Here is a 111,185-nt window from a genome sequence, read left to right as displayed (position 1 = left end):
CTTCCCGGAGCTCTACCGCCACCTGGCCGGGGCGGCGGCGGAACTGATCATGATCCCGGCCGCCTTCACCGCCTTCACCGGCAAGGATCACTGGCAGGTGCTGCTGCAGGCACGGGCGATCGAGAACACCGCCTACGTGCTGGCACCCGCCCAGACGGGGCTGCACTATGGGCGCAGGCAAAGCCACGGCCATGCCCTGGTGATCGATCCCTGGGGCACGGTGCTGGCCGATGCCGGCGTGGCGACGGGGCTGGCGGTGGCGCCGGTCGACCCCAGCCACGGCCAACGGGTCCGAACCCAGATGCCCAGCCTCCAGCACCGCCGTCCTTCGCTGTTCTGACCCTGGCGACGCCGCGCCCACCATTGCCGGGGCCGCTGCGCAGCCGGTTGCGAAGCGGCGGCTTGATCGGTTGCGTCGCCTCCCTGGCGCTGCTCCTGGGCGCCCTGCCGGCCCAGGCGGCCAGCGCCCTGGCGGCCTGGCGGATCAGCCGTGATGGGGTTCTGGAACTGCGCACCACCCCTTCGATCACCCTGCAGGCCTTCTACGAAGCGGGGCAGGGCGGCCAGGGCCCCCGGATCTGGATCGATCTGCCCGGCGCCCCCCAGCGCACCCGCAGCCTGCGGGGAAGCGGCGTGCTCCAGGAAATTCGCATCGGCAAGCCCGATGCAGGCACCACCCGCCTCGTGCTCGAGTTCGCCCCCGGAACGGAGCTCGATCCAGGCGCCATGCGCCTGGTTGGCACGGCCCGGGATCGCTGGCGGCTGGAGCTCTCCGGGCTCCGCTCCGGCAGCATCGCTCCGGTGGGAGAAGGGGATGTCGAGGCTGCGGCCGTGGCCTGGCGCCCCCGTCCGGCACCCTGGCAGCCCTCCTCGCCATCGGCCTTTCAAGGGGGCAGTGGCGCGCCCCTCAGGGCCACCGGCCTGCCGGGGTTGGCGAAGGGCCGCTTCACGGTGGTGATCGATCCGGGCCATGGCGGTCCCGACCCCGGCGCTGTGGGGATCGGCGGGCTGCGCGAAACCGACGTGGTGCTGGACGTGAGCCTGCAGGTGGCCAGGCTGCTGCAGGACCGGGGCGTGCGGGTGGTCCTGACCCGCACCTCCGACATTGACGTAGACCTTCCCCCCCGGGTCGCCCTGGCCAACAGCAGCGGCGCCGACGCCTTCCTGAGCATCCACGCCAATGCCCTGAACATGGAGCGGCCCGATGTGAACGGAATCGAAACCTTCTACTTCCAGAGTTCCCTCTCCAGGGCCCTGGCGAGCGCCGTGCAGTCCGAGGTGTTGGCCGTGTCGCCGGGCAGCCCCGATCGGGGCGTCAAGCCCGGCCGCTTCTTCGTGATCCGCCGCACCGTGATGCCCGCCGCCCTTGTGGAAACCGGCTTCGTGACCGGCGACCTCGACTCCCCCAGGCTGGCCACCGCCGCCCATCGGCAACAGCTGGCGGTGGCGATTGCCCGCGGCATTCTCAGTTATCTGGGGGGCGGCTGAATGGCCCGGCGGATCGGCCTGATGGACAGCGGCCTCGGCGGCCTGACCGTGCTGCGACAGGTGCTGGAACGCCATCCCCGCCAACCCTTTCTCTACCTGGGCGACACGGCCCGGGTGCCCTATGGCCAACGGTCGACGACGGAGATCCGCACGATCGCCCGGGAACTGGTGGGCTGGTTTCGGCAGCAACGGGTCGATCTGGTGGTGATGGCCTGCAATACCACCAACGCCCTGGCCTTCGACGTGTTCGAGGCGGAGGCCGGGGTGCCGGTGCTGGGCCTGATCGACAGTGTGGCCGCCCAGCTTCGGGTCGATCGGGTGGGGGTGCTGGCCACCCCGGCCACCGCGGCCAGCGGCGCCTACGGCCATGCCCTCCGCGCCGGCCATCCGGGCACCGTGGTGGTGGAGGTGGGCTGCCCGGCCTTCGTCCCCCTGATCGAGGCGGGCGATCTGAACGACGAACGGCTGCGCCAGGCGGCTCGCCTTTACCTGGAGCCGCTGTTGATCGCCCGGGTGGAAACGATCGTGCTGGGCTGCACCCACTACCCCCTGCTGCAGGATCTGCTGCGGGAGCTGCTGCCGGCGGAGGTCACCCTGGTGGATCCGGCGGTGGCGGCGGTGGAGAGGCTGGGGGCTCTGCTCCAGCAGACGCCTGTGGCTCCAGCCTCCAGCTGCGGCCTCCACCTGCCCCGCACCCTGGCGAATGACGGCCGGTTCTGCGTCACCGGCGACCCCCGCTGCTTCGCCCGCGCCGCCACCCCTTGGCTGGGCTGGCAACCCGCGGTGGAGCAGGTGAGCCTGCACACACCGGTCGGGGCCTCCTAGGATCTTCCCGGCAGTGCGGCGGACATGGCAACGGTTGCTGAATTGCTTCAGCCGGTCGAGAACGACCTGGAAACCCTGCTGAGTGATCTGCGCAACCTGATCGGCGCCGGCCATCCGATCCTGCAGGCGGCGGCCGAACATCTGTTCAGTGCCGGTGGAAAGCGCATCCGCCCTGGCATCGTGCTTCTGCTTTCCCGGGCCCTGTCGCCCCAGGGGGAGCTGGGGCCGCGCCACCGGCGCCTTGCCGAGATCACCGAAATGATCCACACCGCCTCCCTCGTCCACGACGACGTCGTTGATGAGGCCTCCACCCGACGCGGCGTCGACACGGTGCACAGCCGCTTCAACAATCGGCTGGCAGTGCTGGCCGGTGATTTCCTCTTCGCCCAGGCCAGCTGGCACCTGGCCAACCTCGACGATCTGGAGGTGGTGAAGCTCCTGTCCAGGGTGATCATGGATCTGGCTGACGGGGAAGTGCGCCAGGGGCTCTACCGCTACGACACCGGCCAGAGTTTCGAAACCTATCTGGGCAAGAGTTACTGCAAAACGGCCTCTCTGATCGCCAACAGCGCCAGGGCTGCTGGCGTGCTCAGTGGCCTGGCTGCCAACGAACTCGACCAGCTCTACCGCTTCGGACGGCAGCTGGGCCTGGCCTTCCAGGTGGTGGATGACATTCTCGACTTCACCGGCAGCGACCAGCAGCTGGGCAAACCGGCGGCCAGCGACCTGGCGGCGGGATACCTGACCGCCCCGGCCCTGTATGCCCTGGAGGAACGCCCCGCCCTGGCGGGCCTGATTGAGCGGGAGTTCTGCGAACCGAACGACCTCGCCCAGGCCCTGGACCTGGTGCGCGGCTGCGATGCCATTCCCCGCTCCAGGGCCCTGGCGGAGGGCTTCGCCCGCGAGGCCCGCCTGTCGCTGCAATGGCTTCCCCCCTCGGAAGCCGGCTCCGCCCTGCTGGCCCTGCCGGAGTTCGTGCTCAGCCGACTGTACTGAAGGGGATCAAGGAGACGGAACGGTCCAGGGAATGTGTCCAGGGAGTGTGTCCCCTTCGTCGCAATCGGATACCCTCTGGTCGCTGATCAGAAGCTGATGAAGCAGAAGAACGTCGACACGGCTCCAGAGTTGGACTCCCCCTACCACAAGGCCCTGTCTGCCCTCGGAACAGGTTTGCGCCAGGAGCGGGAATCGAGAGCGATCGGTCTGCAGGATCTGGCCAGCCAGCTGTTCTTCCCGCCGGAGCAGCTTGAAGCGCTTGAGGCCGGCGACCACCGCCGTCTGCCCGAGCCGGTCTACGTGATCGCCCAGGCCCGTCGGGTGGGCCAGGCCCTGGGCCTCGGCGACGACGGCCGAATCCCCGGGCTGGAGGAGGGGATCGGCAGCTCCATGCCTACCGCACTCGTCCATCCCCTGGCCCGTCCAGTGGAGGGTGATCCCAAGCGTTCCGCCAGCCGTCCCCGCCGCCATCCAGTCGTCCGGCGCGGCCCCCTCCAGGGCCTGCTCACCGCCGGCGCGATCGCCTGCGGGGCAGCGGCCTTGCTGAGCTTCGGATGGCGGAATCAGCCGCAACCCAGTTCTGAGCAGGCCGGGACACCAGCAGCGGTAGACCCGGTCGCGGCCGCTGGGACGACCGCCGTGCCACCTGCAGCGGGAGAACTGCAGCTGAGCAGTGGCTCCTCCAGTTGGCTGGAGGTGAAGACCGCAGATGGCCGGCCTCTCTTCCGGGGCACCCTGAGCGGATCCAAGCGGTTCCCATTGGGTTCCGGCCTGGCGGTGATCGCCGGTCGGCCCGATCTGGTGCGGGTGCAGGTGGGCCAGGCCCCACCACGGCTGCTCGGCCGAATCGAGCAGGTGAGCTGGCAGCGCTTCGGCCCTGACGGCGGCGTCGATCCATGACTCTTGAGAAGACACGGGTCTGGCTTCGATCGATTGCCCTGGTCAGCGGATTGCTGCTGGCCGTTCCGCTCGCCAGCCGGGCTGAGTCCTCCACGGCCGAATCGATCTGGGACGAAAGCAATGCCAGGCAGCGGGCCCTGCAGCAGGTCCCCCAGGGGGCCACGGTCAGCGGCACGAGTTGCGAATCGTTCTCGGTGGGGATGGGCAACACGCGCTACCGCTGCACCGTGACCTTCACCACATCACCAGGACCCACCCCCAAGTCCCCCTAGGCCCAAGGGTCTGCGAACGGCTCCCACTCCCCCATGGCTCTGCGCTGGACCGCCCTCTGCCTGCTGCTGCTCCCAGCCGCGGCCCTGCCGACACCTGCGGCCCTGATCCAGGTGCGGGGCACCCCCCTGGCTGGCGGCACCCCAACCGGCCAGGCCACCGTGAAGCTGGAGCGGGCCACGGGGGGCGACACGCCGGTTCTGCGGTTCCGCACCGACCGCGGCGCGGTGGTTGGGTTTCTGGTCGATACCGGCGCCTCCTCCAGCCTGATCACGCCGGCTGCTGCCGGGCGGCTGGGCCTGGCTTCGCAGCCGATGCCGCCACAGGCCTTCGCCCTGGCCGGGGCCGGCAACGACTGCGCCGAGCTGCGGCCCCGGCGCGCCCGCTTGCCCATGCTGCGGCTCGACGGCCAGGGGCCCCGTCTGCTGATCAGCGGCAGCGAGGCGCTGGTGCTGCCGGTGCCCGGACTGCCGTCCGGAATCGACGGCGTGCTCGGCGCCCCCCTGCTCCGGCAGCTTCCCCTCTGGATCGATCCATCGGCCAACCAGCTCAGCCTCGGGGCGGCCGCCTTGCAGGCGGCCGAGCGGCAAAGCCGGCTTCGTGGTCCCCTCAGCCTGCCGCTGCGCTGGCAGAAAGGGGTACCGCTGCTGAACCTCGCTGGAGCGTCGGGGCTGGTGGCCGCCCTCGCTGACACCGGTGCGGAAGGTCTGTTCGTGACCCCTGAGCTGGCGGCCCGGCTCCAACCACGCGGCGCGGGGCAACCGGTGCGCCTCAGTGGATTCTGCGGCGAGCAGCCCGCCAGCCAGGTGCGCCTGTCCGGCCTGAGACTGGAGCCGGGCCCAGCCGGCGGCACACCGTTCGCGCCGTTTGAAGCGATCGTCACCCGCAACCCGATCTTCGCGGCCCTGGGGGTCGAGGCGATCCTCGGCCAGGAGCTCCTGCGTGATCGCATCCAGCTCTGGCGGCTGGAGCAAACACCACCCACACTCAGCCTTTGGTGAGCCGCTTTTGCCTGCTGCTCGCCCTGCTGGCCGCCCTGGGCCTCGGCGGCTTCTGGACGCCGGTCCTGCTGGCTGAGGCCACCCCAGGGCTGCCCTCCAGCTACGACCTCGCCCAGCGTGCCCCGTTCAACCGCCCCGCCTTCTATCCGCTCGGCATCAGCCCGGATCCAGCGCTTTACCGGCCGAATGGCACCTGGATCGGCCGTCTGATCCTGCCGGAGGCCTCAATGCCAGGCACCGGCGACTGGGTGTGGATTGAGGTTCAGCACGCCCCGGCCGGGGAGCAGCAACTCGTGGGGCAGCAGCTGCGACTCAGCTGGCAGGACCGGCCGGAGCTCAACGGGCTGGTGCGGGCCGTGAGCACCGACGTGCAGCTCAGTGCCGCCGCCCGCCGGGCCAGCGCCGGCGGCGACGTGGTACCCGAGCGGCTGGACGGTCGCCGCGCCGTGGGGCCCTTGCAGACCCTCGCCGGTGCCAGGTCCCATGACGATCTGCTGGTGCGCCTTGAGGAGGTGTCCGCCTCCCGGGGGCCGGATGGCGCCACCGAGCTGCGGATCGGCACCCCACCGATCCAGATCACCGGCCGCTACGTGGCCCTGGTGCGGCTGCTGGGCCCCGCCGCCGCTCCTGCTGCAGGAAGCCTGGCGGGCAGCGATCGCTTCCAGGTTCAGCACTACGACCGCCGCAGCGGCGGCTTCAACGGGCCGATCGAGACGGTGCGGATCCCCCAGCAACCGCCCGATCGCTATGGCCGGACCCTCTCCAGCCCCAGGGGACTCGCCGCCAGCAGCACCGGGGAACAGGGCTGGTACCTCTACGGCGCCCCCGATGCCGAGGGGCTGTTCACGGCCCAGGCACTGCTGCCGCGCCGCCTCAGCCAGCTCGATGCCGACCGGATCGTGGCTGGAGAGGCCACTGGCCTTCAGTACATCCAAAAGCGCAACTGGGCGGATGTGCCCGGCCGCCGCGGCCGCCTGGAGCGGGTGCGGGTGACCAGGGATCAGGGCAGCAGCGACTGGCGCGTGGGGGAGCACGGCCTGGTGATTCACACCTTCGGCGGCATCGGTGGGAGCAGGGGCGAGCCGAGCTCTGGATTCACCGTCACCGGCCATTTCGCCTTCGGCGAGGTGGCGGTGGTGACGGATCCATTCAGCGGCGAGCCCCGCTTCGACATCCGCTACCACCAGATCTACGCCAACAATCCCAACGGAATCGTCGCCGGCACCCAGGACGCCAGCGCCTACGCCGGTGACCTGCAGCGGGGCTGGCTCTGGCTGCGGCCCTTCTCCGACGTGCTGATCCACCAGGACCTCTTCGCCGACCTGTCTCTGGGCGGCCGCAACCTGTCCCTGTTGCGGGAGCTGGTGGTGCAGGCGGAAGTCATCATGGCCCGCTACCGCAGCGGCGATGGTACCGGCCTCTCCTCGGTGACCCCGGCAACCTCCTGCGTCCAGGATTCCAACCAGGCTCTGTTCATCGCGATCCGGCGCCTGCGTGAGCGGGTCGAGGCCGACCCGGGGTTGGTGCGCTGGCTGCAGCGCCACCGGCGCCACCCGGAAACCATCAAGTTCAAAGAGCTGAGTGGCCTGGCCGACTCCCTCGACCAACTGCTCACCCCCTTCGGCATGGTGCGGCCCGACTGGAAGCGGAACGCGGCGTTGGCGGCTGGAGCGGCGACGGGGTCCGAGGCAAGCGGCGGCGAGGCGCCGGTCGCCTCCCTGTTCCAACGGGGACAGAGCCCCATCGATGTGCTGCTGAGCTGGCGCTCGATGCTGCCCCGCCGCGCCCACGACGACACCGCCCGGGTGTTCCTCCAGAACGGGGCCGGCCTCTGGTTCCTGCGCACGAACCAGATCCCCGGGGATGACCCCAGCCTGGTACCCCTGGCCCCCACCCTGCTGCTTGGCCAGCTTCCTGTGCTGTCCACGGTGCTGCGGCGGTTCAGCGATGCCCTGTTCACCCCCCTGGGTGGCAGCGGAACGGCCCCTGCCCTGGCCGTGCTGCTGGCCTACGCCGGGGTGGCCCTGGAGCTGGGCCGACGCTCCGGCTTTCTGCCGGAGGTGTGGAAGCGGAAAGGCTGGCGTTTCCAGCCCCTCGCTCCTCTGCTGCGCCAGGCCGGATGGCTGTTGCTGATGCCTTCGTTGGCCGAGGAGCTCGTCTTTCGGGTCGCCCTGCTGCCCCACCCCCTGGAAGGCCCAGGTCCCAAAGCCAGCCTGGCCTGGGGCGCCCTCAGCGTCGGCCTGTTCGTGCTGTATCACCCCCTGGCCGGCGCCAGTTGGTATCGGCAGGCCCGCAAGGTGTTCCACGACCCCCGCTTCCTGCTGCAGTGCACCCTGCTGGGGGTGGCCTGCGTGCTGACCTATGACCTCACCGGCTCGCTCTGGGCGCCGGTGCTGATCCACTGGCTGGCGGTCACCCTCTGGCTGGGTCCACTCGGCGGCCGCCGCCGGCTGGCCTGAGCGTTCGGCGCGAGACTTGGGGGGCACCAGCCTGCATGACCCATGGCCCTCGACCGCTTCAAGCAAGCCCTGGCGGCACTGATGGCCCAGGCCCCCAGCGATCCGCTCGAGCGGGACGAGTTCTTCGAGGTGACGCCCCTGCCCGCCGCCGACGGACCGTTCGAGCTTGTGGTGGTGGATGAGGAGAGCGGCATCTTCGCCGCCCTTTATCTCGATCGGTTGTTTCAGGAAAATGAAGAGGGCCAGGAGGCGGTGGAGCCATTGCTGCCCGCCTACCTCCTGGAGGCGTTCGGGCTTGAGCCGGCTGACTGGGAGCCCACGGCGCCGTTCGATCTGGGCTGGCGCTCGCGCGAGTTCCTCTGGTTCCTGGAGTTCAGCCTGCCGGGGCTGACACCCCCCTGCCACAGCGATCCCTGAGTCAGCGATGGCCGGTTCACGGCCACGAAGTCAGCGGCGGCCGTTGACGATGACCGAGGGGGCAGAGGTGCCCGGCGTTCCCGGCAGGGCCGGCACCACCGAGGTCTGGCCGTCCCACTTATCCAGGAAGAGCTTGTAGAGCACCTGGTCGTCGAGGCTGGAGTTGAGGATCTGGTAGCGCTGGGCTTCCTGATCGGCGATCTTCACTTCGGTCTGGGCCCGCAGCAGCCGCTGGTCGGCGATCTGCTTCTGCTCAATCGCGGCGCGGTATTCCTCGGCGATCTGCAGTCCGGTGAGATCGAGCCCCTGCACGACCACATAATTGAACTTGCTGAGTTCCTCGGCCACCTTGTCTTGAACCAGCTCCGAGATGCTGTTCCACTCGGTGGCAATCGTGACCAGCTCATACTGGGAAAACACCGATTTCAGGGCTTTGAGCAGCGACGGCTGGATGATCCGCGCATAGATCTGGGAGTTGTCGGTGGCGATCGTCTCGAAGATCCGCGCCGCCTCACTGGGCTTGATCGCGTACTTCACCGTGGCGGTGGCCTCGATCACCTGCAGGTCCTTGGTGAGGGTGGAGAACTGCTCTGGGCGCACCTGGGTGCGCACGTCGAAGAGGGAGGTGGCCTGAATCAGCGGCGCCTTGATGTTCGGGCCTGGGCTGCGCTGGCCACCGGTCACCTTGCCGAGGGTGGTGACCACCGCCACGTTGCCGGCCGGCACGATGAAGATGGTCTGGGTCAGCAGGAGCAGCAGCGCCACCGCCACCGCGCCGATCACCTGGAAGGAGGCTCCCGGCCCATCCCCATTGGCTGGGCGCATCGAGCTTTGCATGGGTGATCACGGCGGGCAGGTTGGGCTTCGACCCTAGGCACCGGGCCAGAATGGCGGGAAGCCACCTGACCTCCACAATGACCGGCAATCTTCAGGCGATCGGCTTCATCGCCAGCTGGGTGCTGGGCTGGGGGATCGGCGGCTCCCTGATCGATGCCGGCCTGATCAACGCCGGCGTTTATGCGATCGACACCAACCAGCTGGGCACCCTGGCCACCTTCACGGTCTGGACGGTGCTGTGGGGCGGCCTGGGCTATCGGCTCTTCCAGCGCCTGAGCGCCACCGCCGGGAAGGGCTGAGTCTTTGCCCTAATTTGAACAGAGACCAGGGGCGCCGAGGCGGATGGACGAGATGGTCGGCAACCGGGAGCTCGTGGTGCCCTTCGAGGCCGTGGGACTCAACGACCTCGCCACCGTGGGGGGCAAGAACGCCTCGCTCGGCGAACTGATCCGCCAGCTCACGGCCCAGGGAGTGCGCGTGCCGGGGGGCTTCGCCTCCACCGCCGCGGCCTATCGGTTCTTCCTCGCCCACAACGGGCTTGATGAACCGCTGGAAAAGCTGCTGGAGAAGCTCGACTGCACGAACCTGGGCGCCCTGCAGGCCGCCGGCAGGGCGGCGCGCAAACGGATCCTCGCGGCCTCCCTGCCGGAGCCGCTGGAGCAGGCGATCGTGGCGGCCTACGCGAGGCTGTGCGGGGTGGAAGGAGGCGGAGGGGGCGAACCCTGCAGCGTGGCGGTGCGTTCCAGTGCCACCGCCGAAGACCTGCCGGATGCCAGTTTTGCCGGTCAGCAGGAGACGTTTCTCAACATCCAGGGCGAGGCAGCGCTGCTGGAGGCCTGCCGCCGCTGTTATGCGTCGCTGTTCACGGACCGCGCCATTTCCTACCGCCAGATCAACGGCTTCGACCACTGCGACGTGGCGCTCTCGATCGGCGTGCAGCGCATGGTGCGATCGGATCTGGCCGCCTCCGGGGTGATCTTCACGATCGACACCGAAACCGGATTCCGGGACACGGTGCTGCTCACCGCCGCCTACGGCCTCGGCGAGAACGTGGTGCAGGGGGCGGTGAACCCGGATGAGTATCTGATCTTCAAGCCCACCCTGCGCCAGGGCTTTGCCCCGATCCTCAGCCGGCGTCTGGGCAGCAAGGAGATCCGCATGGTCCACGCGGACTCCGCCAATTCCCGGGCCTCCACGCGCAACGTGCCGGTCGCCGAGGAGGACCGCCGGCGTTTCGCCATCAGCGATGAGGACGTGCTGACCCTGGCGCGCTGGGCCTGCCTGATCGAGGCGCACTACAGCGAGCAGCGCGGCACGCCGACGCCGATGGACATCGAGTGGGCCAAGGACGGCCTCAGCGGTGAGCTGTTCATCCTGCAGGCGCGGCCTGAGACGGTGGAGTCACGCCGCTCGGCCACGCTGCTGCGCAGCTGGCATCTGGCGCCCCACAGCGCGGAGCTGATCACCGATGGACGGGCGATCGGAGCCTCTGTGAGCAGCGGCCGGGCCCGGGTGATCGGCGATCCCTCCGAAATCGACCGGTTCGCGGCCGGCGATCTGCTTGTCACCAACCGGACCGATCCCGACTGGGAACCGATCCTGAAGAAAGCCAGCGGGGTGATCACCAACCAGGGCGGCCGCACCTGCCATGCGGCGATCATCGCCCGCGAAATGGGCATCACGGCGGTCGTGGGCTGCGGCGATGCCACCACGGCGATCGCCGACGGCGAGATTATCACGGCCAGCTGCTGCGAGGGGGATCAGGGTTTCGTCTACCGAGGAGAGCTGGCCTTCAGCCTTGACGAGCAGGAACTCGGCGATCTTCCCCCCACCCACACCCGCATCCTGATGAATGTGGGGAACTCGGAGGAGGCCTTCAACCTGGCGGCCATTCCCTGTGACGGCATTGGCCTGGCCCGGCTGGAATTCATCATCGCCAACCACATCAAGGTCCACCCGATGGCGTTGCTCGCGCCGGAGCGCGTGGCCGATCCAGAGCAGCGCGCCGCGATCGCCTCCCTCACCCGCGGCTACCCCCATCCCGCCGACTACTACGTGGACCTGCTCAGCCAGGGCATGGCCCGGCTGGCGGCGGCGTTTCATCCCCGGCCGGTGATCCTGCGGTTCTCCGACTTCAAGAGCAACGAATACGCGAAGTTGCTGGGTGGCGCGGCCTTCGAGCCCCGGGAGGAGAACCCGATGATCGGCTGGCGCGGCGCCTCCCGTTACTACGCCCCGGCCTTCCGCGACGCCTTCGCCCTGGAATGCGCGGCCCTGAAGCGGGTGCGGGATGCGATGGGTCTCACCAATGTGATCCCGATGGTGCCGTTCTGCCGAACACCGGAGGAAGGGGATCGGGTGCTGGCCGAGATGGCCAGCCACGGCCTGAGCCGGGGCGAGAACGGGTTGCAGGTGTACGTGATGTGCGAGCTGCCCAGCAACGTGATCGGCGCTGAAGCGTTTGCTGAGCGGTTCGATGGTTTCTCGATCGGCTCCAACGACCTCACCCAGCTCACCCTGGGGCTGGATCGGGATTCGGCCCTGGTGGCGGAGCTGTTCGACGAACGGCATCCCACCGTGAAGGAGATGATTCGCCTTGCGATCCGCACGGCGAAACGCTGCGGCCGCAAGATCGGCATCTGCGGCCAGGCCCCTAGCGACTATCCCGACTTCGCCCGCTTCCTGGTGGAGGAAGGCATCGATTCGATCAGCCTCAATCCCGACGCCGTCGTGAAGACGCGGCTGGCGATCGCGGCGATGGAGAAGGAGATGGGGATTGGGCCTGAGCGCATCGCCCCTGCTATCTGAGCCAAGCTGATGGAGAACATGCAGCGGTGGAAACACTGAAACCCTGTCCCGGATCAGCAGACCTGATCAGCAGATTCGTGGCAACTGCTCACCCCGGCCCAGTTCCAGGCGGCGGTTCAGTCCCAGGCTGTTCTCGAGCAGCACGGAATCACCCTGCACGGAGCCGATGATGGCGGCCGAGGGCTCAAAGCGTCGCAGCAGCTCCAGGGCCCTCTTCGCCTCGGCAGCAGGCAGGAACAACACGAAGCGTCCCTCGTTCGCCATGGCCAGGGGATCGAGGCCCAGCAGTTCGCAGGCGGCATCCACCTCGGGGGCGATCGGAATGGCGTTCTCTCGCACCAGAACCCCCAAGCCGGCGCCTCGGCCAATCTCATGCAGGGCGCTGGCCAGGCCGCCGCGGGTGAGATCCCGCATGCAGTGCAGCTCCAGGCCGGCCGCCAACAGGGCCTGAACCGGCTCCTGCAAGGGGGCCAGATCGCTGTGGAGCTCCGTGCGGAAACCCAGCTCCTGGCGGGCCGCCAGGATCGCCACCCCATGGCGACCCAGATCGCCGCTCACCAGGATGGAGTCACCGCTCCGCACCGCCTTGGGGCCGATCACCAGCCCATGGTCGACGCGGCCGATCCCGGCGGTGTTGATGTAGATCCCATCCCCCTTGCCCCGCTCCACCACCTTGGTGTCACCGGTCACCACCGGCACGCCGCAGCGTTGGGCGGCGAGGCGGATCGAGGCGACCACCTGGTGCAGGACGGGCATCGGCAACCCCTCCTCCAGAATCAGGCTGAGGCTGAGGGCAATCGCGGTGGCCCCCACCATGGCCAGATCGTTGACGGTGCCGAAGACCGCCAGGCTGCCGATGTCCCCGCCGGGGAACTGCAGGGGACGCACCACGTAGGCGTCGGTGGTGAAGGCGAGCGGCCCCTCTTCGGCGGGCAGCACGGCCGCGTCGTGGAGCACCCCATCGGCGGGGCCGAAGGCCGGCACCAGAAGCTGGTCGATCAACTGCTGGCTGAGGCTGCCACCACCGCCGTGGCCCAGCAGCACCGTGGCGGCCCCGCCAGGGGGCAAGGGACAGGCGAAGGCATCCATGGCTCAGGCGCGGTAGCGGTGATAGGCGGCGCAGGCCCCTTCCGCCGAGACCATCGGCGCCCCGAGCGGCCGCTCCGGGGTGCAGTGGCCGCCGAAGGCCGGGCAATCGGTGGGGCGAGCCAGCCCCTGCAGCACCCGCCCGCTGATGCAGGGGGAGGCTGGATCGGCTGGATCAGTCTCGTTGCCAGCGGCCGGCCGGGGCATGATCGTCCCGAAACGCCGCTCCGCGTCGAGGGCGTCGTAGGGCGGCCGCAGGCCCAGGCCACTGCCGCTCAGCACACCGAGGCCGCGCCAGGTCTGGTCGACCGGAGTGAACACGCGCTCGATCAGCGCCCGCGCCGCGCCATTTCCGGCGGCCTGGCTGGCCCGTGGGTAGGCGTTGAGCACCTGGCTCTCGCCTCGCTCCAACTGACGAACGCACTGGAGCAGGCCTTCGAGCAGATCCACCGGTTCAAAGCCGGTGACCACGATCGGCACGCCGTGGCGCGAGGCGATCGGGCTGTATTCCTCCACCCCCATCACCGTGCAGACGTGGCCCGCCGCCAGAAACCCCTGCACGCGGCACTCCGGGGCGGCGAGGATCGCCTCCATCGCCGGTGGAACCCGCCCATGGCAGACCAGCAGGGCAAGGTTCCGCAGTCCGAGGGCCCAGGCCTGATGGGCCAGCAGGGCGGTGGCCGGCGCCGTGGTTTCAAAGCCCACCGCGAAGAACACCACCGTTCGCTCCGGGTGGGCCTGGGCAATGGCCAGCAGGTCGGAGGGGGAGGTGACGATCCGCACATCACCACCGGCGGCGCGCACGTCGAGCAGGGTGCGGGCACTGGAACCCGGCACCCGCAGCATGTCGCCGTAGGAGCAGAGGATCACCTCCGGCCGCCCGGCCAGCGCCTGGGCCCGATCGATCGCCGCCTCAGCCGTGACGCAAACGGGGCAGCCGGGCCCATGGATCAGTTCGAGCTGATCCGGCAGCAACTGATCGAGGCCATGGCGCAGAATCGCGTGGGTCTGGCCGCCGCAGACCTCCATCACCGTCCAGGGCCGGGTGATCTCCCGTCGCAGGACCGCCGCCAGCCGATGCACTGCCTCCGGCCTGCGGTAGGGACTGGGCAGGCTCATCGGACCTGGGCATCCAGGGGCTGCTCCCAAGCTGGGGTTGGATAACTGGAGATGGCCCGCATGTACTGGGCCCGCTCGAAGGCACCCGGGTCGGGGGCGCGCTGCTGGGAGAGGCAACCCCGCAACTGGTCGAGTGAGCCGTAGTCGTGCTGCTCGAGCCACTGGCGCAGCTCCGACTCCATCGTGCGGAGATGTTCTGGCCCATGGCGCAGCAGGGCCGCCACCACCATCGTGACGCTGGCGCCCACCATCAGCATCCGCACCACATCGGTGCCGTGGCTGAGGCCGCCGCTGGCGGCGAAGTCGAGCGTCACCCGGCCATGGAGCAGGGCAATCCAGCGCAGCGGCAGCCGCAGGTCGGCCGCTGTGCTGAGCAGCAGGTTGGGGCGGTGCTCCAGGCTGTCGATGTCGATGTCGGGCTGGTAGAAGCGGTTGAACAGCACCAGCCCGCGCGCGCCCGCGGCCTGGAGGCGATGGGCCAGGTGGGTGAGATTGGTGTAGTAGGGGCTGAGCTTCACGGCCACGGGCAGCGTCACCGCCGCGCAGACAGCGCGCACAAGCTCCACTTGCTCGTTTTCCAGCTCGGCGCCGCTGATGGTCTGATCGGTGGGCACCGCATAGAGGTTCAACTCGATGGCACTGGCACCGGCCTGCTCCAGGGCCAGGGCGGTGGCGGCCCAGGGCCCGGCGTGGGCGCCGTTGAGGCTGGCGATGATCGGGATGTCCACCCTGCGGCGGGCGGCTTCGATCTCCCGCAGGTAGCCCTCCGTGCCGAGGTTGCCTGGATCGGTGCGGGGCAGGTAGCTGAGCGATTCCGCGAAGCTCTCGCTACCGTGCTCCTGGTGGTGGTCCCATTCCTGCCAATCCCGCTCGATCTGCTCCAGAAACAGGGAATGGAGCACAACGGCCGCGGCCCCCGCCTCCGCCAGCCGGGGGATGTGGTCGGGGTCGGCGCTGAGCGGCGCCGCGGCCCCCACCATCAGGGGCGATGCCAGCGGCAGCCCGAGGTAGCGGGTGCTGAGGTCGATGTCACTCATGGCGACGGAGCCGGGCTCGTGCCAGCGGCGGGCGGTGAGGCCAGGGGGGCTGCCATCTGCTGGTAGCGTGCCCAGCGCTCGTCAACGTCGCCCTGGGCCAGCCGGGTCAGCATTCGGGCCTGGTCGGGCTGGCTGTAGCGGAGCATGCGGAAGCGGTTTTCGGCGGCCATCGCCTCGGCGACAGGCAGGGTGGGGGCGTGGGAATCGACGATCAGGGGGTTCTCCCCACGGGCGGCCCGGCGGGGGTCGTGGCGGTAGAGCAGCCAGCGGCCGGAGTCCACCGCCTGCCGCTGATGGTGCATGCCCTTGGCCATGTCGATGCCGTGGGCGATGCAGTGGGAGTAGGCCAGGATCAGCGACGGGCCGTCATAGGACTCGGCTTCGATGAACGCCCGCAGGGTGTGCTCATCGCGGGCGCCCATCGCCACGCTGGCCACGTAGACGTTGCCGTAGGTCACCGCGATCAATCCGAGGTCCTTCTTGGCGCTGGCCTTGCCATCGCTGGCGAACTTCGCCACCGCTCCCCGGGGCGTGGCCTTCGACATCTGTCCACCGGTGTTGGAGTACACCTCCGTATCCAGCACCAGGAGGTTGACGTTGTGATTGCTCGCAAAGAGGTGATCGATGCCGCCGAAGCCGATGTCGTAGGCCCAGCCATCGCCGCCGATCATCCAGACACTGCGTTTCACCAGGTCATCAGCGAGGCTGAGCAGGGTGCGGGCCGCTACCAGGGTTCCATCGGCATTCCCGGTACCTGGGGCGGAGTCGTGGAGGGTGGCCTGAAGCCTGGCCTTCAACGCCGCGACCCGTTGGCGTTGCTCGAAGATGCCCGGTTCATCGCTTTGATCGGCGCCCAGCAGGGCCTCGGCCAGGGCGCTGGGAATGGGTCCAGCCGGGTCGCCCTGGCTGGAAAGCTGCCGCACCAGAGCCTCGGCCCTGTGGCGCCGCTGGTCGTAGGCGAGGCGAAAGCCGAGGCCGAATTCGGCGTTGTCCTCGAACAGGGAGTTGGACCAGGCGGGACCACGGCCTTCGTCGTTGGCGCTCCAGGGGGAGGTGGGCAAGCTGCCTCCATAGATCGACGAGCAGCCGGTGGCGTTGGCCACCACCATCCGATCACCGAACAGCTGGGTGGCGAGCTTGATGTAGGGCGTTTCACCGCAGCCGGCGCAGGCGCCGGAGAACTCGAACAGGGGCTGCTGCAGTTGCTGCTGGTTGATGTGGTGGGGGTTGAGCGCCAACCGATCGGGGTTCGGCAAGCTCAGAAAGAAGTCCCAGTTGTCACGCTGCTGGTCGCGCAGCGGCCGCTGCGGCGCCATGTTGATCGCCTTGCGGCGGGGTTCGCCCCGGTGGCGCGCCGGGCAGATCTCGACGCAGAGGCTGCAACCGGTGCAGTCTTCGGCGGCCACCTGCAGGGTGAAGCTCTGGCCGGCCCAGTGCTGATCCCGGGCGGGGGCGCTCAGGAAGCCGGGCGGGGCGGCCTGAAGCTCCTGCGGCTCCACCACCTTGGCTCGGATCACGGCGTGGGGGCAGACCATCACGCACTTGCCGCACTGGACGCACACCTCCGGATCCCAGACCGGGATGGCCTCGGCGATGTTGCGCTTTTCCCAGCGGGCCGTGCCGCAGGGGAAGGTGCCATCCACCGGCAGGGCGCTGACCGGCAACCGCTCGCCCTGGCGGGCCAGCTGGGGGGCGATCACCTGGCGGACGAAGGCGGGCGCGGTGGCAAACGGATCCGCCACGGCTGCAGCCATGCCGGCGGAATCTGTGTCGGCGCCATCGACGGGGCCGGCGGTGACCGGCGCCAGCCGGGCCAGGGCGAGGTCCACCGCCTGCAGGTTCAACGCCACCACCTGTTCGCCTTTTCTGGCGTAGCTGTGGCGAATGGCGCTGCGAATGGCGCCGAGGGCCTGCTCAAGAGGCATCACCGCCGCCAGGGAGAAAAAGCAGGTCTGCATGATCGTGTTGATCCGCCCCCCCAGCCCCAGCTCCCGTGCCAGCGCTGAGGCATTGATGGCAAAGACCCGGAGATCCTTCGCCACGATCTGCCGCCGCATCGCCTCAGGCAGGTGCTCCCAGATCGCGGCTGCCTCCCAGGGACTGTTCAGGAGCAGGGTCCCACCGGGCAGGGCCGCCTCGAGAAGATCAAAGCGGCCAAGGAAGTCCCACTGATGGCAGGCCACCAGGTGGGCACGTTGCACCAGGTAGGTGGAGCGGATCGGCCTGGGGCCGAAGCGCAGGTGCGAGACGGTGACCGACCCGGATTTCTTCGAGTCGTAGACGAAATAGCCCTGGGCATGCTGAGCGGTGCCTTCCCCGATGATCCGGATGGCGTTCTTGTTGGCCCCGACGGTGCCATCGGAGCCGAGGCCGTAGACGATCGCTCGGAACTCATCGTCCGGCTCGGTGCTGAAAGCTTCGTCGATCGCCAGGGAGCGGTGGGTGAGGTCATCGTTGATGCCGACCGTGAAATGGTTGCGCGGCCTCTCCTGGCGCAGTTCATCGAGCACGGCCTTCACCATCGCCGGGGTGAACTCCTTCGAGGCCAGCCCGAAACGCCCACCGATCACCCGAGGCGTCGCTGCCGCCGCCGCCGTTCGCCCCGGCCAGGCTTCCTGGACCGCGTTGACCACATCGAGGTAGAGCGGTTCGCCGCCGCTGCCCGGTTCCTTGCAGCGGTCCAGCACCGCGATCGCCCGCACGCTGGCCGGCAGGGCAGCCACCAACCGCTCGGCGCTGAACGGCCGAAACAGCCGCACCTTGAGCACACCCACCCGTTCACCAGCGGCGGTGAGGGCATCGACCGCTTCGTGGGCGGTTTCACAGCCCGAGCCCATCAGCACCACCACCCGCTCGGCGGCGGGATCTCCGTGGTAGTCGAACAGGCGGTAGGCGCGGCCGGTGATGGCGGCGAAGGCGTCCATCGCCTGCTGCACCAGCTCAGGAGCGGCGGCGTAGAAGCCGTTCACCGCTTCCCGCGCCTGGAAGGCCACATCCGGGTTCTGGCTGGTGCCCCGGATCACGGGTTGATCGGGCGTGAGCCCGCGCCGCCGATGGGCTTCGACCAGAGACTCGGGGATCAGGGCACGCAGGTCGTCATCGGCGATCAGGGCCACCGTCTGGATTTCGTGGGAGGTGCGGAAGCCGTCGAAGAAATGCAGAAAGGGCAGGCGCGAGCGCAGGGTGGCCAGGCTGGCGATGGCGGCAAAGTCGCCGGCCTCCTGAACCGAGGCGGAGCAGAGCAGGGCGCAGCCGCTGCCGCGGGTGGCCATCACATCGCTGTGGTCGCCAAAGATCGACAGCGCCCCGGTGGCGAGGGCGCGGGAGGCCACATGGATCACCGTGGCGGTGAGCTCACCGGCGATCTTGTAGAGGTTGGGGATCATCAACAGCAACCCCTGTGACGCCGTGAAGGTGGTGGAAAGCGCCCCCGCCTGCAACGCACCGTGCACAACGCCAGCCACACCCGCTTCGCTCTGCATCTCCACCACGGTGGGCTCCGTGCCCCAGAGGTTGGGCCGTCCGGCCGCAGCCCAACTGTCGGCCCACTCGCCCATCGGCGTGGCGGGGGTGATCGGGTAGATCGCCATCACCTCGTTGAGCCGGTAGGCGACCCGGGCGACTGCCTCGTTGCCATCCAGGCAGGCGCGGCTCATGGGTCGACTCCATCGGGGTCGTCCTGCACCACGCTGAGGGCGAAACCGACATGCACCAGCACCTGATCGCCGAGGCGAGCTTCGGGCACGCAGGCCAGGCTCACCTCGCGCTGCACCCCGGCGAAGTTCACCTGCCCCACCCGCCAGAGCGCCGCATCGTCGGTCGGCGCCCCGGCAGGCAGGCGCTCTTCGATGGCGATCAGTTCACCCGGGATGGCCAGACACATCGGAACCGTCCAGACCCGGTTTCAGAACCCGACCAGGCGCTGTCTCTGTCTTAGTTGCAGCATGGAGCCAACTGGGAGGACTGTTACCGGGCTTCATCCCACCCGGCCGCCTGAGCCGGCCGCCAGCAGCTGGCCGAGGGCCAGACCACCATCGTTGCAGGGGATCCGCTGGGGCCAGACCGCCTCGATCCCGGCCTGGCCCAGGCACTCCACCGCCAGCTCCAGCAGCAGGCGGTTCTGGAAACAGCCACCAGTCAGCAGCAGACGCTTCGCCCCCAGCTGGCCGGCCAGGGCCGGCAGCAGCTGGGCCAGGGCCTGGTGGAAGGCCAGGGCGATCGCTTCCACCGGCCGCCCCGCGCTCAGGTCGTGAAGCAACGCCTCGAGCAGGGGCTGCCAGTCGAGCAGCCACGGCTCGCCGCTGCCCTGGGGGCAGATCGCCAGGGTGTAACCAGCGCCAGCTGCCGGCGCCAGCCGCACCGGCACCCCTGCCAGGGCCGCCATGGCGGCCGCCTCCAGTCGGAGGGCCGCCTGTCCCTCGAAACTGCAGCGCTGCGCCAATCCCAGCAGCGAGGCGATCGCATCGAACAGGCGACCGACCGACGAGCATTGGGGTGCCTGCACCTCCTGCTGCAGCAGGCGGCGGAGCACCCGCCGCTCGTCGGCGGTGAAGGCGGCCAGGGGAGGCAGCAGCCGGGCTCCCCCGTCCAGGGCGCCCGGGCCGAATCCGGCAAACAGCAAGCCGAGAGCGGCGCGGCGCGGCTCCCGCATCGCCCGCTCCGCGCCGGGCAGGGGAAAGGGCCGCAGGCTGGCCAGGCGGGTGAACTCCGCGACGGCAGGCCCCCCGGGCTCCTCCAGCCGCAGGCACTCTCCTCCCCAGAGGGTGCCGCCGCTGCCCTGGCCTGCTCCGTCCCAGGCCACCCCCACGGCGGGCGGGCGCAGGCCGTGCTCGGCCAGGCAGGCCAGCAGGTGGGCCTGGTGGTGCTGCACCGCCAGCAGCGGCACCCCGGCCGCCGCCGCCAGCTCTGCGCCGATGCGGTGAGAGGCGTAGGCGGGGTGGCCGTCGACCACATAGAGGCGGGGGTGGACACCGAGGCGCTCCAGGGCGCCGCTGAGGCTGCGGCGCAGGCGGGCTTCGGCGGCGAGGCTGTCGAGATCGCCCAGGTGGGGGCCCAGCCAGGCGCGGCCGCCGGGGGCACCGATCGCCAGGCTGCCCTTGACATGGCCGCCCATGGCCACCACGCCGACAAGGGCGTCGGGGTGGGGGAGCAGGGGGCTCAGATCAAGGGCGGTGGGGGCCTGTCCGCGGGCGTGGCGCAGCACCATCGGTACGCCGCCCGCCAGCTGCACGATCCCGTCGTCGACAGGGTTGGCGATCGGGCGGTCGTGGCTGAGGAAGCCGTCGGCGAGGGCGCCCAGGTTTTCCTCCACCCGCTCCGCATCGGCGCAGAGGGGTTCGCCCGAGCGGTTGCCGCTGGTGGCCACCAGCGGCACGCCCAGCTCCTGCACCAACAAGGCGTGCAGGGGGCTGGCTGCCAGCATCACCCCAAGCCAGGGGTTGTGCGGGGCGATGCCAACGGCGATACCGCGGGCGACGCCGGTGGCGCCGGCTTCGGTGTCCGGCCCGATCAGCTCCAGCGGCCGCCGGCGCAGCAGCACGATCGGAGCGGTCGGGGCGGTGAGAAGCGATTCCTCCTCAGCGCCCAGCCGGCAGTGGCGCCGCACCCAGGGGAGATCGGGCGCCAGCAGGGCGAAGGGCTTCTCGGGCCGCCCCTTGCGCCGCCGCAACTCGGCCACGGCCGCCTCCGAGCCGGCCAGGCAGAGCAGTTGGAAGCCTCCCACCCCCTGCAGTGCCACGATCCGCCCGGCCCGCAGGGCTGCGGCCGCCGAGGCCAGGCAGGGGCTGAGGGGGCCGTTGGCGCGCGCCGGATCACGGAGGCGGGGGCCTCTGGGGGTGGACCAGCTCAGCCGCGGCCCGCAGGCGGGGCAGCCGGTGGTCTGGGCGTGGAAGCGGCGGTTGGTGGGATCGGCATATTCAGCGGCGCAGGCGGCGCAGAGCGGAAAGGATGCCAGCGAGGTGTGGCGCCGCTCGAAGGGCAGGGCCCGCAGGATGCTGAAGCGGGGCCCGCAATGGGCGCAGCTGGTGAAGGCGTAGCCACAGCGGCGGCTGGCGAGATCGCTTAGCTCCGCCAGGCAGGCCTCGCAGGGGGCCAGATCAGGCAGCACCAGGGCCGTGGGGCTGGCCGGTGGGCTTGAAGAGGCGGGTGGGGCTGCGGATGGGCGGATGCGAAAGCCGCCGGCGCGGCCGTTGGCCTGGGGGGGCAGCCACTGCTGCTCCAGGCGATCGAGACGGCTGTGGGGCGGGCGCTCGCATGGCAGGCGCTCCAGGAAGGCGTCGAGCGCGGCCGGCGTACCCTCCAGCTCCAGGCAGACGCCGGCAGGGGTGTTCTCCACCCAGCCCGCCAGCTCCAACGAGCTGGCCAGCCGGTGTACGAACGGACGAAAGCCCACCCCCTGCACCAGCCCCTCGATCCGCAGCCGCAGGCGCTGGCGCGGGGCGGAGCTCATGCGGGGGTGGGGACGGGCTGGCGGTGATGGCTGAGCCAGTGCAGCAGCGCGTCCACCCCATCACCGGTGCGGGCCGACAGCTCGAAAATCCGCGCCCGGGGCGCCACCGCGGCCAGGCTCGCGAGGGCCGCCGCCCGATCGAAGCCCACGGCTTCGGCGATGTCCACCTTGTTGATCACCACCGCATCGGTCGACTTGAACAACGCGGGGTACTTGAGCGGCTTGTCCTCCCCCTCGGTGACCGAGAGCAGCGCCAGCCTCAGCCGTTCACCCAGATCGAAGGCGGTGGGGCACACCAGGTTGCCCACGTTCTCGATCAGCAGCAGCTCCATGCCGGTCGTGTCGAGCTGATCGAAGGCCCGCCCCACCAGCGCCGCCTCCAGGTGGCAGAGGTCACCGGTCTGGATCTGCACGGCCCGGGCGCCGGCGGCCCGCAGGCGGCGGGCATCGTTGTCGGTGGCCAGATCGCCCACGATCACCCCCACAGGGCCCGGGCTCCACTGGCGAGCGACGCGTTCCAGCAGGGCGGTCTTGCCGGCCCCGGGTGCCGAGAGCACGTTCAGCACCAGCAGCCCAGCGGCGGCGAAGCGCTCGCGGTTGTGGGTGGCCTCGGTGTCGTTCCTGTGAAGGAGCTTGTGCTGCAGCTCAAGGTTGCGCCGAGCGCGGGGGGGTTTGACGGTGGCGGTGGGCTGGCCACAGGAGCAGTGGGAGCACATGGCAGAACCGCAGCTTTGGCTTCAGTCTGAAGGGGCAGAGAGGTTGGGGGTTCGGGATGGGTGGGAACTGTTGGCTTGCTGCTCGCCAACGCGAATGGTTGAGGAGAACGATGAAGGACTCCGTTGGGTGCGCGCTCTTGCCAATCAGGATGCATTGAGTTCAGATCTTTCCTGGCTGATGCAGCTGAATGGCACTGGCTGAAGATGGTTTAAGGGTCGACGAAGGACACGTTCGGTTACAGACTTGGTGCCTTTGTCCTGTGGAACACGCTGACAACCTATCCAGCCTTGCAGGACTGGAGCCTGGAGATCACCGCAGAGGGGGTGACGGCCGTGTCCTTCGGCGGTGGGCTGACGGGAGAGTTCCCCAGGGAGCGGTTTCTGGTGGGGGGGGCGGTGGCCGGAGCCTTGAGGCTGCTGACGGGGGCCTGGCCCACGATCCAGAGAGGCCTGGTTCCTCTTCTATCTCTTGATATGCTTATGGTCTTAGCAACCTGGGCTGCACCTTTGCCAGGGGCCAAGCCAATCACTGGAGGAATCACTCGCCCTACCGCTACTAGGGGCAGAAGGTCGCTGGCCAGGGTGGTTGTGAAGAAGTCCAGTGATGACCCACCAGCGTTGCAGGGGGCAATGAAGCCCGCAGCCGCCGTAGCTAAACTCTAAGACTGGTTGGGCTCAGCGCCAGAAAGGCCTGGGGAACTGGCATATCAGGTACTCAAGCGCCAATTTTACGCACGTCACGATGTGCTGCACCAAACGATCGACAGCGCCCAAGTGGTGAAGCTGCTTCGGTGCAAAAGCGTCCAAACCGCCCACGACCGCGTCAAGACAGGCGCTTTGTTGGCAATAAAGGACAACGGCAAACTGCGCTTCTCGTTCTAGCAATTCGATGCCGCTGGCCTGATGGCGTCGTGGAGGGGCTGGCCGAAGTCCTCAAGGCCCTCGATCTGCCAGCTGTAGAGAAAGCCCATTGGTTCACTGTTCCCACTGGGCCTTTGAGGGGAGCACACCGCTCGAAGCATTACGGAGTGGTGAACTCGTCTTGGTGCTGAGAGAAGCCGAGCGGCTTGGGCATGGTCAAGATTGAGGATCCGCCTCCTCGTAGACAGGCCAAACCCCTTGTTCTTGATTTTTCAGAAGGAAGCAAGCGGCTACGCATCTACTGCCCTGAGACCTATGGCACAGCCCCCTGCAGTTTTCGTAGCCAAGGAGGAGCCCGAGGTCGTTTCGATCACCATCTCCCCGAACCGGACGACACCCGCGCCATTCACTGCTCAGCAGAGTCCCTTGCAGGCTGCAATGTGGAGTGTTTCGACCCCAATACGGGTGTGGTGCTCCAAGGGCGTCGATTGGGATTCCTGCGCACTGTGCACTATCTCAAGCTAATTGCCTTGCGAGGCATCCTCGATGCTCAGCACCCTCAACTCGGCCGGCCGTATTCCATACAGCCCCACCAGCGCCACCGCCAGCCGCAGTTCGTGTTTGCTGGCAGCGGCAAGCGCATTGAGGAGATCCTGAAGCTGAGCGGCACTGATGGGGACTGTCTGAACGGAAGAATCCTCAGCCAGGCCAATCAATCGGTTGAGCGGCTCCCCTTCAAGGGGAAGCCATCGCCTTTAAGCCCCGCAGGCTGCAACAGAAAAGAGAAGGAGGCCTGCCACATCGAGCAGATTGCGTTTGCGTCCGGCACTTCCTGGCTTGCACTGGCCGAGGTGTTGCTTCACGTAGGGCTCCATCAGGTTGGTGCCGTCGCGAGGAGACGGCCTGCTCGTCAGGGTCGTCAAAACGCTGGCCATTCGTGGGGCGATGTCCCGCTCCCATGTGGTGCCCTTCACTTCCCCGCTGCCGACTCGACTCTCCCGATACCTGGGACACCACCAACGGCCATTCCAGGCGATCCGGAGACTCCACGGGGGCCCCGCAGAGCAACTCGTGGGCCTTGGCCATGGGGAGTTTCTGGGCTTCCATTCGTTCTCGGGTGGTGCTAAACCGCTCGACCACCCTGGAGATGCAGCCGGCATTCCAGGCGATCTCAAGGAACACGCTGGAGCGGGTGCCGTCCTCGAAGCGTCTGGTGAGCTGGACCTTGCCGGACTGATCGCGCACCGACCAGCCATGGCCATGCTCAGCCTTGAGGGCGCGGCGAAGCGTGTGGACCCAGGGCTGGAGTGCTGTCGCCATGGCAACCGCCCAGCCCAGGGGCAGGGCGAAGAAGTCATCCAAGTTTGGCGCAGTTAGCGCAGAATCTGGTGCAGAAATGCCTTCAGGTCTGACCAGTCATGGCCAGACCTGAAGGCAAGAAAATGAAAACCTTTTGTTGGACTGGTTTTTTGAATGGAGCCAAGCGGATTCGAACCGCTGACCCCCTGCATGCCATGCAGGTGCTCTACCAGCTGAGCTATGGCCCCTTCGAAAGCCAACATACATGCCGGCGGGCGGCTCAGACCTGGCGCCAGACCGCGACCAGCTTGCCTTGCAGCGACACCTGATCTGCTGCGACCAGGATGGGGTCGTAGGCGGGGTTGGCAGCCTCGAGCCGCACCTGGGCCCCCTGGCGATGGAAGTGCTTGAGGGTGGTGCCGCTGCCCTCCACCAGGGCGGCCACGATCGTGCCGGGCTTCAAACGGCTCGGCTCCGGCACCGGCTCCATCAGCACCACGTCCCCATCGTCGATGTGGGCGTCCACCATGCTGTCGCCATTGACGGTGAGGGCGAACAGGCCGCGCCTGTCGAGGAGGGGCTGGAGATCGAGCCGTTCCTGGATGTCGTCGAAGGGCTCCACCAGGCCGCCGGCCGCCACAGCGCCGAGCACGGGGATGCCCTGGAGCCGCCCGCCCAGCAACTGAAGCGTGCGGGCCTGGCCTTCCTGCCAGGTGATCCAGCCCTTCTGTTGCAGATGGCGGAGCCGGCTCTGGATCGGGGATGGCGAGCGCAGCTCCATCGCTTCCATCATCTGGCGGATCGAGGGGCTGTGGCGGTGGCTCTCGATGTAGCCGGTCAGCCAGTCGTAGAGCTTCTGCTGGGGGGGCGTGAGCGCTGCATGGGGCTCAGGGGCAGGAGCGTTGAGGGAGATCATCGTCAGGGTCCAGACGCCGTCAGTACACTTGTGCCATCAAATGGGGAATTTGTCCAGCCCCTGGCCCTGGGACTCAGGGCTCACGCAGCGGTGCCCCCCCCAGCAGCGCCGCCAGCAGGGCCTGCTGGGCGTGCAGCCGGTTCTCGGCCTGGTCGAAGACCCGGCTGGCGGCCCCTTCGATCACGCCGGCCGTGATCTCCTCGCCGCGGTGGGCCGGCAGGCAGTGCAACACGATGGCGCGGGCGTCGGCTTCGGCCAGCAGGTCTTCGTCGAGGCAGAACCCGCGGAAGGCCTCCTGCCGCCGCCCCTGCTCCTGCTCCTGGCCCATCGACGCCCACACGTCGGTGTAAAGGGCCTGGGCTCCGCGCACGGCGGCCAGGGGATCGCCCGTGAGCTCGATGGCGCAGCGCCCGGCCGCCAGTTGCCGTGCCCGGGCCAGCACGGCCGGATCCGGCTCGAAGCCCGCCGGGCAGGCGATCCGCACGTTCACCCCCAGCACGGCGCCGCAGAGCAGCAGGGAGTGGGCCACGTTGTTGCCATCGCCCACGTAGGCGAGGCTGAGGCCATCGAGGGCTCCGAAGGCTTCCTGGAGGGTGAGGAAATCGGCGAGGGCCTGGCAGGGATGCTCCTGGTCGGTGAGGGCGTTGATCACCGGAATCGAGGCCCAGTGGGCATAGTCGGCCAGATCCTGCTGGGCGAAGGTGCGGATCGCCAGGGCATCGACGTAGCGGCTCAGCACCCGGGCCGTGTCGGCGATCGGTTCGCCGCGGCCCACCTGGGTGAAGGCGGGGTTGAGGTCGAGGGTGGAGCCGCCGAGCCGGGCCATCGCCACCGAAAAGCTCACCCGGGTGCGGGTGGAGGCCTTGGTGAAGATCAGCCCCAGCACCTTGCCCTGGAGGTCGATTCGACGGCGGCCAGTCTTCAGCTCGGCGGCCAGCTGCAGCAGAGCCAGGGTTTCGTCGCCGCTGAGATCGGCGCTCGAGAGCAGGTCTCGGCCGAGCAGGGGCTCCAAGGCAGGGTCGGGACTGGAGATCTGAGGGCTCATGACCCCTTCACCAAAGAACCCTTATCCGGGATCGGGGGCCCCGCCGTCAAGGGGAGGCGGCGCCTGGTTCAGCTCCCCACCACCGCCGGCTCAGCCAGGGCGGCCGATTCCGGCAGAAGGCTGGAGGAGAGCAGGGCCTTGAGTTCATCCCCCTCGATCACTTCCTTCTCGAGGATTTTGCTGGCGATGTCGTCGAGCAGGGTCCGGTTGCTGTGCAGGATCGCCAGGGCTCGGTCGTGGGCCCGATCCACCAGGCCCCGCACCTCCTTGTCGATCGCCTGGGCCGTGGCATCACTCACCGAGCGGCGCGGGTTGGAGCCGTTGCCGAGGAAGCGGTTGCCGCCCTGCTTGTCGTAGGCGAGGGGGCCGAGCGTGTCGCTCATGCCGTAGGTGCCCACCATCTGCTCGGCGATGTCGGTGGCGCGCTGCAGATCGTTGGCCGCGCCGGTGGTGACTTCCCCGAACACGATCTCCTCGGCCGAGCGGCCGCCCAGCAGGGTGGCGATCTGGCCTTCGAGGTCTTCCTTGGAGCTGAGGAAGCGCTCCTCCTGGGGCAGCTGCAGGGTGTAGCCAAGGGCGCTCATCCCCCGGGGCACGATCGAGATCTTGGCCACCTTGCTGCCGCCTGGCATCAGGTGCCCAACGATGGCGTGGCCCACCTCGTGGAAGGCCACCACGCGCTTCTCGTCGTCCTGGAGCACGCGGCTCTTCTTCTCAAGACCCGCCACCACGCGCTCGATCGCCTCGTTGAGGTCGGCTTGCTCCACTTCAGTGCGGTAGGCGCGGGCCGCCAGCAGGGCCGCTTCGTTCACCAGGTTGGCCAGGTCAGCGCCGGCGAAGCCGCTGGTGGCCTGGGCGATCCTGTCGATGTCGATGCTGGCGGCCAGCTTCACCTTCTTGGCGTAGATGTCGAGGATCTTGCGGCGGCCGGAGAGGTCGGGGCGATCCACCAGCACCTGCCGGTCGAAGCGACCGGGCCGCAGCAGGGCGGCATCGAGGGTTTCGGGCTGGTTGGTGGCCGCCAGCACGATCACCGGTTTGTCCTGGCCGGTGAAGCCATCCATCTCGGTGAGCAGCTGGTTGAGGGTCTGCTCCCGCTCGTCGTTGCCACCTACCACGCCCATCGAGCCGGAGCGGCTCTTGCCGATCGCATCGAGTTCGTCGATAAAGATGATGCAGGGCGCTTTTTTCTTGGCCTCTTCGAACAGGTCGCGGACGCGGGCGGCGCCGGCGCCGACGAACAGCTCGACAAACTCCGAACCGGAGATGATGAAGAAGGCCACGCTGGCTTCGCCGGCCACGGCCTTGGCCAGCAGGGTTTTGCCCGTTCCCGGAGGGCCGATCAGCAGCACGCCCTTGGGGATGCGGGCACCGATGGCAGTGTAGCGCTCGGGGGTCTTGAGGAAATCGACAATCTCGTTGAGTTCGGTCTTGGCCTCATCCACTCCGGCCACATCGGCGAAGGTGACCCGGGATTCCTCATCGGGGACATAGACCTTGGCCTTGCTCTTGGTAAAGCTCAGAGCCCCCTGGGCGCCGCCCCCACCCAGGCCGCTGCGGCGGGCGAAGAACTGCAGCACCAGGATGAAGATCAGCGGCGGCACCACCCAGCTCAACAGGGTGGAGAAGAAATTGGGCCGCTTCGGCGGTGCGGCGGCGAACTCCACCCCCTTCTGCTCCAGCCGCTGGGGCAGATCCATGTCGAAGATCGGCGTGGTGGCCAGCACCGAGGGACTGCCTTCCGGTACGTTGCTCAGCTCGTAGCGGATCTGGTCCTGGGTGATGAAGGCCCGCTTGACGTTGCCGTCGTCGACCTGATTGATGAACAGGGAATAGGGCACCCGCGGCACCTGGGTGGCCTGGTTCGGCAGGAAGTTGCTGAACAGCAGCAGGACGCCGAAACCGATCAGCACCAGGTTGATGATGCCGAAGCGCCTGTTCGGGGGATTGTCGTCCTGGCGGATGGCCATGGGATGCCGCAGTGCAATGGGGCCAAGCTAGGCCGAGCCGCCAGGGCCCCGGCCCCTGGCGCGGGGAGTGAGAACCGAACGTGATCTGCTGATTCCATGTGTGGCCGCTATTCCCTCACCACCGAGCTCGATCGGTTGCTGCCCCGTCTGGGCGGTGCCCTGCCCGCCGGGCTCGCTGCCCATTACGCCCCGGTGGCCCAGGTCAGACCCGGCCAGCCGGTGCTGGCCCTGCGCCAGGAGCACGGCCTGGTCGGCAGCGCCCTGCTGCTGTGGGGCCTGCTGCCGGAGTGGGTCAAGGATCCCCTGGCCGCCCCCCGGCCGATCAACGCCCGCAGCGAAACGGTGGCCCAGAAGGCCTCGTTAAAAGGGGCCTGGCGGCACCGTCGCTGCCTGCTGCCCGCCGACGGCTTCTACGAGTGGAAGGGCCTGCGGGGCGCTCGCAGCAAGCAGCCCTGGTTGATTCGCCGCCGCGACCGGCAACCCTTCTGGCTGGCTGGCCTCTGGGACCGCTGGATCGGACCCGACGGCAGCGAGGTGGAGAGCTGCTGCGTGCTCACCACCGCCCCGAACGCCTTGCTGGCCCCCCTCCACGACCGCATGCCGGTGATCCTTCCCGATGGCCTGGAGGAAGCCTGGCTGGCCCAGGCCGATGGGGCCGGGCTGCGGGCGCGGGAGCCCCTGCTGGCCGGCTGGGACCCCGAGGGCTGGGAGGCGCTGCCGCTCAAGGAGCCCCAGGATGATCGGGCGAGGCAACTGGGCCTGGCGCTCTGACACCCCACACTTCCCGCACCGCACCCTGCCCCGTGGACGCTCCACGCCCTTTCGATCCGTCGCCCCGGGCGCGCATCAGGCGGCGGCACCGCTTCTTCCTGCAGCTCTTCATCGTCTGCGTTCTGCTGCTGAGCAGCTTCACCCTGCCGCTGGGCTGGAACCGCCTCAGCATTCTCGGCCAGATCGTGATGGTCGCGCTGCTGATGGTCCACCTGGGGGCGCCCCGCTCCGTGCCGGGCAGCTCACGGCTGGGGGACCATGTCTTCCGGGCCCTGGGCATCGCGGCCCTGGTCTCCGTGGCGATCTGGGTGCTGACCCCGATCTCGTGGAGCCGGACGGGGGTGCCGATGTTGGCGCTCTGGTCGCTGTTCATGGCCTGGAGCCAGGTGAGGCTGGTGGTTCAGCTGGCCCAGGAGCGGGAGGTGAACGGCCGGGTGCTGATGGGCGCCTTCGCCGGCTATCTGATGCTGGGCCTCACGGCGGGGCTGCTGATGAGCGTCCTGGAAACGGTTCACCCCGGCAGCTTCACCAGCGTCCACCACCAGGGCGGCCAGTTGCTGGTGCCCCATCAGGTCAATGGCGTGCGCGTGCGGGCCCAGCAGGTGTGGGAGCTGGATTTCGTGCGGCTCAACTACTTCGCCTTCGTCAGCCTCACCACCGTCGGCTTCGGCGACATCCTGCCGGTGACGCCGGTGGCCCAGATCAGCAGTGTTAGCTTCAGCGTGATCGGGCCCTTCTATCTGGCGGTGGTGATGGGGGTGATGATCAGCCGCTTCACCATCCAGGAGGCCAACGCCGCCGAGCGGGAGGAGCTCCAAGACGACCGCGAGGCGTAGGGACGCTCAGTGGTCCTGCTTCCCTGACCCCCGCCGGACCCGCTAGGACTGGCTCCATCGCCACCGGAAGATCCATGGGCCTGCCCCAACTCGATGCCTTCCTGCGCCATGCCCGCCAGAGCCCGGCGCTGAAGGCCCAGCTGGCTGAGCCGCTCGATCTTCCCGACTTTCTGCAACTGGCCCGCCTGGAGGGGTTCGAGATCGAGGAGGCGGACGTGCTTCAGGCCCGGGAGCGGGACGAGGCCCAGCGCAGCGCCGCCGAGCTGCAACAGCGCGCCGGTGCCGAGGCCCGCCGCCTGCGCAGCTTCATCCACGGTTGAAGCGGGCCCGTGGTGCGTGCGCATGGCTCAGCGGAGGGTCTGGCCTGAAGGCGGCCAGGCCGGAGCATCCCGCCCGCCCAACTGGGCCAGATGGGCGCTCACCAGCAGCAGCAGGCCGAGCGGCAAGGCCCAGCGCCAGATCCGGGCCGGGCCCGAGCCCAGGCCGAAGCGGGGCAGGCGCCGCCGCACTGGTCCCCTAAGGGACGCACCCTTGCCCAGGGGCAGGGCGCAGTTGCCGCAGACCATGCGTCCGGCCAGGCTCCTGTCCCGGCGCACATTCCAGCTGCCACAGCGGGGGCAGGACATCGTCAAGCGGGGCGGAAGGGACGGACGGGGGCTCTTCGGAGATTCAGGGCCGGCCAGGCCGGTTCGGCTCACGGTAAACAGCGAAGGCCGCCAGCACGCCGCCGGCAAAGCCGGAGGCGTGGCCGATCCAGCTGACGCCGGGCGGCGAGAAGAAGGGCAGCAGGCCCGGCAGAAAGCCGGAGTAGCTGATCAGGCTGAACACCGACAGGGCCAGCACCAGGAGGCGCCGCTCCAGGAAGCCGATCACGAACAGATAGCCCACCAGGGCGAAGACAACCCCGGAGAGGCCGTGGCTGCCGCTAGGCCAGAACAGCCAGACAGGAATCGCCATGGCATAGGCCCCCAGCCACACGGCCAGGTAGTCCATCCGGCTCTTGGCCAGCACCAGCCAGGAGAGGGGAAGAAACCAGAGGCTGTTGCCGATCAGGTGATCGAAGCCGCTGTGGCTGAACGGCGCGGTGAGCACGCCGAGAAATGAACCGCCTGGCAGCATCGGCAGATTCCACTGCCCGGCGAACAGCAGCTGATCGACCAGCTCCTGGCCCCAGGCCAGGGCCAGCGGCACCAGGGGGATCAGGGCGGTCCCCCCCAGCCGGGCGAGGGCCCGGTCAAGGCGGATCGAGAGCCGGTCGGAGCTGGGTGTGGCCATGGTGGAGCCATTGTGGACAACGGTGGTCGTGGAAGTTAGTCGTGGGAGTTGGCGGTGAGTGATGGTGATGAGCGGGTCTGCCCGATGGAACCCGTGCGTGAGGAGCGGGCCGCCGATTACCCCCGCCCGCCCGCCTTGGTGGCCAGCGACGCCCATGTGGTGGTGCGCGCCCTGGGCGAGTTGTTCTGCGACACCCGTCGCGCCTTGCGGGTGCTGGAAACCTTTCACCCCCCCACCTATTACCTGCCGCCCCAGGATGTGCGTTTGGACTTGTTACAGGCGGCGCCGGGGCGGAGTTTCTGCGAATGGAAGGGGCTGGCCCGCTACTTCGACCTGGTGGTGGGGTCGCAACGAATCGAGAAGGCCGTCTGGACCTATCCCGCTCCCACGCCCGCCTATGGCCCCCTGGCCGGCTGGTTTGCCCTGTACCCGGGACGGATGGAGGGGTGCTGGGTGGACGGTGAACGGGTGCGTCCCCAGCAGGGCGGCTTCTACGGGGGCTGGATCACTTCCCGGGTGGTCGGTCCCTTCAAGGGAGATCCCCTCCATCCCGAACTGATCTGAATGGTGGATGTGGAGCAGGAGAGGGGTTAGGGTGGTTGAAATCGGCCGAAGCTCCGCAAGGGGTCGATCTGAATCAGTCAACTTCTCCGTCTACGCAACACACCCGTCCAACGCATCCGCTTCTTCAGCGCAACAGCGCCAAGCCAGCTCAGAAGCGTCAGGCATCAGCAGCTGGGCCTCACCAATCCAGCACCGTCAAGCCCCCATCCCCTGAGCGCAGCGCTTCAGCGTCAGGTTGATCCGAGGATTCCGTCCCCAGGCTTTTTGCCCTCCCACACCGTGGGTGAAGGAGCAAACCGATGGCTTTGACAGGCCCCTCCTGGCTTGCAACCCGGGGGGCACTGCGGGCGGAGATTTTCCCCTTTCCCTAACCCCTAACCCCTGAACCCATGAAAACCAAGAACCGACCTCTCACCCCGATCCGTCCCATCCAGCCGCTGCTCACCCGTCGCCCACACCCGTTGAAGCGGCCCGAGGGCATGGCGATCTGCCCGGATGGTCATCCCACCTGGGCGGAACTTCTGGGCGAGCGTTGAGCTCATACGGCTGAGTTGAGCTCATGGGGCTGAAAGGATCATCTGGATCCAGTGCAAACGCTTGGGCCTAACAGGCCTGGGCTGAGCGCACCTGAGCCACCGACTGGAGCCGGTCGTTGGCGCGATCCCAGAGAATGAACTTGAAGCATTCCGGGATCTGCCGGGCCGTGAGGGTGGTGGCCCTGCTGAGGAGCGAGGCATTGCGCAGGTGGCAAGCTTTGAGGTGATAGTTCGGGATTCGTGAGCAGAGATGGTGGATGTTGTGATATCCGATGTCGGCCGTGAACCAATTCAAAATCTCAGGCAGCCTCAGCAGGCTTGTGCCATCGATCGCCCCGGTCAGCGAACTCCAGCCTTCGGTTCGGTGGGCGTAGGAGCCTTCAAAATTGTGCTGCACAAAGAAGATGCAGATGAACAGAGCCGCCGAGCAGGCCATCACGATCGAGTAAAGAACCCAGAACAGACCAGCTCCGATGAAGTGAGAAAGAACCACCCAACTGCCCACAACGCAGAGATTGTTGAGCAGAAGATCCTGAAACTCCAGGTCGGTATACCAGTACTTCGGTTGGTAGGTTTCGTGAATGCTGGAGAGGCTCAGGCGGGGGTCATTCCACCAACAGCGCACGCCATGGGCGGCATAGTGACAAAGCCCCAACAGAAGCGCGACCCTCGGCTTGATCACCAGATAGAAGAATCCACCGGGAAAGAGCATTAGGGGATGACGCAGAAATTGGTAAAAGCCTTGTTGGAATGAATCCATGGCCAGAAAGGTTTCGGTGCTCACCAGTGCCGAAGGTCCCCGGTAGAGATCCCAGTTTCCATTGTGTTTGTGGTGGAACGCATGGCCGCGTGACCAGGGATATTGAGGAATGCCATTGATCACCCCCAGCAGGAAGCCCACCCCCCGGTTCACTGGCTTGGAGCGGAACAGAGATTGGTGGCCGCAATCGTGCATCAACGAGAAACAACGACCGGAGAACAGCACCATCAACACCAGCAGCGGTGGCGTCAGCCAGGGTGAGAGCCGGGCGGCCTGCACCACCAGGATCCAGAGCAAGGCGTAAGGCGCCACCGTGTTGACGATTTGCCAGGTTGCCCAAAGATCATTGCTTCGGATGTAGGGTGCCAAAATAAAATCGGAACGCTCTGGGGTCCCCCCAGACCCTGGGTCGTCCTCAACCCAAACGATCGGGTCGTCCACGGCTGTTGATTGATCGTGCGCGTTGGTCAAGGGAGGATGGCTGGAGCGAGGGGCTGGAGACTGAGTAGGAAGTTGAACGGTGAACGGAGCGGTTGGCAGGGGAAGGAGAAAGCTTTCCTGCTTGGCAACAATTTTCCCCTATTCTAGCATTTTTGTAGCATTTCTGGGCCAAAAGTCCCCCTTTTGCTCTCCCATTGATCTGAATCTGATGGGAAGATCCCTTTTGGCGCGCCTGGAGGTTCAGGGCTCGCCTGGTGAGTTGAGCGATTTGGGCTGAGTTACGATCCTGCCCTGATCAAGGCCGCAGGCTGGTTGGCTGACCATGATGAATCGAGATGGATCAGGCCTCGGGGCTGCACTGAAAAGCTCCGATCTTGTGCGATTCCTGTTGTTGTTTGCCTGCGGCTGGGCAGGGGTGGTGGTGATTGCTTTTTTCTACAATGTTCTGGCCATGTTCATCATGGCGGCCATCCTGGCTGTGCTGATGGATTATCCGGTTCGCTTCCTGGCCGCGAGGTTGCCACGCTGGCTGGCCATTCTCTTGACCTGCCTTGGGCTTGGACTGGTGCTCGTTGCCTTTGTGACGGTGCTGGGATTTCAGGTGATCAATCAAGGCACCAGTTTGATCACCGATCTACTGGCCAACCTCCGGGACTCGGACTTTCCCTTTCACAGTTACGTGAAACAGCTCAACATCGAGCAGATCATCACGGTGATCCGCAAAAGCCTCGGCACCGGCGTTGGCGTGGTGGGCGGTGCCCTCTCTAATGTGTTCGCTGCCGTGTTCCTGCCGGTGATCACGATCTACATGCTGGCCGATGGCGGCAAGCTCTGGACCTCGGTTCTGGGGCTTGTGCCGGCTGGTTCGCGTCAGCGTTTTGATCGCAGTGTCCAGAGGAATGTGCTTGGTTTTCTGCGCGGACAGATGACCCTGGTGCTGTTCCTGTCGGTGACCAGTTTTGTGGTGTTCGCTTTGCTCGGGGTGAAGTTCTCGTTGGTGCTGGCCCTGGTGGTGGGCGTTCTCGATGCGATCCCTGGCATTGGTGCCACCTTGGGTGTGATCACGGTTGCCAGCCTCGTGTTCCTCACCCAGGGCCCGTGGATGGCCCTGAATGTGGTTGTTGCTTCGATCATTCTGCAGCAGATCCAGGATAATTTTGTCCATCCAAGAGTGATGGGCAAAGCCTTGAACATCAACCCTGTGGTGCTGTTCTTTGCCCTGTTCATCGGTGAGCGGATTGCCGGCTTGCTGGGGGTGTTTCTGGCGATTCCCATCGCTGGAATGATCGTCAGCTGGTCAGCGGAGGAGATTCCTGCTGACCCCATTCCACTTCAGCCCGTCTGAACACCTTTCCAGAAGGCGACCCGCCCCTTGATCTCAGCGGCGGCGTTTTTGGGCTCGGGGTAGAACCAGGCGGCGTTGGCGTTCACCTGATCGCCCACCACCACGTCGTAGTAGTGGGCTTCCCCTTTCCAGCCGCAGACGCTGCGGTGCGCCGAGGGGCGGATGTGGGCAGGGTTCAGGGCGGCGGCGGGGAAGTAGGCGTTGCCTTCCAGCTTGACGATGTCGTCGCTGCTGGCGATCACGGTGTCGTTCCAGCGGGCTTCCATGGCAGGGCAGGGCACAGTGCCATCCATCCTCCGCCCTGGCCGGGCGAGCGGGGGCGCGAGGGCCAGCAGGCTGCGCTGGAACCAGCCCTGGGCTGGCACGGGCCCGAGCAGCCGGATCAGCATCGCCGGCAGGGCGATGGGCTCGAAGGGGGCCTGGCGCCGGGGCCACTCGCCTGGGCCCCGGTAGAGCAGGTGGTGCAGGTCTTCGCGCTGGCGATCGCTGAGATCGGCCCAGCAACAACCGATCCGCAGGCCCCGCCGGCCGCGACGAAGGTGCTGCTGCCGCAGGGGGAGGGCGGCCAGGCCTGCCTCGGGCCAGAGCAGCGCCTCGGGCTTGGTCATGGCGCTGGGATCCGAGCCCAGGCCGGTAGAAGCGAGGGCCAGCTCCACACCCTGCTCGCTGATTGCCAGGATTCGCGCCGCACGGAAGCCAGTGGCCGTGCGCAGCCGCACCGCCGGAGCCCCCAGCGAGAACCAGGGAATGGCGTCGTCCTGGCGGCGGTCGGCGCAGGTGCGGACCGCGATCAGCAGGCTGGCCGTGCCCAGGGCCGCCCAGACGAGACCGAGCGCCTGGCTGCTGGGGCCGAAGGGCCCCGGACGGCTGATCAGCAGGGCCAGGTTGAGCGCCTGCAGGCCCAGCAGCGCCAGCAGGGGAAGCAGCAGCCCCCGGTCGGGGCCGGAGCGGGCCCCGCTGCTGACCGCTTTCGGGGTGACCATGAAGCGTTGCGGTCTGCCGGCGATCGCGCCGAGCACGGTGCCCACCAGCGGCACCAGGAAGATCCAGCGGTACAACTCGGGAAGCAGGGCATTGCGGGCGCCACGGCTGAGCCAGCGCACCAGCAGCAGCTGGCTCAGGTAGAAGGGCAACGCCACCGTCAGCAGCCCGTTGCCCGTCACCAGGATCGGCAGCTCCCCCAGCAGGCCGAAGCCGAGCGGCATCAGCAGCAGCAGCAGCTGGGGCAGCACGTTGAACCAGTGCAGGATGCCCTCCAGGTAGGCGATCCGCTGCAGCGGGTTGAGGCCGGCGATGGTGAGGGGATTGGCGCCGGTGCGCAGGGTCTGCAGGGTGCCGCCGGCCCAGCGGCTGCGCTGGCGGGCCATCGCCGCGATCGACAGCGGCGCCAGGCCGGCGCTGAGCTTGGCATCGAGGTAGAGGTTGCGGTAGCCGGCGGCGGCGAGGCGGATGCCGGTGGCCAGGTCTTCGGAGGGGGTGCCCGTCTCGAAGCCGCCCACCTGCAGCAGGGCGGAGCGGCGCATCACGAAGGAGGTGCCGGCGCAGACCACGGCTCCCACCGCCTGGCGGGTGGGCTCGATCCAGCGGTAGAAGCTCTCCTCGTCGGGCATCAGCCAGCGCTCCAGCCGCAGGTTGCGCATCACAGGATCGGCGTTCATGTAGCTCTGCGGGGTCTGCAGGAAGCCCAGCCGCGGATCGTCGAACAGGCCAACGGTGCGCCTCAGGAACGTGCTGCGGGGCACCACGTCGGCGTCGAACACCACCAGCAGGTCGCCCTCCAGCTGGGGCAGGGCGTGGTTGAGGTTGCCGGCCTTGGCATGCTCCCGGCCGCTGCGGCTGAGGTAGCGGCAGCCCAGGCGGCGGCAGAGTTCGCCCAGCTCCGGCCGGCTGCTGTCGTCGAGCAGCCACACCCGGTGGCGGGGGTAGTTGAGCGCCAGGCAGCCGCGCAGGCAGCGCTCGATCAGCTCGGGCGGCTCGCCGCAGCTCGGCACAAGCACATCAACGGCCGGCACCCGGCGCGGATCCAAGGCGATTCGCCGCGCCAGCTCCTGCTCGGCCGCTGCCGCTTCCTCCTCCACCGGCGCCTGCCGGGCCCAGGTGAGCCAGAGCTGCAGCAGGCCATTGGCCAGCAGGATCAGCTCGGCCGCCAGCATGGCCAGGCTGAGGGCGGTGCCGGTGGCGCTGGTGAGGTTGAGGGTGGAGCCGATTCTCCAGATCAGGTAGCGGGCGCCCAGCAGCGTGATCACCAGCACGGCCGAGCGGCGGGCCGCCAGGGGCAGCGTCTGCTCCGGCTGCCTGGCCAGGCCCCAGGACCAGATCGTGACGGCCAGGGCCGGGGCCCAGGCCGTCCAGGCGGGCAGGCTCGCCATCGGCGACACCAGCAGGGCCGCCAGCAACGGCAGGGCGGCCCAGAGCGCTATCAGCACGGCGGGTCCTGGGCGGGGAGGGAGATCAGGGGATGACTCCTGGCAGGGCGTCCTTGGATGACGACCGCTGGATGGACTACCGCCGGAATGGCGGATCGGATGGGGGGCAGGGAGCCCCGGGTACGGCGGTGAACCTCATCATGGTGGGGATGGGAATGGACTGCTTTTCTGCCGCCAGCCCCCAGCGATCTCGGCTTCAGGCGATGGGGGCTTCAAGCCACGACGGCCTCAAAAGGCCGGATCTGCGCCAACTGCGGGGCGATGGCCCGGCGCTGCAGTTCGAGGTCGTGGGAGGCTTGCGCCCGCAACCAGTAGCCCTCGCTCAGCCCAAAGAAACGGCACAGGCGCAGGTCTGTGTCGGCCGTGATCGCTCGGGTGCCCTTGAGGATCACGCTGATGCGGGTCTGGGGAACGTCAATCCCCTTGGCCAGCCGGTAAGCCGTGATGGCCATGGGATTGAGGAACTCCTCGCGGAGGAGTTCGCCGGGGGTGATGGGGGTGAGGCTGGCCATGGTGCCCTCCTCTGGGGCGGGATATTCAGTGGTAGTCGACGATTTCACCGCCTTCGGGACCGGCATCGCTCCAGATGAAGCAGAGGCGGTTCTCAGGCGGGACGCGGACACCCTCAGCCAGGGCCCGGGTGTCCCCGCAGCGGAACGATCGGATCATGTCTGAATGCTAACGCGTCACGTCAGTATTGCCAGGCCATGGTTTTGAGAGCCGGAAGCCACCCCGCAACTGCTGCTGTGCCGACGCTGGGATGAGCTCAACCGTCCAGGTCAAGGTCGCTCACGAGTTGATCCAGAGGGATGGCGGGCTGCCCGGTTCGGCGGTGGGATTCCAAGGCGGAGGCGCCGAGCAAGGCATCTTCCAAGTCGTCGATGCCTTGCTCGATCAGCTCCCGCAAATCAAAGGCTTTGGTCCGGCCCGTATCCACGGCCAATCGGTGATCGGTCGAGTCATCTGTAGAAGCATGCCAGGGCGGTGCTGGGCACACCGCAGGCGTAGGCGAGCCGCAGGCCCCACATCAGCACGATCGTGCGGCAGGTGCCGTGGCCCCGCCAGCGGCGGCTTGAGGTGCGCACCTTGGCCCGGAGACACACCGGCGCCGCCCGCCGCCGCAGCCGCGCCGAAAGTTCGATGTCCTCCATCAGGGGCTGGTCGGGGAAGCCGCCGACCGCTTTGAAGGTCTCCCGCTTCAGGAAGATCGCCTGGTCGCCGGTGGCGATGCCGCTGAGCCGGGAGCGCAGGTTCATCAGCCGGGACACCAGCCGCAGCCGCCTGCCGCCGCCCTCCAGTTCCACGTCAAAGCGGCCCCAGCAGCGGGGTCCCGTGAGCGCCTGGCGCACCAGATCCAGGGCTCCGGCGGGCAGGCGCGTGTCGGCGTGGAGAAAGATCAGCAGCTCGCCGGTGGCAGCGGCGGCGCCGGCGTTCATCTGGCCGGCCCGGCCCCTCGGCGCCGAGAGCACCGCGAAACCGCCTCCCTCAATCAGGGCCTCCGTGGCGTCGGTGCTGCCACCGTCCACCACGATCAGCTCGGCGCCGCCCTGCCGCAGCTCCCGCCAGTGGGGCAGCAGCGTCCCGACCTCCCGGGCTTCGTTGAGCACGGGGATGATCACACTCACGAGGGCAAGCACCGCTCCGCTACCAGGGCAGCACCGATCCGTTGGCGTGCCAGAAGGTGCCGGAGTTCTCCAGGCTGAGGGCATCGATGCGGGCCAGCAGGCCGTGCACCGAGTCTTCCGGGGAGATCCCCTGGGAGGTGAAGCCGGTCATGGCGGTGCGCACCATGCCGGGGTGGAGGATCGCCACGGCGATGCCGCGCGCCTTGAGGTCGATCGCCAGGGATGTGCCGGCCATGCAGAGGGCCACCTTCGACATGCGGTAGCCGTAGGAGCCGCCCGAGCTGTTGTCGGCGATCGAGCCCATGCGGCTGGTCATCAGGACCAGCTTGGCGCCGGGGGCCAGCTGGCCCAGCAGGGCGCGGCTGAGGTTGAGGGGGGCGATGGCGTTCACCTCGAACTGGCGGCGCAGGCTTTCCGGATCGAGATCCTCCAGGGAGGTGCGCTCGAGGATGCCGGCGTTCTGGATCAGCACATCGATCGGCAGGCCAGCGAGCCGGCCGAGCAGATCGGCGATCGAGGCCCCGCTGGTGACATCCACCCCCGCTTCGATCCGTACCCCCAGATCCCGCAACTTCTGGGAGGGCTCCCGGCAGACCGCCACCACCGCATCGCCCCGGGCCTGCAGTTGGCGACAGTATTCAAGGCCGATGCCGCGGTTGGCTCCCGTGATCAGAACTGTGGCCATGGCAAGACTCGCAGTGCTTGTGGTGGATGGAGCGTGCTCCTAGTTGTGTTTGGGCGGCTCCTGACCAGCCCAGCCCTCACGCACCGGCCTTCAGCTTGGTCCGGGCCGGCTCAGCTGCCACCACCAGCTTCACGCCGCTGGCTTCGGCCAGGGGTTCGGCGCAGGCCTCCAGGCTCCAGCGCTCCAGGCTGAGGTCGAGGCCAGGGGTGGCCGCCTGCAGGCCGATCTTCAGTTGGCCGCCCTTGATGGCGATCTTCATCGCCTGCACCGCCGGCGTGGGGCGGCGGTCGAGGGAGGCGGCCAGCCGCAGCAGCAGCGCCAGGGCGTTCACGGTCTGGCGCTGCTCGCCGGTGGGCACCTGCAGCCAGGCCTCGTGGCGCTTCTTGGGCAGGCTGCGGCGGTGGTAGCGGGCGATCGCCGCCACCATCACCTGCTCGGTTTCGGAGTACCCGAGCAGGTCGCCATGGCGGATCAGGTACCAGCTGTGCTTGTGATAGGCGCTGATGTTGATGTGTTGCCCGCAGGTGTGCAGCATGGCGGCGGCCCAGAGCAGTTGGCGCCCCTCGCCGCGGTCGTGGTGCAGCAGGCCCTGGCAGTGGTCGTAGAGGTCCAGGGCGTGGGCGGCGACCCGCCGGGCCCGGGCCAGGTCGACGCGGAAGCGGCGGGCCAGGTCTTCAACGGTGCGTTGACGCACGTTGCTCTGAAAGCTGAAGCGATCGACGATCAACCCATGGCGCAGCATCCAGTCGACGATCAGGCCCTCCCGCAGGGCCCGGTCGCTGATCACCAGCTCCCGCACCTTGAGCATGGCCATCGCCTGCTGCAGCACCAGGGCACCGGGCACGATGATCTCGGCCCGGCGTTCATTGATTGCCGGGATCGCCCGGCGCTCCTCCAGGGTCATCGCCGCCAGCTGATCCACGATCTGATCGATGCGCTCCCGGCTGACCCGGAATCCCTGCAGCCGCTGCGGCGGCCGGGCCTCCTGGGTGGCCGCCAGGGCCGCCAGGGTGATCGCCGTGCCGCTGGTGGCCACCATCACCGGCACTTCGCCCGGCTTGAGGGCCCGCCGGACCTTGTCGACGGCGGGCTCCAGGGAGCCCTGGATGAAGGCCCGCAGGAAGGCCAGCCGGGCTGGGGGCAGGGGATCCTGATCGACGAAATCGCGCTGCAGCCGCACCGCTCCCACCCGGGTGCTGGTCAGTTCGCGGGCGTCGCGCCCGTCGGCCAGGATCAATTCCGTGGAACCGCCGCCGATGTCGAGGATCAGGTGGGCCTGGTCGCCGAAGGCCATGCCGGAGAGCACACCCAGGTAGATCAGCCGGGCCTCCTCCGGGCCGCTCACCAGGTCCACCTCCAGCCCCAGCCGCTCCTGCACCAGCTGCACGAAGGCCCGGCCGTTGGGCGCCTCCCGCACGGCACTGGTGGCGGCGGTGAGGATCTGCTCCGCGCCATGGCTGTGGGCCAGGTCGCGGTAGCGGCCGAGGGCAAGCAGGGACCGCTCGATCGCCGCCGAGGTGAGCTCGCCGGTTTCGGGATCGCGCTCCCCCAGCCGGGTGTTGGATTTCTCCGCCTGGACCACCCGGAAGCTGCGCAGCTCCGGATCGATGGCTGCGATCAGCAGATGGATCGAATTGGTGCCGATGTCGATCGCGGCCACCTGCCGCAGCGACGACGGATCCAGGGCGGCAGGGGAGGCTGGCATCCGATCGACGGCCCGGCGCAGACGGCGTCACTTTGCCATTGCGTCCCTAACCTGCCGCCATGCACATCCGCGCCGCCCTGTGGGGCTGGATCGAGCTGCTGCGCTGGCCCAAGCCCAGTGGTCGTCTGATTCTGTTGATCCCCGCCGGCTGGGCCCTCTGGCTGCTGCCGGCGGGGCCGCCCGCGCCGGCTCTGGTCGGGCTGATCGCACTCGGCGGCCTCGGCGTCAGCGGCGCCGGCTGCGTGGCCAATGACCTCTGGGACCGCCGCCTCGATCCCCTGGTCGAGCGCACCAGGGATCGCCCCCTGGCCAGCGGCCGGGTCACCGTGGCCAGCGCGATGGTGCTGCTGGTGCTCTGCCTGGGGGTGGCCCTGCTGGTGGTGGCCCTGCTGCCGGCGGCCGGGCGGGGGCTGGCGCTCCTGCTGGCCCTCGCCACCCTGCCGCCGGTGCTGCTCTACCCCTCCGCCAAGCGCTGGTTCCCCTTCCCCCAGCTGGTTCTGGCGGTCTGCTGGGGCTTCGCGGTGCTGATCCCCTGGGCCGCCGCCACAGGACGGCTCTGGGGGGCGGGTGGCGGCGGCTGGCCGCTGCTGCTGGTGTGGTTGTCGACCCTGCTGTGGACCTTCGGCTTCGACACCGTGTACGCCATGGCGGATCGGCGCGATGACGCTGCCCTCGGCCTAAGGAGCAGTGCCCTCAGTCTGGGCCCGGCCGCCCCGGCGGCCGTGGCGATCTGCTACGCCCTGACGGCCCTGTTGCTGGCCGTCGCCGCTGCCTTGCAGGGGGTGGCCTGGCCGTTCTGGCCGCTCTGGGGCCTCGCCGCCGTCGGCATGCAGCGGGAGGCGGTGCTGCTGCGGGGCGATCCCCCCCGCTCCCGTTTCGCCGCCCACTTCCGCCACCAGGTCCAGCTCGGCGGCCTGCTGCTGCTGGCCCTGGTGGCCAGCCGCGGCTGATGCCAGGTTCCCCTTCCCGCGGCCCAGGTCCACGGCTCGCGCCGGTTCTGGCCCCGCCGCCGCCCCTGCGGGCCGGCGAGTCGGTGCGGCTGGTGGCCGCCAGCTCCGCCCTGGGCGACCCCGCCTGCCTCGAGCAGGGGGTGGCGCTTCTGGAAGCCTGGGGGCTGCAGGTGGAGCGACCCTTCGACCCCGCCCGCCGCTGGGGGTACCTGGCCGGCGACGACCGCCAGCGGCGCGCCGACCTGGAGGGCGAAGCGCGGCTGCTGGCCTGCGTGCGGGGGGGCTGGGGCTCGGCCCGGCTGCTGGAGCAGGACCTCCCCGCCAGCGATGGCTGGTTGCTGGGCTTCTCGGATGTCACCTCCCTGCTCTGGGCGCGCCTGGCCCGGGGGATCGGCGGCGGCATCCACGGGCCGATGGTCACCGGCCTCGCCGCCGAACCGGACTGGAGCCGCGAGCGGCTGCGGGCCCTGCTGTTTGGGGAGCCCCTGCCCCCCCTGCAGGGCGAGCCCTGGCGGGGCGGCGTTGCCGAGGGCCCGTTGCTGGTGGCCAACCTGACGGTGGCGACCCACCTGCTGGGCACCCCGTTCCTGCCCCCCCTGGCCGGGGCGGTGCTGGTGTTCGAAGACGTGGGTGAAGCCCCCTACCGGATCGAGCGGCTGCTCACCCACTGGCGGCTCTGCGGGGCCCTGCAGCAGCTGGCCGGCCTCGGCTTCGGCAGCTTCGCCGGCTGCGAGGATCCCGCCGACACCGACACCGACACCGAGTCAGATGCCGACACCGACACCGACATCGGTGAAACCAGCGAACCGCCGGAGCACCGCTTCAGCCTGGAGGAGGTGCTGAGGGAGCGCAGCGCCGACCTGGGCATCCCCGTGGTTGGACGTCTGCCGGTGGGCCATGCCCCCGGCAACGCCGCCCTGCCGCTCGGCAGCCGGGCCCGGCTGGATGGCGCCACCGGCCAGCTCAGCCTGCTGAACTGGTATGGATTTTAGAAATAATCGAAAAAATCTAATGGCTTCCAAGATGGCCGTTACATCACATCCATAACTGTTGGTCGACCGATACTACTGCTGGTTCTCAGGGACAACGAGACTCAGCACAGGCAGACCATTGCCAACTCACGCTCACTGCCGACTACGAGCGCCCTGCGCATGGGCGTCGGTCTGGAGGGGCTTCATGACGAGCTCAGGCCGGGTCGGCCTCGCATCGACAAGGAGGAAAAGGTCTTTGATGGGAGCAACCGGGCTCTGCAGAACAAATCCACTGCAGCCCCACCGGCAAGAGAGTCACGGCTGCGCGGAAGCTTGATGGCTGCTAACTCTCCACTGAACCGTTGTTCTGGGACTGGCTAGCGCAGCGGCCCCGCTTCCTTGCCGACCTACGCATTCTGCCTCAAGCAGCTGGAGCGCTGGTTCGGGATCATCACGGAGCGCACGATTCGGCGGGGAAGCTTCTCCACCGTTCAAGAGTGATCGCAAAGTCGAAGTTTCTCGCCCAACTGGCTTCGACGCCCCCCTCTGAGTTCATCGGAGATGCTGTGTTCTTCGATTCCGATCGGCTTGAACTTGTGCGCCACGCACTACTCTACTGGCTGAGAGCTGAATTCATCCGTGCTTGAGCAAAGGCGATGGCTCGCAGGCAGAAGCCAGTTGTCACGGTCACACTTTTATAAGTAGCGATGGCAAGAGTTCTGCCGGTGGCGCGGCCGATCTCCATTCGGATCCAGGGCGAAGCCTGCCAGCTGCCGTCGGCGAGCTGGCGTGTCACCAGGGCCTCGCATCCACGCCGCATCGCCCCATGGGTAAGGTCAATGTCGGCTTCGCCGAGAGCAAGCAGGCTCAGCGCTGTCTGCAGAGAGCCCGAAGGGCCCACGCTCCAGCAACCATCGGTCTGCTGGCTGGCGAGCAAGAATCTCACGGCCCGTTCTGAGGCAGTGACGCCAAGGCCGGTCTCGCGCAGCAACCTCAGGGCGAGTGCTGTGCCATAGGCCGGACCGACGTACCAGGTGGCCTGCCAGGAGCCGTCTGGCCGCTGCTGATCAAGCAGATAGCGTGCACCCTGGCGTGCCCGCTCAATGTGGCGCTCGGGCGCCCAAAGCCAGAGCGCATGACAGAAGTGCGCGACCACGTCCACGTCTCTGCCGCTGCCCCAGCAATGGCGGATGCCCCAGAGCATGCGTTCGCGGCCGTCATCTTCGGGTGCGACGATCAAGGTTTCGAAGGAACCGTCGGGGTGCGTGCCGGCAATGACCGCATCGACAGCACCTTCGCAAAGGGGGGTCAGCTCAGGGGCAATGCGCACGAACAGCGAGAGCACGGCGGCCAGGCTGTCGGCGTCGGGCGGCAACTCGGGCAGCCCGGGAAAGTAGCTCCAGCCGCCGCGGCGATGGGCCAGCCTGCGTGCGGCCAGCGCGTCGGCCTCGTGCCGTGCGATGGCCTGGAACTCCTGTGCAAAGGACGCTTGAGGCAGCGCGCCGGCAATGTCCAGGAAAAGGTGGGCCAGCGTGGCGCGGGCGAACAGGTCGCCAGACTGCCGCTCGGCCAGGCCCGTGAAGCCAGCACGGTGCAAGAAGTTCATCTCGTGCGCCGCCTCGGCAAAGTGGCCTACGGCCTGCGCTAGCAGGTAGGCCGCCGCGCGCTCGATCGAACGCACGGCGGCGGCCTCGCTCCCTGCGATCACGGCAGGATCCTCCGGGGGCGGCCAGGCCTGCTCAGGTCACCGTGAAGACGTTCGGCAGGGTGTGCTGGCATGTCCCGGCCTTCACCGTCACCGAACGTTGGGTCTTGGTGGCGTTGTTCTCGATGACGAGATCGCACTTCATGGTCTGCTCGTCCACAACCTGGACATTCACCGCATTCACGCCGTTGCCACTGACCACGATGTCGTGCGACGCCGCACTGACGTCAAAGGACGTTCCGGTGACCGTGAAGTTGGGGACCGTGGTGCCCTGGGCGCCGCTGGACGTTGAGACGCCGGTGAGGGTACACACTCCAATCCTAATGGCTCCAGAAAGCTTCTGAGTCGCGGATGCGCCCGGGAAGAGGTAAGTGAAGACCAGGTCGCCGAGGCCCGAGCCGGAGTTGGCCGCCGCGGTGACCTCGAGCACCAGTTGGGTGTCGTTGCTCGCCGGCTTGATGGTCGCGGTCACTCCGGTGAGGTTCGAACCGACCGCAACGACCTGGTCCAGATAGCTGCCGGTCAGGGTGATGGTGTCGGTGGCCGCACCCGAGAAGCAGCGTCGGATGTCGCGCGGCAGCACATTGCTGCTATCGAAGATCAGCGGCGCGGGCAGCGAAGTGGCACACTCCGCCTTGATGACTTCGAACTGCGTCGTCAGAGCAGCACCGGGGTTGCCGGCCGCGCCCTGGCTCGCGGCCAGCGCCACGAAGGAAGTGCCCTTGATGCCCGGCTGGCCGACGCCGCATTCGCTAGTAGCCTTGCCTGGGTTGCCGCCGGGGCCACCATCGCCGCCGCGCCCGCCGGGACCGCCCTTGCCGCCGTAGGACTGGGTGACGAGCGTGATCCGGGACGGGTCGTTGAAGACACCAGTCGATGCCATCAGGGCGGGCAGACTGACGATCACCAGCTGACCCGAGTCCCCGCCTTTGCCGCCGGGGCCACCTTCACCGCCGGCGCCACCCGGGCCGCCTTCGCCGCCGGTGCCGGTGCCGATGTCGCAGCCGCTGCTGGGCCAGCTTTCATCCTCGCCATCGTTGCCCTTCGTGCCCTTGTTGCCTTTGCCCCCGTTCTGGCCCTTGCCGCCATCACCGCCGTCCTGGCCAGCCCAATCGATCACGAGGTTGCCGCCGTTGATCACCTCAACCTGGAGCGCAACGATGACCAGCTTGATCGGCCGCTTCTCTTTCTCTCCACCGATGCGCAGGTCCACTCCGGGTTTGCCGGGATTGCCAGGGATTCCATTCTTGCCGGGCATTCCGTCGTCGTTGCCGCTGGCCGCCGCAGCGGGCGGATTGACGTCCGGGCCGGCGGCGGCGGACTTCAGGCGGAGGTCCCAAGTGATGACGTTGGTGTTGTAACGCGTGCCAGGATCGCCAGGGTTGCAGGGGTTGAGGTTGCCGGGCTTGCCGCCGCCGCTGATCGTCAACTTGCGGCAAATCACGGCATACTCGTCTCTCTCGAGGTTGATGTCGAAGATCAAGCGGCTGGTGCCGGTAAAGACAATTTCGTCAGCCACGAAACAAGGACCAGAAACATGCTGGTTTGGGCCGATGTTGACTGCAGGGGGGCGCGGGTTTGTAAACGCGCTGTTAATCTCGGCTTTACAGAGGGTGCAGACTTCGCTCAGATTTGACATGGAGTTTCCTCTTGTGGATCAGGGCATGACGACTTGATAGGGAGCCCAGGTCTTCAACGGCGCGATCGGTATCCCCTGAGCAATAAGGCTCGCGCAGACATTATCACGGAATTCAAGCAGATTATCTATGCTTATTTTTACGTTACTCGCCAGCAGCGCTCCTGGGCCGGCGAGCATCAGGCTGAGGTCGTCGATGATCTCGGGCGCCAGGCGCTTCAGATCAGGCAGCATGGCTTTCTCAGGCCGCAGAAAGGACCCACTGATGCCTTCCAGGGCCCGCTCATGCACCACCGGCAGCCGAGCCACCGCATAGGCGCAAAAGCGCAGGTGGAAAACCGCTGCAGCGCAGTCACCACGCAAGGCGAGTTCACGGGCCGTGCGAATCCGCCAAGCCAACTCCTGGTGCGACACCCAGTAACGGTACTCAAAGCGCACCCCTTCTCTAATGGAGGCGGGCCAGCATGGTTCGGGGAATCGACTGGACATCAGCGCGTGACAGCGAAGCAGCCGCTCGACCAGCGGCTCGAGTTCGTCGTCCAGGCGCAGCGCCTCAATCCAGCGAAGGCGCAGGCCGGGGTGACCGTTCAATTCCACCCTGTCGAGATGGTCGAACGGCCGTGTGAAGATGTTCGGGCACAACATGTGCAAACCATCCGCGAGCGCGGCCAGACATGCGGCATAAGCCATGTGCAGCCAGAACATCCCCAGCGCTGGGAAGTCCCAGGTGATGCCGATTTCGCGCACAGCCTGGAAGCCGGTGTCGAGAAATACTGAGACACGCCGGCTCTGTATCTCGGGGCGGGCCATATGTTGCGCAATCGCGTCGCACAACGTGGCGATCTCTCGACCCTCGTCCCAAACAACATTTGAGGAGAGCAGCCGGTGCGGCACCCAGCCTCGCGTTGCGGCCTCCTCGGGGTTGACCACCCAGGCCCAGGGTAACCAGGTCAGGTCAGCCAAGACCGGACCGGCACCAGCGGTGACCAGCGACAGGCGTTCGGATCGCATCTCAGCGATGTCGGCTAGCACGACAAAGTCGAGGTCGGATGAGTCGGGGCAGCGCGGATCAACGGCAGGATCACGAATCAGCAGCCCTGCCGCCCGCGAGGCCACCGCTTTGGTCACCTGCAGGATCGAATCTTGAACCCATACGGTCTCCATCCTCCTCACCCCTGTCTGGAGATCTTCCTGAACAAATACTTTGTAAGCCTTGCTCCCTCCACCAGGCACTTTAAGCCTAGGAGTTTGTCTCCTGAACCGCCTCCCAAAACTGAGCACCAGCACTCGCTGAGTCGATGAGCACTGCGGTGGGCAGCTCACTCCCGTTGACCCCAGAGGATCATCGGCTCCCGCACCGGCAGCGGAGGCCTTCCGCCTAAGGCAACCGTCGGCAATCTGCGGAACAGGGGCAACATTTTGATGTTGTCAGTGAGGCACCAAGCCATCCATTGTTCGTTCATCTTCTCCAGCCCGCCTAGGGGAAGGCGCCTGATGCCGAGCCTTTGTTCCTGAGAAACTTGCTTGCGACCCAATCTTCGCCTATTTGCTCTATTGGGGATCGGGGCGCTGGATGGTGGCGGCGGCTGGCCGTGCTTCCTTCGGCCGGAGGGAATGGGGGGATCCACGCCCCGCTCGGCTGCGGACATGGCGTTGTCCTCACCCCAGCAGCCCGCATAGGCAATGAATGCCTGGGGTGCCTGATCTGGGTTGGCGATCGTGTGCTCCAGCACCGGTTCCAGATGCTCCACATCCAGCGGCTGGTTGCTCACGCCGATCCCCACGATCTTCTAGCGGTCTCCATCCAGGGCCGCTTGGCAGTTGTGGGGATGCTGGTTGCCCGTCAGCAAGTCGAAGGGCGAGGGCGGCGTCAAGGTGATCTACCCCGGGGTCGAGGCGCGGAAGGTCTCGGACTTACGCATGTTCATGCCCCATTGTCTCGCCCAGATCCATTGCTTTCAGTGGGTTTTGGGCGGATTTTGGAGAACCTTTGGAGACGTGGTGGGGATCGTCTGGGCACGTCAAGCTCCTGGCGGCGCGCTCGGCCAGAAAGGCCGCCGCCAGGGTCAGATCGAACGGTGTGGTGATCTTGATGTTCGAGGCCGGCGCGGCGATCACCCGCACCGGCCAGCCGAGCCGCTCGAACAGGGCGGCGTCATCGGTGACCGACCAGCCCTGCTGGTGGGCCTGGCCATGGGCCTGGCGCAGCGCCTCCACCGGGAATCCCTGGGGGGTCTGGGCGGCCCAGAGCTCGGAGCGCTCCAGAGTGGCCGCGACCATGGCCTGGCCATCCACCCGCTTGATCGTGTCGCTCACCGGCGTGGCGGCGATCACCGCCTCACCTTGCTCCACCGCCTCGGCGCAGCGGCCGATCAGCTCAGGGGTCACCAGGCACCGGGCGCCGTCATGGACCAGGACGCCGCTGGCGCCAGGCGGCAGGGCGGCCAGCCCCCTGCTCACCGACTCCTGGCGGCTGGCGCCGCCGACGATCCAGCGGACGGGCCGATCCGGGGCGGCGGCCGTGATCAGGGCTTCCACGGCGTCCTGATCGACCGGCTGGCCCACCACGCCGATCCAGCGGATCGACGGGCAGGCCAGGGCCGCCTCCAGGGTCCAGGCCAGCACGGCGCGGCCGGCCAGCGGCAGCAGCAGCTTGTTGCCCTCGCCGCCCATGCGGCGGCCGCTGCCGGCGGCGGCGATCAGCAAATGCACAAGCGACTCCCGTTGAGGCGGCAAAACCGGATCCGATCCATACAATCAGCTCGCGCCACGCCTGCCAGCCGCCGCCCAGATGCGTGTTCTTTTCTTGATTCCCGGCGGCAGCGCAACCCAACTCCAAACCATCCCGGCCGTTGCCGCCGTCGCCGACCAGCTCGGGGCCGAGGTGCAGGTGGCCTGCCCTGCGGAGGCTGCGGCGGTCTGGAAGCTGGTGCCGGCGGTGGAGAAGGTGCTGCCCTTCAGCTTTGCCCCGGGGCTCAGCCTGGCGGAGTGGGCCAACCTGCTCGGCGCCGTTCGCGAGCCCGACTTTCAGTTGTCGATCAACCTGGCCTCCGGCTGGCCGCTCGATCTGCTGCTCTCGCTCACCCACATCCCCACCCGGATCGCCCGCACCGGCTTCTCTGCCACCATCCGGCTCACCGCCGAAGCCACCGCTTCCCCGGGTGCTGGCTGGCCCAACCAGGCGTTGCAGGCCTGGTTGAGCCCGATCGAGGTGCCGCTCGATGCCGCCGCCTTCCGGCTCGGCCTGGCCCAGGCGGATCTTGCCGCCGCCGCCGCTGCGCTGCCCTCCGGCAGCGGCCCCGTGCTGCTGCTGGCACCCGCCGCGGCAGCCAGCACCGGCGCCGACTGGCCCGCCGCCCACTGGCAGGCCCTGCCGGCGGCGATCCGGGCCCGCCTCGCCGATCTGCGGGTGATCAGCGCCAGCGGCGGCAGCCCGGTTCAGCAGGCCGCCCAGGTGGCCGCCGCCGATGTGGTGCTCAGCAGTGATCCCGTGGTCACCGAGCTGGCCCTGCTGACGGGCACCCCCCTGGTGGCCCTGGGTCGCAGCGGCGACAGCCTGCCGCTCCGTGAGGGGGTACAAGGTATCGGCTCCGCCGACTCCCTCGATCGGCTCAGCGTCGCGGCGGTGATGCAGGCCCTGGGGCTTGCATAGGCGGCACCTGCATCCACGGCACCTCCATCAGCGCCAATTCCCCAACGGCTCCGCTGGATGCCCCCCTCCAACCCCACCCCCCTGCTGCTGCGCTTTCGCCGCCGCCCTCCGTCTGCCCGGAACCCGAAGCCGTGGAAAACCCCGCTGCTCTCCCTCGTCTTCGTGGTGAACGCGGCGGCGGCGGGTTACCGCCTCACCGAAGGCTGGGACTGGGGCGACTGCTACTGGATGGTGCTGATCATTCTCAGCACCCTGGGCTGGAGTGACGGCACCACCCAGACCCTCTCCGCCGCTGGCCGCTTCGTTACCACCTTCGCGCTCGTGGGGGGGCTGGTGGTGGTGCAGGTCACCATCCAGAGCCTGCTCGGGCTCAGCGAATCCGGCTACTTCCGCCGGATGCGCGAGAACAGTTTCCGCCGCTTTCTCATGACCATGGAAAACCATGTGATTCTCTGTGGCTATGGCCGCATCGGCCGCGAAATCGCACAACAGCTCACCAGCGAAGGGGTTCCCCTGCTGGTGATCGAAATGGATCAGGTCCAAAAGGAAGCGGCCGAAGACCGCGGCATCACGGTGTTGCAATCCGATGCCACCCTCGATGAAACCCTCCTGGAGGCGGGGATTCTCCGCTGCCGCAGCCTGGTGGCGGCCCTGCCCAGCAACGCGGCCAATCTCTATGTGGTGCTCAGTGCCCGGGGCATCGCCCCCAAGTGTCGCCTGATCGCCCGCTGCGACAGCGACGAAGCAGAGCGCAAACTCTTGCAGGCCGGCGCCAACCAGGTGGTGAGCCCCTACGTGGCCGGTGGACGCACGATGGCCGCAACGGCCCTCCGGCCCCTGGCGGTGCGGTTCATGGACCTGCTCTCCAGCTCCGAATGCGAGGTGGAGGAGTTCCAGCTCAGCGAAGACGGATCCCTGCTCGGCGACCTCGATGGCCGCAGCCTGGCCGAGCTGGAACTGGGACGCCGCTCCGGGGCCATGGTGCTGGCGATCCGCACCCCGGCCCCGAAGGTGAGCAATCCCTACAGCTACCGCGGCACCACCTATCACCAGGAGGAGGCGCGCCTGATCGCCAACCCTGGCGGCGAGATTCGGCTGGCCCCCGGGCAGATGCTGGTGGTGATGGGCAGCCAGGAGCAGCTGCGCAGCTTCACGTCCATCCTCGGTCGGGCCCTGGTGGGCATCGAGACCATGCAGGACTGAGTTCCCCGCTCAGCCACCCCGGAAGCGACGGCATACGATCGCTGGGGCCAAGCGCTCCGTCCCCGATGCCCGCCGCCGCCACCCCCCTAGCCGGTCAGACCGCCCTGGTCACCGGGGCCAGCCGGGGCATCGGCCGGGCGATCGCCCTGGCCCTGGCGGCGGAGGGGGCTGAGCTGGTGGTGAACTACGCCCGCTCTGCCAGCGCCGCCGAGGCCGTGGTGGCCGAGATCGTGGCGGCGGGAGGCCGGGCCTACGCCCTGGCGGCCGATGTGGCCAAGGAAGCGGCGGTGGACGGCCTGATCCAGGCGGTGCTGGAGCGCAGCGGCCGCCTCGACGTGCTGGTCAACAACGCCGGCATCACCCGCGATGGGCTGCTGCTGCGCATGAAGACCGCCGACTGGCAGGCGGTCATCGATCTGAACCTCACCGGCGTGTTCTTCTGCACCCGTGCCGTGAGCCGCCCCATGCTCAAGGCCCGCCGTGGCCGCATCATCAACATCACCTCGGTGGTGGGCCTGACGGGCAACCCCGGCCAGGCGAACTACAGCGCCGCCAAGGCCGGCGTGGTCGGTTTCACCCGCTCCACAGCTGCCGAATTCGCCAGCCGCGGCATCACCGTGAACGCGGTGGCTCCTGGCTTCATCGCCACCGACATGACCGAGGGCCTCGATCCGGAGCCGATCCTCAAGGCGATTCCCGTGGGGCGGCTCGGCCAGCCCGAGGAGGTGGCCGGCGCCGTGCGGTTCCTGGCCGCCGATCCCGCCGCCGCCTACATCACCGGCCAGGTGCTCCAGGTGGATGGCGGCATGCTGATGGCCTGAAGCTCTCCGGCAACGCTCAGCCCTCGATCGGCTGGCCCAACTCTTCCCGCAGGCGGCGGATACGCTGCAGGAGCTTGAGTCGGCGGCTGCGGGCCGTCAGGGTCAGGAACAGCCGGATCGGCACGTACACCACCGCCATCGCCAGGCCCAGGCCGGTGATGATCACGAAGGCCATCACGCTGGGGCCAGCCGCCGGATCGGCGGCCACATCGCCTAAGGCGCCGGCCAGGTTGGGGGTGATCAACTCCTCCATGCCTAGACCCTATCGAGGCCAAGGGCCCGATTCGGCTTTCCCCACCCCCGATCCGCTGACAGCCTCCACGCTGCCGTGGGAGCCTGGGATCTTCCCTTTTCTGGGCACTCCCATGGCGTGCCCCCTCTCCACCCGATGGCCAAACTGATCTGCTTCTCGGATGCATCCCGCGCCGCCCTGGAGCGCGGGGTGAATGCCCTCGCCGATGCGGTGAAGGTCACGATCGGTCCGCGGGGCCGGAATGTGGTGCTGGAGAAGAAGTTCGGCGCCCCGGACATCGTCAACGACGGCGTGACGATCGCCAAGGAGATCGAACTGGAGGATCCCTTCGAGAACCTCGGCGCCAAGCTGATCCAGCAGGTGGCCTCCAAAACCAAGGACAAGGCCGGGGATGGCACCACCACCGCCACCCTCCTCGCCCAGGCGCTGGTCCAGGAGGGCCTCCGCAACGTGGCTGCCGGCGCCAATCCAGTTGGGTTGCGACGCGGCATGGAGGCCGCCACCGCCGAGGTGGTGGCCGGCATCGCCCGGCTGTCCCAGGCGGTGGCTGGTGAGGCGATCCGCCAGGTGGCCACCGTCAGTGCCGGCGGCGATGAGCTGGTCGGCCAGATGGTTGCCGACGCCATGGACAAGGTGACCACCGACGGGGTGATCACCGTCGAGGAGTCCCGCTCCCTGGCCACGGAGCTTGAAATCACCGAGGGCATGGCCTTCGATCGGGGCTATTCCTCCCCCTATTTCGTCACCGACGCCGACCGCCAGGTCTGTGACTTCGAGAACGCCCTGTTGCTGGTCACCGACCGCAAGATCGGCGCCATCGCCGACCTCATCCCCGTGCTGGAGATGGTGTCGAAGGCGGGGGCGCCCCTGGTGATCCTGGCCGAAGAGGTGGAGGGCGAGGCCCTTGCCACCCTGGTGGTGAACAAGAACCGCGGGGTGCTGCAGGTGGCGGCCGTGCGGGCCCCCGCCTTCGGCGAGCGTCGCAAGGCCGCCCTGCAGGACATCGCCATCCTCACCGGCGCCACCTTGATCAGCGAAGACCGGGCGATGACCCTTGAGAAGCTCACCCTGGCCGACCTGGGCAGGGTGCGCCGGATCACGATCAGCAAGGACAGCACCACGATCGTCGGCAACGAAGACCACCGCGACGCCGTGGTGGAGAGGGTCGCCTCGATCAAGCGGGAGCTGGAGGCCACCGAGTCGGAGTACGACCGCGAAAAGCTCAATGAGCGGATCGCCAAGCTGGCCGGCGGCGTGGCCGTGATCAAGGTCGGGGCTCCCACCGAAACCGAACTTCGGCACCGCAAGCTCCGCATCGAGGATGCCCTCAACGCCACCCGCGCGGCGGTGGAGGAGGGCATCGTGCCGGGGGGTGGCAGCACCCTGCTGCAGCTGGCCTCTGACCTCGACGGCCTGATCGCACGGCTGACGGGGGATCAACGCACCGGCGCCCAGATCGTGCAGCGCTCGCTCTCGGCTCCTTTGCGCCAGATCGCCGACAACGCCGGCGCCAATGGCGTGGTGGTGGTGGCCGAAGCGCTTCGCAGCGGCAAGGGTTACAACGCCCTCACCGGCGACTACGAAGACCTGATCTCCGCCGGCATCCTCGATGCCGCCAAGGTGGTGCGGCTGGCCCTCCAGGATGCGGTGTCGATCGCCGCCCTGTTGATCACCACCGAAGTGGTGATCACCGACAAGCCCGAACCCGAAGCGCCGCCAGCCCCTGGTGGCATGGGCGGGATGGGAGGAATGGGGGGTATGGGCGGTATGGGAATGCCCGGAATGGGTGGGATGGGCATGCCGGGGATGATGTGAGCGGCCTCGCTCAGCTCCCCAACGCCCTGACGTAGGCGGCCACCTGCAGGTCCACACCGGTAATGGCGGTGCCCACCACCACCGCGTCTGCCCCGAGCCGGTGGGCCCGACAGGCGTCGCCGGCGTTGGCGATTCCGCCTTCGCAGATCAGGGCCACCTCCGCCGGGAGGCCGGAGCGCAGGGGCTCCAGCAGGTCCCAGGCCGGGGGGCTGCTGGAGGCCGTTTCGTCCGTGTAGCCGTGCAGGGTGGTCCCCACCCAGTCGCAACCCAGGGCCCCGGCCCGCAGGCCGTTGGCCAAGGTGTCCACATCCGCCATCAGGGGGGCTCCCAGGTCGGTATGTGCGCGCTCGATCAGCAGGGCGAGGTCCTGCCCACCCGGCCGGATACGCCCGGTGGCGTCGATCGCCACCACATCCGCTCCCGCCGCCCAGACGGCCTGGATCTCCCCCCAGCCCGGCGTGATGTAGACGGCGCTGTCGCTGAACGTGCGCTTCCACAGCCCGACGATCAGGGCCTGGGGGCAGCGGCGCCGCACCGCTCCGATGTGCTCGGGGCTCTCCAGCCGCACGCCGATCGCCCCCCGGGCCAGGCTGGCTGCCGCCATCGCCGCGATCACGTCGGGGTGGCGCATCGGTGAGCCTTCCGGTGCCTGCACCGACACGATCAGCCCCCCCCGCAGGGCGGCGCGGCTGAGCCGTGGAGCAAGGGGAGGACGGGGCACGGACCAGAAGGGCAGGGGAAGCGAAGCGCGCTCAGGAGGCGCGGCGATGCTGGTCGTCGCGGTGATCGGGCAACCAGGACCGGAGGTCCGCCAGGTCGGGATGGATCGGTGGCCGGGCCAGGGACAAGGGCTGGGGTGCGGCCTCCTGCGATTTAACCGCGGGGTCGTCGGTGTCCTCCTGGAAGGTGCTGGCCACCTCATCAATGCAGTCGCGCACCAGGCTCTTCAGGCGGCGGATCGGCTGGAACCGACGGGCGGGCCGCTGGGCCGGGGTTTCGACGCTGATCGACGCCGGACCGGTGTCTGCCGCTGCTGTCCCGGAGTCCACCTCCAGCTGCTGGATCAGCCGTTGCAGCGACTCCACCCCATGGCGATGGGCCCAGCGGGCCGAAAGGCTGGCGACGGCGGGGTCGTCCTGGCGCTGCAGTGCCGCAAGAAGTTCCTGCCGGCTGCTGCCTGGATGATCCAGCCAGGGGGCCGCCAGGGGGGACGGCGAGAACGGATCCGGAAAGGAGAGAGACACGGTGGAACTCAACTTAGTTTGCGATCCAGGAGGGGCCGGATCAGGAGGAACAAACCGACGGCCAGCAGGGCCAGCACCAGCAGACACTGGGCACCGGTGAGATCCCCGTAGGGAGCTTCCAGGACCACCTCGGTGAGCGACAGGTGGCCGGCGTAGGCGGCGCGGATCGGTTCTATGGCGAACGTAAGGGGATTCAGGGCCGCAAGCCAGCCCAACCAGGTGGGCATGAAGGAAATCGGTGCCAATGCGGTGCTGGCGAACAGCAGCGGCAGGTTGACCACGAAAATGACCGCGATCAGCTCGATGTGCCCGGGCAGGGCAAAGGCCAGTCCCAGGCTGAGGCCGGTCACGGCGAACACCAGCAACAGCAGGGTCACTAGCACCAGCACCAGGCCGTAGGCCCCCGGCCAGCCGTAGCCCAGCAGCGCCGCTGTGCCCATGATCGCGATGCTCTGGACCAGGCTGAGGCTGGTGATGTACAGCACCGAGGCGATCACGATCGAGCTTCGCGAGCGCAAGGGAGCCACCAGCAACCGGTTCAGGAAACCGAACTCCCGGTCAAACATCACCGGCAGCCCGGCATTGAGGGCTGCGCTGAAGGCCGTGAACACGATCACCCCAGCGCCCAGGAAGCGGCCGTAGCTCATCCCACCCGGCAGCAGGCCCTCCGGGGCCTTGGCGAACAACGCCCCGAACAGCACCAGCCAGATCAAGGGCTGCAAGACCCCCGCCACCAGGGTGGAGGGCCGCCGAGCCAGCTGCAGGAACAACCGCTTGGTCAGGGCTAGGGTCTCCTGGCTCAGATCGGCCATGGCGGAGCGCTCGGCGCTGGGCGCCGCCGGCTGGGGAGCGGTGAGGGTGGGAGCGCTGGTCATGGCTGGATCGGCAAGGAAGAAGTGGGTTCTCGAATCAGCGCATGGCCTGCTTGCGCTCCGCCTTGGGGTCACGGCTGCCGGCCACCGCCAGCTCCGCGTCCATCAGAGTGCGGCCGGTGGCCTGGAGGTAGACATCATCCAGGCTTGGCCGGCTCTGGGACAGGGAGAACACCGGCAGATCGGCCGCCGCCAGCTGGCGGCGCAACGGCTCGATCACCGCCTCGTTCTCCACCACGAGGTTGAGCGAATGGCCCTGGGCCCGGTTCACCACCATCTGCTGAATGCCGGGGCAGCTCTGCAGCACCTGGCGCACCCGGGCGGCCTCCGCCTCGTCGCTGAACTCTCGCACCCGCAGGGTGACCCGATCGCCGCCGAGGGCGCTCTTCAAGCCGGTGGGACTGCCCTCGGCAATCACCCGGCCCCCCTCGATGATGGCCAGCCGGTCGGCCAGGGCATCCACCTCCTCGAGGTAGTGGCTGCTCAGCAGCACGGTGGTGCCTTGGTCGCGCAATCGACGCAGCACTTGCCAGATCGCCGCCCGGCTCTCGATGTCCAGACCGACGGTGGGTTCATCCAGCACCAGCAGGGCCGGGTCATGGAGCAGGCCGCTGGCCAGGTCGAGGCGGCGACGCATGCCACCGGAGTAGGTGCCGCAGCGGCGATCGATCCAGTCGTCCATGCCCAGCAGAGCGCTGAGCTCGGAAAGGCGGGCCTGCAGGCGGCTGGCCGGCAGGTGATAGAGCGCCCCCTGGAGTTCGAGCAACTCCCGGCCGGTGAGGATCTTGTCGATCGCCACCTCCTGTGCCACGTAGCCCAGCAGCTCCCGCACGGCCCGGGGCTGGGCCAGGGCATCGAGCCCGGCCACCCGGACGCTGCCGGCGTCGGGAGCCAGCAGGGTGCAGAGGATGCGCAGCGCCGTGGTCTTGCCGGCACCGTTGGGTCCCAGCAGCCCATAGAGCGTTCCCCGGGGCACCTGAAGGTTCAGGCCGGCGAGGGCCTCGACCGGGCCAAAGCGCTTGTGGAGGTCCTGAAGCTCGATCACTGGTTCTGGCACCGCTGCTGACAGCCTTCTCGGGCCGATCTGACGATTCAATCTAGAAAGGGCGCCGGCGCTCAGAGGGTCGAGGGGGACAGGAACGGATAGGCCCCCACCAGCAGCTGCCAGGTCTGGGTGCTGAAGGCGGCGGCGGCCGGCAGCCGTGCCAGCAGCAGCAGCAGGCAGAGGCCGAACAGATACAGGATCGACCAGCGGAACAGGCCCCTGGCGGCGATCGGATCGCAGGGCGTCAGCTTGAGGGATTGACCCATCTGCAGCAGGCGGGCATTGAACGGCAGCACCAGCACGCCGTAGAGCAGCCCTCCAGTGGGCAGGGCCAGGACGCCGAGAAGGCTGATCAGCGCCGTGGCGCGGGCGTAGTGGCCGATCGCCCAGGTGGTGTGAACGACCCCCTTGACCACCGGCAGCATCGGGATGCCCACCGAGCGGTAGTCCTCCTTGAGCAGCAGGGCCAGGGCCCAGAAGTGGGCTGGTGTCCAGAGCATCACCAGGCTGAACAACCACCAGCTGCCCAGGCCCAGATGGCCAGTGGCCGCTGCGGCACCCACCAGGGGCGGGATGGCTCCGGCCACCCCGCCGATCACGATGTTCCAGGTGGTGCGGGGTTTCAACAGGGCTGTGTAGAGCAGCACGTAGCTGCACAACCCCAGCAACGCCAGACTGGCCGCCAAAGCGTTCACCCCGACGATCAGCAGCCCCGCCGCCAGGCAGGTGAGCGCCACGGCAAGGCTGAAGGCGGTGGCCTGGGAGAGGCGGCCGGAGGGGAGGGCGCGGCCGCTGGTGCGCTGCATGCGTCCGTCGAGCTCCTGCTCCCACAGGCAATTGAATACGCCGGCGGCCGCGGCCGCCAGGGCCCCGCCCCCCAGGGTGCAGGCCAGCCGCGGAGCGGCCACGGGCCACCCCTCCGACAGGGCCATGCCCCCCAGGGTCGTGGCCAGCAGCAGGGGGATCAGGCGGGGCTTGGCGATTTCCAGCCAGGCCGGCAGGCGGACCTTGGCCCTGGAGGGCACCAGCTGATCGCGGCTGAGGGCAGGTGCCGCCGTAATCGAGGCCACGCTGGCGCTAACCATGGGATGTCTGCAGGGGGAGGAGGTTGAGCACCGGGCTGGGGGCGGCGGATCGCCAGCCCCGGACGGCCAGGGCGGCAAGCACGGCCACAAGCAAGGCTGCCGTGATCTGGTGTCCCACGGTGACCAGGGGAACAGCCAGGGCCAGCCGCAGCGTGAACACGCCGAGCAGCACTTGCAGCACCGTCAGGGCGGCGGCGGCCACGGCAAACCGCCAGAGCCGCCGTTGGGCCCCTGGCAGAAGAACCATCGTGCTGGCCAGCAGCAGCACGGCACCGGCCACGGGGGACGCCAACTGTCGGTGAAGGGAAAGCCAGCCGCAGGCCTCACCAGCTGCCAGGCAGCTGCCGGAGGCCCACTGGCTGGCCATCAGGGCTCCGGTCACGGCCTGGGCAACAACCGCCCCAGCCGCCGCGGCGGCCGCCAGCCACCAGGGCGCCTGCCACGGGGGGGCAGAGGGGTGCCCGGGGGCCACGGCCTGCACCTGGATGAGCCCCTGGGCCGGTGCCTGGAGTGAAGTGACCAGGCCCTGGTGGATCCCGCTGAGCAGGGCCACCAGCACCAAGGCCGTGGCCAGATGGGCCGTGACCAGGTCGAATCGCAGCAGCTGCAGCACCGTGAACGCCCCCAGGGCACCCTGCAGGGCCACCAGCACCAGGGCCGCTCCGCTCAACCAGGGCAGCCAGCGGGGTAGGTGTTGGCGCTGAATCAGACTGACAACGAACAGTACAAGCAAGCCGACTCCAACGAGGAAGGCGTCGAGGCGGTGGAACCATTCCAGGAACACCTGGAGATTCATCCTTCCGCCAGGCAGCAGGGATCCATAACAGAGGGGCCAGTCGGGGCAGGCCAGGCCGGCTTCCATCACACGGGTGGCGCCGCCGATGCCCACCAGGGACACCAGGGCCACCACAAGGTGGGAACTGAGAAAGAGCAAACCAAATGTCATGGCAGACAAGCTAGCGATCGAATTTCAACTTCAACTCCACAGCGTTCGCGGGGGCCAAGACACCACTGGTCTGTGTGGAATCGCTCACGGCTCTGAGAACGGGCGCTGCTGTTTATCGCACGGCACCCGGGGAAGCTCGGCCACGCCATAGGCTGAACGCCTCAGCGACCGGGTCATGCCCATTCCCTCCGCCATCGTGACCCTGGTCCTGGGCATGATCCTTGTCCTGAGCGGGCTTTGGGTTGGTCAGAACGTCAATCTGCTGCCGGCGGCAGCCAGCACCAACGCCCCCCTCTACGACGAACTGTTCGGTGTTCTGTTCACGATCGGCACCATTCTGTTCCTGGGTGTGGTCGGTTTGTTGATCTTCAGTCTGGTGCGTTTTCGCCGTCGTGATGGCGACCCGGGCGACGGAGTGGCGGTGGAAGGAAATCTTCAGTTGGAGATTTTCTGGACGGCCATCCCAGCCATCGTGGTGTTGTTTGTGGGCATCTACAGCTACGACATCTATGACCGGATGGGAGGAATGATTCCTCTTGCTGACCCCCATGCGATGCATGGGGCCATGGCCTCGGCCGTCACCCCGGCAAGCGTGGAGGGACCGGTCAGCCAGGAGGTCGAACCTCGCCTATGGGGTGGCATCGGCTCCCCCGGCGGACCCGCGGCAGGGATGTTGCCCGTTGAGGTCACGGCTCTGCAGTTCGCCTTCCTCTTTCACTACCCCGAGGGTGATTTCACCACCGGTGAGCTCCATGTCAAGGCTGGTCAGCCGGTGGAGCTGCGCATGGAAGCCCGGGATGTGATCCATGCCTTCTGGGTCCCCCAGTTCCGCCTGAAGCAGGACATCATTCCCGGCCAGCCCACCGTGTTGACCTTCACCCCCACCCTTCCTGGCCAATATCCGATCATCTGCGCAGAGCTCTGTGGCCCTTACCACGGCGGCATGCGTTCCACCGTGGTGGTGCATGAGCCCCAGGCCTTTGACACCTGGCTGGCCTCCAATCGACCCGCCACCCTGGCTTCCCTTCCTCCCCTCTCCACCGGCTGAGCCCTTTCGGCGGTTTTGATCAGCTCTTTTCTCCGCACCGTTCAGCGACGATGACCCTCACCCTGCCACCCCCGATCTCCCAGACGCGCGGACTTCAGCCGGAGGGCTGGCTTCGCTATCTGAGCTTCAGCCTGGATCACAAGGTGATCGGCCTTCAGTACCTGGTCACGTCGTTCTTCTTCTATCTGATCGGTGGCGCCCTCGCCGGGATGATCCGGGTGGAGCTGCTCAGCCCGATCTCTGATTTTCTCCCCCGCGAGACTTACAACGAAGTGCTCACCTTGCATGGCACGGTGATGATCTTCCTCTGGATCGTGCCGGTTGTGAACGGAGCTTTCGGCAACTATCTGATTCCATTCTATGTAGGAGCTCGGGACATGGCCTTCCCTCGGCTCAATGCGGTGGCCTTCTGGCTCATCCCTCCGGCCGGTTTCCTGCTGATCGCCAGCTACTTCATCGCCGGTGCTGCCCAGTCCGGCTGGACCGCCTATCCACCCCTCAGCCTCACCACACCGGCAACCGGACAGGTGATCTGGATCCTGAGTGTGCTGCTTCTGGGCGGCAGCTCCATCTTCGGTGGCATCAATTTCATTGCCACGGTGCTGAAGATGAGGAGGCCAGGCCTGGGCATGATGCAATTGCCGATGTATTGCTGGGCCATGCTGGGCACCAGCATTCTGGTGGTGCTGGCCACCCCTGTTCTGGCGGGAACCCTGGTGCTCCTCAGCTTCGACATCATCGCCCACACGGGCTTCTTCAACCCGGCCCTCGGTGGCAACGCCGTGGTTTACCAACACCTCTTCTGGTTCTATTCCCATCCGGCGGTTTACATCATGGTGCTGCCGGCCTTCGGATTGGTCAGCGAAATCCTGCCGGTTCATGCCCGCAAGCCCCTGTTCGGCTACACCACGATGGTGTACTCCATCCTTGGCATTGTCTTTCTGGGCCTGATCGTTTGGGCACACCACATGTTCACCAGTGCCACACCACCCTGGATGCGGCTGTTCTTCACGATTGCCACCGCCTTCATCGCCGTACCCACCGGGATCAAGTTCTTCAACTGGTTGGCCACCCTCTGGGGAGGCAAGATCGCCTTGAACAGCGCGATGCTGTTTTCCTGCGCTTTCATCGTGCATTTCGTCTTTGGTGGCATCACCGGCGTCGCCCTAGCCCAGGTTCCATTCGATATTCATGTCCATGACACCTATTTCGTCGTTGGACACTTCCATTACATTGTGTATGGAGGCACCGTGTTCGTGGTGTTTGGATCGATCTATCATTGGTTCCCCAAGTTCACTGGCCGCATGCTCAATGAACAGCTCGGCAGGCTGCACTTTCTCCTCACCTTCATCGGCTTCAATCTCTGCTTTGCCCCCCAGCACTGGCTGGGTCTCAACGGCATGCCCCGCCGTGTCGCCGAGTACGACCCCCAGTTCACCCTGCTGAACCAGCTCAGCAGTGTCGGGGCCCTGCTGATGGCGGTCAGCACCCTCCCCTTCCTGATCAACGTGGCCTGGAGCGCCATCGCCGGCAAGGTGGCTGGAGACAACCCCTGGAATGCCCTGACCCCCGAGTGGCTCACCAGTTCGCCGCCACCGGTGGCCAACTGGAACGGCCCGGCCCCCCTGGTGACCCATCCCTACGGCTATGGCGTACCGGAGGGTCAGATCGATCTCAAGGCGGTGTCAGGCTTGCAGATCTGGTCGGAGGGCCGTTGAAACGATGACCACACTCACGTCTCGCACCGACCCGTCGACCAGTCGACAAACCGAGGACCACGGGGCCGAAGGGGAGCACCGCGATCTGCGGATGTTCGGCCTGGCCACTTTCCTGGTGGCCGATGGGATGACCTTCGCGGGCTTCTTCGCCGCCTATCTCACCTTCCGGGCCGTGAACCCCCTGCCCCCGGGGGCCACCTACGAGCTGGAGCTGATCCTCCCGACCCTGAACACCGCCCTGCTGGTGGCGAGCAGTTTCACCTTCCACCGCGCCGCCAGCGAGCTCAGGCAATCCAGGAACGGGGCCTGTCGGTTGTGGTTGTTGATCACGGCCGGCCTTGGCCTGGCCTTTCTGGCCGGACAGATGGTGGAGTACTTCTCCTTGCCCTTCGGCCTCACCGACAACCTCTACGCCAGCACCTTCTACGCGCTCACCGGTTTCCATGGACTGCACGTGTCCCTGGGGGCCCTGATGATCCTGATCGTCTGGTGGCAGGCGAGGGTTCCGGGCCGATTCACCCCCGAGCACCACTTCGGGGTCGAGGCCGCCGAGCTCTACTGGCACTTCGTGGATGGGATCTGGCTTGTTCTGTTCGGCATCCTCTATCTGCTCTGAGTGTTTTCATTGGCTGGGAAGGGGGCAACATTCGCGGAGCGGCCTAAACTCCGGAGAGCTTTATAGCCACGATGCGTACGCCGATGCTGGAGGGAAAAGCGCTGCTGGAGAAGGCCCGAAGCCTGAGCAGCTGTTCGGAGGATGTGATCGCCAGGGCCTGCGGGTATGTCAGCCCCAATGGCCGTCTGCTCAAGAAGAGTTTCTATCGCGCCCTGGTGGAAGCGAAGGGGTATCGACTGGGGGGCATGGCCACCGGTGGCCCGGTCAGCAAGGGGCGCCAGGCCGACTTCCGCACCCGCGTCCATGGCAACGGCAATTTGCTGATCGGTAACGCCTACACCCGCCGCCTGGGGCTGGAGCCCGGCCAGGAGTTCCAGATCCAGATCCACGAGGACACCGGTGCGATCTGGCTGCTTCCCCTCGAGGACACAACCTCTTAAACGGTTGTCGAGGCCCGCAGGCCTGCTTAAGCCCAGCCCTGTTCCGCCAGCCAGCCAGGCTCGATTTCCGCGGCGGCCATCGGAGCGCCCGACCGTTCTGTCCTGGGTGCAGCGCCTGCCCCGAGCAGCCGCTCGGTGTACTTGGCAAGCAGATCCGCTTCGAGATTGATTGCATCCCCCACCCGGCGCTGGCCCAAGGTGGTGCTGGCCCAGGTGAGCGGGATCACGGCGATCCAGAACCGCTCCCCGCCGGGGCTGGCGCTGGCCACCGTGAGGCTGATCCCGTCGACGGCGACGCTGGCCTTGTCACACACATAGCGGCCATAGGCCGGATCAAGCCAGCGAAGCTCCAGCCGCCAGGAGCCTGGCTGCCGCACGATGCCGGTCACCTCGCCGAGTCCATCGACGTGGCCGCTGACCAGATGGCCCCCGAGTCGGTCGGAAAGTCGCAGGGCAGGCTCCAGATTCACCGCTGCCCCCAGCGCCGCCTTGGCGGCAAGGGTGCTGCGCTGAAGGGTTTCCTCGCTGACATCGGCCCGGAAGCCCCCGGCCTGCAGCTCCGCCACGGTCAGGCAGACGCCGTCGACCGCCACGCTGTCACCGAGGGCAATCGAGAACTCCCCTGCCAGTCCCTCCACGACCACGCCGCGGGCCTGGCGTCGCAACCGACCCACCGCCTGGACCAACCCGGTGAACATCGGCCTGTTGGAGGACCTGCCCATAATGGCCAATGGGCAAGCGCGGCAAGACCATGGTTGGACGGCGCGATGGTTGAAATGCGCGTTGCCGGCATCGCGCTCGATGCGGCCAGTCGCAGCCCCATCGTGCTGCTGCGCGATCCCTGCGGCCGGCGTCAGGTGCCGATCTGGATCGACCAGGCCCAGGCCCAGAACATCCTGGCGGGCATGGGTGGGAAGGCGCCGCCCCGCCCGCTCAGCCACGACCTGATGGCCACCTTGCTGGAGGCGGGAGGGCTGAAACTCGAACGGGTGATCATCCATGCGATCGAGGACAACACCTTCCGCGCCGTGCTCAAGCTCAGCAACGCCGCCGCCCAACCTCTGGAAATCGACTGCCGGCCAAGTGACGCGATTGCCCTGGCCCTGCGCACCGATGCCGGCATCTGGATGCTCGAGGAGGTGGTGTCGGATGCTTCGATCCCCGTCGACGCCGAGGCCGACGCCGAAGACCAGGAGGATTTTCGCCGTTTTCTCGATCGGGTCAGCCCGGCGGAACTGATCCGCAACCTTCGCCGCTCCCAACGCCAGGGGGATTCGGAACCTGAAGCTGGCCCTGAGCCGCCAGCCCCATCCCCACCGGATCTGCCCAGTGGCCCCTCCGGTGGCCCCGGCTGAGCCGAGGCCGGTCCGCCGACCCTTCGGCCAGGGTCCGGCCGTCTCCCTGTTCAGCCTCGGCACGATGCGGGCGCTCGACTCCGCCGATCAGATGGAGCTGGTGCTGGCAGCCGCCCTGGCCGCCGGGATCAACCATCTGGAAACGGCCCCCGCCTATGGACCCGCCGAGGGGTATCTCGGCCGGGCGCTGAGCAGCCTGGCGGTTGAACGGGAACTGGTGGTGATCACCAGCAAGCTCCTGCCCGGCCCGGGTCTGCAGGAGGGGCGGGCCCAGTTGCGGGCCTGCCTCGGGCGCCTGGGGGTGGAGCGGCTCGACAACCTGGCCGTGCACGGCCTCAACCGGCCGGAGCACCTGGCCTGGGCCCTGGAGGGGGAAGGGGCGGAGTTGCTGCGCTGGGCCCTGGGCGAAGGGTTGGTGGGGCAGGTGGGCTTCAGCAGCCACGGCAGCACCGCGCTGATCGAATCCGCCCTTTCCAGCGGCCGCTTCGGCTTCTGCAGCCTCCATCTGCACCTGTTCGATCAGGAGCGTCTGCCCCTGGCCCGCCGCGCCCTGGCCGCCGGCATCGGCGTGCTGGCCATCTCCCCCGCCGACAAGGGCGGCCGCCTCTACGACCCCCCGCCTGAACTTCTGGAGCAATGCGCGCCGTTCCTGCCGCTGGAGCTGGCCTACCGCTTCCTGCTGGCCGCAGGGATCAGCACCCTCAGCCTTGGCGCCGCCAGGCCCGCCGACCTGGCCTGGGCCTTGCGCCTGGCGGGCGCAGGCGGCCCCCTGAACCCGGCAGAGACAAGCGCCCTGGAGCGGCTCGCCGCCTCCGCCAGAGAGCGACTGGGCTTGCAGCGCTGTGGCCAGTGCCGCGCCTGCCTGCCCTGTCCGAAGGCGGTGCCGATTCCCGAGCTGCTCCGCCTGCGCAACCTGGCGATTGGCCATGGCATGGAGGCCTTCGCCGGTGAGCGCTACAACCTGATCGGCCGGGCCGGTCACTGGTGGGAAGCGCTCGATGCCAGGGCCTGTGAGCGCTGCGGCGCCTGCCTGCCCCGCTGTCCCCATGGCCTGGCGATTCCCGACCTGCTCGCCGAGACCCACAGCCTGCTGGCGGCGTCCCCACGGCGGCGGCTTTGGGGTTAGGGCCGCCTCAGGCCGGAGCCGCCTGGTCCCAGAGTTTCTGGTAGCTGCGCCGATCGGCTGCGCCCAGGGGCGGCAGGGAGTTGCAGTTCGCCAACACCGCCGGCTCGGGATACAGCAGGGAAGCCACGGGCTGGGGCCATTGCCCCAGGGCCGCGGCGATGGTCGGGCGCTGCAGGGGTGGGACCCAACCCGCCGCCAGCAAACGCGACAGCAGGGGAGGCTCGCCGATCTGGCGAAGCCAGGCCAGCGGCGCCGGTTCGCGGCTGCGGTCCGGCCGCAGCAGCAGGTTCCACCACAGCGGTGAGCCGCTCTCCGGCAGCAGCGCCGTGAGGCGGGAATCACTGCGCAGCAGGGGCAGCAAGCGTTGGCTCGGCACCACCGCCGCTTCCGCCTTGCCCCGCAGCAGCAGGTTGAGGCCGTCGCGGTCGTCGAAGGAGCGGGCCTGGCCTCGCAGGCGCCTGAGCTGGGGCACAAGCTGCGGATCGGCCAGGGCGCCGCTCTCCCGGCTGAAGCGACCGATCTGCCGGAGGGCGAGCTCGATCACCACCCGGGGGCTCGATGGCAGCACCACCAGGCCGCGCAAGCTGGAATCCAGCAGCAGATTCCAGCCCTCGGAGCGGCGTTCGGCCAGGTCCTGGCGGTTGCGCAGCACCAGCAGCCAGGTTCCGAAGGCCCAGGGATAGGCCATCGGTGCCGTTTCCGCGGCGGTGGCCACGACGGTGGGCGGCGGCTGGGCGAACAGATGGCTCGCCGGTTTTGCGAAGGGGGCCAGCCCCTCGAAAAGCGGTGCGGCGCCAGCGGCACCAGGGGGCGTGAAGGGTTGGAGCCGGGTCGCGTTGAGCTCCTGGAGCCAGCCGTCGGGACACTGGAGCAGATCGGCCTCCGCCCACCGGGCCAGGGCTTCGGCCGGGCCCTCCTGGGCCTCCCCCCGCCAGGGATCGGGCAAGCGCTTCAGCCAGGCGGCCGGCAGGTCTCCACGGCTGTACACCAACCGGGCTGCGGCTTGGCGGCCGCAGCCGGTGAGCAGCCCCAGACCGCCAAGCGCGCTCCACTGTAGGAGGCGGCGGCGGCTCAGGGGGCTGGGTTGGGGGGACGGGGCCGCCATGGTCTGGACCCTAGGAGGAGGCATCCAGCTGCTCACAGGCCAGGTCACAGGCCTCGCGGAGCTGGGCGAGCGGCCGGCCGGAGAGCTCCCAGAGCAGGGCAAGGCCGCCGGCACCGACCCCTTCCTTGACGTAGCCCCGCTCGAAGTCGCGCAGGGAGCGGCTGCGGCAGCCGTGGAACCGCAGACCGGTGGCAAAGGCCAGGGGCTCCACCCGCCAGCGTGCGCCGATCCGCCGCAGCAGCAGCGCCAGATCACTGTCCGGCTCGGCCGCCACCCAGGCGGTGGTGGCCAGGCCGGCCCCCCCCACCAGCTTCGATCTGAGGGCAGCGGGAGCAAGGGCGAGGGCGAGGGCGAGCACCGCCGCCATCTGGCTGCCGCCGGCCAGCAGCAACGGCAGTCCACAGTTGGCGGCGGCCAGGACGATCCCGGCGGCCAGGGGCTGCATCGGGTCCCCCACTGCCGCCACCACCCGGAGCGGATCCACCGTCCCGCTTTGCCGCGTCGCCCAGAGGCCGGCGGCCCGCAGCCCTTGCTCCACCAGGTCGGCCTTCAGGCCATGGGCCTGTTGCCGCAGGCTGCCGCTCACCAGGCCGGCCGCCTCGATGCCCAGGCCGGTCAGCACGGCCTGGGCCGTGCTGGTGCCCCCCGGAACGCACTCGGCCAGCACCAGGGGGGGCTGGCCGGGCCGGCGGCCCCAGCCCCGGCCCCAGCGCTCCCCCAGGCGAAGCAGGCTCCTCACCCGCTCCGGTGCCATGGCGGCCCCCGTGCCCAGGCAGCGGGCCGGGGCCTGGGCCAACCACAGGTGCGGAACCGCTGGTGCCACGGGGCAGCCCAGATCCACCACCAGGGGGTGCAGCGCCAGCTCACGGCAGACCACATGGGAGATCAGGGCAGGGCTCACCCCGGCCGGCAGGGGAGGTAGGGCATGGGGCCGGCCCTGGCCAGGGCCAAGCAGCAGCAACTCGGCATCCGCGGCGGCGGTGAGGCGCCGCGCCGCTGCCGTGGCGCCGGCGGCGGAGATGCCCGGGACCTCGGCGGTTTCGGTGCCGGCCAGCAGCAGCAGCACCTGGGCGCTCGTCGAGCCCGCCTCCAGCCGCTCACACCAGGAATGGGCCTGGGCGGAATCGCCGCTGAACTCAGAGGGGATCAAGGCTGACCAGGGCGCGCAGGGCTGGCGGCGGTTCGCTGATCGGAGCCTGCAGCCGCGGGAAGATCCAGTACGCCACCGCGTGCAGGGCCAGCACATAGATCAGGTTCTGCAGCAGCACCAGCAGCAAGGCCAGGGCCTGCACCTGCTGCAGGTCGGGGCCGAGGCCCAGGTTGAGCAGGCCGCTGAGCCGCTCCAGCAGCCCGGCGGCGGCGGTGGTGATCAGCACCCAGAGGTTTTCGCCCAGCAGCACCGAGAGCACCGCCACCCGCACCAGAAAGCCGGCGCTGCCGATCAGCAGCCCGCCCCCCCAGGTGAGCCACCAGCTCCAGGCCCGTCCCCAGCCCCAGCCCAGCCAGAGGGCAAGCAGGCCGTAGGGGAAGAGCACCAGCGGCCCCCGGATCGGGCCCATCAGGGCAACGAGCAACAGGGAGGCCACCACCAAGCCCTCCCAGCCGGAGCGCCAGCCCTGGCGCAGTTGCAGCAGGGCCAAAGGCAGGGGCAGGGCCAGGCGGAACAGGGCTCCGCCGACGGGCAGGTAGTAGAGCCCCGCCCAGAGCAGGGCGGTGGCGGCAGCCAGGTAGGCGGTCTCCACCAGCTGCAGGGCCTGGCGGCGGCTGATTTGGTGGGAGGGAGGAGCCATGGCGACGGCTCAGCGGGGGGGCGGAGCCTGGCTGGACACCGGGGCAGGGCTGGCAGACGACCCTCCCGCCAGTGGGCTGGTGGAGCGGATCCGCTCGATCGTTTCCACCTCGAAGCGGACACCCGCCGCCCGCAGGGCTTCGGTGACCGCCTCGGCCGGGGCAGCGGGGTCGGCGGCGGGGAGTTTCAGGGTGACCCGATAGGGCACGGAGCCTGAGCCGGCAGCGGGTTTCGCGGAGGAGGTCTTCGCGGCGACGGGCTTGGCCGCGCTGGTGGGCTTGGCCAAGACGACGGCCTCGGGGGCGGGTGGGGTCGGTTTGGGAGGCGTGGTGGGGGCGTCCGGCGGGCTCGCCCTGACGGGTGCTGGCGCTGCCGATGACGGTTGGCCCGGCGCGAAGGTTGGGGGAGAGTTGGGCGCAGGGGTGGGCGGATCGAACCCGGCAGCCAGCCGTTCGCCGATCGGGTTGCCGCTGCAACTGCTGAGCAGCAGACCCACCATCAGGGTGGTGCCCAGCAGCAACCCTGGCGGGGCGGGCATCAACTGGTGGCGGCCTTGATGATCCGCACGGCGCTGGCGCGGGGCCGGCCCGTCTTGGTGGTGGTCGGTTTCCTGGCCGCCGGCGTTGCTTTGGTGGCGGCTTTGGCCGTGCTGGCTTTGGTGGACGTTGCCCTGGTCGCGGTGGCCCTGGTGGCTGTGACCGGCTTGCGGCCTTTGGCCTTGGCGCTGCCCGCCTTGGCGGCCAGCAACTCCACCGCTTCGGCCAGGGTGATTGTTTCGGCGGTGCTGCCCTCCGGCAGGGAGGCGTTCACCTTGCCCTGCTTCACGTAGAGCCCGTAGGGACCATCGAAGACCTGGATGCTTTCCGCCTCCCCATCGGGGCTGCCGAGGTCCTTGAGGGCGGTGCGGCCACCGCGGCCCTTCTTCGGAATGGCGAGCAGTTCAATCGCCCGGGGAAGAGCCACCTCCAGCACGTCATCCTCCGCCTTCAAGGAGCGGTAGTCCTTCTCGCCCTTGCCCTTGTCGTGAACGATGTAGGGGCCGAACCGACCCAGGCCGGCCTGCACCTTGCCGCCATCGGGGTGTTCGCCGAGCAGCCTGGGCAGACGCAGCAGGCCCAGGGCCGCGTCGAGGCTGAGCTCTTCCGGCTTCACCCCCTTGGGCAGGGAGGCGCGCTTGGGTTTGGGGTTCTCCTCACTCACCTGGCCCCGTTGCAGGTAGGGCCCGTACTGGCCGAACAGCAGGTAGATGGCCTCACCGGATTCAGGATCTTCGCCGATGCTTTCCGGCCCTTCGGTCTTCTGCCGGAGGATCTGCTCGGCGTGCTCGGCATCGAGTTCCGCCGGGGTGATCTCCACCGGCAGGGTGGCCTTGATCAGTTCTTCGGTGCCGTCGTCAGCGACCCGTTTGGCCTCCAGGTAGGCGCCGAAGCGGCCGATCCGCACCACGCAGGGCAGCCCCTCCATCGCAATCGTGCGGGAGGCGGTGGGGTCGATGTCGCCCTCCCGTTGCTGCACCTGGGTTTCCAGACCCTTCTCCCCCTTGAAGAAGCCGTTCAGATAGGGGAGCCACTGCTCCTTGCCGGTGGAGATCTCATCAAGGCTGGTTTCCATCCGGGCGGTGAAGCTGGTGTCCACCAGATCGGGGAAGTGCTCCTCCAGCAGGGCTGTCACGGCGAAGGCGGTGAAGCTCGGGGTGAGGGCATTGGCCGCGAGGGTGGCGTAGCCCCGATCGACGATCGTGCCGATGATGCTGGCGTAGGTGGAGGGGCGTCCGATCCCCTCCTTCTCCAGCATCTTCACGAGGGCCGCCTCGCTGTAACGCGACGGCGGCTGGGTCTGGTGGCCCAGGGCTTCCACCCCTTGGCAGGCCGGTGTGTCGCCGACGGCAAGGGCGGGCAGCAGCACCTCCTGCCCCTCCAGGGCCGCGTCGGGATCGTCGCTGCCCTCCACATAGGCCCGGAAGAAGCCGGCGAAGTCGATGCGCTTGCCGGAGGCGCGGAAGCTGGCTTCACCCACCTGCAGCTCGACGCTGAGCAGGGTGAGGTGGGCATCGGCCATCTGGCTGGCCACGGTGCGCTTCCAGATCAGCTCGTAGAGGGCCAGGTCCTTGCCGTCGAGGCCGGTGTCCTTCGGGGTGCGGAAATGGTCGCCGGAGGGACGGATCGCCTCGTGGGCCTCCTGGGCATTGCGGGATTTGGTGCTGAACTGGCGGGGGGCCGGGCTGAGGTAGTCCTGGCCATATTTCTCGGCCACGCAGCTGCGGGCCGCCCGGATCGCCTGATCCGAGAGGTGCACCGAGTCGGTGCGCATGTAGGTGATGAAACCGCGCTCGTACAGCCCCTGGGCCGTGCGCATCGTGTCGCGGGTCGAGAGCCGCAGCTTGCGGTTGGACTCCTGCTGCAGGGTGCTGGTGATGAAGGGGGGAACTGGCTTGCGAACCGTGGGTTTGGCCTCCACCTCGGCAACCAGCCACGGGCTTGTTGCCACGGCCGCCTGCAGGGTGCGGGCCTCGGCCTCGCTGAGCAGCTTCACCCTGCTGCCGGCCTTGAGGCCTCCGGTGGTCTCGTCGAAGTCGGCGCCCGAGGCGATCCGCTCCCCCTTCAGGTGGGTGAGCTTGGCCTCGAAGCCGGCACCGGCCTGCTCCAGCCGGGCCTTGAGGTCCCAGTAGCTGCCGCTGCGGAAGGCGCGCCTGGCCCGCTCCCGCTGCACCAGCAGGCGCACTGCCACCGACTGCACCCGGCCGGCGGAGAGCCCCCAGGCCACCTTCTTCCACAGCAGCGGCGAGAGGGTGTAGCCCACCAGCCGATCAAGGATGCGGCGGGTTTCCTGGGCATGCACCAGCTCCATGTCGAGCTCACGGGTCTGGTCGAGGGCGCGGCCGATCGCCTCCTGGGTGATCTCGTGGAACACCATGCGTTTCACCGGCACCTTGGGGGCGAGCAGCTGCAGCAGGTGCCAGCTGATGCTCTCCCCCTCCCGGTCCTCGTCCGTGGCCAGCAGGAGACGGTCGGCGCCCTTGAGGGCGTCCTTGAGTTCCTTGACGATCTTTTTCTTGTCCTTCGGCACCACGTAGAGCGGCTCGAAGTCGTTGGTGGTGTTGACGCCGAGGTTCGCCCACTTCTCGCCCTTGTAGGCCGCCGGGATCTCGCTGGCGTTGTTGGGCAGGTCGCGCACGTGCCCCATCGACGCCTCGACGCGAAAATCCTTCGGCAGAAAGCCGCGGATGGTTCGGGCCTTCGTGGGGCTCTCGACGATGACCAGGGTGTGCGCCACAGGCAGGCGAAAAACCGCTCCCCTCTTTATCGCATCACCGGACCGCGGTGCCGATCGATTCTGCGCAGCGCGGCTACAGTCCGCAGCATCAGGCGGTCCTTTACAGCTGTGATCATCCCGCTCGGAGCTCTTTCCACCCTGTTCGCCGAGGCAGCCCCGGCCGCAGCGTTGCCGCCGGGGCTGGGGATCACCGCCCTCCAGCTCAATGCCGGTGCGATCGCCCCGGAGAGTGCCATCCTCATCGCCCTGCTGGTCTGCCTGCTGGTGGATCTGGCCGGCGAGGAGGCCGCCAGCCGCTGGGTTCCCCCGATCTGCTACGCGGGCCTCGGCACGGCCCTGGTGCTGCTGGCCCTGCAGTGGAACGCGCCGGTCGAGCCCTCGTTCCTGGGTTCCTTCCTGGCCGACAACCTGGCCGTGGCCTTCCGCGCCGTGGTAGCCGCCTCCACCCTGCTCTCGCTGCTGATCAGCTGGCGTTACGTGGAGCAGAGCGGAACGCCGGTGGGTGAGTATGCCGCCATCCTGCTGGCGGCCACCCTCGGGGCGATGTTCCTTTGCGGTGCCACCGATCTGGTCAGCATCTTCGTGGCCCTGGAAACCCTTTCTGTGTCCAGCTACCTGCTCTCCGGCTACATGAAGCGCGACGCCCGCTCCGGCGAAGCGGCCCTCAAATATCTGCTGGTCGGTTCGGCCGCCGCCGCCGTGTTCCTCTACGGAGCTTCCCTGCTCTACGGACTGACGGGAGGCTCCACCGGCCTCGAGGCCGTCGGCCTGGCCCTGCAGACCAGCGCCACCCCGGTCACCGCCTTGGCCCTGGTGTTCGTGCTGGCCACGGTGGCCTTCAAGATCGCCGCTGTCCCCTTCCACCAGTGGACTCCCGACGTCTACGAGGGCTCCCCCACCCCGGTGGTGGCGTTCCTCTCGGTGGGCTCGAAGACGGCCGGTTTCGCCCTGGCCCTCCGCCTGCTGGTGGGCTGCTTCGAGAGCTTCGACGCCCAGTGGAAGGTGCTGTTCACGGTGCTGGCGGTGCTGAGCATGACCCTCGGCAACGTGGTGGCCCTGGCCCAGACCTCGATGAAGCGGATGCTGGCCTACAGCTCGATCGGCCAGGCCGGCTTCGTGATGATCGGGTTGGTCTGCGGCACCGAAGAAGGTTTCGCGGCGATGGTGCTCTACATGGCCGCCTATCTGTTTATGAACCTTGGCGCGTTCGCGTGCATCATCCTGTTCTCCCTGCGCACCGGCAGTGATCGGATCTCCGATTACGCCGGGCTTTATCAGAAGGATCCCCTGATCACCCTGGGGCTTAGCCTCTGCTTGCTGTCGCTGGGGGGGATTCCTCCGATGCTCGGCTTCTTCGGCAAGATCTATCTCTTCTTCGCCGGCTGGGCTGACCACCAGTACCTGTTGGTGGTGGTCGGTCTGATCACCTCGGTGGTGTCGATCTACTACTACATCTCGGTGATCAAGATGATGGTGGTCAAGGAACCCCAAGAGGCCTCCGATGTGGTGAAGGCCTATCCGCCGATCACCTGGAACCTCACCGGAATGCAGCCGCTCCGCGCCGCCCTCGTCGCCTGCGTGCTGATCACCGCCGTTGGTGGTGTTCTCTCCAACCCGTTGTTCAACTGGGCCAATGGCGCCGTGGCCGGCACCCCCATGCTCCAGCAGGCGATCGCCAGTGGTGCGCTCAGCTCGGCGGTGGGATGACCTCCACGCTCCTGCACGATCCGACCACGGAAAGGGCACTGGAGCCGGTGGCACTTCTGAGCCACGTCAGCAAGGTCTACGGTGCCGGCGACACGGAAGTGCGGGCCCTCGACGACCTCAGCCTCACCGTGGAGCCGGGCGATTACGTGGCGGTGATGGGGGCCTCGGGCTCCGGCAAGAGCACGGCCATGAACATCATCGGCTGCCTGGACCGCCCTACGAGCGGGCACTACCTGCTCAGCGGCACCTCCGTGGAGGATCTCAGCGACGATGAACTGGCGGATCTGCGCAATCGGCGTCTCGGCTTCGTCTTCCAGCAGTTCCACCTGCTGCCGAACATGAGTGCCATGGACAACGTGATGCTGCCGATGGTCTATGCCGGCTTGCCGGCCCGCCAGCGGCGCGAACGGGCCAGAGAGGCCCTGGAGCGGGTGGGTCTTGGCCACAGGCTGGAGAACAGGCCGAACGAGCTCTCCGGCGGCCAGCAGCAGCGGGTGGCGATCGCCCGGGCGATCATCAACGAGCCGGCCCTGCTGCTGGCCGATGAACCCACCGGCGCCCTCGATTCCCACACCACCCAGGAAGTGCTGGCCATCTTCGATCAGCTGCACGACCAGGGCATGACGGTGGTGATGGTCACCCACGAAGACGAGGTGGCCGCCCGGGCCGGCCGAATCGTGCACTTCCTCGACGGCCGTGTGGCTGGATGAGTTCACCCTCGGGTTGATGCCTCCGGCGGCTCAGCCCGCGAAGCGGGCAAGGCCGCCTTTGGCATCGTCCCGGCGGTGAACACCACAGGGGGAGGGTCTCCTGGAGAGCGGCAGGGTTCATGAGACCTCTGCTCATGCGACCTCTGCCGCCAGGGGTGGCTCAGCCGGCAGCTTGGAGTTTCGGTGCCGGCGGCAGAGCGGCAGGTCGCTCAAGGCTCTGAAGGAGCTGGCCCATCAGCAGGGCAATGGCGTCGCTGCCGGCGATCGCCTCCCGGCCCGGATCCAGTTCCCCGGGATCCATCGCCACCCAGCCGCCGTTCTCCGGCTGACGCAACTCGAAGTGGAGGTGGGGACCGGTGCTGAGCCCGGTGCTGCCGACCCGGCCGATCACCGTGCCCTGCTTCACCCACTCCCCTTCCTTGACGTAGAGCTCGGAAAGGTGGCCGTAGAGGGTGCGGCGCTTGGGGCCCTCATGCTCCAGTTCCACCGCCAGGCCGTAGCCCCCGGCCAGGCCGCTGCTCACAACTCTCCCGGTGAGGGCCGCCACCACCGGCGTGCCCTCGGGGGCCGCCAGATCACGGCCGGCGTGCATCAGCCAGCTGCCCAGCACCGGATGGAGCCGCCAGCCGAAGTTGCTGGTGGTGACCGCCGAGCCGATCAGGGGGAAGAGCAGGCCACGGTTGCCGTTGCCCACCAGGGGCGCCGGTCTGGGGGTGACCCGGAACACGTCGGCAAGGCGGAAGTTGCCGCCCGCGCCGGCCAGCAGGGCCGAAACCGGCACGGTGAGGGGCGGCAGGGGGGCGCCTTCGGGTCCCAGGCGGGCAAAGCCGAAGCCGCCACTGCCGGGGCTGGAGGTCATCCCGGCTCCATCGAAGCCAGCGGCACCCTGGCGATCCAGGGGCCAGCGCACCACCACGGCGCGGCATTCGGCATTGGTCAGGGCACCGGCCACGCAGGCTCTGCGATGGGCGATCGGATCACCCGGCTGAAGTGCTGCGGCCGATCGGACCCTGGCCTGCTCAGCCGGACTGACGGTTCCATCCAGGACCAGTTGATCCAGGGCCCGGTCAAAGGACTGGGGTGCCGACTGCCGCAGCTGGCTGGGATCGGGGCGTCGGATGGCCGGAGGATCACTGGCGACGGGCTGGATGGTGCGGGGCGCCGGGGCCGGTGGCAGGGAGGCCGGCGGTGTGGCCGCCGATGGTGGCAAGGTGGCGGGTGCCGTGAGGGCAGGCTTCGCCTCGGCTGGAGCCGGCGCCGGTGCAGCGGCCGGCTCCCGCAGCTCCGCCCAGGCCAGGGGCGCTCCCAGCAGGGAGACCAGGCCCAGGGCAAGGGCAGGCAGAGAAGGAGGGCGTTTCACGGGGCTGTTCATTTGCTGCAGGGGATCCTAAGGACGGGGGTCGAAATCCAGCCCGGCATCCAGTCCGCAGTCGCCCGGCTCAGAAGCGGCGGGTGAGCGTCGCCCGACGATCGCCCAGGGCCAGAGCCAGGCCGCCATCGCGGGTCAGACCCAGCGGCTGCCACAGCTCCCCTTGCCAGGGCACCGCCTGGGGGGGAAGCCGAAGCCGCCGATTCGCCTGCAGCCGCACGGCCTCGGGCTCATGGCCCTGGCTGGCGGCCCAGTCGAGGGCGATCAGCGCCCTGGCGGCGAGAGCCGCCCGTTCCCCCGCCGTCAGCTTCCGGCCGAGGGCCTCGGCCACGCTGATCGCGCCAGGCGGCACCCGGTTGGAGCCATTGAGCCCCAGCCCCAGCCGGGCCCAGCGGATGCGGCCGCCGCGGATTCGCAGGCGCGGCAGCAGGCCCGCCAGCTTCCGCCCATCGACGAGCAGATCGTTCGGCCACTTGATCTGCACGTTCAGGCCCAGGTCTTCGAGCTGCAAGGCCAGGCCCACGGCAACAGCCAGGCCCAGATCCGCGGCCAGGCCTGGCTCCTCCGGCCACGGCATGGCGGCACTGAGCCAAACCCCCCCCGGGGGCGAGAGCCAGGGCCGGCCCCGCTGGCCCTGGCCAAAGCGCTGGCGCCGGGCCAGCACGGCCAGCGGGGGCCGGGCGCCGGCGCTCAGCAGCTGCGTGAGCTGGTCTTCGCTGCTGCCGCAGACCGGCAGCCCATGCAGCCGCCAGGCGAGCGGTGCGGGGCCGCCCTGCCTGGCCAGCAACCGCCGCCGCTCTGCCGCGATCGCTCCGATCACGCCGAGAGCGTCCGCAGCCAGCGACCCATCCGGGCCGCCCCGGCCTCGAGCTCCTCGATCGGATGCACCAGGGCCAGCCGCACCCAGCCTTCCCCGACCACGCCGAAGCCGTTGCCTGGGGTGAGCGCCACACCGGTGTGCCGCAGCAGGGCAGCGCAGAACGCCTCTGAGTCGAGACAAGCGGAGCCGGCCACCGGCGGCAGGGTCAGCCACAGATACAGGGCCATCGAGGGCGGCTGCACGATCCAGCCTGCCGCCGTCATGGCCGCCGTCATCCGGTCGCGGCGCTGGCGGTAGATGGCCTTGATCCGATCGGGCCACTCGGGGGCCTGCTCGAGGGCGGCGATCGCTCCGGCCTGCAGGGCGAGCGACTGGTTGAAATCCACCACCCCCTTGAGCTGACGCAGGGCGGTGATCAGCGGCGCGGCGCCGATCGCGAAGGCCAGCCGGAAGCCCCCGAGGCACCACCCTTTCGAGAAGGAGAAGAACTCGATCCCGCAGCGGCGCCAGAGCGGGTTGCGCAGCAGGGCCGGCGCCTCCCCCTCCAGGGCCAGATCGACGTAGGGGTTGTCATGGGCAAAGACGATGCCGTGCCGTGCCGCCCGCTCCGCAGCCCCATCCACCCAGGCCTGATCGCCCACGGTGGCGGTGGGGTTGTGGGGAAAGCCCAGCACCATCAGCTTCAACCGCTCCCACTGGCTGGTGCTGAGCTGCTCGAAATCGGGCCGCCAACCCTGGTCGCTGCGCAGGCCGAGGAACCGGGGCTCGGCGCAGGCGAGCTGGAGGCCGCCGAGGTGTGAAGGGTAGTAGGGGTCGAGCAGCAGGGCCGCCTCGCCGGGGTTGAGCACCGCCAGCGGCAGATGGGCCGTGCCCTCCTGGGACCCCACCAGCAACAGCACTTCCGCCTCCGGATCCACCGTCACCGCGAAACGGCGCTCGGCCCAGGCGGCCACCGCCCGGCGGAAGGGCCCGGTGGCGTCATGCAGGCAATAGGTGGCGCTGTCGGGCCGGCCCAGGGCCGCCGCCATCGCCGCGATCGCCACCGGAGGTGGCGGCAGATCGGTGGAGCCCAGCGAAAGATCCAGCAGGGCCGGCAGGGGTTCCTGGCCATCCTGAACATTGGAAATCCGCTGGCGGTAGTCCGCCTTGCGACGGTCGTTGCGGGCGAAGACGCCGTTGCCCAACCGGCCCAGCCGCTGGGAGATCGGCATCAGAGATGGGCGTCGAGAAAGGCCTGCAACTGGGGTTGGGCCAGCGCCCCTTCGTGGCGGGCCAGCTCGACGCCACCCCGGAACAGGATCAGGGCGGGGATGCCCTGTACCCGGTAGGCGTCACGGGTGGAGGGGTTGGCATCCACCTCAAGCTTGCCAACGGTGAGCCGGCCGGCGTAGCTGCTGGCCGCCCAGGCCATCAGGGGGGCGATCAGGCGGCAGGGGCCGCACCACGGGGCCCAGAAGTCAACCAGCACAGTGCCGCCAGCCTCCAGAACATCGGCCTGGAAGGTCGCATCGGTGAATTCGGCAACGGCCACGGCACAGCTTCGGGTGTCGCGATTGTATGAATCGAAACCGGCCGATCCGCATCAGAGCTTGTCAATCGAGCGCTTCAGCTCTTCGAGCTCGGCGTTCACCTCGGCCACCTTGACCGGCTCCAATTGGGGGGTGGGGGTGTCGGCCGCCAGCAGGGGCAGGGCTGCCGGGCCACCCTCCAGGCGGTTCTTGAGGGCGGCGAGTTCGTCGTCCACATCGTTGCCGCCCTCCAGGGAGGCGAACTGGCTCTCGAGATCGGCACCGGCCAGCTCGGCGGCCGCCTGGCTGCGGGCCTCCTGCTGCAGCACCTTCTCCTCCATCTGATCGAAGGCGGCCATGGCCGAGTTGGTGCCGAGGCTGCTGACGGCGCTCTGCAACTGTTCCTGGGCCTGGGCTGCCTGGGAGCGGGCCTTGAGCATGTCCTTCTTGGTCTTGGCCTGGGCGATCTTGCCCTCCAGAGCCAGCAGGCTCTTCTTGAGCGCCTCCACCTGACCCGCCTGGCTGTTGAGCTGGTTGTTGAGGGCGGTGGCGGTGTCCTGGTAGGTCTTGCGGCGGCTGAGGGCCTCCCGGGCCAGGTCTTCCTCGCCCTTCTTGAGGGCCAGCTCCGCCCGCTCGTACCAGGTCTTGCTCTGGGCTTCGGCCTGCTCCGCCTGGTTCTGGATGCGTTTCTGGCTGGCGATCGCCGTGGCCACCGCCTGTCGCAGTTTCACCAGGTCGGCCTGCATGTCGGTGACCGACTGGTCGAGGATCTTGCCCGGATCCTCCGCCTTGCTGACCAGATCGTTGAGGTTGGCCCGCAGCAGGCGGCTGAGCCGATCGAAGAAGCCCATGGATCAGGAAGGGGTCGACCCCGAGGGTAGCGGTGGCGGAACAGTCCGCATCAGACGGTTGACCGCACCTGGTGATCAGCTCCCAGTCGAGCGCACCTACGATCAGCCCATGGCCATCGCCCCCCGCAACCAGACTCGGCGGATCGGCAACCTCCAGATCCTGACCTCGCCGCCCAGGGCCCCCGCCACGGGGTTGGCCGATTGCCTTTCGGCCCTGCAGGGCCAGTGGAAGCGCAATGGCCACCTGGCCGCCCTCTGGCAGGCCTGGCCCCGCATCGCCGGTGATCTGCTCGCGCCCCACTGCCAGCCGCTCAGCCTGCAGGCCGGGATGCTCTGCGTGGGCGCCAGCCATCCGCAGTGGTTGCAGGCCCTCCGCTACAACCGCCACCAGTTGCTGGGGGCCCTGCGCGGTGCCGGCTTCCCGGTGCGGGATCTGCGCTTCCAGCAGCACCATCCCGACAGCGCCCCCATCCCCGGCACCGAAGAGGAGTCCCGGATCTGGGCGGCCCATCCCAGCCGGATCGATGTGCACGGAATCGCCGCTTGCCCCTGCTGCGACTGCCCGAGCCCGGCTGGGGAGCTGGGTCGCTGGGGGCGGTGCAGCTTCTGTCAGCGCCAGGAGATGGAGGTCAGTACCGCTCAGGGTGGGGATCCCTCCAGCTGATCCTGGCCTTGCCGGAGCCCAGCAGGGAGCCGGCCTGCTGATCGAGGCGGCCACGGTCGACGCGCCAGAGCCGGTAGATGCCGCTGGTGGCGAGGGGGGTCCCATCGAGTTGCCGCCAGTGGGGAAGGGCGGCGGTCGCCGCGTCGATCACCACGAGCACGGTGGGGGAGGCGGTGGAGCTGGAAGGCTCCAGGTGGCGGCGCCGTTCGCTGCGCAGCCGGTCGCTCAGGTTGGCCACCCCATCGGTTGAGGTGCCCTCGTAGAGGACCACCCTGCGGCTGTAGTAATGCAGCGATGGCTTGAGGATTCCCACCATCGCCAGCCTCTCCCCGGGGCGGCCCAGCCGCGTGACCGCCGCGGCCATCACGCGCACGGGGCGACCGCGCACCCCATCTCCCAGGTGCCACATCGGCAACACCGCCACCAGATGGAAGGCCACCAGGGGCAGCTGCAGGCCCAGCAGCCAGCCTGGCGGTTGGCCGCGGCTCGATCCCCCGGACCCAAGCCCCCTGAGCCAGAGCCAGAAGCCGACGACGGTGGCGAGGCTGAAGCACAGGGCCGCCCGCAGGACGAAGCCGCTGGCCAGCAGCTCCTGGGGGAGGGTGGGCATTTCGGGATCGTCGATCAGCGGGATCCAGGCCGGTGAGGCCCAGAGGGCCGCCGCCAGAACGCCGCACACCAGCGCCGTGAGGCCCTGGGCCACCGGGAACCAGCGGCCCGCCCCCCCCGCGGCAGGAGCCTCAGCGGCTGCGTCCTCGCCGTCCTGGGCCGCCAGGGCGATCAGCAGACCGGCGGCTGGCGTGGCGGGCAACCAGTAGCTGGGCAACTTGGTGGCCGCCAGGGTGAAGAACACCAGCACCGCCAACAACCAGCAGGCCGCGAAGCAGCGCAGGGAGGAGCTGGGGGGCTGGCTCTTTGCGCTTGCCGCCCTGAGACCCCGGCCCAGCCCCAGCCCCAGCAGCGGGGTGAAGGGAAGGCTGGCCACCACCAGCACCGGCAGGAAGTACCACCAGGGCTGCAGGTGCTGGTTCACCACCGAGGTGAAGCGCTGCAGGTTGTGATAGCCGAAAAAGCTGTTCCAGAACGGGCGCCCTTCGACCAGGAGCATGGCCCCATACCAGGGCACCGACACCACCAGGGTGAGGGCCAACCCGGGCAACGGCCTCAACCGTCGCCAGAGTGCCAGCGAGGCTCCCATGCGCCAGCCGAAGCCTGCCAGGGTGAGGCCGGCCAGGGCCAGGGCCACCGGTCCCTTGGTGAGCACCGCCAGCCCCAGCACCAGCCAGCCCGGCCACCAGGGCCGATGGGGATCGGCCCAGGCCTGCCAGAACAGCAGCAGGGCCACCGCCAGGCAGCCACTGAACAGCGCGTCGCTGACGGCGATGCGGCTCCACAGCAGCACCAGGGGGGAGAGCACGAACGCCAGGGTGGCCGTCAGGGCGGTCAGGGCGGCCCTGCGGCTGGAGGGTGCGGCGGTCGGGTGCCCCTGGCTGGGCTGGGGCCAGCGCACCAGGGTGTCGGCCAGGCTGAGCATCACCCCGATCGAGGCCAGGCCGGAGGGAAGCCGGGCCGCCCAGGTGCCCAGCGGATTCCAGTGATCCTGGCCGGGGAGGCTGTAGCCCAGGGCCATCAGCCAGTACACCAGGGGGGGCTTGTCGTAGCGGGGCAGCCCGTTGACCCAGGGGGTCAGCCAGTTGCCCGTTGCGGCCATGGCCCGTGCCGCCTCGGCGAAGCGGGGCGGCGTCTCGTCGACCAGGCCGGTGTCGCCGAGCTGCCAGAGAAAGACCGGAATGCCGAGGGCCAGGCAGCCAAGCAGAACCGCCCAACGGCTCGAAGTGGTGCGGAGGGCGGCCGACGGGCGAGCAGGGGGCACGGCAGCGGATTCGGGCGCTGAGAACCTAGGTCGGACCCGTTTGCGGGCCGGCTGGAGAGAGCCCTTCGAGCAACCAGGCCTCGATCCGGCCTGCGAAGGCCTCCCGGGAGCAGTGCCGCTCCACCCATTGCCGGCAATTCGACCGGTCCAGGGCCTCCGCCGGCCCCACCGCCGTGGCCAGGGCGGCCACATCGTCGGGGGCCACCAGCTCCCCGGTGACGCCGGGTTGCACCAGTTCGGCGGGTCCGCCCCGGCGGTAGGCCACGACAGGCACTCCACAGGCCATCGCCTCCACCACCACGTTGCCGAAGGCCTCGTTCCACTTCGGCGTGTTGAGCAGGGCCCCGCAGCCCCCCAGTTCCGCCTGCAGCCGTGCGGTGGGCAGAAAACCTCGCCAGACGATCGTGCCGGCGGGAACGGAGGCCTCCACCGCCGCGGCGTAGCCAGGATCGGCGCACAGCCCCCAGACGGCGAGCCGGCGCCCCAGCAGGGCCGCCGCCGCCGCCGCGTCTTCGAGCCCCTTCTCCGGGGCGATGCGTCCGGCCCAGCCCAAGGGCGCCTCGGCATCGGGGTGCGCCCGGAAGCGGTAGCCGGTGAGATCGAAGCCGTTGCCCACCAGCCGCGCCGCGCCGGCCAGCTCGAAATCGGCCGCCTGGGCGGCGCTGTGGAAGGCCAGTCTGCGGCCATCCCAGCGGGAGACGGCCGTGATCACCCCATCCATCACCGTTGCCACCGACCCCATGCTCACCAGATGGAACAGGGGGATCGGCAGGTGGGGCGTGAGCCAGAACGGCAGCCAGTCGTAGCCGAGGTTGAGGATGGCGTCGAAGTCCCCCTGCCGCCGCAGGGCGCATTCCCAAAGGGCCGCCAGCAGGCTTCCAGGCGGCATCTGCACGGCCCCGTCGCGGGGCTGGTGCTGCCAGCTGGGCTGGTCCAGGCCCGGGCGGGTCCAGAGCGTGGCCCGCCCGCAGTCCGGTGGCAGACGGGAACCCTCGGCGGCCAGCACCGTGAGCCGGTGGCCACGGGCGATCAGGCCGGCGACCAGACCGGTCAGGGTGATCTCGACGCCGCCGCCCCGCCCGCTGCCCAGGGTGCCCACGGCGGTGCTCACCACCAGCAGTCGCAGGGACTGCGGGCTCACGGCGGGCCTTCCCAGAGGGGCTGCCGCCGGTTGATCAGGGCCACCGAGGCAAGGGCCAGGCCGGCGCCGATCCATTGCAAGGGGAGCAGCCGTTCGTGGAGGAACACCACCCCGCACAGCAAGGCGAACACCGGGGTGAGAAAGGTGAGCGAGGTGAAGCCGGTCAGATCGCCCCGCCGGGCGAACCAGAAGAACAGGCCGTAGGCCAGGGCGCTGCCCAGCAGGCTGGCGTAGGCCATCAGCCCCCAGTCCAGCCGGCTCCAGTGGGGCCAGAACGGAGCCGCGGCGGAACTGAAGCTCGGGCCCAGGGCGCTGGCGCCGATCAGCGGCAGACCGCCGATCAGCAGGTGCCAGCCGATGATCGCCACCGGATCGCTGTGGCCCATGGCGAAACGGCAGAGCACGGTGCCCAGGGCCATCGCCACGGCCGCTGCGAGCATCCAGAGTTCGCCGTGGCTCCAGGCCGCTCCGCCCAGGCCCCCGGGCCCGTCCAGCCACCAGTGCCGCAGCAGCGGAGCCGGCAGTCCCAGGCAGAGGATGCCGGCCAGGCCGATCACCAGCCCAAGCCAGCCGACCGGATTGATCGCTTCTCCGAACAGGCTGCGGGCCAGCAGGGCCACCAACAGGGGCTGGGAATCGATCAGCACCGACCCCAGGCCCGCGCCTGTGCTGGTCAAGCCCCGGGTCAACAGGCCCTGGAACAGGGCTCCGTCCACCAGGGCAAAGGCCAGCAGCCAGAACCGGTCGGCCGGATCCACCCGCAGCGATCGTCCCATCCCGACGGCGGCCACCAGCACAGCCGCTCCGGCGGGAATCAGGCGCATCCAGGCCACCGTCAGGGGACCCGCCCCCTCCAGCAGGGGCTTCATCGCCGCCATTGCCGTGCCCCAGAGCGCGAAGGGCAAAAGCATCGGCAGCCAACGCATCCCAAAGGTCATCGAAACAGCCGCCAACCACCTTTTTAAGATCCAGCCACCACGCACCGCAGCGAATGCCCTGGCCCTGGCGCCGCAAGTCTCGGAAAACCATGGCGAGGATCGCGATCGAGGGACCGATCGCCGGGGCCACCCGGGAGCGGGTGCTCAAGGCCCTGCGCCAGGTGGAGGAGCGGGAATGCCCGGCCCTGCTGCTGCGCATCGACAGCCCCGGCGGCACGGTGGGGGACAGCCAGGAGATTCACAGTGCCCTGCTGCGGCTCCGGAAGAAGGGCTGCCGCGTGGTGGCCAGCTTTGGCAACATCTCCGCCTCCGGTGGGGTGTACCTGGGGGTGGCGGCCGAAACCATCGTGGCCAATCCCGGCACGATCACCGGTTCGATCGGCGTCATCCTGCGGGGGAACAACCTCTCTCGGCTGCTCGAGCGGATCGGCATCAGCTTCGAAACGGTCAAGAGCGGCCTCTACAAGGACATCCTCTCGCCGGATCGCGCCCTCACCGCGGACGAACGCCAACTGCTCCAGGAGCTGATCGATTCCAGCTATGGCCAGTTCGTGGAAGCCGTGGCCACCGGCCGCGGCCTCAGCGAGGCGGTGGTGCGCGGCTTCGCAGACGGCAGGGTGTTCAGTGGCGCCCAGGCCAAGGGGCTGGGCCTGGTGGATGAACTGGGCGATGAGGACGCCGCGCGGCGCCTGCTGGCCCGCCTGGTCGGACTGGACGAGGACAAGACCAAGCCCACCACCTTCGGCAAACCGCCGAAGCGCCTGAGTTCCCTGATCCCTGGACTCAACCTGCTGGGCCAGCTTCACCAGGCCCTCAGCCTGGAGCTGGCCTGGTGCGGCCAGCCGCTCTGGCTCTGGCGGCCATGAACGAGGGGCAGCAGCTGCGGGCCCTGCGGGGCGCCACCACCGCCGAGGCCAACACGGTGGCCGCCATCGGCGCGTCGGTCGAGGAACTGCTCGATGCCCTGATCTGCCAGAACGGTCTGCGGGGAACCCAGGTGCTCTCGGTCACCTTCTCGGTGACGGCCGATCTGACCGCCTGCTTCCCCGCCGCCATCGCCCGCCGCCACACGGGCTGGGACGGGGTGGCCCTGCTGGATTGCCAGCAGATGGCCGTGGACGGGGACCTGCCCCGCTGCATCCGCCTGTTGGCCCACGCCTGGATGGAGGCGGGCCGGGCCCCGACCCATCCCTATCTCCGCCAGGCCGCCCTGCTCAGGCCGGACAGATCCGGTCACACCTGACAGCTGCGCGGCTGCCCTTCCCGCCATCTGCGGCCACCGGCCTGGTCCGAGAATCGATGGGCTGACCGTTCGACCCGTTGATCTCCCCGCCCCATGATGCTTCCGAACCCCCGTCTGCAGCAATCCAGTGGTCGGCGGGCCCTGGGGAGCCGTCCGGTGCTGCTCGCCGCCGCCGCCAGCCTCGCCATCGGGGGCCTGGGCGCCGCAGCGATCGACGCGATCACCCCCGGATCGGCCTGGGCCCAGGGCACCCCTGGCCTGGTCGAGTTTCGCTGGGACAACAGCAAGGACTACCGGCGGCTCTACTTCTTCATCACCGATACGGCCCGCCTCAAGCGCTCGGAGTACTACCTGCTGCTGCGGCCGAAAGACCGCAAGACAGCCATCCTCAAGTTGAGCGTGGTGGTGCCCCAGAACTTCGATGTCAAGATCTCCCCCCAAGACGTGCAGCTCTGCTACATGAAGGAGGGGGGCATGATGTCGCGCACCGGCTGCAAGGAAAAGATTCCCGCCACGGTTGAAATCTCGAAAGACGGCCGCTCGATCGATATCTTCCCGGACCGCCCCGTGCCTGATAATCGCACCATCGGTGTGTACATGAACATCTTCAACCCGTTCAACATCGGCATGTATCAATTCAATGCCCTGGCCCAAGCCCCCGGCGACGTTCCCTTTGCCGGCTACCTCGGCAGCTGGCTGATCCAGATCGATCCCACGAACTGACTGACCGACAGGCTGATACGTTGGTCGATCGACCACGCGTGAGCAGCAGAGCCGCATCATGACCAAGCGCACCCTGGAAGGAACGAGCCGCAAGCGCAAGCGGGTGTCTGGCTTTCGCGTCCGGATGCGGTCCCACACCGGCCGTCGGGTGATCCGCACGCGCCGTCGCCGCGGCCGGGCACGCTTGGCTGTTTGAGCGCCATCCGGCGGGCACCATGGCCCTGCCGCCGAACCTGCGCCTGCGAGGATACCGCGCCTTTGATCGTCTGTACAGAAACGGGCGTCGCTTTCATGGCACCTGGTTGGTGCTGCGCACCTTGAAGGCCGAGGCCAACCTTCTGCGAAGCGGGGAGGCCCGCCAGCCCCCCAGCCCCTTCCGCTGCGCCGTCGTGGTGAGCAGCAAAGTGAGCAAGCGCTCGGTTTGTCGCAACAGGCTGAGGCGCCTGATCCACGCCTGGTTTCAAAGCCATTGCGCCGCCATGGCCGATCAGCACGAGGCGATCTGGCTCCTGTTCAGCCTCAAACCCGGCAGCGCCGACGCGGATCCGGAGGCCTTGCTGGGAGAATGTTCCTCGTTGTTGCAGAAGGCAGGACTGAGCCGATGACAGGGCAAGCGCCGGAAGCCCCGAGCACCAGCTCCACTCCTCCTGTGCCCCTGGCGGAGCCTGTCTTCTACGAAGGCGGGCCAGCCCGGGGGGATCTGATCTTCAACCTGGTGTTCGGCCTCACCCTGATCGGCATCCCGTTCGCCGTTGGAGCGATCGTGCGGGCCCTCTGGCTGCGGTACCGCATCACCAGCCGACGGATTTCGGTGAGCGGCGGCTGGCTGGGTCGGGATCGCAGCCAGATCAGCTACAGCCAGATCCGCGAGGTCCGATCGGTTTCCCGCGGCTTCGGCTTCTGGGGTGACATGGTTCTTGTGCTCACCGATGGCGCCAAGCTCGAGATGCGCTCCCTGCCCCGTTTCCGCGAAACCGAGGCCTACATCCTCGAGCGCATGGCCGCCAGGAGCTCCTCTGGCGCTGCCACCGGCCTCCCTCCCGCCGGCAGCAAAGGATTCGGCAACCCCCAGGCCGCCAGCGCCTGACCACCCTGCTGGGGCACACTGGCTTCCAGCATCTTCCTGTTCCCCGTCGCCACCCCGCCGTGATCGGCTACATCTCCGACAACCTGCTGCTCCCGATCCTCGATTTCTTCTACGGATTGGTGCCCAGTTACGGGCTGGCGATCATCGCCCTCACCGTGGTGATCCGGCTGGCCCTGTTCCCCCTGAGCGCCGGTTCGATCCGCAGTGCCCGCCGCATGCGCATCGCCCAGCCCGTCATGCAGAAGCGGCAGGCTGAGATCAAGGCCCGCTACGCCAGCAATCCGCAGAAGCAGCAGGAGGAGCTGGGCAAGCTGATGAAGGAATTCGGCAGTCCCCTGGCCGGCTGCCTGCCGCTGCTGGTCCAGATGCCGATCCTGTTTGCCCTGTTCGCCACCCTGCGGGGCTCCCCCTTCGCGGATGTGCCCTACACCTTGAACCTGAAGGTGCTGCCGGCCGACCAGATCGCCGCGGTGGAGACGAAACCGTTCAACAGCGCCAGCCATTCGATCTTCATCACCGAAACCAGCCACGTGCCGGTGATCGCCAGCCTGTCGCAGGGCACCAAGCTCGGTGTGGGCGACACCGCCCAGATCGATGTCCACACCAAAGACGGCGAGCCCTTCGCCAAATCCCTGGCCGACGTGGACAACGGCTCGGCCTACCTGCCCACCTGGAGCGTCACCAAGGGCGAGGGGGTGGTGCGGGTGAGCGAAGGGGGTCGGATCGAGGCCCTGGCGCCGGGTGATGCCACGATCGAAGCGAAGGTGCCCGGCCTGGCGGCCCGCAGTGGCTTCCTGTTCATCAAGGCCCTCGGCCAGGTGGGCTTCTACACCGATGGGGCGATCAACTGGGACATTGCCATCCTGGTCGGGGCCTTCGGGGCAAGCCTGTTCGTCTCCCAGATCCTCTCGGGGATGGGCATGCCGCCCAACCCGCAGCAATCCACAGCCAACAAAATCACGCCGGTGATGATCACGGGGATGTTCCTGTTCTTCCCTCTCCCGGCCGGGGTGCTGCTGTACATGGTGGTGGCCAACATCTTCCAGGGCCTGCAGACCTTCCTGCTCACCCGCGAGGCCCTTCCCGACAACCTCCAGGAGATCCTCGACCAGCAGCTCGCCCAGCAGACCGTGGCCGTGGCCGCCACGGGTGGGGCTGGCCTCGAGCGTCTGCCGTTCGAGCCGAAGGGCAAGAAGTGATGCGGCGGGGCCGGTTGGGTTGACCCAGGCACCGTGGCGAGCCCCCCGTGAGTGAATCCTGGGCAGATCATCTGGATCTGTTGATCCGGGCCCGGGCGCCGATCCTCTGGATCCGCTCTGCCGAGGAGGAGCGCATCGAAACACTGATGAAGCAGGCCGCCCAGCGGCTCGGCAACCGCACCCTGTTTCGCTGGGACTTCGTCGATGGGTTGGTCGGGCTCCCGAACCGCACCGGTGAGGCGGCCCGCAACCCGATGGCGGCCCTGGACAGCCTGCAGGGGCTGCCGGCGGAACAACCGGCCATCCTGCTGCTGCTGGATTTCCACCGCTACTGCGAGGATCCAGGCATCAGCCGCCGCTTGCGCAATCTCTCCACCAGCCTGCGCCGCCAGCCGCGAACGGTGGTGATCACGGCACCGGAATGGCAAGTGCCCCGGGAGCTGGAGGAATGCCTCACCGTGCTCGACCTCCCCTTGCCCACGGCCATCGAGATTCGCGGCCTGCTCGAAAGCATCGCCGCGGCCAGCGGCCACCGCCCCCCCGCCGCCGAACTGGAGCAACTGATCCACTGCTGCAGCGGCCTCACCGAACAGCGGATCCGCCAGGTTGCCGCCCGGGCCCTTGCCCGCCGTGGCCAGCTCGGGGCTGAGGATCTGGCCGAGGTGCTGGAGGAGAAGCGCCAGGCCATCGCCCGCAGTGAGCTGCTGGAGTACTGCCCCACTGAAGCCAGCCCGGCCGACATCGGCGGACTGGAGGCGCTGAAGCAATGGCTGGACCAGCGCCGCCTGGCCTTCAGCGATGAAGCAGAGCGTTACGGCCTGCCGCTGCCGCGGGGGGTGTTGCTGGTGGGCCCCCAGGGCACGGGCAAATCCCTCACGGCCAAGGCGATTGCTCACAGCTGGGCGATGCCCCTGCTGCGGCTGGATGTGGGCCGGCTGTTCGCCGGCCTGGTGGGCGCCAGCGAGGCCCGCACCCGCGACATGATCCGCCGCGCCGAGGCGATGGCCCCCTGCGTGCTCTGGATCGATGAGATCGACAAGGGCTTCGGCGGGGACAGCCGCAGCGATGGGGGCGCCAGCCAGCGGGTGCTGGCCAGCCTGCTCACCTGGATGGCAGAGAAGACCTCGGCCGTGTTCGTGGTGGCGACCGCCAACGGTGTGGCCAACCTGGCCCCGGAGCTGATGCGCAAGGGCCGCTTCGATGAGATTTTTCTGCTCGATCTTCCCGATCCGGCCGAACGCCGCGCCATCCTCGATCTCCAGTTGCAGCGCCGCCGCCCCGGCAGCAGTCTTCCCCTGGAGGTGCTGGTCGATCGCACCGAAGGATTTTCTGGCGCAGAGCTTGAGCAAACCGTGGTGGAGGCCATGCACCTGGCCTTCGGTGAGCGGCGCGATTTCGGCGAGTCGGATCTGATTCGTGCCGCCAGTGATCTGGTGCCCCTGTCACGGACGGCGCGGGAACAGCTGGAGGCCCTCAAGCAATGGGCCAGCAGCGGCCGGGCCCGGCCCGCCTCCAGGTTGCGAGGTGTAACGAAAACAGACGCGCCGTAACGAACCCCGACGCTGGGTAACGAAACGCCGCATCAGCCATGGCCAGCTCGCCCTTGATCCCTACGGTGCCTGCAAATCGCCCATCCACCTTGGATCGTCCCTCCGCTACCACCCAGATCGCCGTGGCCTTCCTCGGGGCCGGTGTGATCACCAGCTTTGCCGTGGCGCAGGGACAGAATCCGCTCACGGCCCTGGGAATCACCGTGTTCTCGGCCCTCGCCGCCGTGATGGTCGGCCAGGTGCTCTGAAGGACAGCCACTCCGCCGCCTGCTGTGGCTTCGGGAAGAGCCAGGCACCATTGTTGCCCAGAGTGGAAATCTCCCCGGTGGACCATCAGCGTGACCGCAATCTGCGTCGACAAGATCTTCCTCGACAGAGCCTTGGTTCAGAGATGTTTGCTGAAACCTGGCCGGCTGCAGCCTTATCGTTGATTTGGAGTGCCCCATTCTGAGTCCCGATACTGAGTCCCCGATGGTGGCGTCTGACGATCGGCAGCTCCCTTGAACGTGGATCCCCCAAGGGCCCCGGAGATCACCAGGACTTCGGACGCCGGCGTATCCGTTGCGATCTTCGATACCAAGCCCTACGACCAGCTGCACCTTCCTGGGGCAACCGGCCCTGAGATCAAGCTGCGTTTTCTCAGCTTCCGGCTGACGGCGGAAACAGCCTCCGCCGCCCAGGGTGCAAGGGGCGTGTGTGTCTTCGTCAACGACCTGGTGGACAGGGCCTGCATGCAGCAACTGGCCTCCCAGGGAACCAAACTTGTGGCCTTGCGCTGCACAGGCTTCAACAACATCGATCTCGAGGCGGCTCGAGAGTTCGGACTGGCGGTGACCCATGTGCCGGCCTACTCCCCTTATGCGGTTGCTGAACATGCGGTGGCCCTGCTGCTCAGCTTGAACCGCAAGATTCACCGGGCCTACAACCGGGTGCGGGAGATGAACTTCTCCCTGCAGGGTTTGGTGGGAACGGATCTGAATCGAAAAACGGTGGGCATCGTGGGAACGGGCAAGATCGGCAGAATCGTTGCTCGCATCCTGCATGGATTCGGCATGGTGGTGGTGGCCTACGACCCCTATCCTGATTCGGCCTGGGCGGCGCGGGAAGGTATCACCTACCTGGATCCCATCACCCTGGCCTCGATCAGCGATGTGATCTCCCTTCACGTTCCGCTGACACCGGAGACCCACCACATCATCCGCCGCGAAACAATCGATCACATGAAACCCGGCGTGATCCTGGTGAATGTGAGCCGTGGGGGCTTGATCGACACCACCGCACTGATTGCGGCTCTCAAGTCAGGCCGCCTCGGGGGCGTGGCGCTGGATGTCTACGAGGAGGAGGAGGGGGTGTTCTTCGAGGATCTGTCCGGCCATGTGCTGCAGGACGATCTGCTGGCGCGGTTGCTCACCTTCCCGAACGTGTTGATCACGGCCCATCAGGCGTTCCTGACCCATGAGGCCCTTGGCGACATCGCCCACATCACAGGGGCCAATCTCCGTGCCCTGGCGGCGGCGGAGCCTTTCGTGCCAGGTTCCCTGCTCACCTGAAGCCGCCGCGATGGCCTCGATGAACGCACCCACCCCGGTCCAGTTGCGGCAGTTGATGCCAGCCCTGGCCAACAAGACCTACTTCAACTATGGAGGCCAGGGTCCCCTGCCGATCCCCTCGCTGGAGGCGATCACGGCAAGCTGGCGGCGTATCCAGGAACTGGGCCCGTTCACCACCGATGTCTGGCCCTGGCTTTCCGGGGAGGTCAGCAGCATGCGGGGTGCACTGGCGGCCCTCTGCGGCGTGCCCCCTGCGCGGCTCGCCCTCACCGAAAATGTCTCCAGCGGCTGTGTGCTGCCGCTCTGGGGGCTCCCCTGGCAACCCGGGGATCAGCTCCTGATCGGCGACTGTGAACATCCTGGCATCGTGGCAACCTGCGGGGAACTGGCCCGCCGCGAAGGCCTTGTCCTGGGGACTCTGGCGGTGAAGGCGATCCGCGGAGACTGCCGCGCGGATTCCCAGCCCACGGTGGCTGGCGCCGTGCTCGATGCCCTCGAGGCGGGGCTGACGCCGCGCACCCGCCTGGTGGTGCTCTCCCATCTGCTCTGGAACACCGGCCTGGTGATGCCGATCGCTGCGGTGGCCACGCGCCTGCGGGATCATCCCCGTCAGCCCTGGTTGCTGGTGGACGCGGCCCAGTCAGTGGGCAGCCTGCCGGTGGCCGAGGCGGCGCGAAGCGCCGACATCTACGCCTTCACGGGCCACAAGTGGTGCTGCGGCCCCGAGGGCCTGGGTGGGGTGGCCCTGTCCGAGCGGATGCTGGCCGCGTCCCAGCCCACGCTGGGAGGTTGGCGCAGCCTGGCCAGCGAGAGCGATGGTGGCAGCGCCTGGCATCGCGATGGCCGCCGCTTCGAGGTGGCCACCTCCTGCACCCCGCTCCTGGCTGGGCTGAAAACCTCCCTGGACCTGATGGCGTCGCTGGGGAGCTGCGCCGATCGGCTGACCCTGATTCGGGAACGTAGTAGCCAGCTATGGCGCGGCTTGCAGGCCAGCGAAGGGTTCGTTCCCCTGCTGGTCGGTCCGCCGCCGGCTGGCCTGGTCAGCTTCACCGTTGAAGGGCAGCCCCCCGAGGCAGTGGTGCAGGCACTGGGGCGGCAGGGAATCTGGCTGCGCAGCCTCGACGAGCCGGCCTGCCTGCGGGCCTGCACCCACATCACCACAACGGCGGCAGAGGTGGAGACCCTGCTCGCCGCCCTGGCCGCCTTGCGCGTTTCGGACTGAGCCTCAGATCGGCTCAGCAGGGATCCGGCCGGCCACTTCGGTTTCGTTGGTCAGGAGGTTGCGGTACACCCATCCGGCCAGTAGGGCACCGATGATCGGGGCCACCCAGAAGAGCCAGAGCTGCCCCACCGCAGCACCGCCCACCCAGACGGCCACGCCGGTGCTGCGGGCGGGGTTCACCGAGGTGTTGGTGACAGGGATGCTGATCAGGTGGATCAGGGTGAGCGAGAGGCCGATGGGCACACCGGCGAAGCCGGCCGGAGCAAGCTTGTCGGTGGCCCCGAGGATCACCAGCAGAAAGATGAATGTGAGTACCACCTCGGTGATCAGAGCGGCAAAGAAGCCATACCCCCCGGGCGAGTGGGCTCCGAAGCCGTTGGTGGCCAGCGGGTTGCTGCCGGAGAGCTCGAAACCGGGCCTTCCGCTGGCGATGGCATAAATCAGGCCGCCGGCCAGGATGCCGCCAATCACCTGGGCAACGATGTAAGGGAGCAGATGGGCGCTGGGGAAGCGCCCGCCTGCCCAGAGGCCGAAGCTCACGGCCGGGTTGATGTGGGCGCCGGAGATGTGGCCGATGGCGTAGGCGGCCGTCAGGAGGGTGAGACCAAAGGCCAGAGACACGCCCAGGAAGCCAAGGCCGAGTGGATTGGCGGCGGCGGAGTCGTAGGGGAACACGGCAGCCAGTACGGCGCTGCCCGCACCACCGAGGACAAGCCAGAAGGTGCCGATCAATTCGGCTAGAAATTTCTTGGGAAGTGGTACAGCCTGGGCCATCCGAAATCGAAGGATTGCGTAACCGTTGGATTGTGACATCCCTCTCGGCGCTGACGATGTCACCGGGGCAGCTTGCGTCGTTGTTTAAACAAGCCGCGTTTCGATGCGACGCGCCCCCAGAGCCTTCTGAGCCTCTTCCCGGTCGTCGAAGTGGATCTTGGTGGTGCCGAGGATCTGGTAGTCCTCATGGCCCTTGCCGGCGATCAGCACCAGATCCCGGGGGCCTGCGGCCGCGATGGTCCGGGCAATCGCCGTGGCCCGATCCGCCTCCACCACCAGATCCGTGCCGGCCGGAATCCCCGCCACCACGTCTTCAAGGACGCAGTGGGGATCTTCGGTGCGGGGGTTGTCGGAGGTGACGACCACCCGGTCAGCCAGCCGAGCCGCAATCGCCGCCATCTGGGGCCGCTTGCCCCGGTCGCGGTCGCCACCGCAGCCGAACACGCAGATCAGGCGGCCAGCGGTGAACGGCCGGCAGGCGGCCAGGGCGTTTTCCAGTCCGTCGGGAGTGTGGGCGTAGTCGACCAGAACGGCCGGCAGGGCCAGGGCCGTTGCATCTGGCCCGGCAGGAAGGGGACCCGTTGGCAACACCCGCTCCATCCGCCCCGGCACCCCACCGAAGGAGGGAATCGCCTCCAGCAGCTGGGGCAGGGCCAGCCCCTGCTGCTGGAGCACCCCCACCGCCTGCAGCAGGTTCATCAGGTTGAAGCGCCCCACCAGGGGCGATCGGAACGAACCGCTGCCCAGCGGCGTGCACAGGGTGCCGCTCACGCCATCGGCGCCGAACGACAGATCCTCCATCCGCAGCTCGGCGGCGGCTGAGTTCAAGGAGCTGCGCCAGAGACGCGCGCCCAGGGACCCTGCCAGCTGGTCCGCCAGCTGCTCTCCCCAGGGGTCGTCGATGTTCACCACCACCGATCCAGCCAGCAGCGGCGTGCTGAACAGCTCGGCCTTGGCCTCGAAATAGGCCTGCATCGAGGGGTGGTAGTCGAGGTGGTCCTGGCTGAGGTTGGTGAACACGGCCCCGGCGAAACGGCAGCCTGCCACCCGACCCTGGTCGAGGGCGTGGGAGCTCACCTCCATAGCGGCCAGCGCACTGCCAGCTGCCGCTGCCGCCGCCAGCTGGGCCTGGAGCACATCGGCGAAGGCCGTGGTGTGGGACGCCGTGACGCTGTGCCCCGGCCAGCGGTTGATCAAGGTGCCGAACAGGGCCGTTGGCCGCCCGCAGGCGGTCGCCAGGTGTTCGATCAGATGGGTGGTGGTGGTCTTGCCGTTCGTTCCCGTCACCCCGATCAGGGCCAGGCGCTGGCTTGGCTCCTGCCAGAAGGCGGCGGCCAGCTGCCCGGCCCAGGCTGCCAGGGGCTCCCGCACCACCAGCACGGGAGCCCCCGCCCCAGGCGGTTGCGCCGCCGCCGCCTCCGGGGTGACGACGGCGGCCACCGCTCCGGCCGCAATGGCCGCTGGCCAGAACAGCCCGCCATCGACGTTGTGACCCGGCAGTCCGATGAACAGGGCGCCGGCGGCGATCCGGCGGGAATCACAGCTGATTCCGGTGACCTCGCCATCGGCCAGGCCAGCAGGGATCTCCGCTCCGATCTGATGCAGGAGGGAATGGAGCAGGTGGGGCATGACGCGCTGGCGCTCTGGATGGTCTTCCGAGACGTTTTAGGTGGTCGCCCCTGGCCCCGGCGCCGATCAGGGGCAGTTGGGTGGCAGGGCCTCGAGGCTGGATCTCAGCCAGCGGGCCAGCCGTTCGCCCGTCAGCCGCGGAGAGACCCGGGGCAAGTTGTGAAGGGCTCCTTGGCACTGCACAGCCAGCACCGGCACCTCCAGGTCATAGCGGGCAAGCAGGGCCGGGTCGCGATCCACATCCACCACGGTGAGATCCAGGGCGGGCCGAAGGGCGCCGAGCCGATCGGCAAGGCCCTGGCACAGGCAACAGTTCGCCCGGCTGTAGAGGATCAGGGGAGGCCAGCGCTGCATGGCTCAGTCAGGCACCGGATCGCAACCACAGGGGGTGAGGGGATGGCAGCGCAGCAGGCGGCGCAGGGTCAGCCAGCCACCACGCCAGGGGCCGTGGCGTTCGATCGCCTCGATGCCATAGGCGCTGCAGGAGGGGATGAAGCGGCAGCGCGGACCCAGCAGGGGGGAGATCCAGCGGCGATAGCCGTTGATCAAGGCCAGCAGCAGGGTCTTGAGCAGCTCAGAGAGAGCAGCAGGTCCAACCGATAGGATCGTCTGCTGGTGCTGCACAGCCGGTTGCAGGCGGGGACCAGTCCCCATCCTGCCCCTTGCCGGGCCCACCTGAACGTCTGCCCTTTGATGATTCATCCATGTCTCGCTACCGCGGTCCTCGCCTGAGGGTGACGCGGCGCTTGGGGGACCTTCCCGGTCTCACCCGTAAGTCCGCCAAGCGGGCTTACCCCCCCGGTCAGCACGGCCAAGCCCGTCGCAAGCGCTCCGAATACGCCATCCGCCTCGAAGAAAAGCAGAAGCTTCGCTTCAACTACGGCATCTCCGAGCGCCAGCTCGTGCGCTACGTGAAGAAAGCGCGCGCACAGGAGGGTTCCACTGGAACCAACCTGCTCAAGCTCCTGGAGAATCGCCTCGATAACATCTGCTTCCGGCTCGGGTTTGGACCCACGGTCCCCGGTGCCCGGCAGCTGGTCAACCATGGCCACATCACTGTCAACGGCCGCGTCGTCGATATCCCCAGCTACCAGTGCCGCCCGGGCGACCTGATCGTGGTGCGGGAGCGCAAGGCCAGCAAGCAACTGGCCGAGGGCAACCTGGAGTTCCCAGGCCTGGCCAACATCCCCCCCAACCTGGAACTCGACAAGACCAAGCTCTCCGCCAAGGTGAATGCCCGCATCGAGCGCGAGTGGGTGGCCCTGGAGATCAACGAACTTCTGGTGGTGGAGTTCTATAGCCGGAAGGTCTGAGCGTTTTTCCTGATCCGGGGGTTGCTCGGATCAGCTCTGTTTCATGCCATCCTCCAACCCCCGCCACGGCGGGGGTTTTTGCAAGCAGGATCGGCTCCATCCCTTCAACGCCCCGCTCAGCCCAACCGCAACAACCGCTCTGCATTGGCAACACACACCTTGATCCTCTGGTCATCAGGTAAATCGGCATTCTCAATCCAGTTCGCAGCAACCTGAATGTCTTCGTAGGGATAATCCGTTGAGAACATCACAGCTTCCGCACCCATGGCCTCCAGGGCGCAGCGCAGGGGCGCGTCAGCACAGACTCCTGAAGTTGTCACCATCACATGGTGTCGCAGGGTCTCTGCTGGAGGACGGCTGAGGCCCCTGCCGACTGTGGTCACAGCAGCGCGACTGTCCAATCGCCAGAGCATGTAAGGCAAGGTTTCTCCCATGTGCCCCAAGATCAGCCGTGCGGTGTGATGGCGGTCGAAGACACCACCGAAAACGAGTCGGAGCACATGGGTGGCGGTGTCACAGGTCCATCTCCAGACGGGCCCCTCCAGCTCTGGATGCCCCCGGAAGGCCTGGGGGTGATCCGTCGGCAGGCCAGGATGCAAGTAAAATGGCACATCAAGTTGTTCAAGAGTGTGCCAAAAAGGGGCGAACTGGGGTTCATCCAGGTAGGCACCGTTGGTGCTCCCATTGACTAGGGCACCAACAAAACCCAACTCCTGAATACAGCGCTTGAGTTCATCGCAAGCACGGTCCACATCCTGCAGCGCAAGACAGGCAAATCCTCGAAAACGCTTTGGGGCAGTCTCAATGCGTCGATGAAGAAAATCATTGGCCTCATGGGCCAGCTCAGCCGCAAGTACTGAGTCCCTGATGGATTGCACACCGGGTGCTGTCTGGGAAAGAACAGCGATCGAGATCCCGGCCTGGTCCATCGCTCTCAACCGCTGGTCCTGGAACTCCGGAAGGGCGACTTCAATGGCCCGAAGCACCTCTGGATCGAAAAATGCCACGTCCTTGATCGAAGGCTGAAGCCTGGGGGCACTGAAGTGCTCCTCGAGGGCAATCTTGTTGGTGATCTTCTGCAATGGAGAACCTCTGCATCGAAGATCATTCAACAAGGAAACCGTACGGAGTTTTGTTCACTCGTGATCGGGACGAAGGTTCCTCAGCCACTGATCAAGTGCTCCAGGGCGCTGGTCACATCCGGCTGGCGCATCAGCGCCTCGCCCACCAGCACCGCATCGGCCCCGGCGCCCACCATCCGATCGAGGTCGTCGCGGTTGACCAGGCCCGATTCACTCACCAGCAGGGTCCCCTTGCGGCGAACCAGATCGCCATAGCGGGCCATCAACCTCTCGGTGGTGGCCAGGTCCGTGGCGAAGGTGGTCAGGTCGCGGTTGTTGATGCCGATCAGGGCCACCCCATCGAGGGCCAGGACCCGCTCCAGCTCCAGGCTGTCGTGCACCTCGACCAGCACCGCCAGGCCGAGGCTGGCAGCCACCTTGAGCAGATACACCAGGTCCTGGTCGGTCAGGATCGCCGCGATCAGCAGGGCGGCGTCGGCCCCGGCGGCCCGGGCCTGGTACAGCTGGTAAGGGGAGAGGATGAAGTCCTTGCACAGCAGCGGCAGGGCAACCGCCTGGCGCACCTCCACCAGCACCTCGAAGCCCCCCTGGAAGAAGGTCTTGTCGGTGAGCACCGAGAGGCAGCTCGCCCCACCGGCGGCATAGCCCCGGGCCAGGGACACCGGATCGAAATCCTCCCGGATCACCCCCCGGCTCGGGCTGGCTTTCTTGATCTCAGCAATCACCGCCGGCTTGCGGCAACTGGCCTTGAGCGCCGCGATGAAATGCCGCGGCGCCGGCAGCTTCGCCACCTGCCCCTTGAGCTGCTGCAGCGTCACCCGTTCCTTGGCGGCCGTGATCTCCCTGTCCTTCTCCCAGACGATCGTTTCGAGAATGTGGCGGGGCTCCGCTTCCTCATGGGGGATTCCGTACTGGAGGTGGGCCACCTTGACGGGGGGGTTGGGCGGGCGGCGGCGAATCTCCAAGGGCCGAAGGCGACTGGCTGGATCGTAGGAATCGATGGGCAGCTGGGGCCTCAGAGCTGGGCGGCGGCCTGCTTGTAGGCCACTTCCACCAGCTCGCTGAGGGTGGGATGGGTGTGCACCTCGCTGGAGAGCTCCCGCACGCCCTGGCGTCGGGCCACCGCATTGGCGATTTCCTGGATCAAGTCGGCGGCGTGCAGGCCATAGATGTGGGCGCCTAGCACCTCGCCGGTGTCCTTGCGGAACAGCAACTTCATCAGCCCGTCGCTCTCCAGCTCAGCCAGGGCCTTGGTGTTGGCCTTGAAGTAGCTGCGCACGGTGCCGAGGCTGAATCCCTCGGCGGCGGCCAGCGCCTTGGCCTCGGCTTCGCTCAGGCCCACCGAGCTGATCTCGGGATGGGTGAAGGTGGCGGCCGGAATCGAGCGGTAGTCGATCAGGCGGCTGTGGCCCAGGATGTTGTCGACCGCCACGGTGCCCTGGGCGGCGGCGGTGTGGGCGAGCATCATCTTGCCGGTCACATCACCCACGGCCCAGAGGTGGGGAACCGGCTGGCCGTTGGCCAGCACCCGCAGGGCCTCGTCCACCGGGATGAAGCCGCGGTTGGTCTCCACCCCCACGCTGGCCAGGTTGAGGTTCTTGCTCGCCGGGGTGCGGCCGGTGGCCACCAGCACCGCATCCACCTCCAGCACCTCGACCAGCTCCTTGGTGGCCATCGAGGCCAGCTCGATCCTCACGGGGCTGCCCGGGGTGACCTTTCGGGCCAGGAGCCCGGCGCGGGTATCGATCTCGCGGCCTTCGATCAGGCGGCGGGCGGCGATCTTGGCGATGTCGGGATCGAAGGTGGGCATGATCCGATCGAGCGCCTCGATCATCGTGACCTCGCAGCCCAGGGCGGTGTAGACGTCGGCGAACTCCAGGCCGATGTAGCCGCTGCCGATGATCGCGATCCAGCGGGGCAGCCATTCCAGGTTGATCGCCTCATCGCTGGTGAACACGGTGCGGCCGTCGGTTTCGATGCCGGGCGGCACGAAGGGGTCGGAGCCGGTGGCGATGATCACCTCACCGGCGGTGTGGACCTTCTCGACACCGCTCGCTTCGCGCACGGCCACCCGCTGGGCACCGTCGAGCCGCCCCCTGCCCCGCAGGATCGTGGCGCCGGCGCGCTCCACCGTTTTGGTGAGGTTGGCCCGGATCGTTTCCACCAGCTGGTTGGCATGGTCGGCGATCTTCTGGCGCTCGAAGCGCACCGGCCCGGCATGGATGCCGAAGCCCTCCAGGTGCGTGGCGTCGGCCAACTCCCGCACCCGGCCGCTGGCGGCCAGCAGCGCCTTGGAGGGAACGCAGCCCCGGTTCACGCAGGTGCCGCCCATGTCCCGGGATTCGACGATCGCCGTGCGCAGGCCATGCTCGGCGGCGTGTTTCGCCGCATCGAAACCGCCATAGCCGGCCCCGATCACGATCACATCGAAGTCGAAACTCACGGTGGTGCGCTGCTGGGAATGCCCGGCATTCTCTCCTGCTGCTGACGCCAGCGCTCCAGCAGCAGCGGCGCCGCCGCCACCGCCACATTCAGGGACTCAACGGCGGAGCTGTGGGGAATGGTGACCCGGTGGCTGCAGCAGGCCAGCAGATCCGGGGCCAACCCCGCCGCCTCATTGCCGAGCAGCAGCACGGTGGGCCGGGTCCAGTCCAGCTGCCAGTAGGGCTGGGGCGGGGCTGCGGAGCCCGCCTCGCCATGGGGCACGACGGTGGCGACCACCTGGTTCCCCGCCAGGCGGGCCTGCTCCAGCCGCGGGGCCAGGCTCTCCAGCCGCAGAATCGGCAGGGCCAGCGCCGCCCCTGAAGAGGCCCGCAGCACCTTGGGCTGCCACGGATCGGCGCCGCCCGCCAGCCAGAGCGCTTCGACCCCGGCGGCCAGGGCGGTGCGCATCAACGTGCCGAGGTTGCCGGGGTCCTGCAGGTGATCGAGCGCCAGCACGAAGTCGGAACCCTCGGGCGGGGCTGGATCCGGCCAGGGCAGGCTCAGCACCACCCCGTCGGGGTGGCTGGTGGTCGCGATCGCGGCCAGCACCGGCTCGGAAACGAGCTGAAGCTCGGGCCAGGCCCGCCGGCCGCCATGGCGCTCCAGCCAGCCTGAGGTTGCCAGAACCTGGGCGGGTCGCAATCCCAGTCCGATCGCCTCCTCCAGCAGGTGGGTGCCTTCGAGCAGCAGCAGGCCCTGCTCACGCCGGCCCTCGGCCCGCTGAAGCTCCCGGAACAGCACCACGAGCGGGTTGCGCCGGCTGCTGATCAGGCCCTGCTCCTTGGCCCAGCTCCCAGCGCTCCCACCGGCAAGGTCAGAAGGATTGATGGCGCCGGACTGCGGTTGGCTCATGGATCACGAGGCTCGAGCCCACCAGATCCAGTCCGTTGATCGAGGCCACCTCCCCCTTCAACCCCTCCATCTGCAGGTTCTCCACCAGCTTCTTGACCACCTCGTCTTCGACCTTGGCCTGGTCGAAGCTGTCGGGGGTGAGGCTTTCCAGGAATTTGCCGATCTTGCCTGCGACGACCTCGGAGGCATTGGTGATCTTCAGAACGATCATCGGAGAGCCACAACCGTGGGGGTCGTCGTCAGGACGGAAGCCAGACGGTAGCGACCGCCAGGAGGGAGCTACCGGTAAGCGGCTGATGAAGCACCGGCCTCCAGGGCTGGTGAGAAGAGAGAAAAGTGCGGATGGGGAGACTTGAACTCCCACGACATTGCTGCCACTAGTACCTGAAACTAGCGCGTCTACCAATTCCGCCACATCCGCTGGCCTGCCACCGAAGTGGGAAAGCCACCCTAAAACATCGCGGGGCTGACGCCCTGACCTTTGGCGAAGCGGAGCCCGGGTAGCGTGAAACACAAGGGACTGTCAACTTTGTGACTGAATAAGACACTTCCTCGGGCGGACGGCTAGACGGTCCGGTCCTTGCTTGTCAAGATGCCGTGACCTGACGGATTTCGCAGTGCCATGACCCTGACCGCCCCCATGCCGCTCCAGCTGCTCACCATGCCCCAGCTGGAGATCGTGGGCGGTCACCCCCTGACGGGGGAGGTCCGGGTGGGCGGCGCCAAAAACTCGGCTCTGGTCCTGATGGCGGCCTGTCTGCTAACTGCAGAACCCCTGCGCCTCAGCAATGTTCCACCCCTCACCGACATCGCCGCGATGGGGGAGATCCTTGCCGCCATGGGGGTGAAGGTCAGCAGCGGCGCCAGCTGGGTGGAGCTCGATGCCAGCCAGCTCACCCAGGCGATGCCCCCCTATGAGCTGGTCAGCAGCCTGCGGGCCAGCTTCTTCTGCATCGGGCCCCTGCTGGCTCGCCTCGGGGTGGCCAGTGTCCCCCTGCCGGGTGGCTGCCAGATCGGCACCCGGCCGGTCGTCGAGCACGTCAAGGGTCTGAAGTCGCTCGGGGCCCAGGTGACGATCGACCACGGCGTGGTGTCGGCGGCCGTTCCGGGCCGCAGCCGGCGGCTGGTCGGTGGCCGCATCCACCTCGACTGCCCCAGTGTGGGTGCCACCGAAACCCTGATGATGGCGGCCGCCCTGGCCGACGGCGAAACGGTGATCGAGAACGCTGCCCTGGAGCCGGAGGTTGTTGATCTTGCCGGCTTGCTGAACGCCATGGGTGGCGAAGTCCGCGGTGCCGGCACCCCCACCATCACCATCGTTGGAGTCCAGCGTCTTCATGGCGCCGGCTATGCGGTGATCCCGGATCGCATCGAAGCGGGCACCCTGCTGCTGGCGGCGGCCATCACCCGCTCGGTCCTCACCGTTGGCCCGATCGTTCCCGACCACCTCGGTGCGGTGATCACCAAGCTCGAAGACATGGGCTTTTCATTCGAGGCCACCGGGGATGGCCTCACGATCCGGCCGGGCGAGTTGCGTCCCGTTGATCTGCGCACCCAGCCTTTCCCAGGGTTCCCCACCGATCTCCAGGCCCCGTTCATGAGCCTGCTGGCCACGATTCCCGGCACCAGCATGATCGTCGAAACCATTTTCGAGAATCGCCTGCAACACGTGGCCGAGCTGCAACGGATGGGTGCCGACATCCGCCTCCAGGGCAACACCGCCTTCATCGAAGGGGTGCCGAGCCTCAGCGGTGCGCCGGTGAAAGGCAGCGATCTGCGCGCTTCGGCGGCCATGGTGCTGGCTGGTCTTGCCGCCGAGGGCACCACCACCATGCAGGGCCTCTCCTTTCTGGATCGTGGCTACGCCGATCTGGAAGGCAAGCTCAACGCCGTGGGCGCCAGGATCCGCCGCGTTGCTGCCTGAGCGGGCGCGCGGCTGTGGTTGATCCCACGGCTAAGGTCGAGCCCACGGGAGCGTGCCGGAATTGGTAGACGGACTCGACTCAAAATCGAGCGCCTTCGGGTTTGTGGGTTCGAGTCCCACCGCTCCCATCCCCCCCGACCAGACCGGCTGGGCCCTTGCGCTGGAGCAGGCCCCTCAGCCCCCGAGCCCGGTGATGGACACCTACGGCCGACTTCCCCTGGAGCTGGTCGAAGGCCACGGCGTCTGGGTGAAAGACAACCGCGGCCGCCGCTATCTCGATTGTGTCGCCGGCATTGCCACCTGCACCCTCGGCCACAGCGACCGGGTGATGCGCCGTGCCCTGGGCCGCCAGCTCGGACGGCTGCAGCATGTGTCCAATCTCTACCGAATCCCCGAGCAGGAGTTGCTCGCCACCTGGATCACCAGCCGTAGTTGCCTCGATCGGGTGTTCTTCTGCAATTCCGGGGCGGAAGCAAACGAAGCCGCCATCAAGTTGGCCCGCAAGCACGGCCACGTGGTCCGCGGCGTCGAGCGGCCCTTCATCCTCACGGCCCAGGCCAGTTTCCACGGCCGCACCCTGGCCGCGGTGAGTGCCACGGGCCAGCCCCGGTATCATCAGGGCTTCGAGCCCATGGTGGAGGGGTTCCGCTTCTTTCCCTACAACGACATCGCGGCCTTCGAGGCCCTGCTCTCAGCCTTGGAGGCCGATGGGCCAAAGGTGGCGGCGGTGCTGCTGGAGCCCCTGCAGGGGGAGGGGGGCGTGAATCCCGGCGATCCCGCCTTCTTCCGGCGGGTCCGTGAGCTCTGCGATCAGCACTGCATCCTGCTGATCTTTGATGAGGTGCAGATCGGCATGGGCCGCAGCGGGGCCCTCTGGGGTTACGAGAAGCTGGGGGTGGAGCCCGACGCGATCAGCCTGGCCAAGGGACTGGGGGGAGGAATCCCGATCGGGGCCCTGGCCGTGAAACACGCCGCCGACCATTTCCGCCCCGGCGACCATGCCAGCACCTTCGGCGGCAACCCTTTCGCCTGCCGGGCCGCCCTCACCGTGGCCCAGGAGCTGGAACGGCGGCTGCTGGTGCCCCACGTGCAGCGGATGGGCGAACTGCTCCAACAACTGCTGGCCGATCTGGTCAGCCGCCGGCCCCAGCAGCTCGAAGGGGTGCGGGGTTGGGGACTCCTGCAGGGGCTGGTGCTGCGCTCCGATGGCCCGGCCGCCTCGGACGTGGTGCTCAAGGCGATCGAGGCCGGCCTGCTCGTGGTGGCTGCCGGCCCCCGGGTGGTGCGGTTCGTGCCGCCCCTGGTGATCCAGCCCCGCCAGCTGAAGCTGGCGGTGTCTCGGCTGGAGCAGGCGCTGCAGGCTATCGCCACCGCCTGAGTGGCGCCCCTGGCCGATTCCTTCGCCGACCTGATCGAACCCTTCAGCCGCCGGGGCATTGACCTGGGCCTGGGACGGCTCGAAGCCGCCCTGGCGGAACTGGGACATCCGGAGCGGCAGTTCGCAGCCGTTCAGGTGGCGGGCACCAATGGCAAGGGATCGGTCTGCGCCCTGCTGCACGGGGCCCTCTCGGCGGCTGGCCTGCGCTGCGGTCTTTACACCTCGCCCCATCTGGTGAGTTGGTGTGAGCGGATCCGGCTCGGCCCCGACTGGATCACCCCGGCCCAGCTCCGCTTTTTGCTCACCGACCTCCAACCCGTCGCTCGCCGCCATGACCTCACCCCCTTCGAGCTGATCACGGCGGCGGCTTTCCAGGCCTTCGCCGCGGCGAAGCTGGAGATCGTTGTGCTGGAGGTGGGGCTGGGGGGCCGCCTCGATGCCACCACGGTGCATCCCGATCGCCAGGTGGTGGGGTTCACCGCCATTGGCATGGACCACGCCGAGCATCTCGGCTCCAGCCTGGAGCTGATCGCCGCCGAAAAGGCTGGATCCCTGCGGCCGGGCGGGTCCGCCGTGAGTGGACCCCAGGCGCCGGAGGTGGCCCTCGCCCTGCGGCAGCGGGCCGAGGACTTCGGGAGCAGCTTGTTGTGGGTGGATCCCCTCGAGACCCGCGGCGAGGAACTGGTGGCTGGCTCCCTGCGCTGGCGCAGCGGCCTGCCGGGCCAGGTGCAGCGCAGCAACAGCGCCGTGGCCCTCGGCATGCTCCAGCTGCTGCGCCAGGTCGGCTGGCGGATTCCCGATCAGGCGATCACCACCGGGTTCGCAGGTGCCCGCTGGCCGGCCCGGCTGCAGGACTCCAGCTGGCGGGGAAACCCCCTGCTGCTCGATGGCGCCCACAACGTACCGGCAGCCAGGGCCCTGCGGGCCGAGCTGGATCACCGCGCCGGGCGGGAGCCGGGGGCAGGGCGGCCCTGGTGTTTCGTGGTAGGGGTCCTGGCCAACAAGCAGGGGCCTGAACTGCTTGGGGCGCTGCTCGCTCCTGGCGACCGGGCCTGGCTGGTGCCCGTGCCCAGCCATGCCTGCTGGAGCCGCTCCGACCTGCTCGCCGCCTCCCCCCAGCTGGGCGACCAGCTCGAAGCGGCCGCTGATCTGCCTGCGGCCCTGGCCGCCGCTTCCGCCGCCGCCACCCCCCCGCACCCCGTGGTAGTGGCGGGATCGCTCTACCTGCTCGGCAGTCTGCAGGCCCATGCCGAGCCAGAGTGAGGCCAGGGTTCGCGGGCAGAAACCATGGCATCGATCGAACAGGGCGACCAGTTGCCGCATGGGTTGCACCACCGTTTTCTCCGGCTGCTGCTGCCCATGGCCGCCGTCGGGCTTTTTTGGCTGGTCGGGCTGACACCCTTGATCCCTGGGCCGGCCCTGGCCCTCGATACCACTGCCGGCGGGGGCCTCCAGGACCGGGCCCTCTTTCAGGACAGGGTGGACTACACCCTCACAAATCAGAGTGGCCAGGACTTCAGCGGGCAGCAACTGCGCAACACCTCCTTTGCCGGGGCGACGGCTCAGGACACCAACTTCGCCGGGGCAGATCTCAGAGGGGCGATCCTCACCCAGGCCTCCTTCATCCGGGCCAGCTTCAATGGTGCCGACCTCTCCGATGTCCTGATGGATCGGGTTGATTTCACGGCGGCCGACCTCAGCGGCGCCCTCCTGCAGGGGGTGATCGCCTCGGGCAGCAGTTTCAGCGAGGCCGTGATCGAGAACGCCGATTTCACCGATGCCCTGCTCGATCGCGCTGACCAGCTGCAGCTCTGCCAGCGGGCCCACGGCACCCATCCGATCACCGGGGTCAGCACCAGGCTCAGTCTCGACTGCCGTTGAGGTGGCTGCCTCTGAACGGGCCTGCCGTTGACAATCAGTGTGGAAGCTTCGCCCAGCCGCGCAGCTTGCCGGGGTTGAGCAGTCCGGCCGGGTCGTGGGCGGCCTTGGCGGCCACCTGATCGGCGTCGATCACCCCGAGTCCCCCATCCTCGACGGTGAGGGCATGGGGGTTGAACAGCATCACGCCGAGATCCCGGGCCTGGCCTATCAGGGACTCCAGGGCCGCGGCGCCCCGCCAGCGCACCAGCGGCAGGGCCACGAGCCGCTGGCCCCCCTGCTGCCGCACCCCCTCCAGGTGCCAAAGCAGATCGTCCCCCCAGCGCTGCTTCAAGGCCCCCAGGGCGGGGGCTTCGGGTTGGGGCAGCAGCAGTTGCAGATAGGTCCAGCCGGGGTCGCGGGCCCGCATGTGCAGGGTGGTGTGGTTCCAGCTGAGTTCTCGCAGGGGGAGTCCGCGGTCCCCCTGCTCCGCTGCCTGCCACACCAGGGTTCCCCCCAGCTCCGCCAGCAGGGGCTCCAGGGTGCTCAGGGCATCGGGTGCGGCCAGCACCAGCATTCGATGGCCGCGGGCCTGGGGGCAACCGCCCGGCCCGCTGCCCCCAGGGGCAGGCATGCAGTGCGCCACCGGGGCCTCCAGCAGGCAGAGACTGTTGAGCAGCAGGGCCGTGGCCGGAAGCAGGCGGGCGGCTGCGAGGGCGGCATCCCAGCTCTCGAAGTCCACCACCAGCTGCTGCCAGGCCACCGCGGCGGCCGTGGGAAGGTGCACGGCAGTGAGGATGCCGTTGGTGCCGTAGGCATGGTTGAGGGCGCGGCTGGCTGGGGCATCGAGCTGGAGCAGACGGGGTTCGGGCTCCAGGGTCACCACCTCCAGGCCGACCAGGTTGCCGGGATCGCGCAGAAATCCAAAGCGCAGGGAACCGATCCCGCCCGACCCACCGGCGATGAAGCCCGCCGCCGTCGCGCTGCGCCAGGTGCTGGGCGCCAACCGAACAGCCCGCCCCAAAGCACCCAGCCGCCGGTCCAGATCAGCCAGCAGGCAGCCCGCTTCCACCGTGACGATGTTGCTGAGCGGATCCAGCCGGCGCAGCCGGTTGAGGCCACTGAGATCGAGCACCACCCCGCCGGCCAGGGGTACGCACTGCCCGTAATTGCCGGTGCCGGCGCCGCGGACGGTGAGGGCGACAGCGTGGCGGGCACAGGCCTTCGCCACCCGCAGCACCTGGTCCGTGGTTGTGGCCTGGACGATGAGCTGGGCCCGTTTCCCGCGCAACAAGGGGGCCAGCACTGGCGAGTAGTCGAACCGGTCATGGGACAGGCGCTCCAGCTCCGCGCCGCTGCTCACCAGGCGCAACCCACTGACCCCGCCGAGTTCGGCCGTGATCGCCGCCAGCTGCTGTGCCGTGGCCAGGGGGGGCAATCCAGCCGGCAGCTCGCTTGGCAAGAGGTCGGGCACAGGTTGGGCGGTCATCGCGGCAGGGCCTCCAGCAGCGGCAGCAGGGGCGCTGGATCCAGGCCAGGCAGCCAGGTGCCCTGGCGGAGGACCCGCCGCTGGGGGGTGCGGGCCAGCAGGTCGCTCCAGCTGCCGGCGGCCAGCACGACCAGATCGGCGGGCGCCCCCTGCCGCAGCACCCCATCCCAGGCCAGCCCCAGCAGCCGGGAGGCGGCGGTGGTGAAGGGCATCAGCCCCTGGCGCTGCCAGGGGGCCAGGTGGGCCGCCGGCACCGTGAGCCGCAGCAGCTCCAGGGGGTCGAAGTCGCCGCCGGGGAACCAGGGATCCTGCACGTTGTCCCCGCCGACCGCCACGGTCACACCGGCCCGCTGCAGCTGGCGAATCGGGGCCATGGGCCGAGCCACCGGGGTGTTGCCGTCCCGGTGGCCCAGCAGCCACAGGTTGGTGGTGGGCAGGGCCACCACCGCCAGCCCCGCTTCCGCCATCAACTCGGCCAAATCCTGGCCGCGCCGCGCCGGCAGCAGGGACATGCTGCAGCTGTGGCTGCAGGTGACCGGAATGGCGGTGCGCTCCTGCCGCACCAGCCGGGCCACCAGGGCCACCCCAGCCCCGCCACCGGCGGCGCTCTCATCGACATGGAGATCGACGCCGCAGCCCAGGCCATCGGCAAGCCGCAGCAGGGCCAGCAGACCGGCCCGGTCCTCCGGGGTTGGGGGAAAGGGGGCACCGAGCACACCACCGAGCAGCACCGACCCTGCCTCGCCGCTCAAGCGCCGGGCCAGGCGCTCTCCTGCTTCGGTCGCCCAGTGGCGCACAGGCACCAGCGCCACCAGCTGGAGGGTCAGCCGGTCCCGCCACTGCTGTTGCAAGCCCAGCAGCGCCTCCCAGCTGGCCTCCGCGCCCGGACCCAGGCTGTCGACGTGGCTGCGTATCGCCCGGGAGCCCTGGCGCCAGGCACGCTGCAGGGCGCGCTCGCCCCGGCGGCCCACCTGCTCCTGGCTGCGGCTGAGGTGCTCCTGCTGGTTGGCGGCGAGGGCCCCGGCCATGCTGCCGGCACGGTTGGGGTGCTCGGCCCAGGTGAAGGCCTTGTCGAGGTGGGCATGGGGCTCCACCAGGGGGGTGAGGGCGAGCGGGAGCTGCTCGCCGGGCCGGGCCTGGTAGGGCTGGATGCCGCTGATCAGGCCCGCGTGATGCTCCAGCCGAACCGCCAGGAGCCCTTCCGCGTCGGCTGCAGGCAGGTCGGTGCGCAAGGGGTCAATCAGGGCGCGGGGCAGCAGCAGCGGCGGCAGGGCGGATCCGGTCACGGCTGGGGGCCGGCATGGCCGGCGGCGGATTCGCTGCGATCACTGGACGTGCTGAGGATCACGAACTGGCCTGCTCCCGCCAGGGTGATGGCCCGGTAGACCGGCAGCTCCAGAAACCGCAGCACCCTGGGTCCGCCGATCGTGGTGCGGTAGAGGCTGAACAGCCCGAAGTTCTGGCGTTCGCTCGCCTGGGCCGCCAGGGATCCGAGCAAATGGCGCTGGCTTCGAATCAACTCCGGGCAGTTCCGTACCACCAGTCGCAGGGCCATCGGCAGGCCGTCCGGCCCGCAAAGATCCGCTGTGGCCCGCTGCACCAATTGCTCGGCGGCGAAGGCCTCAAAGTCCGCAGGGCCTGGGTTGGTCAGCGCCAGAACGACCGTTGCGCCGCCCACGCCCAGCCCTGCGGCGAGAACCAACCCCCAACGAAACGGCGTGGCTGGACGGATGGACGACAACGTCTGGCGGCAGGGCAGGTTGATACATTGGCAAAGACCACGGCGGGCGTCGCCAAGTGGTTAAGGCAGCGGCTTGTGGTGCCGCCATCCGGGGGTTCGAATCCCCTCGTCCGCCCTTAACGCCTCCAGCAGCCGATCGGCCGCTGCGAGGCTCCTGACGGGATCGGCACACGTGAGGCCTGTTTCCGATCCGATCGCGGCACAGGCGGAGCTGGCCTCCGCCTCGCCCAGCCGGGCCGTGTTGAGCGCCACCGCCCGCACCCGTGGGGCAGGCGCCGTGCCGGTTCGGCCCAGGGCGGCCAGCTGCTCGATCGTGTCGATCAACTGGCGCAGCGGCGGCAGGGCCAGGGCGGGGTGGTTGGTCAGGGCGGTCTGGCCGGCCCGGTGGACCAGCAGGAAGCCGGTGGGTTGGCTGCCGCGGATCAGGGGCAGGCTGGCGCTGGAGCCGGGATGGCAGAGCGACCCCTGGCCCTCCACGAACAGCAGGGTGTCGTCCCCGGCGCCGGCGGCGGCAGTCAGCACAGCGGCTTCCACGGCACCAGCCGCGAAGTCCAGCCGCACCGCGTCGAGGGGAACGCCGCCACCGCTGATCAGGATCCCCGCTTGGCCCGTGGCGACGAAGCGGGCGTCGATACCCTGTCGCCGGGCCGCCGCCGTCAGCTCGAGGCAGGCGCTCATTTTCCCAACGGCCATGTCGGTCCCGACTGCCAGGAAGCGCTCGCCACCCAGGGCCGCGGCCCGACCGGCCGCCACCGCCAGCCCCGCCGGTTCCTGGCGCAGATCCCAGATCCACTGGCCAGGCCTGAGCAGCGCCGCCAGCTGCGGGTCGCTGCCCAGGCGGGTGTGCAGGCCACTGGCCAGATTCAGCCCCGCCGCCAGGGCGGCCTCCAGGTCGGCGCGCAGCCCGTCCGGCAGGCGGCCGCCGGAGGGAGCCAGCCCCACCACGGCCGCTTCGGGGCCGAAGGGCAAGGCGGCCCGCAGATTGCTCACCACGGGCACGGTTCGCCGAATCCCGGTGATCGCCTCCAGGCTGCCGGTGGGCTGGCTGGGGTCCACCACCGCCACGATCGGGCCTGGGCGATAGCGCAGCATGGCCAGGCCCGTTTTGCCGGAGAGGTTGGTGAGCCCGTCGTGCTGGAGCAGCACGATCGGCGTGGTGGCGCTCAGCACGGTGCTGTCGCCACCACGCCAAGGCCTGGGCGTGGCGAGGGTCGCAGGAGGTCGCCGACCCGCACGGGGCCCGCAAAGGGGTCGTCGATCAGGTTGAGGTGGCTGTCGAGATCCGGCCAGCGCACAAGGGGCAACAGCTGGGCGGCGGCGCCGTTGAGCAGGGCGCTGTCGGAGTAGCAGCCCAGCATCAGCCCCAGCCCCAGCCGATCTGCTGTCCGGGCCATCAGCAGAGCCTCGCTGAGCCCTCCACTCTTGAGCAACTTGATGTTCACGCCATCGACATGGGGTGCCAGCCGCAGGAGGTCCGCGAGGTTCCAGCAACTCTCATCGGCCACCAGGACGATCGGGCAATGCAGATCGAGGGCGGCGAAGCCGGCCGTGTCGGCTTCCGGATCGGCCAGAGCCGGCAGGGGTTGCTCCATCAGCACCACCCCTTGCTCGGCCAGCCAGGGGATCAGGCGCTGGGCCGTGCCCAGGTCCCAGCCGCCGTTGGCATCCACCTGAAGTTCTGCCCTGGTGGCGGCCGCCACGGCCGCCACCAGGGCCCGGTCATGGTCGGGGCCGTCGGGGCTGCCCAGCTTGAGCTTCACCCGGCTGGGGCGGCAGCCCAGTTGCTGTTGCCACCGCTCCAGCCTGGCGAGCACCTGCTCAACCGTGCCCAGGCCCAGGGTGACGCTGGTGGCGCTGCAGGCCTGGGCATCGAGGCCCCAGAGCCGCCAGAGCGGCAGGCCCAGCCGCTTCCCCCACCAATCGTGGAGGGCCAGGTCGAGGCCGCAGCGGGCCGGGGGCGAGAGGGGAGCCAGGAGCGGTTCGAGCGCCTGGCGCACGGCAGGATCCCACGGCCTTGATGAGACATCCTGGCTGCCGAGCCGCGGCAGGACCTCTTCCAGTTCCCTCGCCACCACTTCGGTGCTGAAGGACCGGTGACCGGTCTCGAATCCGCCGGTTTCGCCTTGCCCCACCACCCCGTCGTGCTCCACCTCCACCAGCAACCGCTCGACGCTGGCGGTGGTGCCCCGGCTGATCGCCAGGGGCACCAGCTTGGTGAGTGAAAACCGCCGCAGGCGCCCTTGCATGGCTCCAGTTTCCGCCATGGATGAGACTGGCGCCATGACATCCACCCTGACGCGCCGGGGCAGCTACTGGATCACCACCTTCGGCTGCCAGATGAACAAGGCGGATTCCGAGCGCATGGCCGGCAT

Annotated in this window: 109 protein-coding genes, 4 tRNA genes and 2 pseudogenes (2 of these 115 cut by a window edge); 51 read left to right on the top strand and 64 right to left on the bottom strand. The window is 68.4% G+C overall.

Going from position 1 to position 111,185, the window contains the following annotated elements; translation table 11 throughout:
• From KBY66_RS02635 to KBY66_RS02595, 9 genes are all read left to right on the top strand, one after another.
• Positions 1-340, top strand: the final stretch of a protein-coding gene (locus tag KBY66_RS02635; protein WP_255087584.1) for a carbon-nitrogen hydrolase family protein. Its footprint begins 479 nt before the window's first position; the window shows 340 of its 819 coding nt (coding positions 480-819); its start codon lies off the left edge, out of view; the stop codon is at positions 338-340.
• Between the two features lie 47 nt (positions 341-387).
• Positions 388-1,488, top strand: a complete 1,101-nt coding sequence (locus tag KBY66_RS02630; RefSeq protein WP_255087583.1) for an N-acetylmuramoyl-L-alanine amidase — start codon at positions 388-390, stop codon at positions 1,486-1,488.
• A complete protein-coding gene (gene murI, locus KBY66_RS02625) occupies positions 1,489-2,313 on the top strand; it encodes a glutamate racemase (protein WP_255087582.1) in 825 nt (274 codons plus the stop codon). It abuts the gene before it with no gap.
• A gap of 24 nt (positions 2,314-2,337) precedes the next feature.
• Entirely contained in the window at positions 2,338-3,309 is a 972-nt protein-coding gene (sds, locus tag KBY66_RS02620) for a solanesyl diphosphate synthase (protein WP_255087581.1), read from the top strand.
• A gap of 96 nt (positions 3,310-3,405) precedes the next feature.
• Positions 3,406-4,209: a helix-turn-helix domain-containing protein gene (locus KBY66_RS02615; protein ID WP_255087580.1), complete on the top strand. Its 804-nt coding sequence runs from the start codon at positions 3,406-3,408 to the stop codon at positions 4,207-4,209.
• Entirely contained in the window at positions 4,206-4,481 is a 276-nt protein-coding gene (locus KBY66_RS02610; RefSeq protein WP_255087579.1) for a hypothetical protein, read from the top strand. Before KBY66_RS02615 ends, KBY66_RS02610 begins: the two co-directional genes overlap by 4 nt.
• A 33-nt stretch (positions 4,482-4,514) precedes the next feature.
• Positions 4,515-5,480, top strand: a complete 966-nt coding sequence (locus KBY66_RS02605) for an aspartyl protease family protein (protein WP_255087578.1) — start codon at positions 4,515-4,517, stop codon at positions 5,478-5,480.
• Entirely contained in the window at positions 5,477-7,939 is a 2,463-nt protein-coding gene (locus KBY66_RS02600) for a type II CAAX prenyl endopeptidase Rce1 family protein (RefSeq protein ID WP_255087577.1), read from the top strand. Before KBY66_RS02605 ends, KBY66_RS02600 begins: the two co-directional genes overlap by 4 nt.
• A 42-nt stretch (positions 7,940-7,981) precedes the next feature.
• Positions 7,982-8,356: a hypothetical protein gene (locus KBY66_RS02595; RefSeq protein WP_255087576.1), complete on the top strand. Its 375-nt coding sequence runs from the start codon at positions 7,982-7,984 to the stop codon at positions 8,354-8,356.
• A 30-nt stretch (positions 8,357-8,386) separates the two neighbouring features.
• Here the strand turns inward: KBY66_RS02595 and KBY66_RS02590 are convergent, their stop codons facing one another.
• Positions 8,387-9,193 (bottom strand): prohibitin family protein, encoded by an 807-nt coding sequence (locus KBY66_RS02590; RefSeq protein ID WP_255087575.1) that lies wholly within the window; start codon positions 9,191-9,193, stop codon positions 8,387-8,389.
• 77 nt (positions 9,194-9,270) lie between these two features.
• Here KBY66_RS02590 and KBY66_RS02585 point away from each other — a divergent pair, with 77 nt between their 5' ends.
• A complete protein-coding gene (locus KBY66_RS02585) occupies positions 9,271-9,492 on the top strand; it encodes a hypothetical protein (RefSeq protein ID WP_255087574.1) in 222 nt (73 codons plus the stop codon).
• A gap of 43 nt (positions 9,493-9,535) precedes the next feature.
• On the top strand, positions 9,536-12,001 hold the full coding sequence (gene ppsA, locus KBY66_RS02580; protein ID WP_255087573.1) for a phosphoenolpyruvate synthase: 2,466 nt from the start codon (positions 9,536-9,538) through the stop codon (positions 11,999-12,001).
• A gap of 66 nt (positions 12,002-12,067) precedes the next feature.
• Here ppsA and hypE read toward each other — a convergent pair whose 3' ends face one another.
• From hypE to ftsH, 12 genes are all read right to left on the bottom strand, one after another.
• The gene (hypE, locus tag KBY66_RS02575) at positions 12,068-13,090 is read right to left on the bottom strand and encodes a hydrogenase expression/formation protein HypE (RefSeq protein WP_255087572.1); all 1,023 of its coding nucleotides are present in this window, start codon (positions 13,088-13,090) and stop codon (positions 12,068-12,070) included.
• Positions 13,091-13,093: 3 nt separating this feature from the next.
• Positions 13,094-14,206: a hydrogenase formation protein HypD gene (gene hypD, locus KBY66_RS02570; protein ID WP_255087571.1), complete on the bottom strand. Its 1,113-nt coding sequence runs from the start codon at positions 14,204-14,206 to the stop codon at positions 13,094-13,096.
• Complete coding sequence (locus tag KBY66_RS02565; RefSeq protein ID WP_255087570.1) at positions 14,203-15,243, bottom strand: dihydroorotate dehydrogenase-like protein; 1,041 nt, start codon at positions 15,241-15,243, stop codon at positions 14,203-14,205. The genes hypD and KBY66_RS02565 overlap by 4 nt, the downstream gene beginning before the upstream one ends.
• Positions 15,240-18,899 (bottom strand): pyruvate:ferredoxin (flavodoxin) oxidoreductase, encoded by a 3,660-nt coding sequence (gene nifJ / locus KBY66_RS02560; RefSeq protein WP_255087569.1) that lies wholly within the window; start codon positions 18,897-18,899, stop codon positions 15,240-15,242. The genes KBY66_RS02565 and nifJ overlap by 4 nt, the downstream gene beginning before the upstream one ends.
• Positions 18,896-19,126, bottom strand: a complete 231-nt coding sequence (locus tag KBY66_RS02555; protein WP_255087568.1) for a HypC/HybG/HupF family hydrogenase formation chaperone — start codon at positions 19,124-19,126, stop codon at positions 18,896-18,898. Before KBY66_RS02555 ends, nifJ begins: the two co-directional genes overlap by 4 nt.
• A 93-nt stretch (positions 19,127-19,219) precedes the next feature.
• Complete coding sequence (gene hypF, locus KBY66_RS02550) at positions 19,220-21,691, bottom strand: carbamoyltransferase HypF (protein WP_255087567.1); 2,472 nt, start codon at positions 21,689-21,691, stop codon at positions 19,220-19,222.
• Positions 21,688-22,407, bottom strand: coding sequence for a hydrogenase nickel incorporation protein HypB (gene hypB / locus KBY66_RS02545; RefSeq protein WP_255087565.1), 720 nt, complete (start codon positions 22,405-22,407; stop codon positions 21,688-21,690). Before hypB ends, hypF begins: the two co-directional genes overlap by 4 nt.
• Positions 22,408-23,789: 1,382 nt before the next feature.
• On the bottom strand, positions 23,790-23,984 hold the full coding sequence (locus KBY66_RS02540) for a hypothetical protein (protein ID WP_255087564.1): 195 nt from the start codon (positions 23,982-23,984) through the stop codon (positions 23,790-23,792).
• A gap of 758 nt (positions 23,985-24,742) precedes the next feature.
• Positions 24,743-24,815: transfer RNA gene (locus KBY66_RS02535), tRNA-Ala, on the bottom strand.
• A 32-nt stretch (positions 24,816-24,847) separates the two neighbouring features.
• Positions 24,848-25,483: a transcriptional repressor LexA gene (lexA, locus tag KBY66_RS02530; RefSeq protein ID WP_255087563.1), complete on the bottom strand. Its 636-nt coding sequence runs from the start codon at positions 25,481-25,483 to the stop codon at positions 24,848-24,850.
• Positions 25,484-25,556: 73 nt separating this feature from the next.
• Positions 25,557-26,528 (bottom strand): ornithine carbamoyltransferase, encoded by a 972-nt coding sequence (gene argF / locus KBY66_RS02525; RefSeq protein WP_255087562.1) that lies wholly within the window; start codon positions 26,526-26,528, stop codon positions 25,557-25,559.
• A gap of 68 nt (positions 26,529-26,596) precedes the next feature.
• On the bottom strand, positions 26,597-28,498 hold the full coding sequence (gene ftsH, locus KBY66_RS02520) for an ATP-dependent zinc metalloprotease FtsH (RefSeq protein ID WP_255087561.1): 1,902 nt from the start codon (positions 28,496-28,498) through the stop codon (positions 26,597-26,599).
• Between the two features lie 96 nt (positions 28,499-28,594).
• Here ftsH and KBY66_RS02515 point away from each other — a divergent pair, with 96 nt between their 5' ends.
• The 3 genes from KBY66_RS02515 to KBY66_RS02505 all read left to right on the top strand — a co-directional run bounded on the left by KBY66_RS02515 (position 28,595) and on the right by KBY66_RS02505 (position 30,425).
• Positions 28,595-29,269: an SOS response-associated peptidase gene (locus tag KBY66_RS02515; protein ID WP_255087560.1), complete on the top strand. Its 675-nt coding sequence runs from the start codon at positions 28,595-28,597 to the stop codon at positions 29,267-29,269.
• A gap of 32 nt (positions 29,270-29,301) precedes the next feature.
• On the top strand, positions 29,302-30,105 hold the full coding sequence (locus KBY66_RS15670) for a potassium channel family protein (protein ID WP_255087559.1): 804 nt from the start codon (positions 29,302-29,304) through the stop codon (positions 30,103-30,105).
• 74 nt (positions 30,106-30,179) lie between these two features.
• A complete protein-coding gene (locus tag KBY66_RS02505; RefSeq protein WP_255087558.1) occupies positions 30,180-30,425 on the top strand; it encodes a Nif11-like leader peptide family RiPP precursor in 246 nt (81 codons plus the stop codon).
• Positions 30,426-30,452: 27 nt separating this feature from the next.
• On the opposite strand, the gene KBY66_RS02500 is transcribed toward KBY66_RS02505, so the two are convergent.
• Positions 30,453-30,737: a hypothetical protein gene (locus tag KBY66_RS02500; RefSeq protein ID WP_255087557.1), complete on the bottom strand. Its 285-nt coding sequence runs from the start codon at positions 30,735-30,737 to the stop codon at positions 30,453-30,455.
• A gap of 37 nt (positions 30,738-30,774) precedes the next feature.
• Positions 30,775-31,380 carry a rhomboid family intramembrane serine protease gene (locus tag KBY66_RS02495; protein WP_255087556.1) on the bottom strand — a complete coding sequence of 202 codons (606 nt, stop codon included), beginning with the start codon at positions 31,378-31,380 and terminating at the stop codon, positions 30,775-30,777.
• Positions 31,381-31,464: 84 nt separating this feature from the next.
• On the opposite strand from KBY66_RS02495, the gene KBY66_RS02490 reads away from it, so the two are divergent.
• Positions 31,465-31,944 carry a DUF427 domain-containing protein gene (locus KBY66_RS02490; RefSeq protein ID WP_255087555.1) on the top strand — a complete coding sequence of 160 codons (480 nt, stop codon included), beginning with the start codon at positions 31,465-31,467 and terminating at the stop codon, positions 31,942-31,944.
• 389 nt (positions 31,945-32,333) lie between these two features.
• Positions 32,334-32,480 (top strand): hypothetical protein, encoded by a 147-nt coding sequence (locus KBY66_RS02485; RefSeq protein ID WP_255087554.1) that lies wholly within the window; start codon positions 32,334-32,336, stop codon positions 32,478-32,480.
• 67 nt (positions 32,481-32,547) lie between these two features.
• Here the strand turns inward: KBY66_RS02485 and KBY66_RS02480 are convergent, their stop codons facing one another.
• Positions 32,548-33,552, bottom strand: coding sequence for a fatty acid desaturase (locus KBY66_RS02480; RefSeq protein ID WP_255087553.1), 1,005 nt, complete (start codon positions 33,550-33,552; stop codon positions 32,548-32,550).
• 451 nt (positions 33,553-34,003) lie between these two features.
• Here KBY66_RS02480 and KBY66_RS02475 point away from each other — a divergent pair, with 451 nt between their 5' ends.
• Positions 34,004-35,026: an AI-2E family transporter gene (locus tag KBY66_RS02475; RefSeq protein WP_315855472.1), complete on the top strand. Its 1,023-nt coding sequence runs from the start codon at positions 34,004-34,006 to the stop codon at positions 35,024-35,026.
• Here KBY66_RS02475 and KBY66_RS15810 read toward each other — a convergent pair.
• The 7 genes from KBY66_RS15810 to KBY66_RS02435 form a co-directional block, all read right to left on the bottom strand.
• Positions 35,014-37,452, bottom strand: a complete 2,439-nt coding sequence (locus KBY66_RS15810; RefSeq protein WP_399224672.1) for a DUF427 domain-containing protein — start codon at positions 37,450-37,452, stop codon at positions 35,014-35,016. The genes KBY66_RS02475 and KBY66_RS15810 overlap by 13 nt on opposite strands.
• 212 nt (positions 37,453-37,664) lie before the next feature.
• Positions 37,665-37,964, bottom strand: a complete 300-nt coding sequence (locus KBY66_RS02460) for a HigA family addiction module antitoxin (protein ID WP_255087552.1) — start codon at positions 37,962-37,964, stop codon at positions 37,665-37,667.
• Between the two features lie 25 nt (positions 37,965-37,989).
• Positions 37,990-38,121: a hypothetical protein gene (locus tag KBY66_RS02455; RefSeq protein WP_255087551.1), complete on the bottom strand. Its 132-nt coding sequence runs from the start codon at positions 38,119-38,121 to the stop codon at positions 37,990-37,992.
• Positions 38,122-38,218: 97 nt separating this feature from the next.
• Complete coding sequence (locus KBY66_RS02450) at positions 38,219-38,389, bottom strand: hypothetical protein (RefSeq protein WP_255087550.1); 171 nt, start codon at positions 38,387-38,389, stop codon at positions 38,219-38,221.
• A 22-nt stretch (positions 38,390-38,411) separates the two neighbouring features.
• Entirely contained in the window at positions 38,412-39,089 is a 678-nt protein-coding gene (locus tag KBY66_RS02445) for a TIGR04283 family arsenosugar biosynthesis glycosyltransferase (RefSeq protein WP_255087549.1), read from the bottom strand.
• A 7-nt stretch (positions 39,090-39,096) separates the two neighbouring features.
• Entirely contained in the window at positions 39,097-39,762 is a 666-nt protein-coding gene (locus KBY66_RS02440; protein ID WP_255087548.1) for an SDR family oxidoreductase, read from the bottom strand.
• Positions 39,763-39,838: 76 nt separating this feature from the next.
• Positions 39,839-41,467: a Ppx/GppA phosphatase family protein gene (locus KBY66_RS02435; protein ID WP_255087547.1), complete on the bottom strand. Its 1,629-nt coding sequence runs from the start codon at positions 41,465-41,467 to the stop codon at positions 39,839-39,841.
• Between the two features lie 59 nt (positions 41,468-41,526).
• Here KBY66_RS02435 and KBY66_RS02430 point away from each other — a divergent pair, with 59 nt between their 5' ends.
• Positions 41,527-42,417, top strand: a complete 891-nt coding sequence (locus tag KBY66_RS02430; RefSeq protein WP_255087546.1) for a 4-hydroxybenzoate polyprenyltransferase — start codon at positions 41,527-41,529, stop codon at positions 42,415-42,417.
• Entirely contained in the window at positions 42,417-43,409 is a 993-nt protein-coding gene (locus KBY66_RS02425; RefSeq protein ID WP_255087545.1) for an LD-carboxypeptidase, read from the top strand. Before KBY66_RS02430 ends, KBY66_RS02425 begins: the two co-directional genes overlap by 1 nt.
• Positions 43,410-44,001: 592 nt before the next feature.
• Here the strand turns inward: KBY66_RS02425 and KBY66_RS15665 are convergent.
• From KBY66_RS15665 to ispD, 5 genes and pseudogenes are all read right to left on the bottom strand, one after another.
• A complete protein-coding gene (locus tag KBY66_RS15665) occupies positions 44,002-45,069 on the bottom strand; it encodes a prenyltransferase/squalene oxidase repeat-containing protein (protein ID WP_255087543.1) in 1,068 nt (355 codons plus the stop codon).
• 58 nt (positions 45,070-45,127) lie between these two features.
• Positions 45,128-46,612, bottom strand: a complete 1,485-nt coding sequence (locus KBY66_RS02410; protein ID WP_255087542.1) for a hypothetical protein — start codon at positions 46,610-46,612, stop codon at positions 45,128-45,130.
• A 138-nt stretch (positions 46,613-46,750) separates the two neighbouring features.
• Positions 46,751-47,857: a hypothetical protein gene (locus tag KBY66_RS02405; RefSeq protein WP_255087541.1), complete on the bottom strand. Its 1,107-nt coding sequence runs from the start codon at positions 47,855-47,857 to the stop codon at positions 46,751-46,753.
• A gap of 191 nt (positions 47,858-48,048) precedes the next feature.
• Positions 48,049-48,501, bottom strand: a complete 453-nt coding sequence (locus KBY66_RS02400) for a hypothetical protein (protein ID WP_255087540.1) — start codon at positions 48,499-48,501, stop codon at positions 48,049-48,051.
• 265 nt (positions 48,502-48,766) lie between these two features.
• Positions 48,767-49,441 (bottom strand): annotated as a pseudogene (ispD, locus tag KBY66_RS02395) (2-C-methyl-D-erythritol 4-phosphate cytidylyltransferase); the annotation flags it as partial.
• Positions 49,442-49,520: 79 nt separating this feature from the next.
• Between ispD and KBY66_RS02390 the strand changes: the two are divergent.
• From KBY66_RS02390 to fabG, 3 genes are all read left to right on the top strand, one after another.
• Positions 49,521-50,381, top strand: a complete 861-nt coding sequence (locus KBY66_RS02390; protein WP_255087539.1) for a glycosyltransferase family 9 protein — start codon at positions 49,521-49,523, stop codon at positions 50,379-50,381.
• 57 nt (positions 50,382-50,438) lie between these two features.
• Entirely contained in the window at positions 50,439-51,584 is a 1,146-nt protein-coding gene (locus KBY66_RS02385; RefSeq protein ID WP_255087538.1) for a potassium channel family protein, read from the top strand.
• A 65-nt stretch (positions 51,585-51,649) separates the two neighbouring features.
• Positions 51,650-52,405 carry a 3-oxoacyl-[acyl-carrier-protein] reductase gene (gene fabG, locus KBY66_RS02380; protein ID WP_255087537.1) on the top strand — a complete coding sequence of 252 codons (756 nt, stop codon included), beginning with the start codon at positions 51,650-51,652 and terminating at the stop codon, positions 52,403-52,405.
• A gap of 16 nt (positions 52,406-52,421) precedes the next feature.
• Here the strand turns inward: fabG and KBY66_RS02375 are convergent, their stop codons facing one another.
• Positions 52,422-52,658: a hypothetical protein gene (locus tag KBY66_RS02375; protein WP_255087536.1), complete on the bottom strand. Its 237-nt coding sequence runs from the start codon at positions 52,656-52,658 to the stop codon at positions 52,422-52,424.
• A gap of 135 nt (positions 52,659-52,793) precedes the next feature.
• Between KBY66_RS02375 and groL the strand changes: the two genes are divergently transcribed.
• The gene (gene groL, locus KBY66_RS02370; RefSeq protein ID WP_255087644.1) at positions 52,794-54,473 is read left to right on the top strand and encodes a chaperonin GroEL; all 1,680 of its coding nucleotides are present in this window, start codon (positions 52,794-52,796) and stop codon (positions 54,471-54,473) included.
• 10 nt (positions 54,474-54,483) lie between these two features.
• Here groL and KBY66_RS02365 read toward each other — a convergent pair whose 3' ends face one another.
• The 6 genes from KBY66_RS02365 to KBY66_RS02340 are packed head-to-tail and all read right to left on the bottom strand — an operon-like array spanning position 54,484 to position 59,665.
• A complete protein-coding gene (locus KBY66_RS02365) occupies positions 54,484-55,194 on the bottom strand; it encodes an N-acetylmannosamine-6-phosphate 2-epimerase (RefSeq protein WP_255087535.1) in 711 nt (236 codons plus the stop codon).
• A gap of 31 nt (positions 55,195-55,225) precedes the next feature.
• Entirely contained in the window at positions 55,226-55,717 is a 492-nt protein-coding gene (locus KBY66_RS02360; RefSeq protein ID WP_255087534.1) for a hypothetical protein, read from the bottom strand.
• Positions 55,718-55,725: 8 nt separating this feature from the next.
• The gene (locus KBY66_RS02355; protein WP_255087533.1) at positions 55,726-56,592 is read right to left on the bottom strand and encodes an ABC transporter permease; all 867 of its coding nucleotides are present in this window, start codon (positions 56,590-56,592) and stop codon (positions 55,726-55,728) included.
• A 34-nt stretch (positions 56,593-56,626) separates the two neighbouring features.
• Positions 56,627-57,646: an ATP-binding cassette domain-containing protein gene (locus KBY66_RS02350; protein ID WP_255087532.1), complete on the bottom strand. Its 1,020-nt coding sequence runs from the start codon at positions 57,644-57,646 to the stop codon at positions 56,627-56,629.
• A 59-nt stretch (positions 57,647-57,705) separates the two neighbouring features.
• The gene (locus KBY66_RS02345; protein ID WP_255087531.1) at positions 57,706-58,719 is read right to left on the bottom strand and encodes a heme o synthase; all 1,014 of its coding nucleotides are present in this window, start codon (positions 58,717-58,719) and stop codon (positions 57,706-57,708) included.
• Positions 58,712-59,665, bottom strand: coding sequence for a COX15/CtaA family protein (locus tag KBY66_RS02340; RefSeq protein WP_255087530.1), 954 nt, complete (start codon positions 59,663-59,665; stop codon positions 58,712-58,714). The genes KBY66_RS02345 and KBY66_RS02340 overlap by 8 nt, the downstream gene beginning before the upstream one ends.
• Positions 59,666-59,840: 175 nt before the next feature.
• Here KBY66_RS02340 and KBY66_RS02335 point away from each other — a divergent pair, with 175 nt between their 5' ends.
• The 4 genes from KBY66_RS02335 (at position 59,841) to KBY66_RS02320 (ending at position 63,487) form a co-directional block, all read left to right on the top strand.
• Complete coding sequence (locus KBY66_RS02335) at positions 59,841-60,713, top strand: cytochrome c oxidase subunit II (protein WP_255087529.1); 873 nt, start codon at positions 59,841-59,843, stop codon at positions 60,711-60,713.
• A gap of 50 nt (positions 60,714-60,763) precedes the next feature.
• Positions 60,764-62,431 carry a cytochrome c oxidase subunit I gene (gene ctaD, locus KBY66_RS02330; protein ID WP_255087528.1) on the top strand — a complete coding sequence of 556 codons (1,668 nt, stop codon included), beginning with the start codon at positions 60,764-60,766 and terminating at the stop codon, positions 62,429-62,431.
• Between the two features lie 4 nt (positions 62,432-62,435).
• Positions 62,436-63,047 (top strand): heme-copper oxidase subunit III, encoded by a 612-nt coding sequence (locus tag KBY66_RS02325; RefSeq protein WP_255087527.1) that lies wholly within the window; start codon positions 62,436-62,438, stop codon positions 63,045-63,047.
• Between the two features lie 83 nt (positions 63,048-63,130).
• Positions 63,131-63,487 (top strand): AbrB family transcriptional regulator, encoded by a 357-nt coding sequence (locus tag KBY66_RS02320; protein WP_255087643.1) that lies wholly within the window; start codon positions 63,131-63,133, stop codon positions 63,485-63,487.
• A gap of 26 nt (positions 63,488-63,513) precedes the next feature.
• Here KBY66_RS02320 and KBY66_RS02315 read toward each other — a convergent pair whose 3' ends face one another.
• Positions 63,514-64,185: a riboflavin synthase gene (locus KBY66_RS02315; protein WP_255087642.1), complete on the bottom strand. Its 672-nt coding sequence runs from the start codon at positions 64,183-64,185 to the stop codon at positions 63,514-63,516.
• A gap of 69 nt (positions 64,186-64,254) precedes the next feature.
• On the opposite strand from KBY66_RS02315, the gene KBY66_RS02310 reads away from it, so the two are divergent.
• Together KBY66_RS02310 and KBY66_RS02305 are read left to right on the top strand one after the other, a co-directional pair.
• Positions 64,255-64,842, top strand: a complete 588-nt coding sequence (locus tag KBY66_RS02310) for a bifunctional nuclease family protein (protein ID WP_255087526.1) — start codon at positions 64,255-64,257, stop codon at positions 64,840-64,842.
• Between the two features lie 64 nt (positions 64,843-64,906).
• Positions 64,907-65,968 carry an aldo/keto reductase gene (locus tag KBY66_RS02305; RefSeq protein ID WP_255087641.1) on the top strand — a complete coding sequence of 354 codons (1,062 nt, stop codon included), beginning with the start codon at positions 64,907-64,909 and terminating at the stop codon, positions 65,966-65,968.
• A gap of 7 nt (positions 65,969-65,975) precedes the next feature.
• Here the strand turns inward: KBY66_RS02305 and KBY66_RS02300 are convergent, their stop codons facing one another.
• From KBY66_RS02300 to topA, 5 genes are read right to left on the bottom strand one after another with little or no spacing between them, the layout of a single operon-like run.
• On the bottom strand, positions 65,976-67,073 hold the full coding sequence (locus KBY66_RS02300) for a hypothetical protein (RefSeq protein ID WP_255087525.1): 1,098 nt from the start codon (positions 67,071-67,073) through the stop codon (positions 65,976-65,978).
• A 10-nt stretch (positions 67,074-67,083) separates the two neighbouring features.
• Complete coding sequence (cobT, locus tag KBY66_RS02295) at positions 67,084-68,223, bottom strand: nicotinate mononucleotide-dependent phosphoribosyltransferase CobT (protein WP_255087524.1); 1,140 nt, start codon at positions 68,221-68,223, stop codon at positions 67,084-67,086.
• Positions 68,210-68,863 (bottom strand): DUF2232 domain-containing protein, encoded by a 654-nt coding sequence (locus KBY66_RS02290; protein ID WP_255087523.1) that lies wholly within the window; start codon positions 68,861-68,863, stop codon positions 68,210-68,212. The genes cobT and KBY66_RS02290 overlap by 14 nt, the downstream gene beginning before the upstream one ends.
• A gap of 9 nt (positions 68,864-68,872) precedes the next feature.
• Positions 68,873-69,400 (bottom strand): hypothetical protein, encoded by a 528-nt coding sequence (locus KBY66_RS02285; RefSeq protein WP_255087521.1) that lies wholly within the window; start codon positions 69,398-69,400, stop codon positions 68,873-68,875.
• Positions 69,400-72,135, bottom strand: a complete 2,736-nt coding sequence (gene topA / locus KBY66_RS02280) for a type I DNA topoisomerase (RefSeq protein WP_255087520.1) — start codon at positions 72,133-72,135, stop codon at positions 69,400-69,402. The genes KBY66_RS02285 and topA overlap by 1 nt, the downstream gene beginning before the upstream one ends.
• 111 nt (positions 72,136-72,246) lie before the next feature.
• Here topA and KBY66_RS02275 point away from each other — a divergent pair, with 111 nt between their 5' ends.
• Together KBY66_RS02275 and KBY66_RS02270 are read left to right on the top strand one after the other, a co-directional pair.
• Complete coding sequence (locus KBY66_RS02275) at positions 72,247-73,842, top strand: NAD(P)H-quinone oxidoreductase subunit N (protein WP_399224708.1); 1,596 nt, start codon at positions 72,247-72,249, stop codon at positions 73,840-73,842.
• Entirely contained in the window at positions 73,839-74,552 is a 714-nt protein-coding gene (locus KBY66_RS02270) for an ABC transporter ATP-binding protein (RefSeq protein ID WP_255087519.1), read from the top strand. Before KBY66_RS02275 ends, KBY66_RS02270 begins: the two co-directional genes overlap by 4 nt.
• Positions 74,553-74,712: 160 nt before the next feature.
• Here the strand turns inward: KBY66_RS02270 and KBY66_RS02265 are convergent, their stop codons facing one another.
• From KBY66_RS02265 to KBY66_RS02245, 5 genes are all read right to left on the bottom strand, one after another.
• Entirely contained in the window at positions 74,713-75,912 is a 1,200-nt protein-coding gene (locus tag KBY66_RS02265) for a M23 family metallopeptidase (RefSeq protein WP_255087518.1), read from the bottom strand.
• 79 nt (positions 75,913-75,991) lie between these two features.
• On the bottom strand, positions 75,992-76,741 hold the full coding sequence (locus KBY66_RS02260) for a biotin--[acetyl-CoA-carboxylase] ligase (RefSeq protein WP_255087517.1): 750 nt from the start codon (positions 76,739-76,741) through the stop codon (positions 75,992-75,994).
• Positions 76,738-77,952, bottom strand: coding sequence for an aminotransferase class I/II-fold pyridoxal phosphate-dependent enzyme (locus tag KBY66_RS02255; protein WP_255087515.1), 1,215 nt, complete (start codon positions 77,950-77,952; stop codon positions 76,738-76,740). Before KBY66_RS02255 ends, KBY66_RS02260 begins: the two co-directional genes overlap by 4 nt.
• Entirely contained in the window at positions 77,952-78,272 is a 321-nt protein-coding gene (locus KBY66_RS02250; protein ID WP_255087514.1) for a thioredoxin family protein, read from the bottom strand. Before KBY66_RS02250 ends, KBY66_RS02255 begins: the two co-directional genes overlap by 1 nt.
• A gap of 51 nt (positions 78,273-78,323) precedes the next feature.
• On the bottom strand, positions 78,324-79,100 hold the full coding sequence (locus KBY66_RS02245) for a PspA/IM30 family protein (RefSeq protein WP_255087513.1): 777 nt from the start codon (positions 79,098-79,100) through the stop codon (positions 78,324-78,326).
• Positions 79,101-79,209: 109 nt separating this feature from the next.
• Here KBY66_RS02245 and KBY66_RS02240 point away from each other — a divergent pair, with 109 nt between their 5' ends.
• Positions 79,210-79,764: a DUF721 domain-containing protein gene (locus KBY66_RS02240; RefSeq protein WP_255087512.1), complete on the top strand. Its 555-nt coding sequence runs from the start codon at positions 79,210-79,212 to the stop codon at positions 79,762-79,764.
• Here the strand turns inward: KBY66_RS02240 and KBY66_RS02235 are convergent.
• The 3 genes from KBY66_RS02235 to KBY66_RS02225 are packed head-to-tail and all read right to left on the bottom strand — an operon-like array spanning position 79,730 to position 83,716.
• On the bottom strand, positions 79,730-81,637 hold the full coding sequence (locus KBY66_RS02235) for an ArnT family glycosyltransferase (protein WP_255087511.1): 1,908 nt from the start codon (positions 81,635-81,637) through the stop codon (positions 79,730-79,732). The two genes, KBY66_RS02240 and KBY66_RS02235, sit on opposite strands and share 35 nt — an antisense overlap.
• A 25-nt stretch (positions 81,638-81,662) precedes the next feature.
• Complete coding sequence (locus KBY66_RS02230; protein WP_255087510.1) at positions 81,663-82,778, bottom strand: glycosyltransferase; 1,116 nt, start codon at positions 82,776-82,778, stop codon at positions 81,663-81,665.
• Positions 82,775-83,716 (bottom strand): DMT family transporter, encoded by a 942-nt coding sequence (locus tag KBY66_RS02225; RefSeq protein WP_255087508.1) that lies wholly within the window; start codon positions 83,714-83,716, stop codon positions 82,775-82,777. The genes KBY66_RS02230 and KBY66_RS02225 overlap by 4 nt, the downstream gene beginning before the upstream one ends.
• Before the next feature lie 53 nt (positions 83,717-83,769).
• Here KBY66_RS02225 and sppA point away from each other — a divergent pair, with 53 nt between their 5' ends.
• From sppA to KBY66_RS02170, 11 genes are all read left to right on the top strand, one after another.
• Positions 83,770-84,582 carry a signal peptide peptidase SppA gene (gene sppA / locus KBY66_RS02220; protein ID WP_255087507.1) on the top strand — a complete coding sequence of 271 codons (813 nt, stop codon included), beginning with the start codon at positions 83,770-83,772 and terminating at the stop codon, positions 84,580-84,582.
• Entirely contained in the window at positions 84,579-84,959 is a 381-nt protein-coding gene (aroH, locus tag KBY66_RS02215) for a chorismate mutase (protein ID WP_255087639.1), read from the top strand. The genes sppA and aroH overlap by 4 nt, the downstream gene beginning before the upstream one ends.
• A gap of 93 nt (positions 84,960-85,052) precedes the next feature.
• The gene (locus KBY66_RS02210; protein ID WP_255087506.1) at positions 85,053-85,682 is read left to right on the top strand and encodes a DUF2808 domain-containing protein; all 630 of its coding nucleotides are present in this window, start codon (positions 85,053-85,055) and stop codon (positions 85,680-85,682) included.
• 58 nt (positions 85,683-85,740) lie between these two features.
• Positions 85,741-85,878 carry a 50S ribosomal protein L34 gene (gene rpmH, locus KBY66_RS02205; RefSeq protein WP_006170261.1) on the top strand — a complete coding sequence of 46 codons (138 nt, stop codon included), beginning with the start codon at positions 85,741-85,743 and terminating at the stop codon, positions 85,876-85,878.
• 19 nt (positions 85,879-85,897) lie between these two features.
• Positions 85,898-86,287 (top strand): ribonuclease P protein component, encoded by a 390-nt coding sequence (gene rnpA / locus KBY66_RS02200; protein ID WP_255087505.1) that lies wholly within the window; start codon positions 85,898-85,900, stop codon positions 86,285-86,287.
• On the top strand, positions 86,284-86,769 hold the full coding sequence (locus KBY66_RS02195; RefSeq protein ID WP_255087504.1) for a PH domain-containing protein: 486 nt from the start codon (positions 86,284-86,286) through the stop codon (positions 86,767-86,769). The genes rnpA and KBY66_RS02195 overlap by 4 nt, the downstream gene beginning before the upstream one ends.
• Before the next feature lie 59 nt (positions 86,770-86,828).
• The gene (gene yidC, locus KBY66_RS02190) at positions 86,829-87,968 is read left to right on the top strand and encodes a membrane protein insertase YidC (RefSeq protein WP_255087503.1); all 1,140 of its coding nucleotides are present in this window, start codon (positions 86,829-86,831) and stop codon (positions 87,966-87,968) included.
• A gap of 47 nt (positions 87,969-88,015) precedes the next feature.
• Positions 88,016-89,518: an AAA family ATPase gene (locus KBY66_RS02185; RefSeq protein ID WP_255087501.1), complete on the top strand. Its 1,503-nt coding sequence runs from the start codon at positions 88,016-88,018 to the stop codon at positions 89,516-89,518.
• An 89-nt stretch (positions 89,519-89,607) separates the two neighbouring features.
• Positions 89,608-89,766 carry a hypothetical protein gene (locus tag KBY66_RS02180; RefSeq protein ID WP_255087500.1) on the top strand — a complete coding sequence of 53 codons (159 nt, stop codon included), beginning with the start codon at positions 89,608-89,610 and terminating at the stop codon, positions 89,764-89,766.
• Positions 89,767-90,024: 258 nt separating this feature from the next.
• A complete protein-coding gene (locus tag KBY66_RS02175) occupies positions 90,025-91,068 on the top strand; it encodes a 2-hydroxyacid dehydrogenase (RefSeq protein ID WP_255087638.1) in 1,044 nt (347 codons plus the stop codon).
• Positions 91,069-91,087: 19 nt separating this feature from the next.
• Positions 91,088-92,290 (top strand): aminotransferase class V-fold PLP-dependent enzyme, encoded by a 1,203-nt coding sequence (locus KBY66_RS02170; protein ID WP_255087499.1) that lies wholly within the window; start codon positions 91,088-91,090, stop codon positions 92,288-92,290.
• 3 nt (positions 92,291-92,293) lie between these two features.
• Here KBY66_RS02170 and aqpZ read toward each other — a convergent pair whose 3' ends face one another.
• The 4 genes from aqpZ to yidD form a co-directional block, all read right to left on the bottom strand.
• Positions 92,294-93,064, bottom strand: a complete 771-nt coding sequence (gene aqpZ / locus KBY66_RS02165) for an aquaporin Z (protein WP_255087498.1) — start codon at positions 93,062-93,064, stop codon at positions 92,294-92,296.
• A gap of 84 nt (positions 93,065-93,148) precedes the next feature.
• Positions 93,149-94,693 carry a UDP-N-acetylmuramoyl-L-alanyl-D-glutamate--2,6-diaminopimelate ligase gene (locus KBY66_RS02160; RefSeq protein WP_255087497.1) on the bottom strand — a complete coding sequence of 515 codons (1,545 nt, stop codon included), beginning with the start codon at positions 94,691-94,693 and terminating at the stop codon, positions 93,149-93,151.
• Positions 94,694-94,759: 66 nt separating this feature from the next.
• Positions 94,760-95,047 (bottom strand): glutaredoxin family protein, encoded by a 288-nt coding sequence (locus KBY66_RS02155; protein WP_255087496.1) that lies wholly within the window; start codon positions 95,045-95,047, stop codon positions 94,760-94,762.
• Positions 95,048-95,050: 3 nt separating this feature from the next.
• Positions 95,051-95,347: a membrane protein insertion efficiency factor YidD gene (gene yidD, locus KBY66_RS02150; RefSeq protein ID WP_255087495.1), complete on the bottom strand. Its 297-nt coding sequence runs from the start codon at positions 95,345-95,347 to the stop codon at positions 95,051-95,053.
• A 50-nt stretch (positions 95,348-95,397) separates the two neighbouring features.
• Between yidD and rpsD the strand changes: the two genes are divergently transcribed.
• A complete protein-coding gene (rpsD, locus tag KBY66_RS02145) occupies positions 95,398-96,006 on the top strand; it encodes a 30S ribosomal protein S4 (RefSeq protein WP_255087494.1) in 609 nt (202 codons plus the stop codon).
• 116 nt (positions 96,007-96,122) lie between these two features.
• Here the strand turns inward: rpsD and KBY66_RS02140 are convergent, their stop codons facing one another.
• From KBY66_RS02140 to KBY66_RS02115, 6 genes are all read right to left on the bottom strand, one after another.
• Positions 96,123-97,088 carry an amidohydrolase family protein gene (locus tag KBY66_RS02140; protein WP_255087493.1) on the bottom strand — a complete coding sequence of 322 codons (966 nt, stop codon included), beginning with the start codon at positions 97,086-97,088 and terminating at the stop codon, positions 96,123-96,125.
• Positions 97,089-97,168: 80 nt separating this feature from the next.
• Positions 97,169-98,053, bottom strand: coding sequence for an indole-3-glycerol phosphate synthase TrpC (trpC, locus tag KBY66_RS02135; protein ID WP_255087492.1), 885 nt, complete (start codon positions 98,051-98,053; stop codon positions 97,169-97,171).
• Positions 98,054-98,103: 50 nt separating this feature from the next.
• The gene (lpdA, locus tag KBY66_RS02130; RefSeq protein WP_255087491.1) at positions 98,104-99,531 is read right to left on the bottom strand and encodes a dihydrolipoyl dehydrogenase; all 1,428 of its coding nucleotides are present in this window, start codon (positions 99,529-99,531) and stop codon (positions 98,104-98,106) included.
• Positions 99,528-100,343, bottom strand: coding sequence for a TrmH family RNA methyltransferase (locus KBY66_RS02125; protein WP_255087637.1), 816 nt, complete (start codon positions 100,341-100,343; stop codon positions 99,528-99,530). Before KBY66_RS02125 ends, lpdA begins: the two co-directional genes overlap by 4 nt.
• A gap of 43 nt (positions 100,344-100,386) precedes the next feature.
• Positions 100,387-100,635 carry a hypothetical protein gene (locus KBY66_RS02120; RefSeq protein WP_255087490.1) on the bottom strand — a complete coding sequence of 83 codons (249 nt, stop codon included), beginning with the start codon at positions 100,633-100,635 and terminating at the stop codon, positions 100,387-100,389.
• A 126-nt stretch (positions 100,636-100,761) separates the two neighbouring features.
• Positions 100,762-100,845 (bottom strand) — tRNA-Leu (locus KBY66_RS02115).
• Positions 100,846-101,046: 201 nt separating this feature from the next.
• Between KBY66_RS02115 and murA the strand changes: the two genes are divergently transcribed.
• The 5 genes from murA to KBY66_RS02090 all read left to right on the top strand — a co-directional run bounded on the left by murA (position 101,047) and on the right by KBY66_RS02090 (position 105,607).
• Complete coding sequence (gene murA / locus KBY66_RS02110) at positions 101,047-102,348, top strand: UDP-N-acetylglucosamine 1-carboxyvinyltransferase (protein ID WP_255087489.1); 1,302 nt, start codon at positions 101,047-101,049, stop codon at positions 102,346-102,348.
• A gap of 46 nt (positions 102,349-102,394) precedes the next feature.
• Positions 102,395-102,476: transfer RNA gene (locus KBY66_RS02105), tRNA-Leu, on the top strand.
• A 65-nt stretch (positions 102,477-102,541) separates the two neighbouring features.
• Entirely contained in the window at positions 102,542-103,726 is a 1,185-nt protein-coding gene (locus KBY66_RS02100) for an aspartate aminotransferase family protein (protein WP_255087636.1), read from the top strand.
• On the top strand, positions 103,727-104,989 hold the full coding sequence (locus KBY66_RS02095; protein ID WP_255087488.1) for a bifunctional folylpolyglutamate synthase/dihydrofolate synthase: 1,263 nt from the start codon (positions 103,727-103,729) through the stop codon (positions 104,987-104,989).
• Between the two features lie 96 nt (positions 104,990-105,085).
• Entirely contained in the window at positions 105,086-105,607 is a 522-nt protein-coding gene (locus KBY66_RS02090; protein ID WP_255087635.1) for a pentapeptide repeat-containing protein, read from the top strand.
• A gap of 34 nt (positions 105,608-105,641) precedes the next feature.
• Here KBY66_RS02090 and KBY66_RS02085 read toward each other — a convergent pair whose 3' ends face one another.
• Genes KBY66_RS02085 through KBY66_RS02075 form a run of 3 tightly spaced genes read right to left on the bottom strand, consistent with a single transcriptional unit; the run spans position 105,642 to position 108,774 of the window.
• Positions 105,642-107,072 carry an FAD-binding oxidoreductase gene (locus KBY66_RS02085; RefSeq protein WP_255087487.1) on the bottom strand — a complete coding sequence of 477 codons (1,431 nt, stop codon included), beginning with the start codon at positions 107,070-107,072 and terminating at the stop codon, positions 105,642-105,644.
• On the bottom strand, positions 107,069-108,358 hold the full coding sequence (locus tag KBY66_RS02080; protein ID WP_255087486.1) for an amidohydrolase family protein: 1,290 nt from the start codon (positions 108,356-108,358) through the stop codon (positions 107,069-107,071). Before KBY66_RS02080 ends, KBY66_RS02085 begins: the two co-directional genes overlap by 4 nt.
• Positions 108,355-108,774 carry a DUF4359 domain-containing protein gene (locus KBY66_RS02075; protein ID WP_255087485.1) on the bottom strand — a complete coding sequence of 140 codons (420 nt, stop codon included), beginning with the start codon at positions 108,772-108,774 and terminating at the stop codon, positions 108,355-108,357. Before KBY66_RS02075 ends, KBY66_RS02080 begins: the two co-directional genes overlap by 4 nt.
• Before the next feature lie 81 nt (positions 108,775-108,855).
• On the opposite strand from KBY66_RS02075, the gene KBY66_RS02070 reads away from it, so the two are divergent.
• Positions 108,856-108,928: transfer RNA gene (locus KBY66_RS02070), tRNA-His, on the top strand.
• A 95-nt stretch (positions 108,929-109,023) separates the two neighbouring features.
• Here KBY66_RS02070 and KBY66_RS02065 read toward each other — a convergent pair.
• Positions 109,024-109,905: pseudogene (locus KBY66_RS02065) on the bottom strand (DUF1611 domain-containing protein); the annotation flags it as partial.
• 71 nt (positions 109,906-109,976) lie between these two features.
• Positions 109,977-111,059, bottom strand: coding sequence for a dipeptide epimerase (locus KBY66_RS02060; RefSeq protein WP_255087634.1), 1,083 nt, complete (start codon positions 111,057-111,059; stop codon positions 109,977-109,979).
• A 34-nt stretch (positions 111,060-111,093) separates the two neighbouring features.
• On the opposite strand from KBY66_RS02060, the gene miaB reads away from it, so the two are divergent.
• Positions 111,094-111,185: the 5' portion of a tRNA (N6-isopentenyl adenosine(37)-C2)-methylthiotransferase MiaB gene (gene miaB / locus KBY66_RS02055; RefSeq protein ID WP_255087484.1), read on the top strand. The gene runs 1,267 nt beyond the window's last position; only the first 92 of its 1,359 coding nucleotides appear in the window; it begins with the start codon at positions 111,094-111,096; the stop codon falls past the right edge of the window.

It is taken from the genome of Synechococcus sp. Tobar12-5m-g, from assembly GCF_024345415.1.
GTDB lineage: Bacteria > Cyanobacteriota > Cyanobacteriia > PCC-6307 > Cyanobiaceae > Regnicoccus.
The sequence above is the reverse complement of the archived record's forward strand: the minus strand, read 5'-3'. Positions and strand labels throughout refer to the sequence as shown.

Excerpts from the sequence above, each read along its gene's own strand:
- murI (WP_255087582.1), top strand. The coding sequence starts at position 1,489 with ATGGCCCGGCGGATCGGCCTGATGGACAGCGGCCTCGGCGGCCTGACC.
- sds (WP_255087581.1), top strand. The coding sequence starts at position 2,338 with ATGGCAACGGTTGCTGAATTGCTTCAGCCGGTCGAGAACGACCTGGAA.
- KBY66_RS02615 (WP_255087580.1), top strand. The coding sequence starts at position 3,406 with ATGAAGCAGAAGAACGTCGACACGGCTCCAGAGTTGGACTCCCCCTAC.
- KBY66_RS02610 (WP_255087579.1), top strand. The coding sequence starts at position 4,206 with ATGACTCTTGAGAAGACACGGGTCTGGCTTCGATCGATTGCCCTGGTC.
- KBY66_RS02605 (WP_255087578.1), top strand. The coding sequence starts at position 4,515 with ATGGCTCTGCGCTGGACCGCCCTCTGCCTGCTGCTGCTCCCAGCCGCG.
- KBY66_RS02595 (WP_255087576.1), top strand. The coding sequence starts at position 7,982 with ATGGCCCTCGACCGCTTCAAGCAAGCCCTGGCGGCACTGATGGCCCAG.
- KBY66_RS02590 (WP_255087575.1), bottom strand. The coding sequence starts at position 9,193 with ATGCAAAGCTCGATGCGCCCAGCCAATGGGGATGGGCCGGGAGCCTCC.
- KBY66_RS02585 (WP_255087574.1), top strand. The coding sequence starts at position 9,271 with ATGACCGGCAATCTTCAGGCGATCGGCTTCATCGCCAGCTGGGTGCTG.
- ppsA (WP_255087573.1), top strand. The coding sequence starts at position 9,536 with ATGGACGAGATGGTCGGCAACCGGGAGCTCGTGGTGCCCTTCGAGGCC.
- hypE (WP_255087572.1), bottom strand. The coding sequence starts at position 13,090 with ATGGATGCCTTCGCCTGTCCCTTGCCCCCTGGCGGGGCCGCCACGGTG.
- hypD (WP_255087571.1), bottom strand. The coding sequence starts at position 14,206 with ATGAGCCTGCCCAGTCCCTACCGCAGGCCGGAGGCAGTGCATCGGCTG.
- KBY66_RS02565 (WP_255087570.1), bottom strand. The coding sequence starts at position 15,243 with ATGAGTGACATCGACCTCAGCACCCGCTACCTCGGGCTGCCGCTGGCA.
- nifJ (WP_255087569.1), bottom strand. The coding sequence starts at position 18,899 with ATGAGCCGCGCCTGCCTGGATGGCAACGAGGCAGTCGCCCGGGTCGCC.
- KBY66_RS02555 (WP_255087568.1), bottom strand. The coding sequence starts at position 19,126 with ATGTGTCTGGCCATCCCGGGTGAACTGATCGCCATCGAAGAGCGCCTG.
- hypF (WP_255087567.1), bottom strand. The coding sequence starts at position 21,691 with ATGAGCTCCGCCCCGCGCCAGCGCCTGCGGCTGCGGATCGAGGGGCTG.
- hypB (WP_255087565.1), bottom strand. The coding sequence starts at position 22,407 with ATGTGCTCCCACTGCTCCTGTGGCCAGCCCACCGCCACCGTCAAACCC.
- lexA (WP_255087563.1), bottom strand. The coding sequence starts at position 25,483 with ATGATCTCCCTCAACGCTCCTGCCCCTGAGCCCCATGCAGCGCTCACG.
- argF (WP_255087562.1), bottom strand. The coding sequence starts at position 26,528 with ATGAGCCCTCAGATCTCCAGTCCCGACCCTGCCTTGGAGCCCCTGCTC.
- ftsH (WP_255087561.1), bottom strand. The coding sequence starts at position 28,498 with ATGGCCATCCGCCAGGACGACAATCCCCCGAACAGGCGCTTCGGCATC.
- KBY66_RS02515 (WP_255087560.1), top strand. The coding sequence starts at position 28,595 with ATGTGTGGCCGCTATTCCCTCACCACCGAGCTCGATCGGTTGCTGCCC.
- KBY66_RS02505 (WP_255087558.1), top strand. The coding sequence starts at position 30,180 with ATGGGCCTGCCCCAACTCGATGCCTTCCTGCGCCATGCCCGCCAGAGC.
- KBY66_RS02495 (WP_255087556.1), bottom strand. The coding sequence starts at position 31,380 with ATGGCCACACCCAGCTCCGACCGGCTCTCGATCCGCCTTGACCGGGCC.
- KBY66_RS02490 (WP_255087555.1), top strand. The coding sequence starts at position 31,465 with ATGGAACCCGTGCGTGAGGAGCGGGCCGCCGATTACCCCCGCCCGCCC.
- KBY66_RS02485 (WP_255087554.1), top strand. The coding sequence starts at position 32,334 with ATGAAAACCAAGAACCGACCTCTCACCCCGATCCGTCCCATCCAGCCG.
- KBY66_RS02475 (WP_315855472.1), top strand. The coding sequence starts at position 34,004 with ATGATGAATCGAGATGGATCAGGCCTCGGGGCTGCACTGAAAAGCTCC.
- KBY66_RS02460 (WP_255087552.1), bottom strand. The coding sequence starts at position 37,964 with ATGGCCAGCCTCACCCCCATCACCCCCGGCGAACTCCTCCGCGAGGAG.
- KBY66_RS02455 (WP_255087551.1), bottom strand. The coding sequence starts at position 38,121 with ATGATCCGATCGTTCCGCTGCGGGGACACCCGGGCCCTGGCTGAGGGT.
- KBY66_RS02440 (WP_255087548.1), bottom strand. The coding sequence starts at position 39,762 with ATGGCCACAGTTCTGATCACGGGAGCCAACCGCGGCATCGGCCTTGAA.
- KBY66_RS02435 (WP_255087547.1), bottom strand. The coding sequence starts at position 41,467 with ATGCCAGCCTCCCCTGCCGCCCTGGATCCGTCGTCGCTGCGGCAGGTG.
- KBY66_RS02430 (WP_255087546.1), top strand. The coding sequence starts at position 41,527 with ATGCACATCCGCGCCGCCCTGTGGGGCTGGATCGAGCTGCTGCGCTGG.
- KBY66_RS02425 (WP_255087545.1), top strand. The coding sequence starts at position 42,417 with ATGCCAGGTTCCCCTTCCCGCGGCCCAGGTCCACGGCTCGCGCCGGTT.
- KBY66_RS02390 (WP_255087539.1), top strand. The coding sequence starts at position 49,521 with ATGCGTGTTCTTTTCTTGATTCCCGGCGGCAGCGCAACCCAACTCCAA.
- KBY66_RS02385 (WP_255087538.1), top strand. The coding sequence starts at position 50,439 with ATGCCCCCCTCCAACCCCACCCCCCTGCTGCTGCGCTTTCGCCGCCGC.
- fabG (WP_255087537.1), top strand. The coding sequence starts at position 51,650 with ATGCCCGCCGCCGCCACCCCCCTAGCCGGTCAGACCGCCCTGGTCACC.
- KBY66_RS02375 (WP_255087536.1), bottom strand. The coding sequence starts at position 52,658 with ATGGAGGAGTTGATCACCCCCAACCTGGCCGGCGCCTTAGGCGATGTG.
- groL (WP_255087644.1), top strand. The coding sequence starts at position 52,794 with ATGGCCAAACTGATCTGCTTCTCGGATGCATCCCGCGCCGCCCTGGAG.
- KBY66_RS02355 (WP_255087533.1), bottom strand. The coding sequence starts at position 56,592 with ATGACCAGCGCTCCCACCCTCACCGCTCCCCAGCCGGCGGCGCCCAGC.
- KBY66_RS02345 (WP_255087531.1), bottom strand. The coding sequence starts at position 58,719 with ATGGTTAGCGCCAGCGTGGCCTCGATTACGGCGGCACCTGCCCTCAGC.
- KBY66_RS02340 (WP_255087530.1), bottom strand. The coding sequence starts at position 59,665 with ATGACATTTGGTTTGCTCTTTCTCAGTTCCCACCTTGTGGTGGCCCTG.
- KBY66_RS02335 (WP_255087529.1), top strand. The coding sequence starts at position 59,841 with ATGCCCATTCCCTCCGCCATCGTGACCCTGGTCCTGGGCATGATCCTT.
- ctaD (WP_255087528.1), top strand. The coding sequence starts at position 60,764 with ATGACCCTCACCCTGCCACCCCCGATCTCCCAGACGCGCGGACTTCAG.
- KBY66_RS02325 (WP_255087527.1), top strand. The coding sequence starts at position 62,436 with ATGACCACACTCACGTCTCGCACCGACCCGTCGACCAGTCGACAAACC.
- KBY66_RS02320 (WP_255087643.1), top strand. The coding sequence starts at position 63,131 with ATGCTGGAGGGAAAAGCGCTGCTGGAGAAGGCCCGAAGCCTGAGCAGC.
- KBY66_RS02315 (WP_255087642.1), bottom strand. The coding sequence starts at position 64,185 with ATGTTCACCGGGTTGGTCCAGGCGGTGGGTCGGTTGCGACGCCAGGCC.
- KBY66_RS02310 (WP_255087526.1), top strand. The coding sequence starts at position 64,255 with ATGGTTGAAATGCGCGTTGCCGGCATCGCGCTCGATGCGGCCAGTCGC.
- KBY66_RS02305 (WP_255087641.1), top strand. The coding sequence starts at position 64,907 with ATGCGGGCGCTCGACTCCGCCGATCAGATGGAGCTGGTGCTGGCAGCC.
- KBY66_RS02300 (WP_255087525.1), bottom strand. The coding sequence starts at position 67,073 with ATGGCGGCCCCGTCCCCCCAACCCAGCCCCCTGAGCCGCCGCCGCCTC.
- KBY66_RS02290 (WP_255087523.1), bottom strand. The coding sequence starts at position 68,863 with ATGGCTCCTCCCTCCCACCAAATCAGCCGCCGCCAGGCCCTGCAGCTG.
- KBY66_RS02285 (WP_255087521.1), bottom strand. The coding sequence starts at position 69,400 with ATGCCCGCCCCGCCAGGGTTGCTGCTGGGCACCACCCTGATGGTGGGT.
- KBY66_RS02270 (WP_255087519.1), top strand. The coding sequence starts at position 73,839 with ATGACCTCCACGCTCCTGCACGATCCGACCACGGAAAGGGCACTGGAG.
- KBY66_RS02255 (WP_255087515.1), bottom strand. The coding sequence starts at position 77,952 with ATGCCGATCTCCCAGCGGCTGGGCCGGTTGGGCAACGGCGTCTTCGCC.
- KBY66_RS02245 (WP_255087513.1), bottom strand. The coding sequence starts at position 79,100 with ATGGGCTTCTTCGATCGGCTCAGCCGCCTGCTGCGGGCCAACCTCAAC.
- KBY66_RS02240 (WP_255087512.1), top strand. The coding sequence starts at position 79,210 with ATGGCCATCGCCCCCCGCAACCAGACTCGGCGGATCGGCAACCTCCAG.
- KBY66_RS02225 (WP_255087508.1), bottom strand. The coding sequence starts at position 83,716 with ATGACCTTTGGGATGCGTTGGCTGCCGATGCTTTTGCCCTTCGCGCTC.
- sppA (WP_255087507.1), top strand. The coding sequence starts at position 83,770 with ATGCCCTGGCCCTGGCGCCGCAAGTCTCGGAAAACCATGGCGAGGATC.
- aroH (WP_255087639.1), top strand. The coding sequence starts at position 84,579 with ATGAACGAGGGGCAGCAGCTGCGGGCCCTGCGGGGCGCCACCACCGCC.
- KBY66_RS02210 (WP_255087506.1), top strand. The coding sequence starts at position 85,053 with ATGATGCTTCCGAACCCCCGTCTGCAGCAATCCAGTGGTCGGCGGGCC.
- rpmH (WP_006170261.1), top strand. The coding sequence starts at position 85,741 with ATGACCAAGCGCACCCTGGAAGGAACGAGCCGCAAGCGCAAGCGGGTG.
- rnpA (WP_255087505.1), top strand. The coding sequence starts at position 85,898 with ATGGCCCTGCCGCCGAACCTGCGCCTGCGAGGATACCGCGCCTTTGAT.
- KBY66_RS02195 (WP_255087504.1), top strand. The coding sequence starts at position 86,284 with ATGACAGGGCAAGCGCCGGAAGCCCCGAGCACCAGCTCCACTCCTCCT.
- KBY66_RS02170 (WP_255087499.1), top strand. The coding sequence starts at position 91,088 with ATGAACGCACCCACCCCGGTCCAGTTGCGGCAGTTGATGCCAGCCCTG.
- aqpZ (WP_255087498.1), bottom strand. The coding sequence starts at position 93,064 with ATGGCCCAGGCTGTACCACTTCCCAAGAAATTTCTAGCCGAATTGATC.
- KBY66_RS02160 (WP_255087497.1), bottom strand. The coding sequence starts at position 94,693 with ATGCCCCACCTGCTCCATTCCCTCCTGCATCAGATCGGAGCGGAGATC.
- KBY66_RS02155 (WP_255087496.1), bottom strand. The coding sequence starts at position 95,047 with ATGCAGCGCTGGCCTCCCCTGATCCTCTACAGCCGGGCGAACTGTTGC.
- yidD (WP_255087495.1), bottom strand. The coding sequence starts at position 95,347 with ATGGGGACTGGTCCCCGCCTGCAACCGGCTGTGCAGCACCAGCAGACG.
- rpsD (WP_255087494.1), top strand. The coding sequence starts at position 95,398 with ATGTCTCGCTACCGCGGTCCTCGCCTGAGGGTGACGCGGCGCTTGGGG.
- KBY66_RS02120 (WP_255087490.1), bottom strand. The coding sequence starts at position 100,635 with ATGATCGTTCTGAAGATCACCAATGCCTCCGAGGTCGTCGCAGGCAAG.
- murA (WP_255087489.1), top strand. The coding sequence starts at position 101,047 with ATGACCCTGACCGCCCCCATGCCGCTCCAGCTGCTCACCATGCCCCAG.
- KBY66_RS02100 (WP_255087636.1), top strand. The coding sequence starts at position 102,542 with ATGGACACCTACGGCCGACTTCCCCTGGAGCTGGTCGAAGGCCACGGC.
- KBY66_RS02090 (WP_255087635.1), top strand. The coding sequence starts at position 105,086 with ATGGCCGCCGTCGGGCTTTTTTGGCTGGTCGGGCTGACACCCTTGATC.
- KBY66_RS02085 (WP_255087487.1), bottom strand. The coding sequence starts at position 107,072 with ATGACCGCCCAACCTGTGCCCGACCTCTTGCCAAGCGAGCTGCCGGCT.
- KBY66_RS02060 (WP_255087634.1), bottom strand. The coding sequence starts at position 111,059 with ATGCAAGGGCGCCTGCGGCGGTTTTCACTCACCAAGCTGGTGCCCCTG.